General features: G+C 65.0%; 116 protein-coding genes and 2 riboswitches (2 of these 118 only partly in view). Of the genes, 63 read left to right on the top strand and 53 right to left on the bottom strand.

The features are described 5' to 3' along the window. The 12 genes from OKA11_RS03090 to OKA11_RS03035 form a co-directional block, all read left to right on the top strand. Positions 1-1019, top strand: partial view of an NAD(P) transhydrogenase subunit alpha gene (locus OKA11_RS03090; RefSeq protein ID WP_267218758.1) — the 3' portion only. The gene continues 112 nt to the left of window position 1, outside the view; the window shows 1019 of its 1131 coding nt (coding positions 113-1131); the start codon falls outside the window, past its left edge; its stop codon occupies positions 1017-1019. A gap of 89 nt (positions 1020-1108) precedes the next feature. Beyond that, complete coding sequence (locus OKA11_RS03085) at positions 1109-1486, top strand: endonuclease domain-containing protein (RefSeq protein ID WP_267218999.1); 378 nt, start codon at positions 1109-1111, stop codon at positions 1484-1486. A gap of 4 nt (positions 1487-1490) precedes the next feature. Continuing rightward, positions 1491-1793 carry an NAD(P) transhydrogenase subunit alpha gene (locus tag OKA11_RS03080; protein ID WP_142633283.1) on the top strand — a complete coding sequence of 101 codons (303 nt, stop codon included), beginning with the start codon at positions 1491-1493 and terminating at the stop codon, positions 1791-1793. Beyond that, a complete protein-coding gene (locus OKA11_RS03075; protein ID WP_267218998.1) occupies positions 1793-3262 on the top strand; it encodes an NAD(P)(+) transhydrogenase (Re/Si-specific) subunit beta in 1470 nt (489 codons plus the stop codon). The genes OKA11_RS03080 and OKA11_RS03075 overlap by 1 nt, the downstream gene beginning before the upstream one ends. A 23-nt stretch (positions 3263-3285) precedes the next feature. Next, the gene (locus OKA11_RS03070) at positions 3286-3600 is read left to right on the top strand and encodes a hypothetical protein (protein WP_267218757.1); all 315 of its coding nucleotides are present in this window, start codon (positions 3286-3288) and stop codon (positions 3598-3600) included. 336 nt (positions 3601-3936) lie between these two features. Beyond that, entirely contained in the window at positions 3937-5097 is a 1161-nt protein-coding gene (locus OKA11_RS03065) for a deoxyguanosinetriphosphate triphosphohydrolase (RefSeq protein WP_267218756.1), read from the top strand. Continuing rightward, the gene (locus OKA11_RS03060) at positions 5090-5782 is read left to right on the top strand and encodes an NAD(P)H-binding protein (RefSeq protein ID WP_267218755.1); all 693 of its coding nucleotides are present in this window, start codon (positions 5090-5092) and stop codon (positions 5780-5782) included. The genes OKA11_RS03065 and OKA11_RS03060 overlap by 8 nt, the downstream gene beginning before the upstream one ends. 106 nt (positions 5783-5888) lie before the next feature. Then, positions 5889-6010: riboswitch (glycine riboswitch) on the top strand. 1 nt (position 6011) lies between these two features. Then, positions 6012-6132, top strand: a riboswitch (glycine riboswitch). Positions 6133-6166: 34 nt separating this feature from the next. Beyond that, positions 6167-7300, top strand: coding sequence for a glycine cleavage system aminomethyltransferase GcvT (gcvT, locus tag OKA11_RS03055; protein WP_379489376.1), 1134 nt, complete (start codon positions 6167-6169; stop codon positions 7298-7300). Positions 7301-7311: 11 nt separating this feature from the next. Continuing rightward, positions 7312-7683, top strand: a complete 372-nt coding sequence (gcvH, locus tag OKA11_RS03050) for a glycine cleavage system protein GcvH (protein ID WP_267218754.1) — start codon at positions 7312-7314, stop codon at positions 7681-7683. Positions 7684-7842: 159 nt separating this feature from the next. Next, entirely contained in the window at positions 7843-9201 is a 1359-nt protein-coding gene (gene gcvPA, locus OKA11_RS03045) for an aminomethyl-transferring glycine dehydrogenase subunit GcvPA (RefSeq protein WP_267218753.1), read from the top strand. Further along, positions 9198-10799: an aminomethyl-transferring glycine dehydrogenase subunit GcvPB gene (gcvPB, locus tag OKA11_RS03040; protein ID WP_267218752.1), complete on the top strand. Its 1602-nt coding sequence runs from the start codon at positions 9198-9200 to the stop codon at positions 10797-10799. The genes gcvPA and gcvPB overlap by 4 nt, the downstream gene beginning before the upstream one ends. Before the next feature lie 5 nt (positions 10800-10804). Continuing rightward, positions 10805-11326, top strand: a complete 522-nt coding sequence (locus OKA11_RS03035) for a CcdC protein domain-containing protein (protein WP_267218751.1) — start codon at positions 10805-10807, stop codon at positions 11324-11326. A 44-nt stretch (positions 11327-11370) separates the two neighbouring features. On the opposite strand, the gene OKA11_RS03030 is transcribed toward OKA11_RS03035, so the two are convergent. From OKA11_RS03030 to OKA11_RS03020, 3 genes are all read right to left on the bottom strand, one after another. Continuing rightward, positions 11371-11499 (bottom strand): entericidin A/B family lipoprotein, encoded by a 129-nt coding sequence (locus tag OKA11_RS03030; protein WP_142633302.1) that lies wholly within the window; start codon positions 11497-11499, stop codon positions 11371-11373. Positions 11500-11601: 102 nt separating this feature from the next. Further along, positions 11602-11736: an entericidin A/B family lipoprotein gene (locus tag OKA11_RS03025; RefSeq protein ID WP_142633304.1), complete on the bottom strand. Its 135-nt coding sequence runs from the start codon at positions 11734-11736 to the stop codon at positions 11602-11604. Positions 11737-11821: 85 nt separating this feature from the next. Then, positions 11822-12766 (bottom strand): DMT family transporter, encoded by a 945-nt coding sequence (locus tag OKA11_RS03020; protein WP_267218750.1) that lies wholly within the window; start codon positions 12764-12766, stop codon positions 11822-11824. A gap of 65 nt (positions 12767-12831) precedes the next feature. On the opposite strand from OKA11_RS03020, the gene OKA11_RS03015 reads away from it, so the two are divergent. Continuing rightward, the gene (locus OKA11_RS03015; RefSeq protein ID WP_267218749.1) at positions 12832-13038 is read left to right on the top strand and encodes a hypothetical protein; all 207 of its coding nucleotides are present in this window, start codon (positions 12832-12834) and stop codon (positions 13036-13038) included. On the opposite strand, the gene OKA11_RS03010 is transcribed toward OKA11_RS03015, so the two are convergent. Beyond that, entirely contained in the window at positions 13035-13973 is a 939-nt protein-coding gene (locus OKA11_RS03010; protein ID WP_288803839.1) for a LysR family transcriptional regulator ArgP, read from the bottom strand. The two genes, OKA11_RS03015 and OKA11_RS03010, sit on opposite strands and share 4 nt — an antisense overlap. A 56-nt stretch (positions 13974-14029) precedes the next feature. On the opposite strand from OKA11_RS03010, the gene OKA11_RS03005 reads away from it, so the two are divergent. From OKA11_RS03005 to OKA11_RS02995, 3 genes are read left to right on the top strand one after another with little or no spacing between them, the layout of a single operon-like run. Continuing rightward, positions 14030-14152 carry a hypothetical protein gene (locus tag OKA11_RS03005; protein ID WP_267218748.1) on the top strand — a complete coding sequence of 41 codons (123 nt, stop codon included), beginning with the start codon at positions 14030-14032 and terminating at the stop codon, positions 14150-14152. Then, positions 14149-14763, top strand: a complete 615-nt coding sequence (locus tag OKA11_RS03000; RefSeq protein WP_267218747.1) for a LysE/ArgO family amino acid transporter — start codon at positions 14149-14151, stop codon at positions 14761-14763. Before OKA11_RS03005 ends, OKA11_RS03000 begins: the two co-directional genes overlap by 4 nt. Positions 14764-14799: 36 nt before the next feature. Then, complete coding sequence (locus tag OKA11_RS02995; RefSeq protein WP_379489375.1) at positions 14800-15306, top strand: hypothetical protein; 507 nt, start codon at positions 14800-14802, stop codon at positions 15304-15306. A gap of 11 nt (positions 15307-15317) precedes the next feature. Here OKA11_RS02995 and OKA11_RS02990 read toward each other — a convergent pair whose 3' ends face one another. The 7 genes from OKA11_RS02990 to OKA11_RS02960 form a co-directional block, all read right to left on the bottom strand. Continuing rightward, entirely contained in the window at positions 15318-16847 is a 1530-nt protein-coding gene (locus OKA11_RS02990) for a CpaF family protein (RefSeq protein WP_267218746.1), read from the bottom strand. 130 nt (positions 16848-16977) lie between these two features. Continuing rightward, complete coding sequence (locus OKA11_RS02985; protein WP_267218745.1) at positions 16978-18450, bottom strand: hypothetical protein; 1473 nt, start codon at positions 18448-18450, stop codon at positions 16978-16980. A gap of 187 nt (positions 18451-18637) precedes the next feature. Continuing rightward, positions 18638-18895 (bottom strand): ATP synthase F1 subunit epsilon, encoded by a 258-nt coding sequence (locus tag OKA11_RS02980; protein ID WP_207078664.1) that lies wholly within the window; start codon positions 18893-18895, stop codon positions 18638-18640. A gap of 6 nt (positions 18896-18901) precedes the next feature. Then, a complete protein-coding gene (gene atpD / locus OKA11_RS02975) occupies positions 18902-20359 on the bottom strand; it encodes a F0F1 ATP synthase subunit beta (RefSeq protein ID WP_142633317.1) in 1458 nt (485 codons plus the stop codon). 24 nt (positions 20360-20383) lie between these two features. Then, entirely contained in the window at positions 20384-21256 is an 873-nt protein-coding gene (locus OKA11_RS02970; RefSeq protein ID WP_142633319.1) for a F0F1 ATP synthase subunit gamma, read from the bottom strand. A gap of 66 nt (positions 21257-21322) precedes the next feature. Beyond that, complete coding sequence (gene atpA, locus OKA11_RS02965) at positions 21323-22852, bottom strand: F0F1 ATP synthase subunit alpha (protein WP_142633321.1); 1530 nt, start codon at positions 22850-22852, stop codon at positions 21323-21325. 13 nt (positions 22853-22865) lie between these two features. Beyond that, positions 22866-23420: a F0F1 ATP synthase subunit delta gene (locus OKA11_RS02960; protein ID WP_267218744.1), complete on the bottom strand. Its 555-nt coding sequence runs from the start codon at positions 23418-23420 to the stop codon at positions 22866-22868. Positions 23421-23647: 227 nt separating this feature from the next. Here OKA11_RS02960 and OKA11_RS02955 point away from each other — a divergent pair, with 227 nt between their 5' ends. Together OKA11_RS02955 and OKA11_RS02950 are read left to right on the top strand one after the other, a co-directional pair. Further along, the gene (locus OKA11_RS02955) at positions 23648-24127 is read left to right on the top strand and encodes a DUF1203 domain-containing protein (RefSeq protein ID WP_267218743.1); all 480 of its coding nucleotides are present in this window, start codon (positions 23648-23650) and stop codon (positions 24125-24127) included. Next, positions 24124-25191 carry a bifunctional transcriptional activator/DNA repair enzyme AdaA gene (locus tag OKA11_RS02950; protein ID WP_267218742.1) on the top strand — a complete coding sequence of 356 codons (1068 nt, stop codon included), beginning with the start codon at positions 24124-24126 and terminating at the stop codon, positions 25189-25191. Before OKA11_RS02955 ends, OKA11_RS02950 begins: the two co-directional genes overlap by 4 nt. Here OKA11_RS02950 and OKA11_RS02945 read toward each other — a convergent pair. Beyond that, positions 25176-27341 carry a primosomal protein N' gene (locus OKA11_RS02945; protein ID WP_267218741.1) on the bottom strand — a complete coding sequence of 722 codons (2166 nt, stop codon included), beginning with the start codon at positions 27339-27341 and terminating at the stop codon, positions 25176-25178. The genes OKA11_RS02950 and OKA11_RS02945 overlap by 16 nt on opposite strands. Before the next feature lie 108 nt (positions 27342-27449). Between OKA11_RS02945 and OKA11_RS02940 the strand changes: the two genes are divergently transcribed. The 5 genes from OKA11_RS02940 (at position 27450) to cysS (ending at position 33104) form a co-directional block, all read left to right on the top strand. Beyond that, positions 27450-28124, top strand: coding sequence for a DUF4197 domain-containing protein (locus tag OKA11_RS02940; protein ID WP_267218740.1), 675 nt, complete (start codon positions 27450-27452; stop codon positions 28122-28124). Between the two features lie 115 nt (positions 28125-28239). After that, positions 28240-28890: a fructose-6-phosphate aldolase gene (fsa, locus tag OKA11_RS02935; protein ID WP_267218739.1), complete on the top strand. Its 651-nt coding sequence runs from the start codon at positions 28240-28242 to the stop codon at positions 28888-28890. Positions 28891-29020: 130 nt separating this feature from the next. Then, on the top strand, positions 29021-30835 hold the full coding sequence (cobT, locus tag OKA11_RS02930; protein ID WP_267218738.1) for a cobaltochelatase subunit CobT: 1815 nt from the start codon (positions 29021-29023) through the stop codon (positions 30833-30835). Between the two features lie 86 nt (positions 30836-30921). Further along, positions 30922-31584 (top strand): nitroreductase, encoded by a 663-nt coding sequence (locus OKA11_RS02925; protein ID WP_267218737.1) that lies wholly within the window; start codon positions 30922-30924, stop codon positions 31582-31584. Between the two features lie 56 nt (positions 31585-31640). Further along, complete coding sequence (gene cysS, locus OKA11_RS02920) at positions 31641-33104, top strand: cysteine--tRNA ligase (RefSeq protein WP_267218736.1); 1464 nt, start codon at positions 31641-31643, stop codon at positions 33102-33104. Here the strand turns inward: cysS and OKA11_RS02915 are convergent. Beyond that, the gene (locus OKA11_RS02915) at positions 33101-33817 is read right to left on the bottom strand and encodes a TonB-dependent receptor (protein WP_267218735.1); all 717 of its coding nucleotides are present in this window, start codon (positions 33815-33817) and stop codon (positions 33101-33103) included. The two genes, cysS and OKA11_RS02915, sit on opposite strands and share 4 nt — an antisense overlap. Before the next feature lie 61 nt (positions 33818-33878). On the opposite strand from OKA11_RS02915, the gene OKA11_RS02910 reads away from it, so the two are divergent. Then, a complete protein-coding gene (locus OKA11_RS02910; RefSeq protein ID WP_267218734.1) occupies positions 33879-34817 on the top strand; it encodes a D-2-hydroxyacid dehydrogenase in 939 nt (312 codons plus the stop codon). A 51-nt stretch (positions 34818-34868) separates the two neighbouring features. Here OKA11_RS02910 and OKA11_RS02905 read toward each other — a convergent pair whose 3' ends face one another. Both OKA11_RS02905 and OKA11_RS02900 read right to left on the bottom strand, forming a co-directional pair. Next, positions 34869-35300, bottom strand: a complete 432-nt coding sequence (locus OKA11_RS02905) for a hypothetical protein (RefSeq protein ID WP_267218733.1) — start codon at positions 35298-35300, stop codon at positions 34869-34871. Next, on the bottom strand, positions 35290-35478 hold the full coding sequence (locus OKA11_RS02900) for a hypothetical protein (RefSeq protein ID WP_142637578.1): 189 nt from the start codon (positions 35476-35478) through the stop codon (positions 35290-35292). The genes OKA11_RS02905 and OKA11_RS02900 overlap by 11 nt, the downstream gene beginning before the upstream one ends. Before the next feature lie 101 nt (positions 35479-35579). Between OKA11_RS02900 and OKA11_RS02895 the strand changes: the two genes are divergently transcribed. After that, positions 35580-36212, top strand: coding sequence for a S24 family peptidase (locus tag OKA11_RS02895; protein ID WP_142633340.1), 633 nt, complete (start codon positions 35580-35582; stop codon positions 36210-36212). Between the two features lie 41 nt (positions 36213-36253). Further along, complete coding sequence (locus OKA11_RS02890; RefSeq protein WP_288803836.1) at positions 36254-36937, top strand: MBL fold metallo-hydrolase; 684 nt, start codon at positions 36254-36256, stop codon at positions 36935-36937. 77 nt (positions 36938-37014) lie between these two features. Here OKA11_RS02890 and OKA11_RS02885 read toward each other — a convergent pair whose 3' ends face one another. Continuing rightward, on the bottom strand, positions 37015-37407 hold the full coding sequence (locus OKA11_RS02885; RefSeq protein WP_267218732.1) for an MAPEG family protein: 393 nt from the start codon (positions 37405-37407) through the stop codon (positions 37015-37017). A gap of 165 nt (positions 37408-37572) precedes the next feature. On the opposite strand from OKA11_RS02885, the gene rpmF reads away from it, so the two are divergent. From rpmF to OKA11_RS02860, 5 genes are all read left to right on the top strand, one after another. Beyond that, on the top strand, positions 37573-37752 hold the full coding sequence (gene rpmF / locus OKA11_RS02880) for a 50S ribosomal protein L32 (protein WP_031342399.1): 180 nt from the start codon (positions 37573-37575) through the stop codon (positions 37750-37752). A gap of 28 nt (positions 37753-37780) precedes the next feature. Beyond that, positions 37781-38842, top strand: a complete 1062-nt coding sequence (gene plsX / locus OKA11_RS02875; RefSeq protein ID WP_142633345.1) for a phosphate acyltransferase PlsX — start codon at positions 37781-37783, stop codon at positions 38840-38842. Continuing rightward, positions 38842-39813 carry a beta-ketoacyl-ACP synthase III gene (locus OKA11_RS02870; protein WP_267218731.1) on the top strand — a complete coding sequence of 324 codons (972 nt, stop codon included), beginning with the start codon at positions 38842-38844 and terminating at the stop codon, positions 39811-39813. The genes plsX and OKA11_RS02870 overlap by 1 nt, the downstream gene beginning before the upstream one ends. Before the next feature lie 111 nt (positions 39814-39924). Beyond that, positions 39925-40221: an integration host factor subunit alpha gene (locus OKA11_RS02865; protein WP_142633349.1), complete on the top strand. Its 297-nt coding sequence runs from the start codon at positions 39925-39927 to the stop codon at positions 40219-40221. Positions 40222-40264: 43 nt separating this feature from the next. Beyond that, the gene (locus OKA11_RS02860; RefSeq protein ID WP_267218730.1) at positions 40265-40693 is read left to right on the top strand and encodes a MerR family transcriptional regulator; all 429 of its coding nucleotides are present in this window, start codon (positions 40265-40267) and stop codon (positions 40691-40693) included. Between the two features lie 39 nt (positions 40694-40732). On the opposite strand, the gene OKA11_RS02855 is transcribed toward OKA11_RS02860, so the two are convergent. Further along, on the bottom strand, positions 40733-41278 hold the full coding sequence (locus OKA11_RS02855; protein WP_267218729.1) for a SixA phosphatase family protein: 546 nt from the start codon (positions 41276-41278) through the stop codon (positions 40733-40735). A 27-nt stretch (positions 41279-41305) separates the two neighbouring features. Then, positions 41306-44026, bottom strand: a complete 2721-nt coding sequence (locus tag OKA11_RS02850) for an ATP-dependent DNA helicase (protein WP_267218728.1) — start codon at positions 44024-44026, stop codon at positions 41306-41308. Positions 44027-44209: 183 nt separating this feature from the next. Between OKA11_RS02850 and OKA11_RS02845 the strand changes: the two genes are divergently transcribed. Beyond that, a complete protein-coding gene (locus tag OKA11_RS02845; protein WP_267218727.1) occupies positions 44210-44971 on the top strand; it encodes a PadR family transcriptional regulator in 762 nt (253 codons plus the stop codon). Continuing rightward, the gene (locus tag OKA11_RS02840) at positions 44968-45273 is read left to right on the top strand and encodes a DUF2218 domain-containing protein (protein ID WP_267218726.1); all 306 of its coding nucleotides are present in this window, start codon (positions 44968-44970) and stop codon (positions 45271-45273) included. The genes OKA11_RS02845 and OKA11_RS02840 overlap by 4 nt, the downstream gene beginning before the upstream one ends. A gap of 29 nt (positions 45274-45302) precedes the next feature. Here the strand turns inward: OKA11_RS02840 and OKA11_RS02835 are convergent, their stop codons facing one another. Next, positions 45303-46181, bottom strand: coding sequence for a mechanosensitive ion channel family protein (locus tag OKA11_RS02835; RefSeq protein WP_267218725.1), 879 nt, complete (start codon positions 46179-46181; stop codon positions 45303-45305). 113 nt (positions 46182-46294) lie between these two features. Here OKA11_RS02835 and OKA11_RS02830 point away from each other — a divergent pair, with 113 nt between their 5' ends. Both OKA11_RS02830 and OKA11_RS02825 read left to right on the top strand, forming a co-directional pair. Further along, the gene (locus OKA11_RS02830; protein WP_267218724.1) at positions 46295-47908 is read left to right on the top strand and encodes a lysine--tRNA ligase; all 1614 of its coding nucleotides are present in this window, start codon (positions 46295-46297) and stop codon (positions 47906-47908) included. Between the two features lie 19 nt (positions 47909-47927). Continuing rightward, positions 47928-48458, top strand: a complete 531-nt coding sequence (locus OKA11_RS02825; RefSeq protein ID WP_267218723.1) for a DUF1003 domain-containing protein — start codon at positions 47928-47930, stop codon at positions 48456-48458. A 6-nt stretch (positions 48459-48464) separates the two neighbouring features. On the opposite strand, the gene OKA11_RS02820 is transcribed toward OKA11_RS02825, so the two are convergent. From OKA11_RS02820 to ettA, 3 genes are all read right to left on the bottom strand, one after another. Continuing rightward, on the bottom strand, positions 48465-49130 hold the full coding sequence (locus tag OKA11_RS02820; RefSeq protein ID WP_267218722.1) for a 2OG-Fe(II) oxygenase: 666 nt from the start codon (positions 49128-49130) through the stop codon (positions 48465-48467). 100 nt (positions 49131-49230) lie between these two features. Then, positions 49231-50064 (bottom strand): RcnB family protein, encoded by an 834-nt coding sequence (locus tag OKA11_RS02815; RefSeq protein WP_267218721.1) that lies wholly within the window; start codon positions 50062-50064, stop codon positions 49231-49233. Between the two features lie 374 nt (positions 50065-50438). After that, positions 50439-52112, bottom strand: a complete 1674-nt coding sequence (ettA, locus tag OKA11_RS02810) for an energy-dependent translational throttle protein EttA (RefSeq protein ID WP_142633370.1) — start codon at positions 52110-52112, stop codon at positions 50439-50441. A 277-nt stretch (positions 52113-52389) separates the two neighbouring features. Here ettA and OKA11_RS02805 point away from each other — a divergent pair, with 277 nt between their 5' ends. Beyond that, positions 52390-53760 (top strand): M20/M25/M40 family metallo-hydrolase, encoded by a 1371-nt coding sequence (locus OKA11_RS02805; protein ID WP_267218720.1) that lies wholly within the window; start codon positions 52390-52392, stop codon positions 53758-53760. 54 nt (positions 53761-53814) lie between these two features. On the opposite strand, the gene OKA11_RS02800 is transcribed toward OKA11_RS02805, so the two are convergent. The 3 genes from OKA11_RS02800 to OKA11_RS02790 form a co-directional block, all read right to left on the bottom strand. Further along, positions 53815-54714 (bottom strand): HpcH/HpaI aldolase/citrate lyase family protein, encoded by a 900-nt coding sequence (locus OKA11_RS02800; RefSeq protein ID WP_267218719.1) that lies wholly within the window; start codon positions 54712-54714, stop codon positions 53815-53817. A 344-nt stretch (positions 54715-55058) separates the two neighbouring features. Next, entirely contained in the window at positions 55059-55961 is a 903-nt protein-coding gene (locus tag OKA11_RS02795; protein ID WP_267218718.1) for an SDR family NAD(P)-dependent oxidoreductase, read from the bottom strand. A gap of 37 nt (positions 55962-55998) precedes the next feature. Continuing rightward, positions 55999-56697: a TetR/AcrR family transcriptional regulator gene (locus OKA11_RS02790; protein ID WP_267218717.1), complete on the bottom strand. Its 699-nt coding sequence runs from the start codon at positions 56695-56697 to the stop codon at positions 55999-56001. 157 nt (positions 56698-56854) lie between these two features. Between OKA11_RS02790 and OKA11_RS02785 the strand changes: the two genes are divergently transcribed. From OKA11_RS02785 to OKA11_RS02750, 8 genes are all read left to right on the top strand, one after another. Continuing rightward, positions 56855-58180, top strand: coding sequence for a hypothetical protein (locus OKA11_RS02785; RefSeq protein ID WP_267218716.1), 1326 nt, complete (start codon positions 56855-56857; stop codon positions 58178-58180). Positions 58181-58263: 83 nt separating this feature from the next. After that, complete coding sequence (locus OKA11_RS02780; RefSeq protein ID WP_267218715.1) at positions 58264-59616, top strand: acyl-CoA reductase; 1353 nt, start codon at positions 58264-58266, stop codon at positions 59614-59616. 129 nt (positions 59617-59745) lie between these two features. Then, positions 59746-60600 carry an acid phosphatase gene (locus OKA11_RS02775; protein ID WP_267218714.1) on the top strand — a complete coding sequence of 285 codons (855 nt, stop codon included), beginning with the start codon at positions 59746-59748 and terminating at the stop codon, positions 60598-60600. A 105-nt stretch (positions 60601-60705) separates the two neighbouring features. Beyond that, a complete protein-coding gene (locus OKA11_RS02770; protein WP_142633384.1) occupies positions 60706-60936 on the top strand; it encodes a biotin/lipoyl-containing protein in 231 nt (76 codons plus the stop codon). 78 nt (positions 60937-61014) lie between these two features. Beyond that, positions 61015-61557, top strand: a complete 543-nt coding sequence (locus tag OKA11_RS02765; RefSeq protein ID WP_267218713.1) for a peroxiredoxin — start codon at positions 61015-61017, stop codon at positions 61555-61557. 161 nt (positions 61558-61718) lie between these two features. Next, positions 61719-62846: a peptide chain release factor 2 gene (prfB, locus tag OKA11_RS02760; RefSeq protein WP_267218712.1), complete on the top strand. Its 1128-nt coding sequence runs from the start codon at positions 61719-61721 to the stop codon at positions 62844-62846. Positions 62847-62919: 73 nt separating this feature from the next. Continuing rightward, positions 62920-63675, top strand: a complete 756-nt coding sequence (locus OKA11_RS02755) for a class I SAM-dependent methyltransferase (RefSeq protein ID WP_267218711.1) — start codon at positions 62920-62922, stop codon at positions 63673-63675. Positions 63676-63746: 71 nt separating this feature from the next. Beyond that, positions 63747-65153, top strand: a complete 1407-nt coding sequence (locus OKA11_RS02750) for an NAD(P)H-dependent flavin oxidoreductase (protein ID WP_267218710.1) — start codon at positions 63747-63749, stop codon at positions 65151-65153. Between the two features lie 77 nt (positions 65154-65230). Here the strand turns inward: OKA11_RS02750 and OKA11_RS02745 are convergent, their stop codons facing one another. The 9 genes from OKA11_RS02745 to miaA all read right to left on the bottom strand — a co-directional run bounded on the left by OKA11_RS02745 (position 65231) and on the right by miaA (position 74767). Then, positions 65231-66085: a GGDEF domain-containing protein gene (locus OKA11_RS02745; RefSeq protein ID WP_267218709.1), complete on the bottom strand. Its 855-nt coding sequence runs from the start codon at positions 66083-66085 to the stop codon at positions 65231-65233. A 265-nt stretch (positions 66086-66350) separates the two neighbouring features. After that, the gene (gene leuA / locus OKA11_RS02740; protein ID WP_267218708.1) at positions 66351-68024 is read right to left on the bottom strand and encodes a 2-isopropylmalate synthase; all 1674 of its coding nucleotides are present in this window, start codon (positions 68022-68024) and stop codon (positions 66351-66353) included. Between the two features lie 253 nt (positions 68025-68277). Further along, the gene (locus OKA11_RS02735) at positions 68278-68901 is read right to left on the bottom strand and encodes a TMEM175 family protein (protein ID WP_267218707.1); all 624 of its coding nucleotides are present in this window, start codon (positions 68899-68901) and stop codon (positions 68278-68280) included. A 73-nt stretch (positions 68902-68974) separates the two neighbouring features. Continuing rightward, complete coding sequence (locus tag OKA11_RS02730) at positions 68975-69307, bottom strand: I78 family peptidase inhibitor (RefSeq protein WP_267218706.1); 333 nt, start codon at positions 69305-69307, stop codon at positions 68975-68977. Positions 69308-69392: 85 nt separating this feature from the next. Beyond that, entirely contained in the window at positions 69393-70034 is a 642-nt protein-coding gene (locus tag OKA11_RS02725) for a YceI family protein (RefSeq protein WP_267218705.1), read from the bottom strand. Positions 70035-70117: 83 nt separating this feature from the next. Further along, the gene (ilvC, locus tag OKA11_RS02720) at positions 70118-71137 is read right to left on the bottom strand and encodes a ketol-acid reductoisomerase (RefSeq protein WP_054441697.1); all 1020 of its coding nucleotides are present in this window, start codon (positions 71135-71137) and stop codon (positions 70118-70120) included. A 126-nt stretch (positions 71138-71263) separates the two neighbouring features. Beyond that, on the bottom strand, positions 71264-71782 hold the full coding sequence (gene ilvN / locus OKA11_RS02715; RefSeq protein WP_267218704.1) for an acetolactate synthase small subunit: 519 nt from the start codon (positions 71780-71782) through the stop codon (positions 71264-71266). A gap of 25 nt (positions 71783-71807) precedes the next feature. Further along, positions 71808-73550, bottom strand: a complete 1743-nt coding sequence (ilvB, locus tag OKA11_RS02710; protein WP_267218703.1) for a biosynthetic-type acetolactate synthase large subunit — start codon at positions 73548-73550, stop codon at positions 71808-71810. Between the two features lie 215 nt (positions 73551-73765). Beyond that, positions 73766-74767, bottom strand: coding sequence for a tRNA (adenosine(37)-N6)-dimethylallyltransferase MiaA (miaA, locus tag OKA11_RS02705; RefSeq protein ID WP_267218702.1), 1002 nt, complete (start codon positions 74765-74767; stop codon positions 73766-73768). Here miaA and serB point away from each other — a divergent pair. Beyond that, on the top strand, positions 74760-75644 hold the full coding sequence (gene serB, locus OKA11_RS02700; protein ID WP_267218701.1) for a phosphoserine phosphatase SerB: 885 nt from the start codon (positions 74760-74762) through the stop codon (positions 75642-75644). The two genes, miaA and serB, sit on opposite strands and share 8 nt — an antisense overlap. Positions 75645-75663: 19 nt before the next feature. Then, complete coding sequence (locus tag OKA11_RS02695; protein ID WP_267218700.1) at positions 75664-76323, top strand: DUF1345 domain-containing protein; 660 nt, start codon at positions 75664-75666, stop codon at positions 76321-76323. Positions 76324-76391: 68 nt separating this feature from the next. Here the strand turns inward: OKA11_RS02695 and purL are convergent, their stop codons facing one another. Beyond that, positions 76392-78551: a phosphoribosylformylglycinamidine synthase subunit PurL gene (gene purL, locus OKA11_RS02690; protein ID WP_267218699.1), complete on the bottom strand. Its 2160-nt coding sequence runs from the start codon at positions 78549-78551 to the stop codon at positions 76392-76394. 130 nt (positions 78552-78681) lie between these two features. Between purL and OKA11_RS02685 the strand changes: the two genes are divergently transcribed. From OKA11_RS02685 to tgt, 11 genes are all read left to right on the top strand, one after another. Further along, complete coding sequence (locus tag OKA11_RS02685) at positions 78682-79155, top strand: YbjN domain-containing protein (protein ID WP_267218698.1); 474 nt, start codon at positions 78682-78684, stop codon at positions 79153-79155. Between the two features lie 120 nt (positions 79156-79275). Then, positions 79276-79527, top strand: a complete 252-nt coding sequence (locus tag OKA11_RS02680) for an exodeoxyribonuclease VII small subunit (RefSeq protein WP_267218697.1) — start codon at positions 79276-79278, stop codon at positions 79525-79527. A gap of 4 nt (positions 79528-79531) precedes the next feature. Continuing rightward, positions 79532-80440 carry a polyprenyl synthetase family protein gene (locus tag OKA11_RS02675; RefSeq protein WP_267218696.1) on the top strand — a complete coding sequence of 303 codons (909 nt, stop codon included), beginning with the start codon at positions 79532-79534 and terminating at the stop codon, positions 80438-80440. Positions 80441-80540: 100 nt separating this feature from the next. Next, positions 80541-81053 (top strand): pantetheine-phosphate adenylyltransferase, encoded by a 513-nt coding sequence (gene coaD / locus OKA11_RS02670; protein WP_267218695.1) that lies wholly within the window; start codon positions 80541-80543, stop codon positions 81051-81053. An 88-nt stretch (positions 81054-81141) separates the two neighbouring features. Beyond that, positions 81142-81843, top strand: a complete 702-nt coding sequence (locus OKA11_RS02665) for a peptidylprolyl isomerase (protein WP_267218694.1) — start codon at positions 81142-81144, stop codon at positions 81841-81843. A 51-nt stretch (positions 81844-81894) separates the two neighbouring features. Then, the gene (gene queA / locus OKA11_RS02660; RefSeq protein WP_267218693.1) at positions 81895-82932 is read left to right on the top strand and encodes a tRNA preQ1(34) S-adenosylmethionine ribosyltransferase-isomerase QueA; all 1038 of its coding nucleotides are present in this window, start codon (positions 81895-81897) and stop codon (positions 82930-82932) included. Between the two features lie 11 nt (positions 82933-82943). Continuing rightward, a complete protein-coding gene (locus OKA11_RS02655; protein WP_267218692.1) occupies positions 82944-83456 on the top strand; it encodes a hypothetical protein in 513 nt (170 codons plus the stop codon). Positions 83457-83547: 91 nt separating this feature from the next. Next, the gene (locus OKA11_RS02650; protein WP_267218691.1) at positions 83548-84483 is read left to right on the top strand and encodes an ABC transporter ATP-binding protein; all 936 of its coding nucleotides are present in this window, start codon (positions 83548-83550) and stop codon (positions 84481-84483) included. Then, entirely contained in the window at positions 84480-85253 is a 774-nt protein-coding gene (locus OKA11_RS02645) for an ABC transporter permease (RefSeq protein ID WP_142633425.1), read from the top strand. The genes OKA11_RS02650 and OKA11_RS02645 overlap by 4 nt, the downstream gene beginning before the upstream one ends. A gap of 17 nt (positions 85254-85270) precedes the next feature. After that, complete coding sequence (locus OKA11_RS02640) at positions 85271-86299, top strand: DUF481 domain-containing protein (RefSeq protein ID WP_267218690.1); 1029 nt, start codon at positions 85271-85273, stop codon at positions 86297-86299. 19 nt (positions 86300-86318) lie between these two features. Next, positions 86319-87446, top strand: coding sequence for a tRNA guanosine(34) transglycosylase Tgt (gene tgt, locus OKA11_RS02635; RefSeq protein ID WP_267218689.1), 1128 nt, complete (start codon positions 86319-86321; stop codon positions 87444-87446). A 73-nt stretch (positions 87447-87519) separates the two neighbouring features. On the opposite strand, the gene OKA11_RS02630 is transcribed toward tgt, so the two are convergent. From OKA11_RS02630 to rpiB, 7 genes are all read right to left on the bottom strand, one after another. Next, on the bottom strand, positions 87520-87681 hold the full coding sequence (locus OKA11_RS02630) for a hypothetical protein (RefSeq protein ID WP_185928725.1): 162 nt from the start codon (positions 87679-87681) through the stop codon (positions 87520-87522). 144 nt (positions 87682-87825) lie between these two features. Beyond that, on the bottom strand, positions 87826-88440 hold the full coding sequence (rpsD, locus tag OKA11_RS02625) for a 30S ribosomal protein S4 (RefSeq protein WP_142633431.1): 615 nt from the start codon (positions 88438-88440) through the stop codon (positions 87826-87828). Between the two features lie 211 nt (positions 88441-88651). After that, on the bottom strand, positions 88652-89404 hold the full coding sequence (locus OKA11_RS02620; protein ID WP_267218993.1) for an RNA methyltransferase: 753 nt from the start codon (positions 89402-89404) through the stop codon (positions 88652-88654). Continuing rightward, entirely contained in the window at positions 89404-89898 is a 495-nt protein-coding gene (nrdR, locus tag OKA11_RS02615) for a transcriptional regulator NrdR (RefSeq protein ID WP_207078629.1), read from the bottom strand. The genes OKA11_RS02620 and nrdR overlap by 1 nt, the downstream gene beginning before the upstream one ends. A gap of 44 nt (positions 89899-89942) precedes the next feature. Further along, complete coding sequence (locus OKA11_RS02610; RefSeq protein ID WP_142633435.1) at positions 89943-90167, bottom strand: hypothetical protein; 225 nt, start codon at positions 90165-90167, stop codon at positions 89943-89945. 18 nt (positions 90168-90185) lie between these two features. Beyond that, complete coding sequence (glyA, locus tag OKA11_RS02605; protein WP_207078628.1) at positions 90186-91484, bottom strand: serine hydroxymethyltransferase; 1299 nt, start codon at positions 91482-91484, stop codon at positions 90186-90188. A 17-nt stretch (positions 91485-91501) separates the two neighbouring features. After that, entirely contained in the window at positions 91502-91939 is a 438-nt protein-coding gene (gene rpiB, locus OKA11_RS02600; RefSeq protein ID WP_142633439.1) for a ribose 5-phosphate isomerase B, read from the bottom strand. A 258-nt stretch (positions 91940-92197) separates the two neighbouring features. Between rpiB and OKA11_RS02595 the strand changes: the two genes are divergently transcribed. Continuing rightward, a complete protein-coding gene (locus OKA11_RS02595) occupies positions 92198-93925 on the top strand; it encodes a M28 family peptidase (RefSeq protein ID WP_267218687.1) in 1728 nt (575 codons plus the stop codon). A 3-nt stretch (positions 93926-93928) separates the two neighbouring features. On the opposite strand, the gene OKA11_RS02590 is transcribed toward OKA11_RS02595, so the two are convergent. The 4 genes from OKA11_RS02590 to OKA11_RS02575 all read right to left on the bottom strand — a co-directional run bounded on the left by OKA11_RS02590 (position 93929) and on the right by OKA11_RS02575 (position 98891). Next, positions 93929-94363, bottom strand: a complete 435-nt coding sequence (locus OKA11_RS02590) for a hypothetical protein (RefSeq protein ID WP_267218686.1) — start codon at positions 94361-94363, stop codon at positions 93929-93931. Between the two features lie 90 nt (positions 94364-94453). Next, positions 94454-96475, bottom strand: coding sequence for an RNA polymerase sigma factor RpoD (gene rpoD, locus OKA11_RS02585; RefSeq protein WP_267218685.1), 2022 nt, complete (start codon positions 96473-96475; stop codon positions 94454-94456). Between the two features lie 40 nt (positions 96476-96515). Then, positions 96516-98411 carry a DNA primase gene (dnaG, locus tag OKA11_RS02580; protein WP_267218684.1) on the bottom strand — a complete coding sequence of 632 codons (1896 nt, stop codon included), beginning with the start codon at positions 98409-98411 and terminating at the stop codon, positions 96516-96518. 27 nt (positions 98412-98438) lie between these two features. Further along, positions 98439-98891 (bottom strand): GatB/YqeY domain-containing protein, encoded by a 453-nt coding sequence (locus OKA11_RS02575; protein WP_142633449.1) that lies wholly within the window; start codon positions 98889-98891, stop codon positions 98439-98441. Positions 98892-99053: 162 nt separating this feature from the next. On the opposite strand from OKA11_RS02575, the gene carA reads away from it, so the two are divergent. The 4 genes from carA to greA all read left to right on the top strand — a co-directional run bounded on the left by carA (position 99054) and on the right by greA (position 104741). Further along, the gene (gene carA, locus OKA11_RS02570; protein ID WP_267218683.1) at positions 99054-100220 is read left to right on the top strand and encodes a glutamine-hydrolyzing carbamoyl-phosphate synthase small subunit; all 1167 of its coding nucleotides are present in this window, start codon (positions 99054-99056) and stop codon (positions 100218-100220) included. A gap of 166 nt (positions 100221-100386) precedes the next feature. Further along, entirely contained in the window at positions 100387-100764 is a 378-nt protein-coding gene (locus OKA11_RS02565) for a hypothetical protein (RefSeq protein WP_142633453.1), read from the top strand. 47 nt (positions 100765-100811) lie between these two features. Further along, the gene (gene carB, locus OKA11_RS02560; protein ID WP_267218682.1) at positions 100812-104135 is read left to right on the top strand and encodes a carbamoyl-phosphate synthase large subunit; all 3324 of its coding nucleotides are present in this window, start codon (positions 100812-100814) and stop codon (positions 104133-104135) included. A gap of 129 nt (positions 104136-104264) precedes the next feature. Beyond that, positions 104265-104741, top strand: a complete 477-nt coding sequence (greA, locus tag OKA11_RS02555; protein WP_142633457.1) for a transcription elongation factor GreA — start codon at positions 104265-104267, stop codon at positions 104739-104741. Between the two features lie 87 nt (positions 104742-104828). On the opposite strand, the gene OKA11_RS02550 is transcribed toward greA, so the two are convergent. The 5 genes from OKA11_RS02550 to OKA11_RS02530 all read right to left on the bottom strand — a co-directional run bounded on the left by OKA11_RS02550 (position 104829) and on the right by OKA11_RS02530 (position 107058). After that, positions 104829-105050, bottom strand: a complete 222-nt coding sequence (locus OKA11_RS02550) for a DUF4170 domain-containing protein (protein WP_267218681.1) — start codon at positions 105048-105050, stop codon at positions 104829-104831. 127 nt (positions 105051-105177) lie between these two features. Continuing rightward, positions 105178-105798, bottom strand: a complete 621-nt coding sequence (locus tag OKA11_RS02545) for a hypothetical protein (protein ID WP_267218680.1) — start codon at positions 105796-105798, stop codon at positions 105178-105180. Beyond that, positions 105740-106084, bottom strand: a complete 345-nt coding sequence (locus OKA11_RS02540; RefSeq protein ID WP_267218678.1) for a hypothetical protein — start codon at positions 106082-106084, stop codon at positions 105740-105742. Before OKA11_RS02540 ends, OKA11_RS02545 begins: the two co-directional genes overlap by 59 nt. Then, on the bottom strand, positions 106084-106461 hold the full coding sequence (locus OKA11_RS02535) for a phage holin family protein (protein ID WP_267218677.1): 378 nt from the start codon (positions 106459-106461) through the stop codon (positions 106084-106086). The genes OKA11_RS02540 and OKA11_RS02535 overlap by 1 nt, the downstream gene beginning before the upstream one ends. A 27-nt stretch (positions 106462-106488) precedes the next feature. Then, positions 106489-107058 carry a hypothetical protein gene (locus OKA11_RS02530; RefSeq protein WP_267218676.1) on the bottom strand — a complete coding sequence of 190 codons (570 nt, stop codon included), beginning with the start codon at positions 107056-107058 and terminating at the stop codon, positions 106489-106491. Positions 107059-107238: 180 nt separating this feature from the next. On the opposite strand from OKA11_RS02530, the gene eno reads away from it, so the two are divergent. Continuing rightward, positions 107239-108525, top strand: a complete 1287-nt coding sequence (eno, locus tag OKA11_RS02525) for a phosphopyruvate hydratase (RefSeq protein ID WP_267218675.1) — start codon at positions 107239-107241, stop codon at positions 108523-108525. A gap of 174 nt (positions 108526-108699) precedes the next feature. Here the strand turns inward: eno and OKA11_RS02520 are convergent, their stop codons facing one another. Continuing rightward, positions 108700-109254, bottom strand: a complete 555-nt coding sequence (locus OKA11_RS02520; protein ID WP_267218992.1) for a helix-turn-helix domain-containing protein — start codon at positions 109252-109254, stop codon at positions 108700-108702. A gap of 207 nt (positions 109255-109461) precedes the next feature. After that, positions 109462-109585: the 3' portion of a hypothetical protein gene (locus tag OKA11_RS02515; protein ID WP_267218674.1), read on the bottom strand. 41 nt of this gene lie beyond the right edge of the window; the window shows 124 of its 165 coding nt (coding positions 42-165); its start codon lies beyond the right edge, outside the window; it ends in the stop codon at positions 109462-109464.

Genomic DNA, 109585 nt, shown 5'->3' with positions numbered 1-109585 from the left:
TGGAAACGGGCGCAGGGTTTGCCGCCAGCATCGGCGATGACGACTATGCGGCAGCCGGGGCTGACGTCGGCCCGGCGGCGCAGGTGATTGCCGGTGCGGATGTGGTGTTTGGGGTGCAGGCCCCCGATCCGGCACTGCTGGCAGGCGCGAAGCCGGGGGCATGGGTGGTCGCGGGGCTCGACCCGTTTGGCAACCGGGCCCGGGTGGATGCATATGCCGCAGCCGGGCTTGAGGCGCTGGCGATGGAATTCATGCCGCGCATCACCCGTGCGCAGTCGATGGACATCCTTTCCTCGCAATCGAATCTGGCGGGCTACAAGGCGGTGATGGTCGCTGCCAATCTCTATGGCCGGGCCTTCCCGATGATGATGACGGCGGCCGGCACGGTCACGGCGGCCAAGTGTTTTGTCATGGGCGTGGGCGTTGCCGGATTGCAGGCGATCGCCACCGCCCGCCGCCTTGGCGCGCAAGTCTCGGCAACGGACGTGCGCTCGGCCACCAGGGAACAGATCCTGTCGCTGGGCGCCAAGCCGATCTTTGTCGAAACCGTGGCGGGGATCGAGGGGGAGGGCGCCGGAGGCTATGCCACCGAAATGAGCGAGGCGTACCAGCAGGCACAGGCCGAACTGGTTTCCGGTCATCTCGCCAAACAGGACATTGTGATAACGACGGCGCTGATTCCGGGCCGGGCGGCACCGCGGCTCATTACCGACGCGCAGATCGCGACGATGAAGCCGGGCAGTGTGATTTATGATCTGGCAGTGTCGCAAGGCGGCAATGTCGAGGGTTCCGAGGCGGATCAGGTGGTGGTGCGCCACGGGGTGAAGATTGTCGGTTATGCGAACACGCCCGCACATCTGCCCGCTGACGCCTCGGCGCTGTTCGCGCGCAACCTGTTCAATTTTATCTCGGCCTTCTGGGACAAGGAGCAGGGCAGGCCGGTGCTTGACGAGGAGATCGGCAATGCCATCCGGCTGACGCGAGGCGGCAAGGTGGTGAACGAGAGGCTGTTGGGGTGATTTTTGCGCAGCCCCGTCCTCCCCGCAATGGGGCGGGGGACCGCGCGCGGCGCGGCGGAGGGGATTCGCGGTTTACATCACGTCCAGTCATAAGCCGGGCGCGAGACTTGCGCCGGTCAATGACGAAGCCCGAAGTCGCCCTGTGGCAGGAATTGCGACAGCGACCGGGCGGATTGAAATTCCGCTGCCAGCATCCGATCGGGCCTTACGTCGTCGACGTCTGCTGCCTCTTGCCAAGGCTTGTCGTCGAAGTCGACGGTATCGCGCATGACATGGGCAACAATCCAGCGCGCGATGAAGAGCGCGATCGTTTCATCAAGGAAAACGGGTTCAGGGTCTTGAGGGTGTCGGCCTCGCGGGTTTTGACGGATGCGGCGGCGGCTGCATCGGCAATCGTCGCGTGGGCCGAGAATCCCCTCCACCGTCCTGTGGACGGTGGCCCTCCCCGTACCGGGGAGGACAGGTAAGGGCATGGACTTCGTTTCGATCCTCTCGATCTTCGTGCTGGCCTGCTTCGTGGGCTATTACGTCGTCTGGTCGGTGACGCCGGCGCTGCATACGCCGCTGATGGCGGTGACCAATGCGATCTCCTCGGTGATTGTCGTCGGTGCGCTGGTGGCGAGCGCGGCGCCGGGTTCTCCGCTGTCCAAGTGGCTGGGGCTGGGCGCGGTCATGCTGGCCAGCATCAACATCTTCGGCGGTTTTGCCGTCACCGCGCGCATGCTGGCGATGTACAAGAAGAAGGACAAGCCGGCCTCCAGGGAGACGAAGTGATGGAGGCCCACGCGGTGAACCCCTGGGTGGCGATCGCCTACCTGATTGCCGGGATCTGCTTCATCCTCGCGCTGCGCGGGCTTTCCTCGCCCGCGACCAGCCGCAGGGGCAACCGCTACGGCATGGCCGGGATGGCGATAGCCGTGGTGACGACGCTGCTGACCCATGTCCCGCTGACCGCGCCTTCCACGCCCGCGGGAATCGAGCATGCAGGGTTGTTGTTTGATTTCGCGACATTGTCCGAAATTCTCGCCGCCATTGCCATCGGCGCGGTGATCGGTCTGACCACGGCCCGCAAGATCCAGATGACCGCGATGCCGCAGCTTGTCGCCGCGTTTCACTCGCTGGTCGGCCTGGCCGCAGTGCTGGTGGGCGTGGCGGCCTTTTACAATCCGGCGGCCTTCGGCATCCTAGAGGCGGGCGGGCTGGACATCCTCAAGGGCAGCCGCATCGAGATGGGGCTGGGCGTCGCCATCGGCGCGATCACGTTCTCGGGTTCGGTCATCGCCTTTGCCAAGCTCAACGGCAACATGAGCGGGGCGCCGATCCTGCTGCCCGCTCGCCACGCGATCAATCTGGCGGCGCTGCTGGCGATCATCGTGCTGGTCAGCCTGTTCCACGGAGATACGCCGCATCTGTTCTGGGGTATCGTGGCGTTGAGCTTTGTCATCGGCTTCCTGCTGATCATTCCGATCGGCGGGGCGGACATGCCGGTGGTCGTCTCGATGCTCAATTCCTATTCGGGCTGGGCGGCGGCGGCGATGGGCTTCACGCTGCACAACACGGCGATGATCGTGACCGGCGCGCTCGTCGGCTCTTCCGGCGCGATCCTCAGCTATATCATGTGCCGGGCAATGAACCGCAGCTTCATCTCGGTGATTGCCGGCGGGTTCGGCGCCGAGAACGGGGCCAGTGGCGGCGAGGCAAAGGAACAGCGCCCGTGGAAGCGGGGATCGGCCGAAGATGCGGCTTTCCTGATGCAGGAGGCGGAGAACGTCATCATCATCCCCGGCTACGGCATGGCGGTGGCGCAGGCCCAGCATGTGCTGCGCGAGATGGCGGACCTGCTGAAGAAGCACGGCGTCAACGTGAAGTACGCGATCCACCCGGTGGCCGGGCGCATGCCCGGGCACATGAACGTGCTGCTGGCCGAAGCCAACGTGCCCTATGACGAGGTCTTCGAGCTGGAGGACATCAACGGCGAGTTCGCCCAGTGCGACGTGGCCTTCATCATCGGTGCCAACGACGTGGTGAACCCGGCCGCGCGTACGGACAAGACCTCGCCGATCTATGGCATGCCGGTGTTCGATGTGGAAAAGGCGAAGACGATCTTCTTCGTCAAACGGTCGATGGGCGGCGTGGGTTATGCGGGCGTCGACAACGACGTGTTCTACATGGACCAGACGATGATGCTGCTGGCCGACGCCAAGAAGATGGTCGAGGACATCAACAAGGCGCTGGCGGATTGACGATGAGGCGCTAAGGGCGCGCTATGCGTATTCTCAAGCGATTTCTGCTGCTCGCCGGTCTTGTCGTGGTGCTGGTCGTCGGCGCGCATTTCTATGCGGCCTGGCGGCTCCATTCGGCCCTGATCGAAAATGGCATGTCGAACCGTGTCGCCACTTGCATGACCAAGCGCATGATGAAGCGGCTGAACCTGATCCAGATCGCCAAGCTGCAGAAGCTGGAGGGTGACAAGCCCACGCTCGGCGCCTGGGTGCGTGCAGTGAAGTCGGTGGACGATAGCAAGGTGATCCTTGTCACCACGTCCACGGCGGCGCTGTGCAAGACCGGTCTGGCAGAGTGATCGCGTGACCCCTGGGGTGTGTCCTCCGTCGGCTTCCTTCCTCACGCTGAACCATTTTGCCTCAAACCTCGATGTTGCCGTTCATGGGTTTACGCCCTAGGCGGTTTGGGCAAGTTCCAGATCGCCGCAGCTGATGGCAAAAGCCCCGGAGGGGTTGCCCTGCAACCGGCGCCAGCGGCGTTGCGGAATCTGTCCACGCCGCCTAGGGCCGGCAGGAAATGTCCGGGGGCACATGTCACGATCCGCTCGCCGGGCTCTGGTAGGCGCGTCGTCCGTTTCACCCGGCATGGCACCTGATGACTCGGAAAATGCACTCGTTTCGGGAAAGACCAAGGCTTGACCCTCGCTCCTTACGCATCTGATCCGGCTCGCACGCGCGGGCGCGAGTTCCTGACCGACGACAGCGGCACGCGCGGGCCGCGCAGTGCCTATCAGCGCGATCGTGACCGCATCATCCATTCGATCGCGTTCCGCCGCCTGCGCTACAAGACCCAGGTCTTCATCGCGCCCGACGGCGACCATTACCGCGTGCGCTTGACCCACAGCCTGGAAGTCGCCCAGATCGCGCGTGTCATCGCGCGTATCCTCGGGCTCGATGAGGATCTGAGCGAGGCGCTGGCGCTGGCGCACGATATCGGTCATCCGCCGTTTGGCCATGCGGGGGAGGAGGCGCTCGACGCCGCGCTCCACCAGGCGGGCGGGTTCGACCACAATGCCAATTGCCTGCGCACGCTGATGCGCATCGAGACGCCTTATTGCGAGCATGACGGGCTCAACCTGACGTGGGAGACCCTGGAAGGGCTGGCCAAGCACAACGGCCCGGTCGCCGCGCCGAACTGGGCGCTGGGTGAACTCGATGCAGCCTATAACCTCGAACTCGGCTCCTATGCCTCGCTGGAGGCGCAAGTGGCGGCGCTTTCCGACGATATCGCCTACGACAACCACGATATCGACGATGGCCTGCGCGCGGGGTTTCTCGATCTCGACGAACTGCTGGCGCATCCCTTCGTCGTCGCGCGCTGGCGCGAGGTGGAGCGGCGCTTCCCGGGCGTTGCGCGCAGCCGGCAACTGGCGGAGCTCATCCGCAGCCAGATCGGCTTCATGGTCAACGACCTGATCGCCCAGACCAGGGCCAACCTCGTCGGCATCGAGAGCGTGTGCGACGTGCGCGCCGCGGGGCGTCAGCTGGTCACCTTCTCGCCGGACGTCGAGGAGGGCGAACGGGCTTTCAAGCGCTTCATGTACGAGAAGCTCTATTACCACCCGGAACAGCTCGAAACCGCGCGCCGCGCGCGGGCGGTGATCGCCGAACTCTATGCCGCCTATTCGCAGGAGCCGGTGCTGATGGAGGAAAGCTGGATCGACGGCTTGCCGCGCCAGGAGCCGCAGCGCAGCCGCCATATCGCCGACTATATCGCCGGCATGACCGACCGCTACGCCATCGCCTGTCATGCGCGGATCTACGGATCGACGCCGGAGGGGCTGCGCAATGTCTGAAGCCGGAACGCCCGTACGGCGGCTTTGCCTCGTCGGGGCGAGCGGGCTGGTCGGGCAGGCGGTGATCGCCGGCAGCATCGCGCGTGCCGATGTGCGTGTGGTCGGCGTTGCCCGGCGCGAGGTGCCCTTGCCGGAAGGTGCGCGGATGGAAGTGCTGGTGGGCGATACCGACCAGTGGCCTGCGCTCATCGCCGCCGCCCGGGCCGAGGTGCTGGTCTGCGCGCTCGGCACCACGCGCAGGGCGGCGGGCAGTGACGAGGCGTTCCGGGCGGTCGATCACGACCTCGTGCTGGAGGTGGCGCATGCCGCCCGAGCCGCCGGGATCGGGCATTTCATCCTCGTCTCCTCGGTCGGCGCCGACCGGGCAAGCGGCAACCTCTACTTGCGCACCAAGGGCGACGTCGAGGATGCCGTCCACAAGCTGGGGTTCCGCCGTCTCGACATCCTGCGCCCCGGTCTGCTGCGCGGCCAGCGCCATGAGAGCCGCCCGCTGGAAAGCCTGGCGCAAGTCTTGAACCCGCTCGCGGATGCCATCGTGCTGCATGGCCGGTTCTCGAAATTCCGCTCGACCACGGTACGCCGCCTTGCCGAGGTGATCCTCGCGCTGAGCGGCGAGAAGACGCGCGGCCGTTTCATTCATGAGCACGCAGCGATGATGCGCGTGCTGGGCCGGGCACAGGGATAGCTGGGGCAGGCCGGGGATTGCGGCGGCGTCCTGGGCGAAATTGTGCGGCACTGCAGCGCAAGCGGCGTTGACACAAACGCACGCCTCACCCAAGGGACAAGGCATCGCTGACAGCGCGGGAGAGACCTGCCGATTCGCATGCGCGGCTTGCGCCGCACTTGGGATGAAGCGGGCGCCGAAGGAGCAACCGCCCCGGAATCTCTCAGGCAAAAGGACCGCGCAGCGTCGATAGCGAGACTCTGGAAAGTGTCTCATTCCTTTGGAATGAGGCCGCCGACGGTGTAACTTTGGCCTGCCTGTCATGGGCGCGCCAAGGGAAGCTCTCAGGTTTCCGTGACAGAGGGGGCACCTGGAATGGTGTGCCGAACTGTGCGGAGTCATGTCTTGAGCGAATACCCGATTTCCGATTCCGATCAGGAACCCGAAGAACTGGCGCCGATGCTGCTGCCGCTGGATGGCTGGCACCGTGATCACGGCGGCCGCATGGTCGAATTCGCCGGTTACATGATGCCCGTTCAGTACGAAGGGATCATGGCCGAACACCTGTGGACGCGTGAGAGCGCCGGCCTGTTCGACGTCAGCCACATGGGCCAGCTGTTCATCTCGGGCGAGGGTGTCGACGCCGCGCTCGAAGCGGCGCTGCCGATCGACCTTTCGACGCTCAAGCTCGCCTCGGTGCGCTATTCGCTGCTGCTCGACGAGAACGGCGGCGTGCTCGACGATCTCATGGTCACCCGCCAGGAAGACGGCTTCTACGTCGTCGTCAACGGCGCCACCAAGTGGGACGACATCGCCACCTTCCACGAGCTGCTGCCCGAGGACGTGACGCTCAACCACCTCGATGACCGCGCGCTGCTGGCGCTGCAGGGGCCCAAGGCGGTCGACGCGCTCGAGCGCCTGGCGCCGGGTGTGGCCGCGCTTACTTTCATGAAGAGCGGCCGCTTCACCCTGGGCGGCGTCGAGGCCTGGATCAGCCGCTCGGGCTATACCGGCGAGGACGGCTTCGAGATCTCGATCCCCGGCGATGCCGCTGCCGAGGTGGCGGACCTGCTGCTGGCCCAGTCAGAAGTGAAGCCGATCGGCCTTGGCGCGCGCGATTCGCTGCGTCTCGAAGCCGGCCTGCCGCTCTATGGCCACGACATGGACCCGGAGCGCGGCCCGGTCGAAGCCGGTCTTGCTTTCGGCGTCAACAAGCGCCGCCGCCTCGAAGGCGGTTTCCCGGGTGCCGAGCGTGTCCAGCGCGATTTTGCCGAGGGCACGGCCCAGAAGCGCATCGGCCTGAAACTTGAAGGCCGTCAGGCCGCGCGCGAAGGCGCCAAGGTTTTCCATGGTGAACAGGAAGTTGGCATCGTCACTTCAGGCGGTTTCTCGCCTTCGCTGCAGCATCCCATTGCCATGGCCTATGTCGACGCGGCGCTTGCTGCGGACGGCACGGCCCTTTCCATCGACATCCGGGGCAAGAAGCTGGGCGCGACCGTCGCAGCCATGCCCTTCGTCCCTAATCGCTATCACCGCTGAGGAACTCTCCCATGACCCGTTATTTCTCGCAGGAACACGAGTGGATCGAAATCGAGGGTGACCTCGGCACCGTGGGCATCACCGATTACGCACAGGGCCAGCTTGGCGACATCACCTTCGTCGACCTGCCGGCCGAAGGCGCGACCTTCGAAAAGGGCGATTCGGTTGCCGTCGTGGACTCGGTGAAGGCCGCTTCGGACGTCTACACCCCGGTTTCCGGCACCATCGCCGAAGCCAACGACGTTCTGGCCGATCAGCCGGAACTGGTGAACACCGACGCCGAAGTCGGCGGCTGGCTGTTCCGCATCACTCTGTCGGACGCTTCGGAACTGGAAGCGCTGATGGATGAAGCGGCTTACAAGGACTATGTCGCAAGCCTCTGACGTCCAGTCCTCCCCGGAACGGGGAGGGGGACCGTCCGCAGGACGGTGGAGGGGACTCGCCGCTGGGCGCAACGCTTGCGCTAGGCCGCCAATCCCCTCCGTCAGCCTTTCAGGCTGCCACCTCCCCGTGCCGGGGAGGACAATCATGCAGGAAACCCCATGCGCTACCTTCCCCTGACTCCGGCCGACCGTGCCGAGATGCTCGGCGTCATCGGCGCCGCCAGCGTCGACGATCTTTTCGTCGACGTGCCCGCCGAAGCCCGCCTGTCCGGCCCGATCGAAGGCCTGCCTGCCCACGCCAGCGAAATGGCGGTCGAACGCCACATGTCGGCGCTCGCGGCCAAGAACCTCTCGGCCGGAACGGCGCCGTTCTTCATCGGCGCCGGCGCCTATCGCCACCACGTTCCCGCCTCGGTCGATCACCTGATCCAGCGCGGCGAGTTCCTGACCGCCTACACGCCCTACCAGCCGGAAATCGCGCAGGGCACGCTGCAGGTGCTGTTCGAGTTCCAGACGCAGGTCGCGCGCCTGTTCGGCACCGACATCGCCAATGCCTCGATGTACGACGGTTCGACCGCGTGCTGGGAAGCGATCCTGATGGCCAGCCGCGTGACCCGCAAGGTCCGCGCCGTGCTGTCGAGCGGTCTGCACCCGCACTACGCCGAAGTCGTGCGCACGATGGCCAAGTTCACCGAGGACGAGATCGTCAGCCTCAAGCCCGAACTGGTGGCCGAGGCCGATGACGCCGCCGTGATCGCCGCGATCGACGACAAGACCTCCTGCGTCGTCGTCCAATACCCGGACGTGATGGGCCGCATCCCCGATCTCGCCGCGATTGCCGAGGCCGCGCACGCCAAGGGCGCGCTGCTGATCGCCGTCGTCACCGAGCCGGTGGCGCTGGGCATGATCGAGGCACCGGGCAATCTCGGCGCCGACATCGTTGTGGGCGAAGGCCAGTCGCTCGGCGTCGGCCTGCAGTTCGGCGGTCCGTACCTGGGCCTGTTCGGCTGCCGCGAGAAGTTCGTGCGCCAGATGCCCGGCCGCCTGTGCGGCCAGACCGTGGACGCCGAGGGCAAGCGCGGCTTCGTGCTGACGCTCTCGACCCGCGAACAGCACATCCGCCGCGAGAAGGCGACCAGCAACATCTGCACGAATTCAGGGCTTTGCGCGCTGGCTTTCAGCATTCACCTGACCCTGCTGGGCGGTGAAGGGCTGGCCCAGCTGGCCGCCGTGAACCACGACAAGGCACAGACCCTGATCGAGCGTCTGGCCAAGGTGCCGGGCGTGACGGTGCTGAACCAGGCCTACTTCAACGAGGCGACCGTGGTGCTTCCGCGCGATGCCCGCGAAGTGGTCCGTGACCTTGCCGACCGCAAGGTGCTGGGCGGCGTCTCGCTCGGCCGCCTGTTCCCCGAGGACAGCGATCTGCACAGGGGCCTGCTGGTGGCGGCGACCGAGACCGTGACCGACGAGGATATCGAAACCTTTGCCCGTGAGCTTGAAGGAGTGCTGGCATGAACGCGGTAAACGCAAGCGGCTGGCGCCCTCAGATGGGTGAAGCTGGCGAAGGCGGGGCCTTCAAGACCGCCTCGGGCGACTATGGTCTGATGCTGGAAGAGGCGCTGAGCTTCGAACTCGGCTCGTCCGCCAAGTGCGGCGTCGATCTCGACACGCTGGCGCGTCCGGCAGCGGCGGGTCTTTCGAAGTTCCTGCGCAAGGCGGCTCCGGCGCTTCCGGGCCTGACCGAGCCGGAAGCGGTGCGCCACTACACGCGCCTCTCGCGCCAGAACTACGCGATCGACCTCGGGCCGTTCCCGCTCGGTTCGTGCACGATGAAGCACAACCCGCGCCTCAACGAGAAGATGGCCCGCCTGCCGGGCTTTGCCGACGTTCACCCGCTCCAGCCGCAGAAGACGGTCGAGGGCGCGCTCGAGGTGATCGAGCAGCTGGCCGACTGGCTGATCACGCTGACCGGCATGGCCTCGGTGGCAATGAGCCCGAAGGCAGGGGCCCACGGCGAGCTTTGCGGCCTCCTCTGCATCCGCGCCGCGCTCGACGCGCGCGGCGAGAAGCGCGACGTGGTGCTGGTGCCCGAGAGCGCCCACGGCACCAACCCGGCGACGGCCGCCTTCGCCGGCTTCAAGGTGCAGTCGATCCCGGCAACCCCGGAAGGCCGCGTCGATGTCGAGGCGCTGAAGGCGAAGCTCGGGCCCAACGTGGCCGGGGTGATGATCACCAACCCCAACACCTGCGGCCTGTTTGAGCCGGAGATGAAGGCGATTGGCGACGCGGTTCACGCCGCCGGCGGCTACGTCTACTGCGACGGCGCGAACTTCAACGCCATCGTCGGCAAGGTGCGCCCGGGCGACCTCGGCGTCGATGCCATGCACATCAACCTGCACAAGACCTTCTCCACCCCGCACGGCGGTGGCGGTCCCGGTGCAGGGCCGGTCGTGCTGTCCGAAGCGCTGGCGCCCTTCGCGCCGCTGCCCTTCGTCAGCCGCGGTGACGATGGCCGCATCCACCTCGTCGAGGAAGAGAACCGGGGCGAGGGCCACGATCAGGCCTTCGGCCGCATGGTCGCCTTCCATGGCCAGATGGGCATGTTCACCCGCGCGCTGACCTACATCCTCAGCCACGGCGCCGACGGCCTGCGCCAGGTTGCCGAGGATGCGGTGCTCAACGCCAACTACGTGCTGCGTTCGTGCGAGGACCTGCTGCCGGCGCCCTTCGCCAAGAGCGGCCCGTGCATGCACGAGGCGCTGTTCAGCGATGCAGGGCTGGCCGAGGGCTTCTCGACGCTCGACATCGCCAAGGGTCTGATCGACGAGGGCTTCCACCCGATGACGGTCTACTTCCCGCTGGTGGTCAAGGGCGCGATGCTGGTCGAGCCGACCGAGACCGAAAGCAAGGCGGGCCTCGATCGCTTCATCGCTTCGCTGCGCAGCCTCGCCCAGCGCGCCAAGGACGGCGACCAGAGCCTGCACAGCGCGCCGCACTTCGCGCCGCGCCGCCGGCTTGACGAAACGCTCGCCGCGCGCAAGCCTGTGCTCGTATGGCAGGGCACCCCGGGTGAGCCGGGCACGCCTGCGCTGAGCGAGTTCGGAGGCAGCTGAGGCATATGGGGGGAACCGGTAACGGCATGGCGGCATGGGTGCCGCTGGCGATTTTCGGCGCGGTGATGCTCTGGCGTTTCCGCAATCTGGAAAAGGCCCGCCCGCTCCGGCTCCCCCTGCTGTGGATCATGCCGCTGATCGTGACGGCAGTGGTCTGCTTCGCGCTCAGCGCGATGATGCCGACGCCGCCGGGGTGGGCCAGCCTCGCCGCAGGGTTCGTCGTCGGCGGCGGCATCGGCATGCAGCGTTCACGCCTGATGCGGCTTCATGTCGAGGGTGAGGGCGGGGATGCCCGCGTGATGGTGCGCCAGTCGCCGCTCGCACTGCTGCTGATCGTCGGCGTCGTGATGGTGCGCAAGCTGGTGCTGCCAGGCGGCATGGCGATCGGGTCCGGGCATCCGGCGGCAACCGCCATGCTGGTGACCGACGCAATGCTGGGCTTTGCCCTTGGGGTGGTGCTGGTGAGCCGGCTGGTGCTCTGGCAGCGCGCCCGCGCCATGGTGGCGGCGCACGTCACCGACAGCTGAAACACGGGAACGGCCTGCCGGGATGACCCGGCAGGCCGTGTTCCTCACATCGCGCGGTCGACCGAGTTCGCCGCCGATTCCAGGTCCTGCCCGACACCGCGTACGGTGTTGCAGGCGGCCAGGCCCAGCACGAGACCGGTACTCACGGCAACCAGGACCAGCTTCCTCACCATCTTTTCGCTACCCTTATTGCTCCGCGGCCAGGATTGGCCGGGATTGCCTGCCGCTATGCGATGGCGAAGAATAGCGAAAGAGGGGAGGCGCTGCCGCTCGGCTTACTTGTGGATCGCGTCGTCGCCGGCCTGACCCACCGATTCGATGTCACGGCCCGCGCCCTTGACGGTGTTGCAGGCCGAGGCCGACATCACGATGCCGCCGGCCACCAGGGCGAGTACGATTTTCCTGACCATAATGCGTTCCTTTCGGGCTCTTCCGGCGCATGGCCGGGATCGCTCAGAGCAACGCGTGATGGCGGCGCAGGTTCCTTCGAGAAATTCAGGCGGCGATCTCTTCGGTCGCACCTTCGTCGAGCGCGGACGTCGGCGCGATGCGCTTGGCCAGGGTGTGTTCGCGCCAGGTGATGATGAGCCCGGCCAGGATGATGAGCGGCGCGCCCGCCCAGATCGACGAGGGCGGCAAGGCGCCGAAGATCGTCAATTCGTAGAGGGTCGCCCAGATCAGGGCGCTGTAATCCATCACCACCACGCTCGCCACCGCGCCGTAGCGCAGGGCGGCAGTGATCAGCAATTGCGCCAGCGTGCCCGCCAGCCCCACCGCGACCAGCAGCGCCCAGACATGCGGCGCATGGAACTGGCCGTAGAATGGCAGCAGCACGGCGGCAAAAAGGGCGCCGAAGAACGAGAACCAGAACACGCAGGCGATCGGCGCCTCGGTGCGGGCAAGGTCGCGGATCTGGAAACTGACGATCGAGACGACCACGCCGGCGCCAAGCCCTGCCGCCAGACCGGCCAGCGGCACCGCCTGTTCGCCCGGCCGGGTGATCAGCAGCACGCCCACGAAGCCCAGCACCACGGCCGTCCAGCGCCAGGGCCCGACATGTTCGCGCAGCACCAGCGCGGTGATCAGCACGGCAAACAGCGGCGCGGTGAAGCCCAGCGTCGTGCCCACGGGCAGGGGCAGCAGCATCGCGGCGGTGACGTTGCACACGAGGCCCACGGTGCCGGTGGTCGCGCGCATCGCGTGACTGCGCAGGCGCTGCGTCTTGAGGACGCCGATGCGTCCGGTCGCGAGCAGCCAGCCGGCGATCAGCGGCACCGCCATGGCCTGGCGCCAGAACACCATTTCCGGCGCCGAGACGCCGTTCTGCCCGGCCAGCCGGATCAGCATGAACATCGTCGAGAGCATGACCATCGCCAGCAGGCGCAAGCCGATGGCGAGCATCGGGCGATCGCGTGACGGCGTGAGGGGCCGGGCGGGCATGGCGGGCGATGCGTTCACAAGGGAGGGCTTTATCTTCCTGTCACGACGAGGCAAGGGGCTGCGCCATGATCGACACCGACCTTGTCATGGCCATCGCGGGTTCCGTCTGCGCGTTTGTGGCTGCCATCGCCTGGATCGGCGACCATCGCCGCATGAAGCGCCGCGATCTCGACCGGGTCGGCTTCATGCCCTGGACGGCGCTGTTCTTCATCAGCCTGATGGGAGCGGTGCTGCTGCTCGGCATTTCCGCGAAGGACTGGTTTTCGCGCTAGAGCGATGCTGATCTCTGGTGGCGCGGCTTTTGCAGCACTGCGCCGGAGGCCTTGCGCACTGCATCGGTCAGGGCGCGCAGCGCACCGGCCTGAAGCCGCGTGACGGTCCAGTAGAGGCTGACTTCGAGCGCTTCGCCCGGCGGCAGTTCCTTGAGCCGGCCCGAGGCGATATGCGGCAGGGCAAGCGGTTCGGGGTGCATGCCCCAGCCGATGCCCCTTGCCGTGAAATCGAGGAAGCCCTGCGTGGAGGGTACCCAGTGCGTCGGCGCCGAGAGCTTCACTGCGTGGAATTCGGCCGCCCAGCGGGCCTGTACCGCGTCGCGGCGATCGTAACGCAAGGTCGGGGCGGCGGCCAGCGAGCGGGAATCGACGCCGCCGGCAAAATGGCGCGCAAAGAAATCCGGCGAGGCACAGGCGCGGTAACGCAGGGCGCCGAGTTCGATCGTCGAGCAGCCCTGGATCGGTTCCGGGTCGGAGGTGATGACGGCGGCCACTTCGCCCGAGCGCAGGCGGTCTGCGGTATGCGCCTCGTCATCGACGATCAGGTCGAGCAGGGTGCCGCTCGATTCCACGAACAGGGCGGCGGCATCGGGAAACCAGGTGGTCAGGCTGTCCGAATTGACCGCGACCTTCAGCGTCAGCGGTGCCTCACCCTTGCGCAATTGGGGGGTGAGGTGCGGGGCAAGGTCGGCCTCGAGCAGCCGCACCTGATCGAAATGGGCGCACAGGGCACGTCCGGTTTCGGTCGGTTCGCAAGGCTGGGCGCGCACGACCAGCACCGTGCCCAGCCGTTCCTCAAGGCCGCGCACGCGCTGCGACACCGCCGAGGGCGTGATGCCAAGCGCGTCGGCGGCCCGTTCGAACGAGCCTTCACGCACCACCGCGGAAACCGCCGCCAGAGCCGGATAATCGAGCATGATGAAGCAATGCTTCATCGACCTTAGGCGATCAAGTTTTATTGTTTCACCGCCCGGCGGTAGAGGCTTTGCGCATGGACACCATCATTTTCCCCCTCTGCCTTGCGCTCGGCGTGGTCTGCGCCTCGCTCGTCTCGCTGTGGTCCGGCCTGCGTGCCGGTGCACCGGCTTCCCGCAAGGGCCCGGCACGACGATGACCGGCACCGCCTTTCTTTCCGGCTTCGCGCTTTCGGCGGCGCTGATCGTCGCCATCGGTGCCCAGAACCTGTTCGTGCTGCGCCAGGGGCTGCGGCGAGAGCATGTCGGCGCGGTCGTGCTGTTCTGCGCGGTGGCGGATTCGATCCTGATCGCGGCGGGTGTCGCCGGGGTGGGCGCCTTCCTCGCGGCCCTGCCGCAACTGACCATGGCGCTGTCGCTGGGCGGCGCCGGATTCCTCGGCTGGTACGGGGTCGCCGCGCTTCGCCGCATGGCCGCGCCGGGGTCGGTCGAAGTCACGGGCGGCGGGACCGTCACGCTGGGCCGCGCGCTGGCGGCGACCGCGGGTTTCACGTTCCTCAACCCGCATGTCTACATCGACACGGTGCTGCTGATGGGCGCGGCGGGGGCAGCCCAGCCGCTGGCGCTGCGGCCGGTGTTCGTCGTCGGTGCGGCCAGTGCCAGCGTGCTGTGGTTCTCGGCGCTGGGCTACGGTGCGCGGCTGCTGATCCCGCTGTTCGCCCGCCCGGCGGCCTGGCGGGTGCTGGATGCGGTGGTCGGGGCGACGATGCTGACGCTGGCTGCCACGCTGGTCATGCGGGCGCTGGGCTGAAACGGCTGTCCTACAGCGGCCAAATCTGACCTAACCTTGCGGATGAAGCTCACGTCACCGCGCCGCAAGGCCCGCCATCTGCGGGTTCCCGCTTTTGCTCCCGTGCCCATGCGCGCCCGCGCCGATGGCTGGACTCCGGCCCGGCAGGCGGCCTTCCTCGGCGCCCTGGCGGAAACCGGCTCGGTGCGTGACGCTGCCCGCCGGGCGGGCATGGCGCGCGAGACCGCCTATCGGCTGCGGCGCCGGCCGGGGGCAGGCAGCTTTGCCGCGGCCTGGGACACGGTGACTGGCGCCGCAGCGAAAGGCGACCGATCTCGAAATCGGAAGGTCACACGCGAAGAGCGGGCGCAAAGGGCGCTCTATGGCGTGCTCAAGGTGCGAATGTACCGGGGGCGACACGTCGCGACCGAGCGAAAGGCCGACAATTCGGCGCTTCTGGCCTACCTGGCTCAGCTCGATCGCCTGGCCGTATCAGATGCGCCCGACGTCACAAGTCTACAGCGTTTCACACCCGCTTGCGTGTCAACCGGGTGTGAAACGTGAAGAGCCCGTGCTCAGAGGCAGGCTTCGAGGTAGGCCTGGTCGAAGCCGAACTGGCGGGCCTTCTCCAGCGTGTAGGGACGCAGGCCCGAGGGGCGGAACTCGCCGATGATCTTGCCGTCGTCGGTCTCGTCGAGGTACTCGAACTTGAAGAGCTCCTGGGTGACGATGACGTCGCCTTCCATGCCGATCACTTCGGTGATGTTGGTGGTGCGGCGCGAACCGTCGCGCAGGCGCTTCACCTGCACGATGATGTCCACCGATTCGGCGATCTGGCGGCTGATGGCTTCCTTGGGGATCTTGATGTCGCCCATCAGGATCATGTTCTCCATACGGCCAAGGCATTCGCGCGGGCTGTTGGCGTGGAGCGTGCACATCGAGCCGTCGTGGCCGGTGTTCATGGCGGCGAGTAGGTCGAAGCACTCGGCGCCGCGGATTTCGCCCAGGATGATGCGGTCAGGACGCATGCGCAGCGCGTTCTTGACGAGGTCGCCGATGGTGATCGCGCCTTGCCCTTCAAGGTTCGGCGGGCGGGTTTCGAGCGGCAGCCAGTGCGGCTGCTGCAGGCGCAGTTCGGCAGCGTCCTCGATGGTCAGCACGCGTTCGCCCGGGTCGATCATCTTGGACAGGGCGTTCAGCATCGTCGTCTTGCCCGAGCCGGTACCGCCCGAGATGACGATGTTCATGCGGCAGGCCCCGGCGATCTTGAGCGCTGTCGCCATCTTCTCGCTCATCGAGCCGAAGTCCTTGAGCATGTCGATGGTGATCGGCTTCTCGGAGAACTTGCGGATCGAGATCGCGGTGCCGCGCAAGCTGAGCGGCGGCACGATGACGTTGACGCGGCTGCCGTCCTTGAGGCGGGCGTCGGCCAGCGGCGTGGTCTGGTCGACGCGGCGGCCGACCTGGTTGACGATGCGCTGGGCGATCTGGAACAGGTGCTGCTCGTCGCGGAACTTGGTGGGGGCGAGCTGGAGCTTGCCCTTCTTCTCGATGTAGGTCTGGTTGGGGCCGTTGACCATGATGTCCGAGACGTCGGGGTCGTTCAGCAGTTCTTCCAGCGGGCCGAAGCCGAGCAGTTCGTCGATCAGCACCTTCTCCAGCGCGAACTGTTCGCGGCGGTTGAAGGTGATCTTGAGTTCGGCCAGCACCTCGATGATGATCGGGCGGAATTCCTCGGAAAGCTCGTCCTTGGTCAGCGTGGCGGCGGCCTCGGGATCGACGCGTTCGAGCAGGCGGGGCAGCACCTGTTCCTTGATCTTGTGGATCGAGGCTTCGAAGCCGCCCTGTTCCGACTCGCCCGAGTGCACCGCGTTGGAACGTTCGGCAAGGCGCGACATCGCGTCGTCGCGCAGGTTCTGCGGGGCGGAGGAGGGGCCGTCCATGCCCGGAACCGGCGGGAACTGGTCGCCGCCGGGAAGCGGCGAAGAGCCGGGGGCAGGTGCCTTTTCGCCGGCGCTGCTCTTCAGCGGCTTGGCCACGCCGAACGCGGGACGCGCGCCCTGGCCCATCCCTCCGATGCCGTTACGTCGCCCGAATGCCGTCATGTCTCACTAAACCTTTCCAGCGCCACGATTGCCCGGGTTTCCCCGGGAACCTGTGCGAATATGCAGAGGATTAAGGTTGAAACTTTGATAACTTCCTAATGCCGCGACGGCTCGCGCCGGGATTTCGAGGCTATCGTCCGCAGCCGCTGAACACGGTCTGCACTTGCGGGCCGTTGTGATCGTAGATGGTGAACTTGCGCTGGCGCTTGCAGGCGCGGACATAATCCTCGACCTGCCGGACGTTCGTCATGTTGAGCGGCGCGGCCTGGATCGGGAACTGCGAGATCACGGTGGAGGGGCGGCCGGCAAGGACCTGGCGCAAGGCTGCAACCTCGTCGATGCCGGTCCATTCGCGGCCCTCATACATGTGCGGGGCAAAAGCGAGCACGCTGGGCGGGCGGGTGCCGACCACGGCGTAGAGGAAGTTCGGATTGCCCCAGACGAAGATGTCGCGCCGTGGGGTCTGCTCAAGGATGTAGTCCACCATCTCGCGCGCTGCCGGGCGGGCGCGCCAGCGGTCCTTGAGATGGAAGGTGCCGGAAAGCGCAAGGCTCACGCCGATCAGGGCGCCGATGCCGAGCCAGGGGCTGCGGCGATCGATGAAGTAGCCCGCGCAAAGGATGGCAAACGGCGCCAGGGTCGACTGGGCGTAATGGACGTAGATGTTGGGGAAGGTAGCAAGCCCGAACAGCGCGGCGGCGAGCCAGAGGCACACGAACGCCAGAACCTCCCGTCGTTGCGGTTCGCCGCAGGTTCGCGCCTCGGTGACGAAGCGGTGCAGGCCGATGCCGCCAAAAACCAGCGGGATGCCAAGCATGCCGATCATGACCAGTTGGCCCTTGAAGCGGATGCCGGGGTCGGCATAGCCGCGCGCGAGATTGGATTCGACAAGCGCGGTCCACATCTCGGGGAAATGACCGCGTGCAAGGTAGAACAGCCCGGTCAGCAACATCGGCAGCGCTCCTGCCAGCGCAAGCGGAGCGGCCTTCCAGAGCACGGAGAGTGGTTTGCAACCGCCGCGAAGGAGCATGACGATGACAAATAGGCCGAAGCAGGCGCCTTCGATCGCGGCCGACTGCTTGTAGGCGATCGCGATCCCGGCGCAGGCAAAGGCGGCAACGACGGCGCGGTCGATGTGGCCTCGGCGCAGGCGATTGAGGCGCGAGACGATCAGCGCCGCTGCCGCGATCAGCCAGGTGTTGAAGAACACGCCGGCCTCGGCGTTGTCACCTTCGAAGCGATTGAGCAGGGCGATGTAGACCACGCCGGACAGCAGCGCCCACTGTGCGGGAGCGAGCCGTCTGGCAATACGATTGACGCCGTAACCGCCCATCGCGGCAACCAGGGTGGCCGCAAGCTGATAGGCGATCGCCGAGCGCGAGATCAGTCCGATCAGCGAAAAGGTCAGATAGAGGGCAGGGCCCTTGCGGTCCCAGATGTCGACATAGAGCAAGTCGCCGTCGAGCAGGCGGTGGCCTACGAGGGCGTAGTACTGGTCGTCGATGGCGTAGTTCCATTCGCCGTACGCGGGAAACCGGAACGCCACGGCCAGTGCCAGGATGACAAGAAACTGCGCGGTGCGGCTTGCGCACAGACGCGCCACAAGGGATCGTGCAGGGATAGTGGTTGATCGCGGGAAGTGCGACGTCAGCGGCATGCTTGTCATGAGGATCTCGCAGATTTGCGAGTATTCCTAGGCATGCAGTGGTTACCAAAGCGATAAATGCAAAAAGGGGCGCCCCGGTTGCCCGGCGACGCCCCTTTTCAAAGCCGTATGGCCTGCTGCGAGATCAGCCTTCGACGTGCTCTGCCAGCACGGTCAGGCCCTTTTCGCCCACTTCGGCGAAACCGCCGGTGATGCGGATCTCTTCCGGCATGCCGCTCTCGGTCTTGTAGACCTTGATGGCGCCGTCAGCGACGGTCGACATGAAGGGCGCGTGGCCCTCCAGCACGCCGAACTCGCCTTCAGTGCCGGGGACGACCACCATGTGGACGCTTTCCGAGCGGACGAGCTTCGCCGGCGTGACGAGTTCGAAGTGCAGAGCCATGATCGCTTACGCCTCTTCGGCCAGCTTCTTGGCCTTGGCGACCACTTCCTCGATGCCGCCGACCATGTAGAAGGCTGCTTCCGGAAGGTGGTCGTATTCGCCTTCGACGACGGCCTTGAACGACTTCACGGTGTCTTCGAGCTGCACGAACTTGCCCGAAATGCCGGTGAAGACTTCGGCGACGTGGAACGGCTGCGACAGGAACTTCTGGATCTTGCGGGCGCGGGCGACGGTGAGCTTATCTTCTTCCGAAAGCTCGTCCATGCCCAGGATCGCGATGATGTCCTGAAGCGACTTGTACTTCTGCAGGGTTTCCTGAACCTTGCGGGCGGTCTCGTAGTGCTCGGCGCCGACGACGCGGGGCTCAAGAACGCGCGAGGTCGAGTCGAGCGGGTCGACGGCCGGGTAGATGCCCAGTTCCGAAATGGCGCGGTTCAGCGTGGTCGTTGCGTCAAGGTGCGCGAACGAGGCGGCCGGCGCCGGGTCGGTAAGGTCGTCCGCGGGGACGTAGATCGCCTGGACCGAGGTGATCGAGCCCTTGGTGGTCGAGGTGATGCGTTCCTGCAGCGCGCCCATGTCGGTCGACAGGGTCGGCTGATAGCCCACGGCCGAAGGAATACGGCCGAGCAGAGCCGACACTTCCGCGCCCGCCTGGGTGAAGCGGAAGATGTTGTCGACGAAGAACAGAACGTCCTGGCCTTCCTGGTCGCGGAAGTACTCGGCCATCGTCAGGCCCGAGAGCGCGACGCGGGCACGGGCGCCCGGCGGTTCGTTCATCTGGCCGAAAACGAGGGCAACCTTCGAACCGTCAGAGGTGGCGTTGCCTTCGGCGTCCTTGGCGATAACGCCGGCGTCGAGGAACTCGTGGTAGAGGTCGTTGCCTTCACGGGTACGTTCACCGACGCCCGCGAAGACCGAGACGCCGCCGTGGCCCTTGGCGATGTTGTTGATCAGTTCCTGGATGAGAACCGTCTTGCCCACGCCGGCGCCGCCGAACAGGCCGATCTTGCCGCCCTTGGCGTAAGGGGCGAGAAGGTCGATGACCTTGATGCCGGTGACCAGGATCGCCGCTTCGGTCGACTGGTCGACGAATTCGGGAGCCTTGGCGTGGATCGGGGCGAACATGTCCGAACCGACGGGGCCACGCTCGTCGATCGGGTCGCCGACGACGTTCATGATGCGGCCGAGGGTCTTGGGACCGACGGGGACCGAGATCTGCTTGCCGGTGTTGGCGACGGGCTGACCGCGGGTCAGGCCATCGGTGCCGTCCATGGCGATGGTGCGGACGGTGTTCTCGCCGAGGTGCTGCGCGACTTCGAGAACCAGCTTCTGGCCGTTGTTCTCGGTCTCGAGCGCGGTGAGGATTGCCGGCAGTTCACCTTCGAAGGTGACGTCGACGACGGCGCCGATGATCTGGCTGATCTTGCCAGTGGCGGTCTGGTTTAGCACGGGTGCGGTGGCCATTTTGGTTTCCTTGCCTGCGATGTCTTAGAGCGCTTCCGCGCCCGCGATAATTTCGATGAGTTCGGTGGTGATCGCGGCCTGGCGGCTGCGGTTGTACTGGATCGTCAGCTTCTGGATCAGGTCGCCGGCGTTGCGCGTGGCGTTGTCCATCGCAGTCATCGACGCGCCCTGTTCGGAAGCGGCGTTCTCCAGCAGTGCACCGAAGATCTGCGTACGCAGGTAGCGCGGCAGCAGCGCGGCGAGGATTTCTTCCTCTTCCGGCTCGTATTCGGTCACGGCATCGCCGGACACGACCGCCTTGGGGGCGGGAACCGGGATGATCTGCTGGTCGGTCGGCTCCTGCAGAAGCGCCGAGCGGAACTTCGAATAGAACAGGTGCGCGACATCGAACTTGCCGGCCTCGTACATGGCCACCAGTTCGTCGGCGATGCGCTCGGCTTCGTTGAAGCCGGGGTCACGCACATCGGTGGTGTCGAACATATGGGCGATCTGCTTGGGGAATTCGCGGCGCAGCGCGGCGCGACCCTTGCGGCCGACGAGGTAGAACAGGACGGTCTTGCCCTGTGCTTCCAGCTCGCGCGCCTTGACCCGAGCGGCCTTGACGATGTTCGAGTTGAAAGCGCCGCACAGACCCTTGTCCGAGTTGGCGACGACGAGCAGATGCACCTTGTCGCTACCGGTGCCGGCGAGCAGCTTGGGGCTGTTCTCGCTGACCGTGATCTTGCTGGCGAGCGAGCCCATCACCTCGGCGAGACGCGCGGCGTAGGGACGCGCGGACTCCGCGGCGGCCTGCGCCTTGCGCAGTTTGGCCGCGGCGACCATCTGCTTGGCCTTGGTGATCTTCTGGGTCGACTTGACCGAGTTGATGCGGCCTTTGAGTTCCTTGAGCGAAGCCACTCGTTTCTCTCCGTTTTCCGTCCCGGCTGCCTTTGCAGGCAACCGGAACGGAGGATCAGGTCAATCTCAGGCGAACTGCTTGGCGAACGCGTCGAGCGCAGCCTTGGTCTTCGCCTTGGCTTCGTCGCCGAAGTCCTTGGTCGAACGGATCAGTTCCAGGACGTCGGCGTGCTTCTCGTGCATGAAGTCGAGCATTTCGGCTTCGTACTCGGTGACCTTCGAAACCGGCAGGCCGTCGAGGTAGCCGTTGGTGCCAGCGAAGATCGACACGGTCTGCTCTTCGAACTTCAGCGGCGAGAACTGCTTCTGCTTGAGCAGCTCGGTCAGGCGCGCACCGCGGTTGAGGAGCTTCTGGGTCGAGGCGTCGAGGTCCGAACCGAACTGGGCGAAGGCCGCCATTTCGCGGTACTGCGCGAGCTCGAGCTTGATCGAGCCGGCAACCTTCTTCATCGCCTTGGTCTGGGCCGAACCGCCGACGCGCGACACCGACAGACCGACGTTGATGGCCGGACGGATGCCCTGGTAGAACAGGCCGGTTTCAAGGAAGATCTGGCCGTCGGTGATCGAGATCACGTTGGTCGGAATGTAGGCCGAGACGTCACCCGCCTGGGTTTCGATGATCGGCAGCGCGGTGAGCGAGCCGTTGCCGTTTTCGTCATTCATCTTCGCGGCGCGCTCAAGCAGGCGGCTGTGGAGATAGAACACGTCGCCCGGGTAGGCTTCGCGGCCCGGAGGACGGCGCAGCAGCAGCGACATCTGGCGGTAGGCGACGGCCTGCTTGGAAAGGTCGTCGTACACGATCACGGCGTGCATCGCGTTGTCGCGGAAGAATTCGCCCATCGCGGCGCCGGTGTAGGGCGCGAGGTACTGCAGCGGAGCGGGCTCCGAAGCGGTTGCGGCGATGACGATGGAGTATTCCATCGCGCCGTTTTCTTCGAGCTGACGCACGATCTGCGCCACGGTCGAGCGCTTCTGGCCGACGGCGACGTAGATGCAGTAGAGCTTCTTGGACTCGTCGTCGCCTGCGTTCGCTTCCTTCTGGTTGATGAAGGTGTCGATGGCGACGGCGGTCTTGCCGGTCTGGCGGTCACCGATGATCAGCTCGCGCTGGCCGCGGCCGACGGGGACGAGGGCGTCGATCGCCTTGAGGCCGGTCTGCACGGGTTCGTGCACCGACTTGCGCGGGATGATGCCGGGAGCCTTGGCTTCGACGCGGGCGCGCTTTTCAGCGACGATCGGGCCCTTGCCGTCGATCGGGTTGCCGAGAGCGTCCACCACGCGGCCGAGCAGGCCCTTGCCGACGGGGACGTCGACGATGGTGTTGGTGCGCTTGACGCTGTCGCCTTCCTTGATCTCGGCGTCCGAGCCGAAGATCACGACGCCGACGTTGTCGGCTTCGAGGTTGAGGGCCATGCCCTGCACACCGTTGGCGAATTCGACCATTTCGCCGGCCTGGACCTTGTCGAGGCCGTGGATGCGGGCGATGCCGTCACCCACCGAGAGCACGGAACCGACTTCCGAAACCTGGGCTTCGGTGCCGAAATTGGCGATCTGGTCCTTGATGACCTTCGAGATTTCTGCGGCGCGGATGTCCATTGTGGTGCCTTTCTTAGCCCTTCATGGCCTGGGCGAGCGAATTGAGACGGGTGCGGATCGAGCTGTCGATGCGCTTGGAGCCGATGGTGACGACCAGGCCGCCGAGCAGATCGGCGTCAACGCTGGTCTTCACGCTGATCTTGCGGCCCTCGCGCAGTTCCAGCTTCTGGCGCAGCTCTTCGACCTGAGCGTCGTTGAGCGGGTGCGCGGTGGTGACTTCGGCAGTCGCCTCGCCGCGCTGGGCAGCGGCGATCGCGGCGAAGGCACGAATGATCTCGGGCAGCGCGGAAAGACGACGGTTAGCCGCCAGCACGCCGACGAAATTCTTCGTCAGGGGTGCCAGGCCAAGCACGTCGGCCACAGCCTCCATGGCCGCACCGGCCGCGTTGCGGCTGATTTCGGGATTGCGAATCAGGTCGGCGAGATCGCCGTTTTCCTTGATCGCAGCGCCGATACGCTCGAGGTCGCCCTCGACGCTCGTTACGACGCCGTTCTCGCTGGCAAGGTCAAACAGCGCCGAAGCGTAGCGCCCTTGCAAGCTGGCTTTGATGCCGCCGGAATTCTCCACGCGTGTCCTATCCTTACATCGGGTGGGCTGAGGCACTTGGGTACACGAATATAACGTGCCCCCCGGCCCGCAGACGGGGCGCGCATAGCGACGATAGTGTTACTATGCAAGGTGCGGGTGGCCACCTGGGGACAATGCCCAAAAAAGCGGTTTGAAAGCAAGGTGCGGGAAGCGGGGGCGGTGCAGGTGCTGCAGAACTTCGGCTGAAGCGTGGCAGGAGTGTGGCAGTGTCTTTTCGAATCGTTGGCCTGGAGGCAGATGATTTCGCCCCCTATTTCTTCATGAGTGACGCGGAACTGAGACGTTCCGGCGCACGAATGGTAGTCGCCGATGCGCATCCCGGCTTCCCGTGCCGTGTCAGCCTTGACGATGCGCGGCGCGGTGAGCGGGTTCTGCTGATCAATTTCACGAGCCACGATGTGGCGAATCCCTATCGAACCGCACATGCGATATATATTCGCGAGGGCGTGTCGCGGCCCGAACCGTGGATCGATCGGCTGCCGCCGGTGTTCGCCGGCCGGACGATGTCGCTGCGTGGATTTGATGATGAGGGCATGATAGTGCGGGCGCTGCTGGCTTGGCCGGGAGAGGTGGAGGCGGGGATCGCTGCGCTCTTTGCCGAACCGCGTGTGGCCTGCGTTCATGCGCACAACGCCGCCTATGGCTGTTTTGCGGCCCGGATCGAACGAGAGGGAGATGGCTTGTGACCCCGACGACCGCCCAAGCCGATCACGCCCACCTCGATGAGGAGCGGGCCTGGCAGGCCGTGATGGCGCGGGACAAGTCCTTCGACGGGCGCTTCGTTACCGGGGTTCTCTCCACCGGCATTTACTGCCGTCCGTCCTGTTCGGCGCGCCATCCCAAGCGGGAGAACGTGCGCTTCTTTGCGGAGGCCGGTGAGGCAGAACTCGCCGGGCTGCGGGCCTGCCTGCGATGCAGGCCCAATGAAGTTTCCCGCGACGATGAGGCGGTGAATCGGGCCCTGAAGATGCTGGACGCGGTGGGTGACGTCGCGCCGGGGCTTTCCGAACTGGCGGGGGCGGTCGGTTATAGCCCCACGCATTTCCAGCGTGTGTTCAAGCGGGCGGTGGGGCTTTCGCCCGCCGAATATGCCCGTGCGCGGCGCTTCGATCGTGCTGGTGAGGCGCTGAGCAGTGGTGCCAGCGTGACCGCGGCGATCTACGAAGCCGGTTTTGGTGCGGCGTCCCGGTTTTACGAGGGCAGCGACGATCGGATGGGCATGGTGCCTTCGGCTTGGCGTGGCGGCGGTGCAGGGGTGGTGATCCACTGGTCTGTCGTGCCGACCACGCTGGGGCCGATGCTGGTCGCCGCCACCGACAAGGGCGTATGCCGGTTGTCGTTCGGTGAGGGGCGCGAGGAACTCGCCGAGCGCTTCCCCAAGGCCGACCTGGTCGAAGGCGGCGAGGACTTCGCGCGGATCGCAAGGGATGTCGTCGCGGCCGTCGAGCAGCCGGGGCAATCGCGGGCGATCCCGCTCGACGTGCAGGGCACCGCGTTCCAGCAGGCGGTCTGGCGCGAATTGCAGCGGATTCCTGCCGGGGAGACGCGGACTTATGCGCAGATTGCCGCTGCCGTCGGCAGGCCCGGCGCGGTTCGGGCTGCGGGGTCGGCCAATGGCGCCAACAACGTGGCCGTGCTGATCCCTTGCCACCGCGTGATCCGCTCCGATGGATCGATCGGCGGCTATGCCTACGGCGAGGCGATCAAGCGCGAATTGCTTCGGCGTGAGAGCGCTCAGACGAAGCTGTAGGGGTCGACGTCGATATGGACGCGCACGCCGCGCGGGAACTGGAGCGGCTCCAGCCATTCGCGCAGCACCCGCTGCAGTTCGGCCGAGCGCTTTGCGTTGATCAACAAGCGAAAACGGTGGCGTCCGCGCAGCAGCGACAGCGGCGCGGGGGCAGGACCCAGCACCAGCATGTCGGGCAGATTTGGCGCGGTGCCGCCGATGGTGCGGGCGGCGGCCTTGGCCTCGGCCTGATCCTCCGATGACACGATGATCGCGGCCCAGCGCCCGAACGGAGGGGCATTGGCATCGCGCCGCGCCTCGATTTCGGCGGCGTAGAACGCATCGCGGTCGCCAGCGGCGAGCGCGGCGATGACCGAGGCTTCGGGGTGGCGCGTCTGGATCAGCACTTCGCCGGGTTTCTCGCCGCGCCCGGCGCGTCCGGCGACCTGGGCGACCTGCTGGTAGGTGCGTTCGGCTGCGCGCAAGTCCCCGCCTTCAAGACCGAGATCGGCATCGACCACGCCCACCAGCGTCAATTCCGGGAAGTGGTAGCCCTTGGTGACGAGTTGGGTGCCGACAATCACGTCGATCGCCTTGTTTTCCGCCTTGGCGACAAATTCGTTCATGGCCTCGGCGGTGTTCATCGTGTCCGAGGTCACCAGCGCAACGCGCGCTTCGGGCAGGATTTCGGCCACTTCGTCGGCAATGCGCTCAACGCCGGGGCCGCAGGCGACCAGGCAGTCGCCGGTGCCGCACTCAGGGCAGGCCTCGGGCACCGGCACTTCGTGGCCGCAGTGATGGCAGGCCAGGCGCTGGGAGAAGCGGTGTTCCACCAGCCATGCCGTGCAGTTGGGGCACTGGAAGCGGTAGCCGCAGTGGCGGCACAGCGTCAGCGGCGCATAGCCGCGCCGATTGAGGAACAGTAGCGATTGCTCGCCGCGTGCCAGGCGCGCCTTCATTTCCTCGACCAGGCGGGGGGCCAGCCATTTGCCGCGTTCGGGTGCTTCCTGGCGCAAGTCGACGATCTGGATGTCGGGCAATTGCGCGCCGCCGAAACGGGCAGGGAGGTCGATCTTGCGGTAGACCCCGGCTTCGGCGAGCTGCATTGTCTCGAGCGCGGGCGTCGCGCTGGCCAGGATGACCGGAAACGCCTCGAACTTGGCGCGCATGACGGCCACGTCGCGGGCGTTGTAGCGTACGCCGTCGTCCTGCTTGAACGAGATTTCGTGGGCTTCGTCGACGATGATCAGGCCAAGATGGGCGTAAGGCAGAAACAGGGCAGAACGTGCCCCTACGACGACCTGAGCGTCCCCTAGAACGATGGAGCGCCATGCACGGCGGCGTTCGCTGGACTTGAGCGAGGAGTGCCAGAGGATCGGCGACACCCCGAAGCGATGTTCGAAGCGGCGAAGGAAGTTTTCGGTGAGCGCGATCTCCGGCAGCAGCACCAGCACCTGCCTATTCAGGCGCAGCGCTTCGGCCACAGCCTCGAAGTAGGTTTCGGTCTTGCCCGATCCGGTGACCCCGTCGAGCAGGAACGGCGCGAACCTGGGGGTGCGGACGGCTTCGACGAAGACATCCGCGGCGGCCTGTTGTCCCTCCGACAGTTCCGGGACCGCGAATCCCGGATCGGCGCGCGGATAGGGGCGGTCGAGATCGACCGTGACCGGCTCCAGCAATCCCGCGCCGACCATGCCGCGCAGCACGCCGTCGGACACCGAGGCCAGCTCCGCCAGTTCCTTGATCGAGGCCTGCTCGCCCTGCAGTGCATCCAGCGCTGCGGCGCGCTGCGGTGTGAGGCGTGCCGGTTCCATGCCGGTCAGCCTGTACTCGGTGGTGGTCCCGCCGCCGCGCAGCGCCGCCATGGAGCCGAGTGCCATGCGGGCCACCGAGGCCAGCGGGGCGCAGTAATAGTCCGCCGTCCACTCGATCAGCCGTCGGAGCCGCTCGGGGATGGGCGGGACCGGCAGGACTTCCAGAATCGGGCGCAATTTGCTTTCGGGCACTTCTTGCGCGCTCAGGCGTTCCGCCTCCCAGACGATCCCCAGAACCTGACGGGGGCCGAGCGGCGCGATCACCACGGATCCGTGTTCGACGGGCTTGCCTTCGGGCACGCGGTAGTCGAGCACGCCCAGCGCGGCATTGAAGACAAGGATTCGAATGCGTTTCATCTGAAATGCATATAGGCATCGGAGTAAGGTCGCGTGAAGGACATGATGATGGTGAATTGGGGATCGCCGGACCTGGCGGACGGACATGACGGTGCAAGGCAGGGGCGCATGATCGAGCGCCGGGCCCTGCTGGGCGGCTTCGCGCTGCTGGGGGCCTTTGCCGTTTCCGGCTGCGCCACGACGGGCCTGCGCCGAGCTTTCACCAGCGATGCCGAGCCGGTGCGCCGCCTGATGCGGCTGTCCTCGGAGCGTGCCTTCACCTGGCTGGTGCAGCCGGATGGGTTCTGGACCAGCCCGGTTGCGCGCATTCCGCTGCCGGTGCTGTTCACCCGCACCGGTGCGACCAATTCGCGCAAGCTGCGCTCGGCCGACTTCAGGATGAAGTTGCAGCGCCAGCTCAACACCATCGCCAGCCAGAGCGCGGTGGTGGCAGCGCCGCTGGTCGCTCAGGCCGCGAAGCAAGTCGCGATTCCAGACCCCGCCGAAGTGCTGGGCGGTGGCCGCACCGCGGCAACCACGTTGCTGCGCAAGGCGATGGGCCCGGCGCTGGTCAATGCCATGCTGCCGGACATGGAGCGGGCGATGCAGCAGACCGGTGATCCCACGCTGGGTGAGGCGATCGCCGCGCTGAAAGGGGTGACGATCACCGATGCCGCCCATGCCCTGGCGCTCGAGGCGGACAATGCCATCTGGTACGAGATCGGCTCGGCCGAGGCGGCCATCCGGCAGGATCCGGCACCGACGGGCGACAGCCTGCTGATCGCCACCTTCAAGGCGGCCTGATCGTTCGGCCGTTCGGCGGGGTATCCAGCACGGCGCTCTGTGCCTATAGGGGGCGCCAGAATCGACCCTCGGGCCGTGGGCCTGAGGGGCGTGATGCCATTACAGGAACCCCGCCATGAAGTTCTTCGTCGACACCGCCGACACTGCCGAAATCGCCGAGCTGGCCGCTACCGGCCTGCTTGACGGCGTTACCACCAACCCCTCGCTGATTGCCAAGTCCGGCCGTGACTTCATCGAAGTCACCAAGGAAATCTGCGGCCTTACCGATGGTCCGGTCAGCGCCGAAGTCGTCGCGCTCGACCACGCCGGCATGATGCGCGAGGCCGAAATCCTGCGCAAGATCGCCGACAACGTCTGCATCAAGGTGCCGCTCACCTTCGACGGCCTCAAGACCTGCAAGGCGCTGACCAGCGAAGGCACCATGGTCAACGTCACCCTGTGCTTCTCGGCCAACCAGGCGCTGCTCGCCGCCAAGGCGGGCGCCTCGTTCATCTCGCCCTTCGTCGGTCGTCATGACGACAACGGCTTCGATGGCATGGACCTGATCCGCGACATCCGCCTGATCTACGACAACTACGCCTTCGAGACCGAGATCCTCGCCGCCTCGATCCGCCACCCGGTTCACGTCCTCGAATGCGCCCGCATCGGCGCCGACGTCGCGACGATGCCGCCGGCGGTCATCAAGAACCTGGTCAAGCATGTCCTCACCGACAAGGGCATCGAAGGCTTCATGGCCGACTGGGCCAAGACCGGCCAGAGCCTCTGATCCGTCTTCGGGAAAATGCCCCTTGGGGCGTTTTCCGGACAGGATTTCGAACCCCGGAAGCGCATCGCGCCTCCGGGGTTTTCCATTCCAGCGGCTTGCGCCCGCGCGGCTATGCCGCCATTGAGCGGTCATGTCCGATGAAACACCTGTCGACCGCTTCAAGCTTGCACTGACCGGCGCTTCGCGCGCCATTGCCGGCGATGCCGAAGTCGAGGTCAACTGGACCGCCGATGCCCCCAGTGCGACCGGGGGCACCTTCCGCATCCCGATGCCGGGCCGCTCCGTACCGCGCGCAGCCGCGATGCAGGCGCGCGGCTATGCCGACAGCTTTGCGCTCAAGCTGCGCCACCACAACGAGGCGCTGCACCGCCGCCATGCCCCGTCGGAGCCTTCGGCGCGCGCCTGCTACGACGCGGTGGAGATGGTCCGCTACGAGGCGCTGGGCGCCAATGCCTATGCCGGTATGCGCGACAATCTCGATGCCTCGCTGGAAGCACGCATCGCCAGCGACCCGATTACCCGCGCCGATGCCCCCGACAAGGTCCCGGTGCCGACCGCGCTGGCGCTGCTGCTGCGCGAACGGCTGACCGGCCAGCCCGTGCCCGAAGCGGCGCAGGACGGCGTGCAGATGGTTCGCCGCTGGATCGAAGCAAAGGCGGGCGAGGATTTCGACGCGCTCGCCGGCCTGCTGGAGGACCAGAAGGCCTTCCAGAAGCTCTCGCTCGACATGCTCGCCCACCTCGAAATGACGCAGGCCGACGAGGTCGACCTGCCGCCCGAGGACGCCGACGAGATGGACGGCGACGAGCAGACCGAGGAAGACGAGAGCGGCGATGAAAGCGGGCGCGAGGAGCAGCCTGCCGAAGCTGCCGCCGAACCCTCCAGGGGCGAGGACCAGGGGGAGGCCGAGGCCGAGGGCGAAAACCCGGCGGACATGGACGAGGGCCAGGAAGGCGACGAGGGCGAGGAGGGCATGCTGCCGGTCCGCCCGAACCGCCCCTGGACCGACATTCCGGAGAGCTTCGACTATCAGGTCTTCACCGAGGCCTATGACGAAGTGGTCGGCGCTGCGGACCTGTGCGACGAAGAGGAACTGACCCGCCTGCGCGCCTATCTCGACGCGCAGCTCAAGGGGCTTCAGGGCATCGTCACGCGGCTGGCCAATCGCCTCCAGCGCCGCCTCATGGCGCAGCAGAACCGCTCGTGGGACTTCGATCAGGAAGAGGGCATGCTCGATGCCGCGCGGCTGGCCCGCGTGGTCGTCTCGCCCGGCCAGTCGCTGTCCTACAAGATCGAGCGCGATGTCGAGTTCAAGGACACCGTCGTCACCCTGCTGCTGGACAATTCGGGCTCCATGCGCGGGCGGCCGATCTCGATCGCGGCGATCAGTGCGGACGTGCTGGCGCGCACGCTGGAACGCTGCGGCGTGAAGGTCGAGATCCTCGGCTTCACCACCCGCGCGTGGAAGGGCGGGCAGAGCCGCGAGGCATGGCTGGCCAGTGGCCGTCCTGCCCATCCGGGCCGCCTCAACGACTTGCGCCACATCGTCTACAAGAAGGCCGACGAGCCCTGGCGCCGCGCACGCAAGAACCTCGGCCTGATGATGCGCGAAGGCCTGCTGAAAGAGAACATCGACGGCGAGGCGCTGCTCTGGGCGCACAACCGCATGTTGGCCCGGCAGGAAGATCGCCGCATCCTGATGGTGATCTCCGACGGGGCGCCGGTGGACGATTCGACTCTCTCGGTGAACTCGGCGGGGTACCTCGAGGCGCACTTGCGCCGGGTGATCGAATGGATCGAGGCGAAAAGCCCGGTCCAGCTCGTCGCCATCGGCATCGGCCACGACGTCACCCGCTACTATCGCCGCGCCGTCACCATCATGGATGCCGAGCAGCTGGGCGGCACGATGATCGAGCAGCTGGCGGGGCTGTTCGAGGAAGAGTGATTTTTCTACCGCTTGGTATTGAATCTGCTCCGACCGGTCCCAAGTTCGGCGGCGGTTTGCAAATCGCCGCCAACGAAGGGATTTTCATGAACGTTACCGATGCCGTCCTCAGCCGCCGCTCGATCCGCGCCTTCAGCGATGAGCCGGTGAGCCTCGACGTGCTGCGCCGCGTGCTCGACAAGGCGCGCATGGCGCCTTCGGGCTGCAACTTCCAGCCCTGGGAAGCGACCGTGCTGACCGGTGAGCCGCTCAAGGCGCTGCAGGCCAAGATGCTGGCCAGCCAGCCGCAGGATCCCGAGGAATACAACTGGTCCGCGCCGATGCAGTCGCCCCGCCACGCCGCGCGGCTGCAGGAACTGGGCGGTCTCATGTACGGCGCCATGGGCATCGCGCGGGACGACGCGGCAGGGCGCCAGGCCTTCATGAACCAGAACGTCACCTCGTTCGGCGCGCCGGTGCTGCTGGTCTGCTATTTCGAGCGTTTCATGGAATCGCCGCAGTGGTCGGACGTGGGCATGTGGCTGCAGACGATCATGCTGCTGCTGCGCGAGGAGGGGCTCGATTCCTGCCCTCAGGAGTGGATGGGCCTCTATGCCCGGCTCATCAAGGACCACATCGGTGTGTCGGACGAGACGCACCTGCTGTTCTGCGGGCTCTCCATCGGCAAGCGGCTGGATACGGCCGTGAACACCTTCGATCGCCCGCGCGTGGCGCTCGACGAGCAGGTGAAGTTCGTCGGTTTCGAATGAGTGCAATGCCGGGCGTGGCTTGACTGCGCCCGGCACCTGCCTAATTGCCCTGCGTCATGACCGAGACGCAAAGCCTGACGCTGTTCAACAGCCTGACCCGCCAGCTGGAGCCGTTCCAGCCCGTCCACGCCGGCGAGGCGCGGGTCTATACGTGCGGGCCGACGGTCTACAACTATCCCCACATCGGCAATATGCGCGCCTATGTCTTTGCGGACATTCTCGGCCGGACGCTCAGCCATGCGGGCTACAAGCTCACCCACGTCATTAACATCACCGACGTCGGCCACCTGACCGACGATGCCGATGCCGGTGAGGACAAGATGGAGAAGATGGCGAGGGCGCAGGCCCAGTCCATCTGGGACATCGCCGAACATTACACCCAGGCCTATTGGGCCGACATCAAGGCGCTGAACATCCGTCAGCCGGCCAAGTGGTCGATCGCGACGGACTACATCCCGCAGATGATCGCATTTGCCGAGAAGATCGCGCCAAGGCACTGCTACGAACTGGAAAGCGGCCTCTACTTCGACGTGTCCACCGTCGCTGATTACGGGCGTCTTGCGCGCGCTGTCACGGACGAGGGTGAAGGGCGCATCGAGGCGGTAGAGGGCAAGCGCAATGCCGCCGACTTCGCGATCTGGCGCAAGACGCCTGCGGGCGAGAAGCGCCAGATGGAATGGGATTCGCCGTGGGGCAGGGGCGCTCCCGGCTGGCATCTCGAATGCTCGGTCATGTCGGGCGACCTGCTCGGCTTCCCGTTCGACATCCACACCGGCGGCATCGATCACCGCGAGATCCACCACCCCAACGAGATCGCCCAGAACCAGGCGTTCTGCTGCCGGCCCGAAGATGCCTGCGGCCTCGATGTGCCCGCAAATTCGGGCGCCAAGGTATGGATGCATAACAATTTTCTTGTCGAGCGGTCGGGCAAGATGAGCAAGTCCTCTGGCGAATTCCTGCGCCTGCAGCTGCTCATCGACAAGGGCTACCACCCGCTTGGCTACCGCATGATGTGCCTGCAGGCGCATTACCGTTCGGAGCTGGAGTTCTCGTGGGAGGGCCTTGCCGCCGCGCTCGTGCGCCTGAAGCGCATGATCATGGTGGTGGAGCGTCTGGGCGACGTGGAAGCCGGCGATCCCAATCACCCGAAGCTCGCGCCGATGCTCGAAACGTTCGAGAAGGCCATTCGTGACGATCTCAACACCGCCGTCGCGCTGACGGCGCTCGAGGATGTGCTGGCCGCCAAGAAGGTCGATGTGAGTGCCAAGCGGGCCGCCGTCGAGCGTATGGATGCCGTGCTCGGGCTCGACCTGTTCGGCACCGGCCGCGCCGACCTGCGTATCCGCCCCAAGGCCGCCGCAATCACCGAGGCCGAGATCGAGGACGTGCTCGCCCGCCGCAAGGCTGCGCGGGCGGAGAAGGACTTCGCCAACTCCGACGCGCTGCGCGATGAACTCGCGGCCAAGGGCGTGGAGGCGATGGACGGCGATCCGCTCGGCTGGGAATGGAAGCTTGCCTAGCCGACCGGCACGACTTTGAGCTTGTAGGGCAAGAAGAGCAGCACTTCGGAAAGGCCGGCGCGCGCCCATTCGACCGGGCATTGCAGACCTTCGATTTCCACGCCGTAGCCATTGCCGAGCCGGCTCGCCATGCCCCTGGCATCGGCGGCGATGGCATCGGCGATCTGGCCGCGATACTGATCCGGGGCGACGATCGAGAGGGTCAGGTCGTCGCTCTGGCTCATCAGCGCGCGGCCGACGGGCTCTACCGATTTCACGAAACGCGTGATCGCGGCCTGTGCGCCCTGGGCGTCCATCGTGCCGGTCAGCGGTACTTTCGCGAGAAAGCTGGTGCGCTGGCTGTCGGGCCGGGAATCGTTGCGCAGCGTCAGATTGCGGTAGTTCTGGGCGGTGAGCGGCTGGAGCGTGCGTTCGCCGTAGGCCAGTTGCACCCCGGCGCGCGGCGCGGCGGCGATAGCGCTGCGAATCATGTCGTAGATCTCGCTCTCGCGCTGGGCCTTGTCGCGGCTGTCGCCCGATACGGTGACTTCGACGATGGCAAAGTCGGCCTTTCGGCGCAGCCCCACCGCGGGCATCGTCGCGGAATAGTCCTCGGCATCGCGGCGCGCGGCGGTGACCACGACTTCCTGCGATCCTTCGTCCTGCGCTATTGCACCGAGCGGGACCAGCGTGCCGAGAAACGCAACCGCATATGCCCATTGCCGTCTTGCCATGTCGGCTTCCCCTGCCAATTTCACTCTTCTTCAAGTTGTTATGTCTGTCCGGAGCCTGTCAATGACCATCGTCCTCATCTCCGCGCAGTTCCGCCCCGGTCTTGAGGGGCGCTTGCCTGCGGGGGTCGAGGCGCGCTGGTACAGCGATGGCGGTGAGCTTCTTGCCATGGTGGAACAGGCGGATGCGGTCTGGCTGCACCAGATCGACGGCCCGACCGCGCGCGAGGCGGTGGCGCGGGGAACACGGCTCAAGTGGTGTAACGTGCTGTCTTCGGGCGTCGACTGGCTGCCGCTCGACCTGCTGTGCGAACGGGGCATCACGCTGACCAACGGCGGGGGCATCCACGCGCAGTCGGTTGCCGAGTTCACCGTCATGGGCATGCTGACGATGGCCAAGGGCTGGCGCGAGGTCGTGCGCGCGCAGGACCGTCACGAGTGGCTGGCCGAGCCTCCGGGCAAGCGCGAACTGCTCGATTCGCAGGTGCTGGTGATCGGCGCCGGTGAGATCGGCAGCCGCATCGCCGAAATTCTGCGTGCCTTCGGCGCGCACGTGACCGGCGTTCGCCGTCGTCCGGGGCCGGGGGAGCTGGGCGCGGAGGAGTGGCGCGGCGTGCTGGGGCGGTTCGACTGGGTGATCCTGATCGTGCCCTCGACGCCGGACACATACCGCATGTTCGGTCCGGCGGAGTTTGCGGCGATGAAGCCGGGGGCGGCACTGGTCAATTTCGCGCGCGGCACCGTGGTCGATCAGGAGGCGCTGCTGGCATCGATCGATTCGGGGCATCTGGGCGGCGCGTTCCTCGATGTCACCGATCCCGAGCCGCTGCCCGCCGATCACCCGCTATGGTCACGCGAGAATGTCCATATCTCGATGCATCTGTCGGGGCGGGCGCAGGATCTGCTGTTCACGCGCGGCGAGAAGCGCTTTCTTGCCAATGCCGAGCGGTTCGTTGCGGGTGAACCGCTTGGCCATGTCGTCGATCCGGGGCTGGGATATTGATCTAAGCCAGCGTCGAGCGTGGCTTCTTGCAGGTTGGTATGAGGCGGCGGCTCAGCAGTCGTCGAGCAGCAGCAGTTCCACTTCCACCGTCATGCGCGCGGGCGGGCCTGCCGCATGGTCGACCGCGGCGATGGCGGCATCTGCGACGATTCGCCCCGGCACGGTGAATTCGTGATCGGGCAGGGCGGCGATCAGTGCCTCGCCCTCGACGATGGCATCCACGCCCTCGAATGCCAGCGCAATGGTGTGGCGCGAACCGGAGAAGGTGGCGCTGCTCCACGGCCGTTCGGCGTGATGGAGGAATTCCACCTGCTTGCCCGCCAGCAGCAGGACTTCCGAAAGCAGGAGCAGCCAGGGGCCGCGCGGCCTGCCGGCGCCATCGCCCAGCGCGCTGCGGGCGGTTTCGAGCATGGAGCGGAACGCGCCGGCGTCGCGGGCGTGGTTACGGCCAGCTTCGCGATGGGCGGCGAAATTAGTGCGCATGGAGGCTCTCCAGATAGTTGTTCATGAAATGTTCGACGCGTTTCACGGTGCCGGCGCGAGGATTGCGGCCGTTGCGCAAGTCCGCGACGAATCGCGGGTCGTGGGTCGCCAGGCGACCGAACTTGGTCCACGGCATTTCCGTCAGGCGCAGAAAGCGCTCGATCTGGCGCAGTAGCATCGTGTGAAAGCTCCGGTTTTGGATGTTTTCGTAATGTTCCGGGAATTTCGGCATCCAAATCCTACTTGTCTAGGAAATTTCCTTCGGTTACGGATTACATTATGGAAACCCCGGACCCCCGCTCCCGCCTGCTGCAACTCGCCGATGCCCGAGGGGTAAGCCTTTCGTCGCTCTCCCGGATGATCGGTAAAAATGCCAGCTATCTCCAGCAATTCATCAAGAAGGGCAGCCCGCGAAAGCTGGAGGAGCAGGACCGCAGCCTGCTGGCGCGGTTCTTTGGTGTGGATGAGGTGGAGCTGGGCAAGGGTGGAGAAAAATCCTACGATTTGACCGGATGGGTCGATGTGCCCCGGCTGGCCGTCGGCGCGTCTGCCGGGCCGGGTGCCCATGCGGGGGAGGAGGAGACGTTCGGCACCTTGCGCTTCACTGCGCGGTGGCTGCGTTCGCTCGGGCTGCGGCCCGATGCGCTCTCCGCGATCAGCGTGACCGGCGATTCGATGGAGCCGACGCTGCGTCATGGTGACGAGATCCTTGTCGACCGCGATTGGCAGCCGCTGCGCGACGGCATTCATGTCGTGCGTCTGGACGATGCCGTGCTGGTCAAGCGGCTGGAACCGGTCGGCGCCGGGCGGATCGCCCTGCTCAGCGACAATCCGGCCTACCGGGTGATCGAATGCGGGCTCGACGATGTGGTGGTGATCGGGCGAGTCGTCTGGAAGGGCGGGCGCATCTAGCGCAGTTGCATTCAGGGCGGCTTGCGGCCATCTCCTGCGGCATGACCGAAACTGCCGACGAACGTCCGATGCGGGTGGGGATCATTCCTGTCACGCCGCTCCAGCAGAATTGCACGCTCCTGTGGTGCACCCGGACGATGCGCGGTGCCTTTGTCGATCCCGGGGGGGACTTGCCCAAGCTGCGTCAGGCGCTGGAAAAGACCGGGGTGACGCTGGAGAAGATTCTCGTCACCCATGGCCATCTCGACCACTGCGGCATGGCGGGTGTGTTTGCCAAGGAAATGGGCGTGCCGATTGAAGGCCCGCACGAGGAGGACCGGTTCTGGATCGCGCAGCTTAATGACGACGGTCCGCGCTGGAACATGGAAGCGCATACTTTCGAGCCTGATCGTTGGCTCGAGAATGGCGATAAGGTGACGGTGGGCGAGCTGGAACTCGATGTGGTCCATTGTCCCGGGCACACGCCGGGTCACGTGATCTTCCACCATGCGCCGAGCAAGTTCGCGATGGTGGGCGATGTCCTGTTCCAGGGCGGAATCGGTCGCTGGGACTTCCCGCGCGGGAACCTCGAGGATCTCGTCAACTCGATCACCACCGGGCTCTGGCCGCTCGGCGATGATGTGACGTTTGTGCCGGGACACGGTCCGATCAGCACCTTTGGTGAAGAGCGCCGGACGAATCCCTATGTCGGTGATGCGGCGTTGGAGCGCGGTCTGCCGGCGTGATCTTTACCGTGGATTAAATGAAAAAGGGCGCCGGTCCGACCGGCGCCCTTTTTGTTTGCCTGCCATGCGCGGCGGGATCAGAAGCGGCCCAGCGCGATCAGCACGGCCATCACCGAAAGCCCCAGCAGCGTGAGCACGGTGACCAGGACGCCGGCCATGCGAAGCGGATTGGGCTTGGGGATGTCCATGCCCAGGCCATGCGAAACGCGTCCCAGCATGAAGACTGCACCGACGATGGCGAGCCAGGGGCCCGCCTTTCCGGTCATTTCGATGGCGGCCACGAGGATCAGCACGAAGGGCGTGCTTTCCACGAAATTGAGCTGGGCGCGCATGCGGCGCGACAGCAGGTCGTGACCGCCGTCACCGAAAAGGACCTTATCGCGCATGCGCAGCTGACCGATACGTGCTATGTGCCAGAAAGTGATGACGGCCGCTGCCGCCGCAAGGCACAGCGTGGTTTGAAGAATCATGGGTTCGTTTTCCCCTTTGTCGATTTCGCGTTCTTGCTGCGGGGACGAACGGGTTGCAACTGGTGAGAAATCGGTTATAGGCGCGCCTTCGCAAGCCGCCGGTCCGCGAAAACGGTTCCCGGCGGCCTTTTTGACATTAATCCAGTTTCAGGAACAGGTGCCGAAATGGCTGTCCCTAAAAGAAAGACCACCCCGTCCCGCCGTGGCATGCGCCGCAGCCATGATGCGCTGAAGGTCGAAGCTTTCCACGAGTGCCCGAACTGTGGCGAACTCAAGCGTCCGCACAACCTGTGCAACGCTTGCGGTCACTACAACGGTCGCGAAATCGTCGCGGTCGAAGTCTAAGACCAAAGACGAGTTTCGGAGAAAAAGCATGAGTCTGCCGCGTATCGCTATCGATGCGATGGGCGGCGACGAAGGTGTGCGCGTCATGATCGAGGGCGCCGCACTTGCGCGCCGTCGCCATGATCAGTTCAAGTTCCTGCTGGTGGGGGACGAGCCGCGGATCAAATCCGCACTTGAGGCTCATCCCAACCTCAGGGCCAGCTCCGAAATCCTGCATACCGAAGGCGTCATCAGCGGTGAGGACAAGCCCAGCCAGGCCTTGCGCCGGGCCAAGGGTACCTCGATGGGGCGCGCTATCGAGGCGGTGAAGGCGGGTGACGCCGGAGCCGCCGTCAGCGCCGGTAATACCGGCGCGCTGATGGCGATCGCCAAGCTCTCGCTGCGCACGATGCCCGGTATCGACCGGCCCGCGCTTGCCGCCTTGCTGCCGACGCTGGAAGACCATGACCTCGTCATGCTCGACCTTGGCGCCAATGCGGAATGCGATGCGCGCAATCTCGTGCAGTTCGCGATCATGGGTGCTGCCTATGCCCGCGTTGCCACGGGGCGCGAGCAGCCGCGCGTGCGTCTGCTCAATATCGGCACCGAGGAAACCAAGGGCACCGAAATGCTGCGCGATGCGGCAGCGATGCTCAAGGCTTCCGCCGCCGACCTGTCGATGTCCTTCGACGGTTTTACTGAGGCCGACAAGCTGGGCCGCGGCGACATGGATGTCGTCGTGACCGACGGTTTCTCGGGCAATGTCGCGCTGAAGGCGGTGGAGGGTACGGCCCGTTTCGTCGCCGACCTGCTGCGTCGGGGCTTCACCAGTTCGCTGCGCTCTAAGATCGGGTTCCTGATCTCGAAGCCGGCCACCGAACTGCTCAAGCACCATCTCGATCCCAATAATCATAACGGCGCAGTTTTCCTGGGTCTCAACGGTATCGTGGTGAAAAGCCATGGCGGCGCCAATGCCGCCGGTGTCGCCAATGCCGTCGCGGTGACTGCGCGACTCCTGGAGGAAAATGTGACCGAGCGGATTTCCGCCGACCTCGCCCGCATGGGTGGGACGTCCCTGCGCAAGACGCGCGTCCAGGAAGAGCGCGCCTGATGCGGCGTTCGGTCATCGTCGGCACGGGCTCTGCCCTGCCGCGCCGCGCGGTCAGCAACGCAGAACTGGCAGAGAAGGTCGATACCAGCGACGAATGGATCGTCGAGCGTACCGGCATCTCCAACCGTCATATCGCCGATGCCGACGAGACGACGTCGAGCCTTGCCACCGACGCCGCCCGCAAGGCGATCGAGGCGGCCGGCATCGACGCCGCGTCGATCGACCTCATCGTGCTGGCAACGGCCACTCCGGACCAGACCTTCCCGGCCACCGCCACGATCGTTCAGGCGAATCTTGGCTGCCGCGGCGGTATCGCCTTTGACGTGGCGGCAGTCTGTTCGGGTTTCCTCTACGCGGTCGGTGTTGCCGATTCGATGCTGCGTTCGGGCATGGCCCAGCGCGCGCTGGTGATCGGTTCGGAAACTTTCAGCCGGATTCTCGACTGGGAAGACCGCACGACTTGCGTGCTCTTCGGCGACGGCGCGGGCGCGATCGTGCTCGAGGCGCAGGAGCAGGAAGAGGGCGAGGAGCCGCGCGGTGTGCTCGCTACCCGTCTCCATGCCGATGGCGCGCATAACCAGCTTCTGTTCGTCGATGGCGGACCGTCGACGACGGGAACCGTTGGCAAGCTGCGCATGAAAGGCCGCGAAGTGTTCCGTCACGCGGTGACGAATCTCGCCGAAGTGCTTGAGGAAGTGCTGGCCGAAACCGGTCACACCGCGCAGGACATCGACTGGCTGGTGCCGCATCAGGCCAATGCCCGCATTCTCGATGCGACCGCGCGCAAGCTCAATCTTCCCGCCGAAAAGGTGGTGATGACGGTCTCCCAGCACGCCAATACCTCTGCTGCATCGGTGCCGCTGGCGCTCGATCAGGCGGTGCGGGACGGCCGAATCGTGAAGGGCGACCTGGTCGTGCTGGAAGCGATGGGCGGCGGCTTCACCTGGGGCGCCAGCCTGATCCGGATGTAGTTCCGTTGAGCCTGTTTCAAATCGGCGCAGTCTCCTGCGTCGAGCATTGCTTTTCCCTCATTTTTTCATATGATCGTCATGGGGGTTCGGGCTCGAAGGGGATGTGGTGTTATGCGCTCCACGGAAACATTGACGAGAGCTGAGATCGCGGAAGCCATCCATCGCCGGTTGGGCCTGTCACGGGCAGAATCGCTTGGTATGGTCGAAGCCATTCTTCAGCATATGTCCAACGCATTGACCGATGGGGAGAACGTCAAGATCTCCGGTTTCGGTACGTTTTTGTTGCGGGACAAGGGTGAACGTATCGGCCGAAATCCCAAGACAGGGATTGAGGTGCCCATCACGCCGCGTCGGGTGATGACGTTCCGTGCTAGCCAGATGCTCAAGGATCGCATCGCGCAAGTCTGACCATGGCCGCTCTGGGGGCGGTGGCCCGTAAGGAGCGAATTTCATGTCTCAGAATCCGGATCGCGATCCGGTGTCGCAAGCGCCGCTTTCTCGTTTTGACGATGGGAAGGCGGCGGACGCGCTGCGCACGATTGGCGAGGTGACCAAGGCTCTGGGCGTGCGCCAGCACGTGCTGCGGTATTGGGAAGAGCAGTTTCCGGCGCTTCAGCCGATCAAGCGCGCGGGTGGACGCCGCTATTATCGGCCGGAAGATGTTGCTTTGATTGCCGAAATTGACCGTTTGGTGCACCGCGAGGGCTATACCCTGCGGGGTGCCCGGCAGGCGCTGGAAGGTGGAAGCGTACCGGAAGCGACGGCGCTGCAGGCGGCTCCGGCGGCAGAGCCGGCGTCGCTGGTGGCGGATATTTCGCCCGAACGTCTCGCGCGGCTGCGCGCCATCCGCGACAAGCTGGCAGCGGCCCTGGCCGCCTGACTTCGCCTTTGTCCTGATCCGCGCGGCGGCTGCTGCCGATCAGAATTCGATCTGCGGCCCCAGTTCGGGGTCCAGGTCGCGCGGGCGGGTGAGGTGCACCAGTCGGCCGCAGCCGTCGGTAATCTCGCTCCAGGATGCGATGTCCAGTTCGATCACTGCAAAGGCGGCGGTCGGAAACTTCTCCTCGACCATGTCGCGCATCGGGCTCGATCTGTCGTCGGGCACGAGGTCGAAGATCAGGTCTTCGAGGCCCGGATTGTGGCCGACCAGCATGAGGGTGCCGGGATCGGTGGTCTGCTCGCGCAGCACATCCATGAGAATGGCCGAGCTGGCCAGATAGAGGCGGCGGTCCCAGGTGATCGCCGGCGATTCGCCAGCGGCTTCCTCGGCCAGTTCGATCGTCTGCGCGGCGCGCACCGCCGGAGAGGCGAGGATACGGTTCCATCTCACCGCATGGTCACGGATGTGCAGGCCCATCAAGGCTGCGCCCTTGCGTCCGCGCTTGTTCAGCGGGCGGTCGAAATCCCGCAGGCGGGCGTCGTTCCAGTCCGATTTGGCGTGCCTGAAAATGCCGAGAGTTTTCATGCGGGGATCAAGCTCACACTGAACGGGTCAAACCGGCGGGCGGGCGTGATTGCCGTCCTTGACGGTTTCCCCTGAAACACTTGCGGCCACGCGATGCAAGGCTTCTTCCAGTGAAATCCGATGAACCGGCGTGCCCTTCGGGAACGCGCTCAGGAGGCGCGATGGAAAGGCGGAGGATAGAACGACAAAATGGCCGCGGTCGCCCTTGCTGCGGATCAGGCGGCCGAAGGCCTGCGCCAGCTTGGCGCGGATCAGGCCGTCGTCGTAGGACGAGCCGCCCCCGGCCAGCCGCCGCGCACGGTGCAGGATGGTCGGCCGCGGCCATGGCACTTGCTCCATGACGACAAGCCGCAGCGAATGGCCGGGCACGTCCACCCCGTCGCGCAGGGCATCGGTGCCCAGCAGCGAGGCGGCGGGATCGTCGCGGAAGATGTCGACCAGCGTGCCGGTGTCGATCGGATCGACATGCTGGGCATAGAGCGGCAGGCCGCCGCGCGCGAGACGGTCGGCAATGCGTCCATGCACGGCGCGCAGGCGGCGGATCGCGGTGAACAGGCCCAGCACGCCGCCGCCCGAGGCTTCGATCAACCGGCCATAGGCGCCGGCGAGCGCCGGGATGTCGCCACGCGGGATGTCGTTGACGATCAGCACTTCGGCCTGCTCGGCATAGTCGAAGGGGCTGAGATGTTCGGAGAGTTTCGGCGTGACTTCGATATAGGGCACGCCCGATCGCTTGATCGCCTTTTCCCAGCCTTCGCCGTCGCGCAGCGTGGCCGAGGTCATGACCACGCCGTGGGCCGGTTCCAGCACGACACTGGCGAACGGCTTCATCGGATCGAGCCAGTGGCGGTGGATACCGATATCGTATTCGCGCGCGTCGGACCGGTCGACCGCCAGCCAGTCCACATACTCGGGATCGGCGGGGCCGCTGAGCCGGGCCAGCATCGTTTCCCATGCCGAGAGCAGGTCGATCCGCCAGCCAAGCGATTGGCGGGCGCCTTCGATACGGGCGCGGCCGGGACCGTCGAGCCAGTCTGGCCCGTCCTCGAGCAGGGCCTCGAGCCGCAGGCCGAGCCGCATCAGTGGCTGCCGCAGTTCGCTCAGTGCCTCGCGCGCGGCTTCGGCGCGTTCGACGAATGCACCGTCGAGGCCCGCGGCTTCGGTTTCGAGGCCGTAGCCCGCTTCCTGCCCGCCGCTCTCGTCGCGGGCGTAGACGGTGGCGCGGGCGGCGGCGAACAGCTCTTCCAGCGGACCGGAAGGGGCTCCGTCGACGATGCGTTGCATCCAGCTGTCGCCGGGCAGGGACTCGGCGGCGGCGCAGGCGGCGGTGATGGCCTTGGCCCCGGCCTCGTCATAACTGGCGACGTCGGCAAGGCGGGCGGAGAGGCCGCGGCGGCGGCCGCGCGCGTTCTTTTCGGGGCCGATCACCCAGCGCCGCAGTTCGATGGCCTCGGCGCCGGTGAGCGCTGCGGCAAAGGTTGAATCGGCGGCATCGAAGACGTGATGGCCTTCGTCGAATACCACGCGGGTCGGCCGCGCGGCCTGATCGCGTCCGCGTGCGGCGTTGATCATGACCAGCGCATGGTTGCCGATCACGAGGTCGGCGCCGACGCTGGCACGGGTGGCGCGCTCGATGAAGCATTTGCGGAAATGCGGGCAGCCGGCATAGACGCATTCGCCGCGCCGGTCGGTGAGGGCGGTGATGCCGCGCTGGCGGAACAGGGTGCCGAGCCAGCCCGGCAGGTCGCCGCCGATCATGTCGCCATCCTGCGAATAGGCGGCCCAGCGCGCGACGAGCTGCGCCATGATCGCCGCGCGTCCGGCAAAGCCGCCTTGCAGCGCGTCTTCGAGGTTCAGCAGGCAAAGGTAGTTCTCGCGGCCCTTGCGCACGACCACGGGCTGGCTGCCGTCCGGACGATACTCGGGCCAGGCGCGGCGGCTTTCCTTGCGCAGCTGCCGCTGCAGCGCCTTGGTATACGTCGAGACCCAGACGGTGCCGCCCGATTCCTGCGCCCAGAGCGAGGCCGGAGCGAGATAGCCAAGGGTCTTGCCGATGCCGGTTCCGGCCTGTGCCAGCACCACATGCGGGCGGCCGCGTGCCTCGCGCGGGGCAAAGGCATAGGCGGCCTCGGCGGCATAGGCCTGCTGGGTGGGGCGCTGTTCGGCGTTGCTGCCGGTGAGTTCGGCCAGTCGCCGCAGCACGGCATCGCCTTCGAGCACGATCTGGCGGGGCTGCGGCAGTTCGGGCGTCTCTTCCCATTCCGGCAGGCGGGTGAACAGCCAGCGTTCGGCTCGCTCCGGCTTGCGGATGTGCGCGCCAAGCAGGTTGGCCCAGGGCCAGCGCATGCGCACGAGTGACTGGAGGCCGGTCCACGCGCCTTCACGTTCGGCCCATTGGTCGCTTTCGCAGGTTTCCAGCAGCGCCCCGGCGGCCTCCTGCAGCAGTTTGGGCACATCGGCATCGCCCTTGGGTTCATCGAGCCCCAGGGCATGGGCAAGCCCCTTTGCGGTGGGGACGACAAAGCGGGCAGGGTGCACGAAGGCAAACAGTTCCAGCAGGTCGAGTCCGGACAGATCGGGGTAGCCGAGTCGGGTGGCGACGAGCGGGGCGTTGAGGATCAGCAGCGGCGTGTCGGCGGCTGCGGTGACTGCTTCGCCTTTGGAAACAGGGCGAGTCGTGCCGGAACCCTCGCGCAGCCAGGAACCTGCGTGGCTGGCATGAAGGGCGGGGATGGAGAGGGCGGCCATTGCCCCGTCTTAGGCACGGCAGAACGAAAAGGGAAACCCGGCAATGCCGGGTTTTGGCGGAAACCCGAGGTTCCACAGTGCTTCCGCATAAAAAATACATCAAGATACATTTTAGAGTCTTGTGGCGTGCGATTTAAAATATATCTTGAGGCCATCATGAAGATGGAAAACGAGAAGAGAACGATGAAAATTCATCACAAGCACGGCGGACGTCGTGGTTGCCGCGATGGGCGCGGCGATGAGTTCCGGAGCGAATTTCGCGGCGAAGGCCGCTTCGGCCCGCGCGGCATGCGCGGACGCGGTGGGTTCGGCATGGAGCGTGGGCCCTTCGGGCGTGACGGTGACGATTTCGAAGGCGGTTTCCCCGGCGGTCGTGGACGCGGTCGCGGTGGCCGGGGTGAAGGTTTCGGTGGCGGTTTTGGGGGCGGCTTCGGGGGCGGTTTCGGCCCCGGTGGCGGGCGCATGGGCGGCGGACGCCGCAAGCGCCTGTTCGATCAGGCGGAATTGCAGATCCTGCTGCTCGCACTGATCGTCGAGGCGCCGCGTCACGGCTATGAGCTGATCCGCGAGATCGAGGCGCTTTCGGGCGGCGACTATGCGCCGAGCCCGGGGGTGGTCTATCCGGCGCTGACCTACATGGAAGAAGCGGGGCTGATCGCGGCCAAGGCCGAAGAGGGCGCCCGCAAGTCCTACGAGGCGACCGGCGAAGGCCGTACCCAGGCCGAAGGCGATGCCGAGAAGGTCGTCACGCTCAAGGCGCGTCTTTCGGCGCTGGCGGAAGCGCGCGACCGGGTCGATCCCGCGCCCGTGCGCCGGGCCATTCACGCCTTGCGCACGGCCGTGCACGACCGTCTTTCCAAGGACGGTGCCGATCGCGCGATCATCCTCCAGGTCGCCGATGCGCTCGACGAGGCGACCCGCAAGATCGAAAGGATCGAAGGATGAGCCACACGATCGGGGCAGAGGTCGCCACGCCCAATGGCGCGAAGTACGTGCTGCAGTTGTGCAAGCACTGGAGCCACAAGCTCGAAACCGCTGTGGAAGGTAGCACCGGCACGGTGACCTTCCCCAATGCCGTGGCGACGATGGCGGCGGGGGATACCGGCATCGCCATCGCCATCACCGGCGAAAACCGGGATGACGTGCAGGGGCTGACCGATGTGGTCGCCCGGCACATCGACCGCTTCGCTTTCCGCGAAGCGCCGCTCACCTACGACTGGAAGTGGCAGGACGAGGTGGCCGGTTGATCCGGCCACCTATCATTCCGGCCCACCGTTCAGGCCGCGCGCTTTTCCGGCGAATGCGCGCGGTCGATCGGCAGCGCTTCCTTGAAAGTGTTGGTGACGTAGGGGTAGGGGATCTCGATCTCCGCCCCGTCCAGCGCGGCCTTGATGGCCTTGATGGCGTCGCTTTTGGTGATGCGCATGTCGCGCGGGGTGGTGTCTGCCCACCACTGGATCAGGAAATCGATCGAGCTTGAATTGAAGGTCTGGGCGACGACCAGAATGGTCTTGCTCGAATCCACGCCTTCCACGCCGCTCACCGCCTCGCGCAGAATGCTCTCGGCCTGGTCGAGATCGGCGTCGTAGGAAATGCCGACGACCAGTTCGTCGCGGCGCACCGGTTCGTCGTTGAGGATGCGGACCGGGTTCTTGAACAGCATCGAATTCGGCACAACCGTCAGTTCGCCGGTGAACTGGCGGATATGCGTTTCGCGCAGGGTGATACGCTCGACCTTGCCCTGGATGCTGTTGCACTGGATCGAATCGCCGATGTTCATCTTGTCGCGCAGCATGATGAGGACGCCGGCGAGGAAGTTCTCGAAGATGTCCTGAAACGCGAAACCGATGGCCAGAGCGCCGACGCCCAGGCCCGCGAAAGCGCCTGCCGGGGTGAAGCTCGGCACCGCGACAGTAAGCGCAACCAGCGAGCCGATGACCCAGACGAACAGCCGTACCAGAGTGTCGAGCAATTGCTTGAGATCGTTGCGGATCGTCGCACGGGATGTCAGCTTGTCGGCCATGCGCACGGCGAAGCGGGCCAGCGCCCAGGTCACCATGAGCACCATGAGCGCGATGACGAGGCTGGGCAGCGCCTGCACGAAGCCCTCGGCCATGCTTTCGAGCTGTTTCTGCAGGGTATCGACGTACTTCACGACTTGACCATGTCCTTCTGCGACCTGAAAATTCACAACGGCTCCCCGCTCGAGTGGTTCCCCGCATAGCTTCGCGCTTGCGAAATGCGGCAAATTCGCGTCATAGCGCGCGCATGACTAAACAAGCCCTGATCGAAGCCGCACGCGTGTCCAAGGCCTGGCCCTTCCAGGAGGCCCAGAAGCTGCTCAAGCGTTTCCCGAACGGAAAAACTGGCCCGGATGGAAAGCCCGCGCCGGTGCTGTTCGAGACGGGCTACGGTCCCTCGGGCCTGCCGCATATCGGCACCTTCCAGGAAGTGCTGCGCACCACTCTGGTCCGCCGTGCCTACGAGGCACTGACCGGCGGTGCGCCGACCCGCCTTGTCGCTTTCTCGGATGACATGGACGGGCTGCGCAAGGTGCCGGACAACATTCCCAATGCCGAAGTGCTGGCCGCCAATCTCGGCAAGCCGCTCAGCCGCATTCCCGACCCGTTCGGCACGCATGAGAGCTTTGCGCATCACAACAACGCGATGCTGCGCGACTTTCTCGACCGTTTCGGCTTCGACTACGAATTCGTGTCGGCCAGCGACCGCTACAATTCCGGCGCGTTCGATGCCGCGCTGACCCGCGTGCTGGAATGCAACCAGGGCATTCTCGACATCATGCTGCCGACGCTGCGCGAGGAGCGCCGCAAGACCTATTCGCCGATCCTGCCGGTTTCGCCGACCAGCGGCGTGGTGCTGCAGGTGCCGGTGGAAGTGCTCGATCCGGCGACCGGCATGGTCCGCTTCACCGACGAGGACGGCTCGGTCGTCGAACAGTCGGTGTTCGGCGGCAAGGCCAAGCTGCAGTGGAAGGTCGACTGGGCGATGCGCTGGTACGCGCTGGGCGTCGATTACGAAATGTGCGGCAAGGATCTGACCGATTCGGTCACCCAGTCGGGCAAGATCGTGCAGGTGCTGGGCGGCCGCAAGCCGGAAGGGCTGATCTACGAACTGTTCCTTGACGAGAACGGCGAGAAGATTTCGAAGTCCAAGGGCAACGGTCTCACCATCGAGCAGTGGCTGACGTACGGCACCGAGGAATCGCTGGGCTTCTACCTGTTCCGCGAACCGAAGAGCGCCAAGCAGCTTCACGTCGGCGTGATCCCCAAGGCGGTCGACGAATACTGGCAGTTCCGCGGTAATCTGGCCGACCAGGCGCTGGACAAGCAGCTCGGCAACCCGGTCTGGCACCTGCTGCGCGCCAATGGCGGCGGCGAAGGTGCGGGCGACAGCGTGCCGGTGACGTTCTCGCTGCTGCTCAACCTCGTGGGCGTGCTGGGCGCCGATGCCACGGCGGAGCAGGTCTGGTCCTACCTCGGCAACTACATCGCGGATGCCCGCCCTGAAGCGCACCCGGAACTGGGCGAGATGGTCCGCGCGGCGCTTGCCACCAACCGCGACTTCATCGCGCCGACCCTGCAGCGCCGCGCGCCGACCGCCAACGAGGCCGAAGCGCTCAAGGTGCTGGATGCCGAGCTGGAGAAGCTCGGCGGTGAGGCAACGGCCGAAAACCTTCAGAACGCCGTCTATGAGATCGGCAAGAACGAGGCTTACGGCTTCGAAAGCCTGCGTGACTGGTTCAAGGCGCTCTACGAAACGCTGCTCGGTTCGCCGCAGGGGCCACGCATGGGCAGCTTCATTGCCCTTTACGGCGTGCCCGAAACGCGCAAACTGATCGCCGAGGCCCTGTCGGCCGCCTGAGGTCGAAAGGTACGCCGGAATGCGCAGGAACCCGCGAACGCCCGAGGAACTCGCCGAAGAACTCCTCGGGCGCAAGCTGGCGGAGCTCGATCCCGAGGATCGACGCGTGCTTGATCGGCTGGCGGCCGGTACGCTGGTCGGCCCCGATGCCGATGAACTGGCGGCGATGCATGCCAGCCATGGCGACCGCATTGCCGACAAGGTGGCGGCGGTCGGCGGCAGCTGGGGGTTCATCATCGCCTTTGCGGTGGTGCTGCTCGGCTGGATGCTGCTCAATTCGAGCGTGCTGCAGATGCTGGGCGTCAAGCCCTTCGACGCCTATCCCTATATCTTCCTGAACCTGATGCTCTCGATGCTGGCGGCGATCCAGGCGCCGGTCATCATGATGAGCCAGAACCGGCAGGCGGACAAGGATCGCATTACCGCGCGGCACGACTACGAGGTGAACTTGCGCACCCAGCTGGAAATCATCCGGCTGCACCGCCGCTTCGATCAGCTGATGGAATATCTCGACAATCGCAAGGCCGCCGAAAACGGCGAGGAATGCTGAGGCTCGCTACTGCCACGTGCGGGCGCGATACCATTTGGTGACGACGTACTTCACCCCGCGCACGACGGGGCGGGCCGCGTGGATCGTCCAGGGATTGGGCGTGCCGTCGGGCAGGGCATTGTTCCACAGCAGCAAGGTGCCGGGGCAGGGCGTCACGCGCAGGCCAAGGCGGGTGAAATCGGTATGCCCGCCTTCCTCGACGGCGTTGAGATAGACCATCGCCGTCCAGCTGCGTTGTCCGCCGTTGCGATCCTCTCCCGCCCAGTAGTCGGCCTTGGTGTCAAACCAGTCCCAATGCTCGTGGTAATATTCGCCCGTGAGGTGGCGCTGGCCTTGCGCGCATTCGCTGCGGGTGGCGTCGAGCCCGGTAAGGTGCGCCAGTTCCTGCTCAAGGTTGCGGACAGTGGTGTCTCCAGGGTCGATATCGCCTGAGTAGCTGGTTCGGTACCCCTCCCAGTCCGCTTCCTCGACCAGCCGGGAAGGGCAGGCAACGGCGTCGATCAGGGCCGTCAGTCGCCGGCAGGTGGCGGAGGGCAGGAAGTTGGCAATGGTGTAGATTTCCGCATCATCGACGGCGATGCGCCTCGCCGCCGCCATCAGCGACAGGCGATCACGCACATCGGCACCGATCCGGGCGAGCGCTTCGCAATCTGGATGGTGTTCTTGCGCCATTGCCGGATCAGCTTAGCGCGGCATTCGGCAAGATCAATCGGTTGCCGATTACCATGATGAAAACGCCTCCGAAGCAAGGGCTTCGGAGGCGTTTCTCGAATTACCAGAAGAAGTCGTAGATCACGTCGACCACTTCGCCGGAGTAAGTGTCGACCAGCAGCACGTCGTCGTAATAGCGGACCCAGCGGTAGGGGCCGTAGACGGGCGGCAGGCGATACATCCACGGATCGTCGAGCCAGTAGGAACTGCCGTAGAACATCGAGCTCATGTAGAAACCGATGCTCAGGCGGCGATACGAATAGCCGCGATAGGGGGCGTAGTACGGCCGCGCGCGGTAGACCGAACGGTGGCGATCGCGATAGTCGCGCCAGTCGTAGCGGTTATCCCGGCGCCAGTCGTTGCGGTCCCAGCGGTGATCGTCGTTGCTCCAGCGGTGGTCGCGGTCCGGTCGGCGGTCCTGTCCGCCCTTCCAGGCTGGCGCTCGGTCACGGTCGCGGTCGTTCCAGCGGTTGGGGCCGTCGCGATCCCGGTCGGGCCGGCTATCGGGGCCACGGTCTGGCCGGCCATCTGGGCCACGGTCTGGCCCATTGCCGGGACGTCCATCGGAGCCGCGATCAGGGCCGTCCCGACCTCCCTGCCACGAGGGGCGCCCGGGCTGGTTGTCGGAAGGCCGGTTCCGGTCGGAGTCGTTGCCAGGGCGGTTGTTGCCGAGATTGCGGGCCCAGTCCGGCGTGCGGGAAGGCTGGCCCTGTCCGCGCCAGGCGTTGCCGCCGTTGCCCTGCGAAGGCCGCTGGACATCAGGGCGAGGGGCCTGGGGTTGGCCCCCGTTCTGGCCCCCGTTCTGGCCACCATTTTGGCCGCCACCCTGGGCGCGCGAACCGGAGGCCCAGTCGGGCCGCTGGCCGCCACCTTGCTGCTGCTGAGGCGCGCGCATCTGAGGACGCGATTGCCGCGCCAGTTGCCGTTGCCGCCGCCGCGTTCGCTGCGCGCTTCACTGCCGCGGCGGTCGTCGTCCGCCATCGCCGGGGTTGCCGCAAGCGAGGTCAGCGCCACCGCCATGGCACCTGCTGCACCCGCACCCTTGAGGAACTTCAGTGTCGTACCCTTTGTCATTGTCTTCCGGTCTCCAAACCGGACTTGTCGCAGGCGACCCGCGACTTATCCTATGTCTGGTAGATATACCGCACCGGCTGTCGCATCGGTGAACCGCGCTGTTGCCGTTCATTCATTTTTCTAAACCTGAAAATGAACAAGGCCGCCGTCCTTTTTCGGGACGACGGCCTTGTTATATCAGCTAAATCGCTAAGCTCAGCGGGTCAGCTTCTTGTAGGCGAGACGGGTCGGACGGTCGGCCGCATCGCCCAGACGGCGGCGCTTGTCTTCTTCGTAAGCCTCGAAGTTGCCTTCGAACCATTCGACGTGGCTGTTGCCCTCGAAGGCGAGGATGTGAGTCGCCAGACGGTCGAGGAAGAAGCGGTCGTGGCTGATGACCACGGCGCAGCCTGCGAAGTTTTCGATGGCTTCTTCCAGCGCGCCCAGCGTTTCGACGTCAAGGTCGTTGGTCGGTTCGTCGAGCAGGAGGACGTTGCCACCCTCCTTGAGCATCTTGGCCATGTGCACGCGGTTGCGTTCACCGCCCGAGAGCTTGCCGACGTTCTTCTGCTGGTCGGCGCCCTTGAAGTTGAACGCACCGACATAGGCGCGGGTCGACATGTCGTGGCCGTTGACCTTCATGTAGTCGAGGCCGTCGGACACTTCTTCCCAGACGTTCTTCTTGGGGTCGAGGTGGTCGCGGCTCTGGTCCACGAAGCCCAGGTGCACGGTCGAGCCGATCTCGATCGAGCCGCTGTCGGGCTGTTCCTTGCCGGTGAGCATCTTGAACAGGGTCGACTTGCCGGCGCCGTTCGGGCCGATGACGCCGACGATGCCGCCCGGCGGCAGGATGAACGACAGGTCCTCGAACAGCAGCTTGTCGCCGAAGGCCTTCGAGATGTTCTTCACCTCGATGACCTTGCCGCCCAGGCGCTCGGGCACCTGGATGACGATCTGGGCCTTGCCGGGCTTGCGACCGGCCTGGGCTTCCTGGAGCTGTTCGAACTTGCGGATACGTGCCTTCGACTTGGTCTGGCGGGCGGCGGGGGTCTGCCGCATCCATTCCAGCTCGTCCTTGAGCGCCTTCTGGCGGCCGGATTCCTCGCGGTCCTCCTGCTCCATGCGCTTGGCCTTCTTCTCGAGGTAGGTCGAGTAGTTGCCTTCGTAGGGGAAGTACTTTCCGCGGTCGAGTTCGAGGATCCAGTCCACCACGTGGTCGAGGAAGTAACGGTCGTGGGTGATCATCAGCACCGCGCCCGCGTATTCCTTGAGGTGGTTTTCCAGCCATTCGACGGATTCGGCGTCGAGGTGGTTGGTCGGTTCGTCGAGCAGCAGGATCGACGGCTTCTGGATCAGCAGGCGGGTGAGCGCGACGCGGCGCTTTTCACCGCCCGACAGCTTGTCGACGGGCCAGTCGCCCGGCGGACAGCGCAGCGCTTCCATCGCGATCTCGAGCTGGTTGTCGAGCGTCCAGCCATCAACCGCGTCGATCTTGTCCTGCAGCTCGCTCATCTCGGCGCCGAGGGCTTCGAAATCGGCGTCTTCCTCGCCCATTTCCATGCCGATCGCGTTGAAGCGGTCGACCATGTCGGCCGTCGCACGGGCGCCGTCCTTGACGTTTTCGAGCACGGTCTTGGTCGGATCGAGTTCCGGTTCCTGCTCGAGGTAGCCGACGGAGATGTTCTCGCCTGCCCAGGCTTCGCCGGTGAAGTCGGTGTCGATACCGGCCATGATCTTGATCAGGGTCGACTTACCGGCGCCGTTCGGGCCGACGATGCCGATCTTGGCGCCCTGATAGAACTGCAGGTTGATGTCGTTCAGCACCGGCTTCTGGGCGCCGGGGAAGGTCTTGGTCATGCTCTTCATGACGAAGGCGTATTGCGCGGCCATCGGATTCCTCTGGATGGAAAGTCTGTAAGATCGAAATGTCGGGTGTCTTGGGCGCCGCTCTACAGGCGCACGCCTCTGTTGCCAAGGGCAGGGGCGGGGAACCGGCGCGTGCCATGTCCCGCCTGACATGATGGCCGGAACATCGGGGCTGGCCCTGCGGGTTTCAAGGGGGCGTTCGGCGGGGCCCCGGGCCCTTCCCAAATCCCTGCCCAAATCCTTGCCCAAATATTGCATCGCCACCGTTGGCAGAATGGCCAAGCCGGGCTAGCCAGTTGACATGCAAAGATCATTCACCCGCGCGGCGCTTCTCGCCGCATCCGCCGCCGCGCTAGTGGCTGTTCCCGCACTCGCCACGCCGACGCAAGGTTCGGGCGTCGCCTGGGACATCGTCGAGGGGCTGACCACCGAGATCGGCCCGCGCATTGCCGGATCGGATGCGGAGGGCCGCGCCCGGGCATGGGCGGACGCGAAGCTGAAGGCGCTCGGCTTCCAGAACGTCAAGGTGGAGCCGTTCACCACGCTCGCGTGGACGCGCGGCGAGGAAAAGGCCGTGCTCACCGCGCCCTACAGCCAGCCGCTGGCGATTGCCGCGCTGGGCATGTCGGTGCCGACGCCCGCGGGCGGCCTGAAGGCGGAACTGGTCTACTTCCCGACCCTCGATGCCCTGCGCGCCGCGCCCGATGGTTCGCTGAAGGGCAAGATCGCGTTCGTCGATCACGCCATGCGGGCGGCGCAGGACGGGTCTGGCTACGGGCCCTACGGCGATGTGCGCCGCAAGGGGCCGGCACTGGCCTCGCAGAAGGGCGCTTCGGCCATCGTCATCCGCTCGGCGGGTACGGACAGCCACCGCAACCCGCATACCGGCGTGACCGTGTTCCCCAAGGGCGTGACAGCGATCCCGGCCGGCGCCGTCTCCAACCCCGATGCCGACCTGATCGCGCGCATCGCCCAGCGCGGTCAGCCGATGAAGATCGACCTGACGCTGGCGGGCAAGCCGTTCCCCAACGCCCCTTCGGGCAACGTGATCGCCGACCTGCCGGGCCGCGATCCCTCGTTGCCGAAGATCGTGCTGGCCTGCCACCTCGATTCCTGGGACCTCGGCACCGGCGCCATCGACGATGCTTCCGGCTGCGCCATCGTCACTGCCGCCGCGCTTGCCGCGCAGAAGGATGGGCAGACGCTGCGCACCATCCGCGTGCTCTGGGCCGGCAACGAGGAAATGGGCCTCAGCAATGGCGGCAACGCGGCCTATGTGAAGATGCATGGTTCCGAACCCCATGCGCTGGCGATGGAAAGCGACTTCGGCGCGGACAAGGTCTGGCAGGTGAAGTTCTCCGCCGCGCCGCAGAACCAGGCCATGGTGGACAAGGTGAAGGCCGCGCTCTGGCCGATGGGCATTACCCCGCATGCCGGTGCTGCCGATGGCGGCGAGGACGTGTCCGGGATCATTCAGGCGCAGAACCTGGCCGTGATCGATCTGGGGCAGGACGGCACGCACTACTTCGACCTGCATCACACGCCCGACGATACGCTCGACAAGGTGGACCCGGCGGCGCTTCAGCAGAACGTGGATGCCTGGACGGCGGTGCTCAAGGTCGTTGCCAACGAGGCGGGCGAGATCGCCAGGGTTCCGGCCCAGGGCGAATAAGCCGGTCTATTCGGGAAACGGGAAAGGGGCGGTTTTTCCGCCCCTTTTTTGTATTTAGCCTGCCGCCGCGATCTGCTCGGCCACGGCGATCAGGCGCAGCGCCTGGTCAAGATGGAGCAGTTCGGTCATCTTGCCGTCGACGCGGATGGCGCCCTTGCCTCGGTTTTCCGGCAGCGCGAAAGCCTCGATCACGTTGCGCGCCCATGCGAGATCGGCCTCGCCGGGCGAGAACACGGTGTTGCAAGGTTCCACTTGTGCGGGGTGGATCAGGCTCTTGCCGTCGAAACCGAACATCAGGCCCTGCCGCGCCTCCGCTTCGAACATTCCCAGATCGCGGAACTCGTTGCAAACGCCATCCAGAATGGAGATCCCGTTTGCACGGGCGGCGGCTACGGCCATCGAGAGGAACGGCAGGAACGGCGTTCGGCACGGCGTCAACTGCGCGCGCATTTCCTTGGCCAGATCGTTGGTGCCCATGATCCAGAGGGAAAGCCGGGTCGTGCGCGCCATGGCGGCGATGGCGGGCAGATTGCCGACGCTCGCACACGTCTCGATCATCGCCCAGAGCCGCATCTGCGGCGGCGCGCCGGCAAGCGCTTCCTCGTAGCGCGCGATATCCGCAGCATCGTTGACCTTGGGCACCAGCACCGCATCGGCCTGCGAACCGGCAATGGCGGCAAGATCCGCCGCGCCCCATTCGGTGTCGAGCCCATTGGCGCGGATCACCAGTTCACGGTGACCGAAACCGCCTTGTGCAATGGCCGCGATCGCGGCATCGCGCGCCTCGTCCTTGGCCTCGGGAGCGACGGCATCTTCTAGATCGAGGATGACCACGTCGCAGGGCAGGGTCCGTGCCTTGGCAAGCGCCCTGGCATTCGAGGCGGGCAGGTAGAGTGCGCTGCGACGCGGGCGGGGGACGATCGGGGTCGGCAAGGCGGCGGAAGGGGCAGTCATCGTGCGAAGGCTCCTGGGATAGCGCGCGGCGGTCTTTCGGCTGGTGATCCGGACAGGTCAAGCACGGTGTGCTCATGGTTCGGGGGCAGGGGATGGTTAGCCGGACGTTGCCTGTCGCACAGGCGTTTGCCCCCCGGTCGAAAGTCCTAATGATATCGTTTGCGAAGCGCGGTATTCCTTGCTTGTCGTCAACGATCACAACAGCCTCGGTGATCGCGGAAGCGCAGACATCCCCTTCTGCCCATCCCGGCGACAGCCTTGCGGGTCGCACCGGCCGTCCCGTACTCACGCCACAGCCACCCCCCTCGACTGGCGCGGGTACGGGACGGTTCTTTTTCAGACCGTTACAAGGCGGATGCGAGAATGGCTTGCAGCATCCTCTCGCTCTCGGCCCAGAGTCTTGCGGCAGCGGTATCATCCCGCGCCTGAGGTGCCGGCTCCTCCTCCCCGAGATCGTGGAAATAGCGTCCGCCCATGCCGCCCAGTTCCTGTGCATTGGCCAGCCAGACAAGGGTTCGGGCTGGCTGCTCCGGCGGCACGGTGTCATTCCCTTTCATCCATGCCTGCATCTGCGGGTCGGCGTGGCTGGCGAAGTTTGACGCCACGCGGCCGGGGTGCATGGCCAGCGAGACGATGCCCCTGTCGCGAACCTTGCGGTCAAGCTCGCGCGCGAACAGCAGGTTGGCGAGCTTGGCCTGGCAATAGGCGGCATTGGCGTCGAATGCTGCCTTCATGGCCAGATCGTACCAGCGCATCCCGGAACAGGCCGCGTGACCTGCCGACGAGACCGCGATGACCCGCACCAGTCCGGGGGCACTGTCTCCGGCAGCCCGCTCCAGCAGCGGCATAAGTTCGCGGGTCAGGAGAAAGGCGGAAAGGTGATTGGCGGCAAATGTCGCCTCCAGGCCGTCTGAGGTGCGGTAATACCCGTCGCGGACGCCGCCGGCATTGTTGACCAGGACATCGACATGGGCGGTCAGGTCGGTGATCTCGCGGGAGATGCGCAGGACCTCGCGCATCTCCGAGAAATCGCCGCGCAGCATGTCCACCCGCGCCTCGCGGCTGGCGGCGGCGGCAATCTGCTGGGCCGCATCGTCGCAGCGGGCCTCGTCGCGGCCGGTGCCGATGACATGCCAGCCCATGCGTGCAAAGGCTTGTGCGGCGGCGCGGCCGATGCCCGAGCTTGCGCCGGTCACCACCACGCAGCGGCGTTTTCGCGCCGGTGTAGGTTCTGGTGTTGCTGCCATGTCGTTCTCTCCCGTTATTGCTTTGATCTGGCGTGGTTCAGCGGGGCATGGCGCCTCTCAGAAACAGGCGGACCGCAAAGGTCACGCGGTGGCTGACGCTGGCGGCATCGAGCGCATTGCCGGAGGCGAGAAAGCGGACCGGGCCGCTCGCCACCATGCTCATGAAGACATTGGCCGCGAGCATCGGGTCTTGCGCTGCCAGTGTCCCGCGGGCGGTTTCCTCTGCCAGCAGGTCGGCAAGGAACTCCACCGTCGGCAGGACGGCGATCTCGTAGTAGGTCTGGAAGATATCCGGGAAACGATAGGCTTCGGTGTTGATCAGTCTCTGAAGCTTGATGCCTTCCTCGGTTCCGGCAAGTTCGATCCGCAGCATCGCGATGTTGACCAGCGTCTGTTCGAGGCTGTCCACATAAGTGGCCTCGATCCGCGCGCGGCTGGCGGCACGGCGTTCCATGCCTCGGCGCAGGGCGGCACGGAAGAGCGCGGCCTTTTCGGGATGGCGGGCATAGACCGTGCGCTTGGTCATCGAGACTTCGGCGGCGATGGCCTCGATCGTGGTGGGCTCGTACCCCTTGTCCAGAAAATGCCCGAAGGCGCAGTCCAGAAGCTGTTCGTGGCGTGCGCGCGCCTGTTCGCGCGTCGGACGGCCCGCGCGCGCACCGCCTGAGGGGGCAGGGCCTGAGGGGGCAGGGGCCGAAGGGTCGGGGCTGTCCATGACGTCGCACGCATCGCTCATCGGTCCATAGGAACCGATCCTGCTTGCCCTGCCAAGTGAATCGTGAATAATGAAACGCACAAGCTGCCATTAATCGAGTCGAGGAGCGACGTCCAGTTGCGACCTTCGGCCGGCAGCATTTGGGAGAGAACGAATGGGAGAAGCTGCCGACAAGCTGATGGCGCAGGTCGCCGATCCGCGACGCTTTGGTTTCAGTGCGGAGGAACTGCGCCAGACGCAGATGGCAGCGCTTGATGAGCGTTTTCAGGAGCGGAAAGGACGCATCAGGCTGCTGAGCCTGCGTGCCCGTGACGCGGGAATCGAGAAGATCGACTCCATTGCCGACATTGTGCCGTTGCTGTTCCCCCACACGGCTTACAAGTCCTACCCCGAGAACTTCCTGACGGACGAGCGGTGGGACAAGCTGACCAATTGGCTCGGCACGATTTCGCCCTATCCGATCGAGGGGCTGAACCTCGAAAGCGTCGACGGTATCGACGATTGGACCCAGCGGCTGGCAGCGCAGGGTCATTTCATTTCCTGTTCCAGCGGCACCACCGGCAAGTCGGCCATGCTGATCGCCTCGCAGAAGGATATGGACTGGTCGAAGATCGATACGGTCAATGTCTTCGCCTGGGGGTCCGGCGTGGTTCCGGCGCAGGACCGGGTGATTGTCGGTTGCGCACCGGTCGCCGCGGTGCCGAAGAATGCCGCCATCGCGCAGGCGCAGTATGAGGCATTCGCTGATCCGTCGGCGCCGCGCTGGGATTATCCGGTGCCGCCGATCACCGTGGGTTCGCTCACCTCGATGGTGGTGATGCGCAAGAAGATTGCCGAGGGCACAGCCCGTCCCGACGAGATCGCCGCTTTCGAGGAAACCTCTGCCGCGCGGGGTAAGGCGGTGGCTGACGCGATCCCGGCGACGGCGCAGTTTGTCATCGAGAACCGCCATCGCAAGCTTCAGCTTTCAGGTCTGTGGAGCGGACTGTGGCAGGTGGCGAAGGCCGTGCGCGATGCCGGGTATGGCCGTGCCGATTTCGACCCGGACAACTCGATCTATGTCGGCGGCGGGCTGAAGCGTGCTCAACTTCCTGATGATTATCAGGAGTATGTGTTCGATACCTTCAATATTCCGGAAGATCGCCACTTCCAGAATTATTCGATGCAGGAACTGAACTCGGGCATGCCCAAGTGCCGCGAGGGTGGGCGCTATCATGTGCCGCCGTGGATCGTACCGGTGCTGCTCGACACGTCGGGCGACAACGCATTGGACCACACTTCAGGTGAAATGGAAGGTCGCGCCGCGTTCTTCGATCTCTCGCTCGACGGCCGCTGGGGCGGGGTGATTACCGGCGACCGGATTTCGCTCGATCATGGTCCCTGCAAGTGCGGAAACCACGGTCCCTCGATCCGCGACAACATCGTCCGCTATGCGGATCTGGAAGGTGACGACAAGATCGGCTGTGCCGGCACGGTCGACGCTTATGTGCGAGGTTTGGCATGAACTCTGTGACGCAACATTCTGAAACAGAAGAACTTGTTTCGGCTCCGTTCTTCCTGCGCGGCGAGGTGCTGCATGGCGCAGACGTGATCCAGAAATCGCGAGACCTCGGTGTGACTTTCGCGACGCCCAGGATACCTTTCGACCGCGCGGTGCCTCCACGCACCGAGGTGCCGCCGCTGCTCGGCGTCCGGTTGGCGGAGGTCATCGACTTCCTTGTCGAAACCGGCCAGCGTCTCGTCGCCTCCGACAACGATCACATGCAGGAGTGCATCGAGCGGATGTGCCGCACGCATATCCTGCCAAGAACGGTTGTCGAGAACACCGCGCGCCATGCTGCCGCCTATCTCGACAAGCGCGTGCTCATGGCGGAAGTCGAGCAGAACTTCCCCGATCCGCGTGCGCTCGATGAATGGGTGCCGAAGCAGGACTTCACCGGCCGCGAGAGCTTCGTGCGCGCTTTCGCGCCCCGCCTTATCCATGTGCTGCCGGGCAATTCGCCGGGCGTCGCGATAAAGTCGGTGGCCCAGGGCGCGATGGTGAAGGGCATAAACCTGTTCAAGATGAGCAGCGCCGACCCCTTCACTATGGTTGCGATCCTGCGGACCATGGCGGACATCGACGCGAACCACCCGATCGTCCGCTCGATGTCGGCCGTCTACTGGCGCGGCGGCGACGTTGCGATCGAGCGCGTGCTCTATCGCCCGCAGTATTTCGACAAGATCGTTGCCTGGGGCGGCGGTGATGCAATTGGCAATGTCATCAAATATTTGGGGCCGGGACTTCAGCTGGTTTCCTTCGACCCAAAGACCTCGATCTCGTTTGTAGGGCGTGAGGCGCTGGTGGACGAAGAGACCGTCGACCAAGTGGCGGACCTTTGCTCCAATGACGTCATGACGCTCAATCAGGAGGCCTGCGTTGCCAGTCGTTTCCAGTTCGTGGAAGGCAGCGAGGAGGACGTCGACCGCTTTTGTGCGCGGCTGCACCATCACATCGCCCGCCGCGCGGCCGAAAGCGGAGATGTGCGCCCGCTCGACCGCGACATGCGCGAGTCGGTCGATACCATGATGCTGATGGATCAAGACTACCGCGTATGGGGGCGGACCGACGGCAGGGGGCTGGTCATCCGGTCCGATGAGCCGGTCGATTTCCACCCCATCAACAAGACCGCCAATGTCGTGCGGGTGGATAGCCTCGACGATGCGGTGAAGTGGATCAACGTCGCCACCCAGACGGTGGGGTTCTATCCGTTCCACCGCATGGCGCAATTCCGCGACCGACTGGCCGCAGGCGGCGCGCAGCGGGTTGTCCATCTGGGCGAGGCGGGGCCTGCGACGATCGGCAATCCGCACGATGCGATGTATCCGCTCCATCGCTTCGTGCACTGGATGGTGCATGAGGATGGAACGGTGCCCGGCGGATCGACCCGCCGCGAGTAATGCAGGAGCGATACCCGTCAAATTGCTCGCAAATCCCGATAGGCGGCGGCGTTGTAGCTGCTAGTCCCAGGCTCGGGCGCCTTCTGTCTGGCAGCGGGCGTCGGGGTTTAGGGACAAGGAGTTACGCGGATGAAGATGGCACGGATTCTGGTCGGCGTAGGCGGGGCGGCGGCGCTGGCGGCCTGTGCTTCCGCCGTCGCGTCAAGCGAACCGCAGGCCGCTGCCGCGCCGGCAGCCGTCACGTCGCCGGACGATGCGCAGAAGGCGGCCATGGCGGCTGTGATGCGCAATGGCAGCTATCTGCCGCGCGGCACTGCGCCGAACAGCCTGCTGTTCAATCCTCCGCCGCCTGCGCCGGGATCGGCGGCGATGGCGCGCGACGAGGACGGCGCCCGTGCTGCGATTGCCATGCAGGGCACGGCGCGCTGGGAACAGGCGAAGATCGATGCCAACCTGTTCACGCCGAGCGTCACCGATACGTTCTCCTGCGCCGCGGGCTTCCGCATCGGCCCCGAGACGACGCCCAGGGTCCAGGCGCTGCTGCTCAAGTCGATGATGGACTTCGGGCTTGCCAGCTACCGCACCAAGAACCGCTACCAGCGGGCCCGGCCTTTCATGGAAAACGGCAAGGCGACCTGCACGCCGGATCAGGAGGCGGTGCTGCGCAAGGACGGTTCCTATCCTTCCGGGCACAGCGCGATTGGTTTCGGGATGGGGTTGATCCTTGCCGATCTCGTGCCGGACAGGGCAGGGGAACTCGTGGCGCGCGGGCGGGCCTTCGGGGAGAGCCGCCGGATCTGCAATGTCCACTGGTTGAGCGATATCGAGGAAGGCCGGGTGGTCGCCGCGACGGTGTTTGCGCGCCTGAATGCCGATCCCGCCTTTGCCGCCGACATGGCGGCAGCCCGTGCGGAACTGGCTGAAAAGCGCGCTTCTCTGGCCGCGCCGGACTGTGCGCGAGAAAACGCGGCGCTGGCGATGTAATCGTACCGGCGAAACCTGCATGTGCCCGCGCGCTCGGCCCTATGCCGGTGCGCGGGTGCGCGATAGGCAATGGTCAAAGACATCGCAAAGGATCGAGAAAAAACCATGGCCGTTGAAATCCTGCTCCCCAAGATCGGCTTCTCCATGCAGGAAGGGCAGATCGCGGAATGGCTTGCCAGTGATGGAGACCAGGTTGCCGAAGGTCAGCCGCTGTTCTCGCTCGAGGCTGACAAGTCGACCAACGAGGTGGAGGCTCCGGCGTCCGGCACGCTGAAGATCGTGGCTGCCATCGGCGAGACCTACGAAGTGGGAACGGTTCTCGGCTATATCGAGTAAGCTGCGGGAATAGCGCTGCGCAAGGCGGCCGGGGAAGGGGGCTGGACAGCCTCCCTCCCAAGGTCCAGATTGCGCGCCATGCGCAAGACTTTTCCCGCTCTCGCCGCCGCCATGGCTCTTGTTGTTTCCGCCGGCGCGGCCGATGCGGCGTTGCCCGTCGGTGCCAAGGCGCCGGTCTTCTCGACGCAGGGCGCCAAGGGGGGCAAGGTCATGTCCTTCGACCTCAAGGCGGCGCTGAAGAAGGGGCCGGTTGTCCTCTATTTCTACCCCAAGGCCTTCACGCAGGGCTGCACGCTGGAGGCGCACGCCTTCGCTGATGCAACCGACGATTTTGCCAAGCTGGGCGCTACCGTGGTGGGTATGTCGAACGACGACCTGCCCACGCTTCAGAAATTCTCGACGGAGGCCTGCCGGGACAAGTTCACGGTTGCCGTGGCCGCCCCGGCAGTCATCAAGGCCTATGATGTTGCGTTGAAGCGCGAAGGCGCACCCGCCGGCATGACCGACCGCACCAGCTATGTGATCGCGCAAAACGGGAAGATCGTCATGGTCCATTCCGATCTCGACTACCGCGACCATGTGAAGCTGACGCTTGCGGCGGTGAAGAAACTGAAGGACTGAGAAGTCCGTTCACGGCACTTGAACATTACCCCCCTCCGCGGGTAATAGCGCCGCTTTCCCGCGTCGTGCGCCGGTATCCGGCGGCTCGCGTGCTTTACTTATGTCGTCGGTCCGCTATGCGCGGCACCGGAGTCATGGGCGTTTCTTGGGAGTTTCAAGTCATGCGTGCCGAAGGGCAGGCCCACATTGCGCGTATCGAGAAGGCCCTCGCGCTGGTCCGCAAGTTCCTCGACTGGGACCGTGCCCTGCGCCGGTTCGACGAGCTGAATGCGCGCGTCGAAGATCCTACGCTGTGGGACAAGCCCAAGGAAGCCGAAGCGGTGATGAAGGAACGTCGCCGCCTTGAAGCCTCGATCGGCGCGGTGAACGAGATCAGCCGCGAGATGCAGGACGCCGTCGAGTTTGTCGAACTGGGCGAGATGGAAGGCGACGAAGATACCATCAATGAAGGTATCGCCGCGCTGGCCGCCCTTGCCGAACGCGCCGATCATGACAAGGTCACTGCGCTGCTTTCGGGCGAGGCCGACGGCAACGACACCTACCTTGAAGTCCATGCCGGTGCCGGCGGTACCGAGAGCCAGGACTGGGCCGAGATGCTCCAGCGCATGTATACGCGCTGGGCCGAGCGTCACGGCTACAAGGTGGAGCTGGTGGATTATCACGCCGGTGAAGCCGCGGGCATCAAGAGCTGCACCCTGCTGATCAAGGGCGAGAACGCCTATGGCTATGCCAAGACCGAGAGCGGCGTCCACCGCCTGGTCCGCATCAGCCCCTATGACAGCTCGGCGCGTCGCCACACCAGCTTCTCGTCGGTCTGGGTCTATCCGGTGATCGACGACAGCTTCGAGATCGAGATCAACCCGGCCGACCTGAAGATCGATACCTATCGCGCTTCCGGCGCGGGCGGTCAGCACGTCAACACCACGGACTCGGCGGTGCGTATCACCCATGGTCCCTCGGGCATCGTCGTGGCGAGCCAGATCGACCGTTCGCAGCACAAGAACCGCGAAATCGCGATGGGCATGCTGAAGGCGCGCATGTTCGAGGAAGAAATGCGCAAGCGCGAGGAAGCCGCCAGCGCGGAGCATGCCTCGAAGAGCGACATCGGCTGGGGCCACCAGATCCGTTCCTACGTTCTCCAGCCCTATCAGCAGGTGAAGGACCTGCGCACCGGTGTCGTTTCGACCGCGCCGGGTGACGTGCTCGACGGCGCGCTCGATCCGTTCATGGCCGCCGCGCTGTCCCAGCGCGTGACGGGTGAAAAGGTCGAGGTCGAAGACGTCGATTGATCCGTGGTGGCATCGGCCCGGCGCTTGCGGCAGAGTGTTTTGCCAAGCGCGGGCCGAACCGCTAAAGGGCCGCATGCGTTTGCCTCGTCCCCTTTCCGGTCGAACCGCTTTGCTGGCCTTTGTGCTGGCGCTTGCGGCATGCCAGCAGAAGGCGCCGGATGACGGGCGGCCGGAGACGGCGCGTGCCTTCCCGGTGGCGGACCGCCCGGTTTCCAAGGCCAGCGAGACCGATTTCGGGAGCGAAGTCCAGCGCGACTCCCTGCACGAGGCCGAAGTGGTCATGGACCTCGCCCGGATCGCACCGGGTATGACCGTGGCCGATATCGGCGCTGGCGAGGGCTATTACACTGTCCGGCTTGCAAAGCGGGTGGGGAGCCGTGGCCGGGTGCTCGCCGAAGACATCGATCGCGGCGCCAACGAACGGCTGGGCCAGCGCGTGCTGCGCGAACAGCTCGACAACGTTTCGATCAAGCTCGGGCGCAGTGATGATCCGAGCCTGCCCGAGAAGAGTTTCGACCGGGTATTCCTGGTCCATGTCTATCATGAAGTGAGCGAGCCTTACGCATTCCTGTGGCGGCTTCAGCCGGCGCTGCGCAAGGGTGGCAAGGTCGTGGTGGTCGAGGCTGACCGGGCCAGCGACAGCCATGGCATGTCGCCGCAACTGCTTTTCTGCGAATTTGGCGCCGTGGGGTTTCGTTTGACGGAATTTGTCCGTAAGCCGGAACTCCAAGGTTATTTCGCCCAGTTCGAAGCCACCGGGGAGCGGCCCGATCCGGCCAGTATCGTGCCGTGTCGACTATCCGGAAAATCGACGACGCAAAACAGGTGAGCGTCATTCACACAGGGCGTATAAGGCAGGTCTGATCGACCCGCCGCGCCGGGGGAAAGTTGAAAGAGAAGATGGGTTTCAAGGGTCTCAAGCCGATTGTCTATGGTGGACGCGAAGTCTGGCCGCTCGTCGAGGGTGGCAAGGGCGTTGCCGCGACCAATCACATGAGCTCGGGCGCCTGGGCGGCGGCCGGCGGCATCGGCACCGTCAGTGCCGTCAATGCGGACAGCTATGATGCGGAAGGCAAGATCGTCCCCCAGATCTACCGCGCGCTCACCCGCAAGGAACGTCACCAGGAACTGATCGACTATGCCATCGACGGCGCGGTCGAGCAGGTGCGCCGTGCCTACGAGATTTCGAACGGCAAGGGCGCGATCAACATCAACGTCCTGTGGGAAATGGGCGGCGCCCAGACGATTCTCGAAGGCGTCCTGGAAAAGACCAAGGGCATGGTTGCCGGCGTCACGTGCGGCGCGGGCATGCCCTACAAGCTGTCCGAGATCGCGGCGCGCTTCAACGTCAACTATCTGCCGATCGTCAGCTCCGCGCGTGCGTTCCGTGCGCTGTGGAAGCGTGCCTACCACAAGGTTTCCGACCTGCTGGGCGCGGTGGTTTATGAAGATCCCTGGCTTGCCGGTGGTCACAACGGCCTGTCGAACGCCGAAGATCCGCTGAAGCCGGAAGATCCGTACCCCCGCGTGAAGGCGCTGCGCGACACCATGCGCGCCGAGGGTATCGCGGATTCGGTGCCGATCGTCATGGCCGGCGGCGTCTGGTTCCTGCGCGACTGGGAAAACTGGATCGACAATCCCGAACTCGGCTCGATCGCCTTCCAGTACGGCACGCGTCCGCTGCTGACGCAGGAAAGCCCGATCCCGCAGGAGTGGAAGGACCACCTGCGCACGCTCGAACCCGGTGATGTGCTGCTCCACCGCTTCTCGCCCACCGGCTTCTACTCGTCGGCCGTGCGCAACCCGTTCCTGCGCAATCTGGAGGCCCGTTCGGAGCGTCAGATCCCCTATTCGAAGGTGGAAGCGGGCGAGCACACCGTGCGCCTTGATGTCGGCGTCAAGGGCAAGAACTTCTGGGTCGCCCCCAAGGATCTCGACCGCGCCCGCGCCTGGTCGGCCCAGGGCTTCACCGATGGCCTGCGCACTCCCGACGACACGATCATCTTCGTGAACCCGGCTGAACGCGATGAGATCCGCCAGGATCAGGCTGACTGCATGGGCTGCCTCTCGCACTGCGGTTTCTCGTCGTGGAAGGACCATGATGACTACACCACCGGTCGCCTCGCCGATCCGCGCAGCTTCTGCATCCAGAAGACCCTGCAGGACATCGCTCATGGCGGCCCGGTCGACCAGAACCTGATGTTTGCGGGGCATGCGGCTTACAAGTTCAAGCAGGATCCGTTCTATTCGAACGGCTACACGCCGACCGTGAAGGAACTCGTGGATCGTATCCTGACGGGCGACTGATCCCGCGCAGAGCGTCTGGCAAATAAGAAAAGGGCGGCCCCGTGGGGCCGCCCTTTTTCATCACGGGACCACGCCGCCTAGGCTTCGGCCCCGGTGTGTCCCGAGCGGCAGACACGGTCGCGGCCGCCGCGCTTGGCGTCGTAGAGGGCTTGGTCGGCAAGCTGGAGCGCTTCCTCGACATCTTCGCCGCGCCAGCGGCTGACCCCGGCGGAAAAGGTGATGGTGCGGCCGTCCACTTCGCCGATCGGCGTCTCGCGCATCTGCGCGGCGATCCGGCTCAGTATCCAGTCGGCCTCCTCTTCCGTGCTTTCGCGGAAAAGGATGGCGAATTCCTCGCCGCCCCAGCGGGCGACAAGGTCGACGCGGCGGATCTGGGCGGAAAGGCGGTCGGCAAAGGCGCAGAGCACCCGGTCTCCCTGGTCGTGACCGAGCCGGTCATTGACCTGCTTGAAGAAGTCGATGTCGACGATGGCCAGACAGCCGTGGCTTCGCTCCGGTGAGAGTGCGGCGACCTGTTCGAGAAAACCGCGGCGGTTGGCGATCCCGGTGAGCGGGTCTTCGAGTGCCGCGATGCTGAGGTCTTCCATCTGTGAGCGCGTGGCGGTGGCAGCGCGGTGTACGCCGGCGTAGAGCGTCTGGATCACGTCGCCGACTTGCGGGAGCGAGGGTGTTTCCTCGTCCGCGGCGTGAAGCGCCTTAGCTAGTGCGTGGATCGGATCGAGCAGGGCGCCGATGCCGAACAGCGCGATGACCGTGCCGATCACGGTCGCCAGCGTCAGCAAGGCGAACTCGATCAGCGCGATGCGACCCGTCGCCGCCCCCCAGATGCAGTAGCCGATCAGCGGCAGGTGCGTGGCGACGAAGCACACGGCGAACAGGCGCAGGCGCAAGGATCGCGGGAAGATGAAGGAGGTGGCGAGATAGAACTGCATAGGCACCCGATATTATTGTCTATTCGGGATAAATCGCCAGAACTTCGGCAGGTAGTCACAATTCGAGGAGTCGAAGCGATTTTGCCGACGAAGCGAGTGTCTACTGTGTTCGCCTGAGAATAAATGTCAGAATTTTTTAGGAAATTCGCGAAAGGCGTCCATCGCGCTGGCCGGGGACTTCTACGGGCTCCTTGCCCGCGCGGGCCCCCATGAGTTTCCCGAAAAAAACGGAGAAGGCCGGTCGCGACCTTCTCCGCTTGCGTGATCAGATTCGCGCTTCGTTTGCGGCGCTGAGGACGGCCCGCACCGAAGCTGTGGCCACGTCCTCGTCAATGCCGACACCCCAGATGGTGCGGCCGTCCGGTGTTACGCATTCGACGTAAGCGGCGGCGCGGGCGTCCGAGCTCTTGCCCATCGAATGCTCGGCATAGTCGCGCACTTCGAGGCTGACGCCGAAGCTTTCGGCGAGCGTCGCGGTGACCGAGGAGATCAGCCCGTTGCCGCGGCCCGAAACGGTCTGTTCCTTGCCGTCGACGCCGATCTTGCCGGCAAAGACACGGGTGCCGTCGGGGCGCTTGGCCTCCTCGTAGTCGATCAGCGCGAAGTGCTGCGGATCGTCGAGGCGGTAGGCCTGCTTGAACACGTCCCAGATGTCGGCAGCCTGCAGTTCACGGCCCAGTTCGTCGGCCAGGTTCTGCACGTGCTTGGAGAAGTGTGCCTGCATGCGCTTGGGCAGCTTGAGGCCCTGGTCCTGCTCGATCACCCAGGCGAAACCGCCCTTGCCGGACTGCGAGTTGACACGGATCACCGCTTCGTAGTCGCGGCCGAGATCGGCGGGGTCGATCGGCAGGTAGGGCACCGACCAGAGCTCGTCGTTGCGCTTTTCCTGCGCGGCGAAGCCCTTCTTGATGGCGTCCTGATGGCTGCCGGAGAAAGCGGTGAAAACCAGTTCGCCGCCATAGGGGTGGCGTTCCGCGACCTTCAGCTGGTTGCAGTATTCGACCGTCTGGATCACTTCGTCGATGTCCGAGAAGTCCAGTTCGGGGTCCACGCCCTGGGTGTACATGTTCAGCGCCACGGTGACGAGGCAGCAGTTGCCGGTGCGTTCGCCATTGCCGAACAGGCAGCCTTCGACGCGGTCGGCGCCGGCCATCAGGCCTAGTTCGGCGGCGGCGACGCCGGTGCCGCGGTCGTTATGGGTGTGCAGCGAGATCACCGCCGAATCGCGGTTCGGCAGGTTGCGGCAGAAATACTCGATCTGGTCGGCGTAGACGTTGGGCGTTGCCGCCTCGACCGTGGCCGGCAGGTTGAGGATGATGGGATTTTCCGGCGTCGGCTGCAGGATGTCCATCACCGCCTCGCAGACCTCGATCGAGAAATCGAGTTCGGCGGTCGAGAAGGTCTCGGGCGAGTATTCGAACTGCCACTTGGTCTGCGGATACTTCGCCGCCTGATCGCGCAGGATCTTGGCGCCGTTCTGGGCGATGCCCTTGATCTCGTGCGGCTCCATGCCGAACACCACGGTGCGCCACAGCGGCGAGACGGCGTTGTAGAGGTGGACGATCGCCGCGTGGACGCCTTCCAGGCTCTCGAACGAGCGGGTGATCAGGTCTTCGCGCGATTGGGTCAGCACCTGGACCAGGACGTCTTCGGGAATGCGCTCGTTCTTGACGAGGCCGCTGATGAAGTCGAACTCGGTCGCGCCGGCGCTGGGGAAGCCGACTTCGATTTCCTTGAGGCCCACCTTGACCAAGAGGTCGAAGAAGCGGTTCTTCTTCTCCGCGCCCATCGGGTCGATCAGCGCCTGGTTGCCGTCACGCAGGTCGGTCGAGAGCCAGCGCGGCGCCTTGGTGATGACCTGCGAGGGCCACTGGCGGTTCGGCAGGTCGATCTGCGGGAAGGGGCGGTACTTGACCGAGGGGTCTTTCAGCATGGTCATGGGTATTCTCGCTCGGATTTACGTCTTCGTCTGGAAAGGCCGCAATGTCGGCCCGGTCTGGCAGGGTCCCCTTGAGCGCCGAGCGCGCCGCAGGACCGACGCGTCAACTCACGCCCAAGGGCGTGTAAGTCGAAGGGTAAGGCCAAGACGAAGGTTCATGGCCGTGCCTATGCGCATTGACGGGATGCTTGTAAAGCGAAAAGGCGCATCCTGTTGCGATCCTTCGGCTCGCTCGCGCAACAAACTTGCCGTGTCAGGCGGGCGGATGGCGGTCGAGGAACAGACGGTCGAGGCCGCTCCACGGCAGCATCCAGAACACCGCCACCAGCGCGGCGCAGCCGACGCCGAGCCAGGGCGAGACGTAAGTGAGCGGCAGGCCGAACGCATAGACGAATGCCGCCGCCAGGCCCTTGCGGTGCGAGGCCTTGTGATAGCGCCGGCTTGCCGAGGTCTGCGCCCCGGTTGCGGCGATGCGGCCCTGCAGCAGGACATAGGCAAGGGCAGGGGCCAGCATCGTCAGCAGATAGAGCAGCGTCGCCTCGCGGCTGAAGTGATGCTCGCCGAGATAGGCGGTGGAGAAGGGGATCAGCGAGAGCGTGAACAGCAGCAGCATGTTCGCCCAAAGCAGGCCGCTCGTCACCACGCGGGCGTGGCTCAGCAGGCGGTGATGGTTCACCCAGTAGATGGCGACGTAGGCATAGCTCAGCACATAGGCGACAAAGATTGGCCAGAGCGGCCATAGCGCGGCGAGGCCCTCCGAGACCGGCGTCTTGAGTTCCAGCACCATGATGGTGATGATGATCGCCAGAACGCCATCGGAAAACGCCTCCACCCGCGTCAGGCTGTCTTCGCGTTCGATATCCGCGCCTTCGGTCATGTCTGTTCCTTGATGTACGGCCTGCGTGCTTGGATGACGCCATGGCTGTGATCAAGACGGGAACGGCGGAAAATCAGGTGCAGGTGAAGCCCTTGATCTTGCCATCCTCGCCGACCTGGACGTTGAGACGATCCGGGCGGAAGTCCATGGTCACGGCCTGGCCGGGGCGCAGCACACGCATCGGTTTGCCGCCGCGCCAGCCGGTGATCGCGGCGATCACCTCGTCGCTGGCGGGCTGGCCGATATAGGCGCCGAGTTGATCGGCGCCGCAATTGGGCTCCAGCGCTGGCGGGGCCGGCGGGCGCGGTGTCGTTTCGGCCACGGTGTCGCTCCCGGTGGCGGTGCAGGCGGAAAGGGCCAAGAGGCTGGCGGCAAGAGCGGTCATCGCGGCCGATTTGCGCAACATGTCATTCTCCCATGGGGATTTTACCGGGGGAGAGCATGCATGAAAATCCGCGGCGCGTCGATGACAGCTCCGGTCCTGGCGGCCCTTACTGCTTTTCGAAGGCGGCGTTGATCACCAGTACCGTCTCGTCCGAGACCAGCGGTACGTACTTGGCGACGCCGAAGTCGGAGCGTTTGATCTGGGCGCGGGCGAGAAAGCCGATCGAGTCCTTCTTGCTCATCGGGTTCTGCGCGGCGCCGAAGAAGCGGGCCATGATCGTCACCGGCTTGCTGACGCCGTGCAGCGTGAGGGTGCCCTCGATCGACGCGGCTTCCGGCCCGAGCGGGGTGACCTTGGTCGCGGTGAAGCTGGCGGTCGGGAACCGGGCTGCATCGAGCCAGTCGGCGCTGACGAGCTCTTCGGAGAGCTTGGAACTGGTCGTCTGCACCGAGGCGATGGGGATGGTGACGCTCAGCTTGGTGGCCGCGAGGTTTGCGGGATCGAGAGCCATGGTGCCGCTGGCGCCGGAAAACGTGCCGGCAAAGGGCGAGATGCCCATGTGCGAGACGCTGAAAGTGACCTGGGTGTGCGCCGGTTCGACCGCATAAGTGCCCGCCTTCACAGCGGCAGGCGTACCGAACCCGTGCAGCATTTCCATGTGCCCTGCGCCGCCTGGACCGGGCTGGGCGATGACGGGAGCGGCAAGAACGGCGGCGGCGAGGACAAGCGCGATAGGCGAACGACGCATGGGGCTGCTCCCGAAAGAAAAGAGGCGGCGCATTTCTGCGCCGCCTCCCGAATTTCGTCAAACGCGAAAGTGCGTATGGGAAATCAGTTCTTTGCCTTGTCGACCAGGGCGTTGGCGCCGATCCAGGGCATCATGGCGCGCAGCTTCGAGCCGGTTTCCTCGATCGGGTGACGCTTGGCGGCGATGCGCGAAGCCTTCAGTTCGGGCTGGCCGGCGCGGTTGTCGAGCACGAAGTCCTTCACGAAACGGCCCGACTGGATGTCTTCCAGAACGCGCTTCATTTCCTTCTTGGTCTCTTCGGTGATGATGCGCGGGCCGGTCTTGATGTCGCCGTATTCGGCGGTGTTCGAGATCGAGTAGCGCATGTTGGCGATGCCGCCTTCATACATCAGGTCGACGATCAGCTTCAGCTCGTGGAGGCATTCGAAGTAGGCCATTTCCGGTGCGTAACCGGCTTCGACCAGCGTTTCGAAACCGGCCTGGACCAGCGCGGTGGTGCCGCCGCAAAGCACGGCCTGCTCGCCGAACAGGTCGGTTTCGCATTCCTCGCGGAAGTTGGTTTCGATGATGCCCGAACGGCCGCCGCCGACGCCCGAGGCGTAAGCGAGCGCGACGTCCTGCGCGTTGCCGGTCACGTCCTGGTGGATCGCGACGAGGCAGGGCACGCCGCCGCCCTTGACGTATTCACCGCGCACGGTGTGGCCCGGGCCCTTCGGCGCGATCATGATCACGTCGATGTCGGCGCGCGGCTCGATCAGGCCGAAGTGGACGTTGAGGCCGTGGGCGAAGGCGAGCGCCGCGCCGGGCTTCAGGTTCTCATGGATGTCGGCGGCATAGATCGCGGCCTGATGCTCGTCGGGGGCGAGGATCATGAGCACGTCGGCCCAGGCCGCCGCTTCGGCGTTGGCAAGCACCTTGAAGCCGGCGCCTTCGGCCTTCTTGGCCGAGGGCGAACCGGGACGAAGCGCGATGGCGACTTCCTTGACGCCCGAATCGCGCAGGTTCTGTGCGTGGGCGTGACCCTGGCTGCCGTAGCCGAGGATCGCGACCTTCTTTTCGGTGATCAGGTTGATGTCGCAATCGGCGTCGTAATAGACCTTCATCGTACTATCCTTTCGAGGACCCGACCCCTCGATCGTTTGAGAGGCTGGGCCGGATTTGGGGTGCGCCTTGCAGCGCGTTGGTTCAATTCCAGCGCCAGGGAGCGAGGCGGCTGGAGAATGGTGGTGTCAGGCCCCCTCGGGCCCGCGGATCATGGCAACGATGCCGGTGCGGCCGACTTCGACAAGGCCGAGGTCGCGCATCAGCGCTACGAAGCTGTCGATCTTGTCCGGCGCGCCGGTCAGTTCGAAGATGAAGCTGCCGGTGGTGGTGTCCACCGGGCGGGCGCGGAACACGCCGGCGATGCGCAGGGCCTCGACCCGCTTCTCGCCAACACCCGTCACCTTGATGAGCGCCAGTTCGCGCTGCACGTAGGGGCCGACCTCGGTGAGGTCGGTCACCTTGTGGACCGGCACCAGGCGCTCGAGCTGGGCGTGGATCTGGTCGATCTGGCTCGGCGGGCCGTGCGTCACGATGGTGATGCGGCTCAGCGAGTGGTTCTCGGTGATGTCCGCCACGGTGAGGCTGTCGATGTTGTAGCCGCGCGCGGTGAACAGGCCCGCGATCTTGGCGAGAATGCCGGCCTCGTTGTCGACCGTAACGGTTAGGACGTGCCGTTCCTCGGCTTCGTGCTTGATGTGCATCATGATAGTTCTCTGATCTCTCGCAGTCTCAGACCAGCGCCTTGGCGGCATCGTCCATCGTCCCGGCGACGGTGTCGCCGTAGAGGATCATCTCGACATGCGATGCGCCCGAGGGGATCATCGGGAAGCAGTTCGATTCCTTGGCGACAAGGCAGTCGACGATGACGGGGCCGTCATAGTCGATCATGGCCTGGATGCCGGCATCGAGTTCGCTCTCGTTCTCGATGCGGATGCCCTTCCAGCCATAGGCCTCGGCCAGTTTCACGAAGTCCGGCAGGCTGTCCGAATAGGACTGCGAGTAGCGGCTCTCATAGGTGAGTTCCTGCCACTGGCGGACCATGCCCATCCACTCGTTGTTGAGGATGAAGATCTTCACCGGCAGGCGGTACTGGGTTGCGGTGCCCAGTTCCTGGATGTTCATCTGGATCGAGGCGTCACCGGCGATGTCGACGACGAGGCTGTCCGGGTTGCCGAGCTGCGCGCCGATCGCGGCGGGCAGGCCGTAGCCCATCGTGCCGAGACCGCCCGAGGTCAGCCACTTGTTGGGACCGAAGAAGTGGAAGTGCTGCGCCGCCCACATCTGGTGCTGGCCCACCTCGGTCGAGATGATCGGATCCTTGTCCTTGCTCAGTTCGAACAGGCGCTGGATCGCCAGTTGCGGCATGATCGCGTTGCGGTTCTCGGGGAACGAGAGGCTCTTCTTTTCGCGCCAGGTTTCGACGCGGGCCTTCCAAGGTGCCAGGTCCTGCGGCTTGCGGTCGCCCCAGACCGTCAGGATCTGTTCGAGCACGGTCGCGCAGTCGCCGATGATCGGCAGGTCGACGCGCACGGTCTTGTTGATCGAGGCGCGGTCGATGTCGATGTGGATCTTCTTCGAGTTCGGCGCAAAGGCGTCGAGGCGGCCGGTCACGCGGTCGTCGAAGCGGGCGCCAACGCAGATCACCAGATCGGCCTGGTTCATCGCCAGATTGGCTTCATAGGTGCCGTGCATGCCCAGCATGCCCAGCCAGTCGGCATGGTCGGCCGGGAAGGCGCCGAGGCCCATGAGCGTCGAGGTGACCGGCGCGCCGGTCTTTTCCTGAAGCTCGCGCAGCAATGCGGTGGCGCGGGGGCCCGAGTTGATGACGCCGCCGCCAGTGTAGAACACCGGTGCCTTGGCCTTGGCGATCATCTCGACCGCTTCGGCGATCTCATCGACCGAACCTGCGGTGCGCGGATCGTAGCGCTTGCGGCGCTGGATCGGACCTTCATGCCAGGGCGCCATGGCGATCTGGACATCCTTGGGGATGTCGATCAGCACGGGGCCGGGGCGGCCGGTGGTGGCGATCTCGAAGGCTTCGTCGATGATCGCGGCAAGATCCGCCGGATCCTTCACCAGATAGTTGTGCTTGGTGCAGTGGCGCGAGATGCCGACGGTGTCCGCTTCCTGGAAGGCGTCCGAACCGATCAGGGCAGTGGGGACCTGTCCGGTAATGACGACCAGCGGAATCGAATCCATGAAGGCATCGGCAATGCCGGTGATGGCATTGGTAGCGCCCGGACCGGACGTGACCAGAACGACGCCGGGCTTGCCGGTCGAACGCGCATAACCTTCAGCCGCGTGGGCGGCACCAGCCTCGTGACGCACGAGGATGTGCCTAAGTCGCTCGTCACCGAAGAGAGCATCGTAGATCGGTAGCACGGCACCGCCGGGATAGCCGAATACGAATTCGACCCCCTGCTTGACCAGGCTTTCGACCAGGATGTTCGCGCCGCTGCGCTCTTCAGTCACAATACTTTCCTTTACGACTCTCGGCAAACCCCAGGGCAGGGCGCCTTCGAATGTTGCGGCTCGATACGCTCTTTGCCGCATGACACAACACTTAGTCCGCCGTTTCGCGCACTATAATGAAACCGACCCGACACGACGGACGCCGTGCCGGGTCTCCCTCTCCTCCTGCATCACTTCCACGGCAGGACGATGCGGGCTCTAGGGGGACGAAAATGTTACGTCAACCCCATAACCTGAAATAATCTATCTTCAAGTGATTTTTGATCGAAATTTTCGTACTCAAGCCTGACCCATTCTTGCGGGGGTTGGTGGCGGAGCCAGGTGAACTGGCGCTTGGCGTAATTGCGGGTGGCCTGGGAGCCGCGGGCGATGGCGTGGTCCAGATCCCATTCGCCGCGCACGACTCCTGCCAGTTCGGGCACGCCGATGGCGCGCATGACGGGCAAGTCAGGATCGAGATTGCGGGCGAGCAGCGCGTCCACTTCGCCCAGCGCACCGCGTTCGATCATGCGGTCGAAGCGCAAGTCGCAGCGGCGATAGAGCGCCTGTCGTTCAGGTAGGAGCACGACGGGGAACAGGCTGACGGTGTGAGCAATCCCGCCGGTCAGTTCCGCCTGCCAGTGTGCAAGCGGCTTTCCGGTAGAGCGGACCACTTCAAGTGCGCGCGCAATACGGGCCGAGTCGGCAGGAGCAAGGCGGGCGGCGCGTTCAGGGTCTTCGATCCGGAGCGCGGCATAGGCTTCGGAAACGGGCAGGGCGCGCACGGCCTCCCGCACCGAAGTTTCGATTTCCGGCACTGGGGCGATGCCGTCCAGCAAGGTGCGGATATAGAGGCCGGTGCCGCCGACGAGAATCGGCACCGCGCCCTCGGCATGGATTGTGGCGATGGTTTCGCGCGCCGCCTTGGCCCAATCGGCGGCGGAACAACTGGTCGCACCGTCCCATGCGCCGAACAGGCGATGCTCGATCCCGCCCATCTCGTCCGGCAGGGGGCGGGCGCTCAGGACGGCCAGATCGGCATAGACCTGCGAGCTGTCGGCATTGACCACGACAGCGCGGCGGCCACGTCGCTCCAGTTCCTGTCCCAGCCTGACGGCACAATCGCTCTTGCCGCTGGCAGTCGGCCCTGCGATGAGCGCGAGCGGTGGTCTGCTGTCGTCAGCAGGCGCGCCAGTGGAATTTTCATACGCAGCTTCAAGGGAATTCGCAGTGCTCATTGCGCGGCTGATAGCAGAACCGGACCACCTCTCGGCAAGAATCGATGCGGCTCGTGCCGAAATGCACGAAAGCGGCGTGCGACTGGCCTCTGCGGCGATGCTCGACTTCTGCGACCAGACCATGCAGATCGCGTCTCCGGACAGCGATGCGGCGGCGCTGCGCAAGGCGCTGGACGATCACTTCGCGCCAACCGACGGCCTTGTCTGCGATCATGAGCCGATCGTGCCGGGCCTGTTCATCTCCGACATGGATTCGACCATGATCGGGCAGGAATGCATCGACGAACTGGGCGATTTCGCCGGGATCAAGGACCGGATCGCCGAGATCACCGAGCGGGCCATGCAGGGCGAACTCGATTTCGAGCAGGCACTGCGTGAGCGAGTCGGGTTGCTGAAGGGCCTTTCGGTCGATGCCATCGAGGAATGCCTGGCCAGCCGCATCCGCGCGGTGGACGGCGCGCGCACGCTGGTCGCCACGCTCAAGAAGTTCGGCTGCCGCACCGTGCTGGTGACCGGCGGCTTCCATCATTTCGCGGATCCGGTCGCGGCGCACCTTGGCTTCGACTATGTCGTCGGCAACCGGCTTGAGGTCGTCGATGGCAAGCTGACCGGCGGGCTCGACGGTCCGATCGTCGACAGCTCGGTCAAGAAGGCGACGCTGCTGGCCGAACTCGAGCTGCTGGGCGGCAATGTCACCACGCTGGCCACCGGCGACGGCGCCAACGACATTCCGATGCTGGAGGCGGCGCATTACGGCATTGCCTATCGGGCCAAGCCCAAGGCGCGTGCGGCCGCCAACGGCTGGATCGATCGGGGCGACCTGACCAGCGTGCTGCGCCTGCTCGGCATCGACGAGCAGGAATGGGTCCGGGTCTGATCCAGGGGAGCGAAATGCGATGGCTGGCGAGCGAGATCCCTTCCTGAGCCGGCTGTCGCATCCGCGCTACCTGCTGTTTCTGGGCGTGATGGCAGCAGCGGCCATGGCGCTGCTGTCGTTGCTCCCCGCCGTCGAAGCGGTGATCACCGCATTCGACCTTGGCGTGATCGCCTTCGTGACATCCTGCGTGCCGCTGTGGCGTAGCGGCAATGCCGAAGTCATGCGCCGGCAGGCCAAGCGCGACGATGCCGGGCAGCTCATGCTGCTGATGCTGACGGCGGTGATCACCTCGGTGATCCTGGCTGCGCTGGGCACGCTGGTTCTCGACAACAAGATCCTGAAGGCGGGCGAGATCGCCTTGCTGGTGGTCACGCTGCTGTCCTGCTGGACCTTCGTGAACCTGATCTATGCCTTCCACTACGCGCGGCTCTACTATTCCTCGCGCGCCGGAGGGGATCATGAGGGGCTGGACTTCCCGGGCGACTGCGTGCCGGACTTTTCCGACTTCGTGAACTTCGCTTTCGTGATCGGCATGACCTGCCAGACCGCCGATATCGCGATCACGCAAACGAGCGTCAGGCGTGTCTCGACGTTCCACGGCCTGTTCGCCTTTGCATTCAACCTCGGCATTCTGGCGCTGACGGTGAACGTGCTGGCATCGACGACGGGCGGAAGCTGAGCCTCAAACGAAAAGAGGGCGCCGATGCGGCGCCCTCTCTCCGGTTCCATACGCGGTTACGCGGTGGATCAGGCTTCCATCCAGTCGCGGAAGAAGGCCTCGTTGGCTTCCTTGAGCGCGGTGATCTCGTTGCCGGCCACCTGGGTGCCGCCAACCGTGCCGATCTTCACGGCGCCGGGCAGGGCGGTGCCGGCGGGGGCAGTGACGACATAGCGCGACTGGTCCTCGCCGAAAGCCTCGGCAGTGGTGAGCGCGCCATCGAGTTCGACGCCAAGGCCGCTGGCGAGTGCCATTTCGGCCAGCGCGACGAGCAGGCCGCCGTCGCTCACGTCATGCACCGCGGTGACCTTGCCTTCGGCGATCCAGCTGCGGACGGCAGCGCCGTTGGCGGCTTCGGCCTTGAGGTCGACCTTGGGGGCATCGCCCGCTTCCTGGCCGGCGATCTCGCGCAGCCAGATCGACTGGCCGAGGTGCGAGCCGCTTCCGCCGAGCACGAAGACCTCGTCACCGGCGTTCTTGAAGGCGATGGTCGCCATCTTGTCGTGGTCGCCCAGCAGGCCGACGCCGCCGATTGCCGGGGTCGGCAGGATCGCCGAGCCGCCGCCGGTGGCCTTCGATTCGTTGTAGAGCGAGACGTTGCCCGACACGATCGGATAGTCGAGCGCGCGGCAGGCATCGCCCATGCCGTTCAGGCAGCCGACGATCTGCGCCATGATTTCGGGGCGCTGCGGGTTCGCGAAGTTCAGGCAGTTGGTGATGGCGAGCGGAAGGCCGCCCACTGCGCTGATGTTGCGATAGGTCTCGGCGACCGCCTGCTTGCCGCCTTCATAGGGGTCGGCATAGCAGTAGCGGGGCGAGCAGTCGGTGCTGATCGCCAACGCCTTGCGCGTATCGTGGATGCGCACCACGGCGGCGTCGCCGCCGGACTTCTGCATGGTGTCGCCGCCGACCTGGCTGTCGTACTGCTCCCAGATCCACTTGCGGCTGGCGAGGTCGACCGTGCCCATGAGCTTGAGCAGGTCGGCGCCGACGTCAGCGCTCTCGGGAGCGCCTTCGATGGCGGGAACCTTGGCCCAGGCCTTGTATTCCTCGGGCGAGACGTAAGGACGCTCGTATTCCGGCGCATCGTCGGCAAGCGGGCCGAGCGGAATGTCGCAGACCACTTCGCCGTTGAATTCGAGCACCATGTGGCCGGTGTCGGTCACTTCGCCGATCACCGCGAAGTCGAGTTCCCACTTCTTGAAGATGGCTTCGGCCATGGCTTCCTTGCCGGGCTGAAGCACCATGAGCATGCGCTCCTGGCTCTCCGAGAGCATCATCTCGTAAGGCGTCATCGCCTCTTCGCGGCAGGGCACCTTGTTCATGTTGAGGCGAATGCCGGCGCCGCCCTTGCTGGCCATTTCGACCGACGAGGAGGTGAGGCCGGCCGCGCCCATGTCCTGGATCGCGACGATGGCGTCGGTGGCCATGAGTTCGAGGCAGGCCTCGATCAGCAGCTTTTCGGTGAAGGGATCGCCCACCTGCACGGTCGGGCGCTTCTCGTCCGAATGCTCGTCGAAGTCGGCCGAGGCCATCGTGGCGCCGTGGATGCCGTCGCGGCCGGTCTTCGAGCCGACGTAGACGATCGGGTTACCGAGGCCGGTGGCGGCGCAGTAGAAGATCTTGTCGGTCTCGGCGACGCCCACGGTCATCGCGTTGACGAGGATGTTGCCGTCGTAGGCCTTGTGGAAGTTGGTCTCGCCGCCCACGGTCGGCACGCCCACGCAGTTGCCATAGGAGCCGATGCCCTCGACGACGCCCTGCACCAGGTGCTTCATCTTGGGGTGATCGGGGCGGCCGAAGCGCAGCGCGTTCATGTTGGCGACCGGACGGGCGCCCATGGTGAAGACGTCGCGCAGGATGCCGCCGACGCCGGTGGCCGCGCCCTGGAAGGGTTCGATGTAGCTGGGGTGGTTGTGGCTTTCCATCTTGAAGATGGCGGCCTGGCCGTCGCCGATGTCGATCACGCCCGCGTTCTCGCCGGGGCCGCAGATGACCCAGGGCGCCTTGGTCGGCAGCTTCTTCAGGTGGAAGCGGCTCGACTTGTACGAGCAGTGCTCCGACCACATGACCGAGAAGATGCCGAGTTCGACAAGGTTCGGCTCTCGACCAAGGGCGTTCAGGACGCGCTCGTATTCTTCGGGATTGAGGCCGTGCGCCTCGACGACGTCAGGGGTGATTTCGCTCATGCGAGGCGCCTTAGCCATGTCCGTCGCGGAGCGCTAGACGGCATGGACCCTGACATGAACTTTCACTTTCGATGCCGGGGGTGATGTGCCAGATGCCGCTCAGCGACTTTCCGATTGAAACGGGGTATTTATGCGTAAGATTATCGCCGGGCTGATGCTCGCTCTGGGCACCATGACGAGCGGTGTGGCCCAGGCCCAGATGGTGACGGCCAAGTCACCCGCCAGCCTTGTCTCGGCCTTGCAGGACGCGGGCTACCGGGCGGAACTGACCAAGGATTCGGTTGGCGACCCGATGATCAAGAGCGCCTCTTCGGGCTCGAAGTTCACGATCACGTTTTACGGCTGCACCGACGGCGCCGATTGTTCCAGCATCCAGTTCTATGCCGGCTGGACCGAGGCGACGCATTGCAGCCTCGAGGCGATGAACACCTTTTCACAGAAGTATCGCTTCGTGACCCCGCAGGTCGACAGCGATGGCGACTGCGTGATCCAGTACGACCTCGACCTCGACGAGGGCGGCATGAGCAAGGCGCTGTTCCTCGATACCCTGGAGTTCTGGACCGACACGATGGCCACATTCCAGGACTACATCTACGAGAAATGACGGCGGGATTTTCGCCACTTGCCGCCGGTTCGCAGCCCGCCTGCCGGACCGGCGGCGCAATCCGGCAAATAGCGGCCGGCTCCCCTTGACCGGCCCGTGCGCTAGGGCCATTGCTTCGCCATGGTAGACGAGACTGAAACCATCGAAAGCCTCAGCTTCGAGGACGCCCTGCGGGACCTTGAGGGCATCGTGAGGCGACTGGAAAGCGGCGATGTCCCGCTCGAGGATTCGATCACGCTCTACGAGAAGGGCGAGAAGCTGCGGCAGCATTGCCAGAAGCGCCTCGATGCGGCGCAGGCGCGGATCGAGCGCATCGTCGCCGGTCCGGACGGCGCGGCTGCCGGTACGCAGCCTTTCGACGCGGAGCGCTGAGGGGATGAGCGAGGTCGTAATCAGCGACCCGCTGCTGGCGGAGGGGCTTGCAAGGATCTCTGAGGAGATCGACGGCGCATTCGATGCGCTGCTGCCGGTGCCTGACGATCAGCGCGCGCGCCTGGTGGAAGCCATGCGCTATGCGGCCATCGGCGGGGGCAAGCGGCTGCGCCCGCTGCTGCTGACGGCAGTTGCCGAGATGTTCGGCGTCGTGCGCGAGGCGGCGATCCGGGCGGCCATCGCCATCGAATCGATCCACGTCTATTCGCTGATCCACGACGATCTCCCTTGCATGGATGACGATGCCCTGCGTCACGGCAAGCCTACCGTGCATCTCGCCTATGACGAGGCGACGGCGGTGCTGGCGGGCGATTCGCTGCTGGCTTTTGCCTTCGAGGTTCTTGGCGACCCCGCCGTCAGCGCGGACCCCTTCACGCGGATCGAACTGGTGCAGGCGCTTGCTCACGCCAGCGGCGCGCAGGGCATGGCAGGTGGCCAGATGATGGACATCGTGGCCGAGAACAGCGAGTTCGACCTTCAGACGATTACTCGCTTGCAGCAACTCAAGACCGGCGCGCTGCTGGGTGCCGCGGTGGAGATGGGCGCGATTCTCGGGCGTATCCCGCCGGAAGGGCGCACGCATCTGCGCGGTTATGCGCGCGATATCGGGCTGGCGTTCCAGATCGCGGACGATCTCATCGACCACGAAGGCGATGTGCTGCTGGCCGGCAAGGCGGTCGGCAAGGATGCCGCGGCCGGCAAGCAGACCTTCGTGTCGCTGCTGGGCGCCGAACGGGCGCGCGAGCAGGCGCGGATGCTGGTCGAGCAGGCGATCGGCCATCTCGCCCAGCACGGCAAGGAAGCCGATCTGCTGCGCGCGGTGGCGCGTTACATCGTCGAGCGGAAGCATTGAGGCCGCAAGCCTGCCGAAATCTCGCAGGCGTCTGGCGGATCGCTGAAATTGCGTGCGCCGTTGCCGCGGCGCGTTCACGGGAATTGGGGAATAATCGGCCATGACTGAACGCATCGGGGTCTATCCCGGCACTTTCGATCCGATCACGCTGGGGCACGCCGACATCATCCGGCGCGGCGCCAAGCTGGTCGATCGGCTGATCATCGGGGTGACCACCAATCCCTCCAAGAACCCGCTGTTCACGCCGGATGAGCGTATGGCCATGGTTGAGCGCGAAGTGGCGTCGCTGGGTATCGAGAACGTCACTGTTGTCGGCTTCAACGCGCTGCTGATGAAGTTCGCGCAGAAGCAGGGGGCGAGCGTGATCGTGCGCGGCCTGCGGGCAGTCGCGGACTTCGAGTATGAATACCAGATGGCGGGCATGAACCAGCAGCTCAACCCGAACATCGAGACCGTGTTCCTGATGGCCGATGTCAGCCTTCAGCCGATCGCCTCCAAGCTGGTCAAGGAAATCGCCACGTTTGGCGGCGACATCTCGCGGTTCGTCAGTCCTGCGGTGCGGGCGGACGTGGTGGACCGTATTGCTGCCAAGGGCCTCCAGGGCGACTACTGAGAGCGCTTGCGACAAATTCATTCATTGTCACGTCAGGCCGCGCGCTCTATCGCCGCGAGCCTGAACGGCTTCCTTCAGTGAGTAATCGATGACGTTTCGCCTGACCCTTACCACGACGATGATCGGCCTCGCGCTGGTGGCAACGCCGGCAATGGCCAAGAAGAAGGAAGCACCGACCCCCGATGCCGCCGCTGCTCCGGTGGCGCCGCCGCTTTCGCCGGTGGTCGATGCCGATATCTTGCACGAGCCCGAAAACGTCCTGCTGCTCGACCTGTCGGACGGCGGCCGCGTGGCGATCCGTCTCATGCCGCAGTGGGCGCCGCACCATGTCGAGCGTATCAAGACGCTCGCCTCGCAGGGTTTCTACAACGGCCAGATCTTCCACCGCGTGATCGATGGCTTCATGGCGCAGACCGGCGATCCGACCGGGACCGGGCAGGGCGGTTCGCAGCTTCCCGACCTCGAGGCCGAGTTCAACTCGCTGCCACACTTGCGCGGCATGGTCTCGATGGCGCGTACCAACGAGCCGAACAGCGCGAACAGCCAGTTCTTCATTGTGTTCTACCCGCGCTTCTCGCTCGATCATAAGTACACGATCTTTGGTCGCGTGATTTCGGGCATGCAGTACGTCGATGCGATCCAGCGCGGCGAACCGCCGGCGAACCCGACCAAGATCGTGCAGGCCTCGCTGGCATCGGAAAACAAGGCGCCGCCGGTGGCCGCGCCCGCGCCGCTTGCAGCCCCCGCCAAGATCACGGCTGACCAGCTGAGCAATTCGAAGTCGAACTGAATTTCTCCGAAAGGGGATGACGAAGCGATGGCGCGCGCCTAGACGCGCGCCATGCGCGTTGACCTTTTCGACTTCGACCTTCCGCCCGAAAACATTGCCCTGAGGCCGGCCCGGCCGCGCGATTCGGCGCGCATGCTGCTGGTGGAAGGGGCCGAGAGCGGATCGCTCGTCGATCGCCACGTCCACGATCTGCCTGGCATCCTGCGCCCCGGCGATGTGCTGGTGTTCAACGACACGCGTGTCATTCCCGCCCAGCTCGAAGGACGACGCGGCGAGGCGAAGATCGGTGCGACGCTGCACAAGCGCATCGATCTGCGCCGCTGGCAGGCCTTTGTGCGCAATGCCAAGCGGCTGCGGCCCAGTGACCGCATCGAATTTCCTGCCGGTGTCACCGCGCTGGCCGAGGAGCGCCTGGACGACGGCAGCTGGGTGCTGTTCTTCGAAGGCGAGGAGCCGGTCGAAGTCCTGCTGGAGCGGGCAGGGCGCATGCCGCTTCCCCCGTATATCGCCGGCAAGCGCGAAACCGACGAGGCGGACCGCAGCGACTACCAGACGATGTTCGCCGAGAAGGATGGTGCGGTTGCCGCCCCGACTGCCTCGCTGCACTTCACGCCGGAATTGATGGCGCGCCTGGAGGCCGCAGGTGTGAAGCGGGAGACGCTGACGTTGCATGTCGGCGCGGGCACTTTCCTGCCGGTCAAGGCCGATGATACGCAGGACCACCGGATGCATGCCGAATGGGGCAGCATCGACGCGGCGACCGCCGATCGCCTCAATGCCGCGCGTGCGGCGGGAAATCGCGTTATCGCGGTAGGCACTACCAGCCTGCGCCTGCTGGAAAGCGCGACCGGCGAGGACAACGTGATCCGTCCGTTCGAAGGCGATACCGCGATCTTCATCACGCCGGGCTATCGCTTCAAGGCGATCGACGGACTGATGACCAATTTCCACCTTCCCAAGTCCACCCTGTTCATGCTCGTCTCTGCGCTGATGGGGCTGGAACGTATGCAGGCGGTCTATCGACACGCTATTTCAACGGGTTATCGTTTCTATAGCTATGGCGATTCCAGCCTGCTGATTCGGGAATAGGGGGAACTATCATGATCATTTCGAAGTGGCCGCTGGCGGCGGCTTCCGCTGTCGCACTCGCGGCGCTGCTGCCGGTGGGCGCAGCCGCGGCCGAGACGCCGACTTCGCCTGCCGCAACGGCGCCGTTGGCGCCGGACGTCGAACGCGACCTTGCCGGCAAGCTTGGTGAATGCTTCGCGATGAAGTCGACCGGGGAGGACCGGGTGACGTTTGCACGGTGGTTCCTGACCGCCATGGGCAGTGCGCCTCAGGTGGCCGACGTCGCCAAGATCGAACCGGCCGTGAAGGACAAGCTGGACCGCCAGGTGGCGGCGATTTTCACCCGCCTTATCACGGTGGACTGTGCCGGACAGGCCCGCCCGCTCTACCGCGCACACAGCAGCGCCGGGTTCCGCGCGGCGGGGGAAACGCTGGGCCGGATGGCGATGCAGGAACTCATGGGCAATCCGGAGACTGCCGCGAAGATGTTCGGCGGTTACGTGGGGTATATTCGTCAGGACGACTTCAAGAGCCTGGAACAGTAATCTTCCGCTTCGGCCGGCTGGCGGAAATTTCCCCGGCCGGCCCGATATTTCGGTCTTGGAACCGTCATCGCTTTCGCGCATCACGCGGGCCATGGATTCCATTCTTGAAATCAAGGGTCTGACCAAGACCTACGACAGCGGGTTCACGGCGCTTCACGGCGTGGACCTTTCGATCAAACGGGGCGAGATCTTTGCACTGCTGGGGCCCAATGGCGCCGGCAAGACGACGCTGATCGGTGCGGTCTGCGGACTGGTCCGGCCGACCGGTGGCAGCATGACCGCTTTCGGTGAGGACATGGGACGCCACTGGCGGCGCCTGCGTGCCCGTATCGGACTGGTTCCGCAGGAACTAGCGACCGACATGTTCGAGACGGTGATCCATTCGGTCAACTACTCGCGCGGGCTGTTCGGCCTTGCGCCCGACGCCGCCCGGGTCGAGGAAATCCTCAAGGCGCTGAGCCTGTGGGACAAGCGCAACGACCAGATTCGCGCGCTGTCCGGCGGCATGAAGCGCCGCGTGCTGATCGCCAAGGCGCTGGCGCACGAGCCTGAGTTGCTGTTCCTCGATGAACCCACGGCGGGCGTCGACGTCGAACTGCGCCGCGACATGTGGGCGCAGATCTCGCTGCTGCGCGATCGCGGCACGACGATCATCCTGACCACCCACTACATCGAGGAGGCCGAGGAAATGGCCGACCGGGTGGGCATCATCCAGGGCGGCCGCATCCGCATGGTCGAGGAAACCCGCGCGCTGATGAAGCGACTGGGGCGTACCGAAGCCCACTTCGCGCTTGGCGCGCCGCTGGCCGCCGTTCCCGAGGTGCTGTCCGGCCTGAACGTCAGCCTTTCCGAAGACGGGCTGGAACTGGTCTACCGCGGCGGTGATGGCTCCGGGCGGGGCAAGGCGGAAGTGGCGGAAGTCACCAAGCGACTGGCCGGCGCCGGCATCGACTACACCGCCATCGACATTCGCGAATCGAGCCTCGAAGACATCTTCGTCGACCTTCTGGAAGGAGCGGCGGCATGATCGCCTTCAACGCGCGCAGCACCTGGACCATCTACAAGCGCGAGGTCATGCGGGCCATGCGCACCGCGATGCAGTCGATCCTCGGACCGGTGCTGACGACGGTGCTCTATTTTGTCGTGTTCGGCGCCGCGATCGGCGGGCGGATGGATTCGGGGGTGACGGGCGTCAATTACGGCGCCTTCATCGTGCCGGGCCTGCTGCTGCTGACAATCCTGGGCGAAAGCGTCTCGAACGGCAGCTTCGGCATCTACATGCCGCGCTTCACCGGCGCGATCTACGAACTGCTTTCCGCCCCCGTCGGCGTGGCCGAGACGCTGATCGGCTTCGTCGGTGCGGCGGCGACCAAGTCTCTCATCCTTGCGGCGATCATCCTGGGCACCGCGACGTTCTTTGTCGACTACACGATCGTCCACCCGTTCTACGCGCTGGGCTTCATCCTGCTGGTTTCGGCGACGTTCTCGCTGTTCGGTTTCATCCTCGGCATCTGGGCCGACAGTTTCGAGAAGCTGGGCATCGTGCCGGTGCTGTTCGTGGTGCCGCTGACGTTCCTGGGCGGCACGTTCTATTCGATCCAGATGCTGCCCGAGCCATGGCGCTCGGTGGCGATGGTCAACCCGGTGGTCTACCTCGTCAACGGGCTGCGCTGGTGCTTCTATGGCAGGTCGGACTTCCCCATCGGCATCTCGCTGGTGATGACGCTGGCGTTCCTCGCGCTCTGCGTGGGTTTCATCGCCTGGATCTTCCGGACGGGGTGGCGCCTGCGCGCCTGAGCGGATAACTGTCTCTCATGTCGATGCGTTTGCTGGGTCTTCCGCTTGTGCTCGCCGCCGTGCCGGCGCAGGCGCAGACCCTTGTCCACCTTCCCCCGGCGCCGCAGCCGGTACCGTTCATCGTGCCAGTGGTGGCGGTGGCGCTGCCGGCGTATCCCTGGCCGATGCCATTCGTGGCTGCGGGACCGCCGCGGCTGCCGGAAAATGTGCGCGCCATGCTCGAATCGGCGATCCGTACCGGCGATTCGGCAACGGTTGCCGCGGTGGTGAAGGTCGCGCTTGACACCAAGCCTTACGACAAGGACGAGATCCGCGGGATGCAGAAGGCCTTTAACGACGAGGCCGCACGCCTCGCCGCTGCTAAGGCCAATGCGGAAACCCAGCGTATCCGGCAGTCGGACATCTTCCAGTTGTGGACCGGCAAGATCGAGGCCGGCGCGTTCCGGGCAACCGGCAACACCAACAATTTCGGGTTCAGCGGTGCGATCAATCTCGATCGCAAGGGTATCGACTGGCAGCACACGATCCAGCTCACTGCGGACTATCAGAAAGATACCGGCACGGTGACGCGCGAGCAGTACCTTGCCAGCTATCAGGCGCGCTACACCTTGCGCGACGGCCTGTTCACATATGGCCGCACGCAGTGGGAGCGGAACGCGATCCAGGGCTACGACGACCGCTACTCGCTGTCGGGCGGTCTCGGCTACCGTGTGATCAAGCGCAAGGATCTGGCGCTGTCGCTGGAAATCGGCCCGGCATTGCGCCGTACGCGCTACGTCACCGATCCTGCGGAGACGACCTGGTCGACCCTGACCTCGCTCGATTTCAGCTGGAATGTCGATGATGGGGTGAAGTTCACCCAGACCGCGTCCTGGTATATCGAAACCGGCAACAGCACCTTCACCACCAACACCGGCATCGAGGCCGGTGTGTCCAAGAAGCTGAAGGCCAAGCTCTCCTATTCGTTCGAGCATGAGACCTCGCCGCCCGCCGGGACGCTGAGGACCGACACGATTTCGCGCTTCTCGCTGGTCTACGGCTTCTGAATTCGATAACGGGCGGCTTATGAACCCCCGTTTCGAATTCTCCATCCACGCCACCGACGGCAAGGCCCGTACCGGCGTCATCAAGATGCGTCGCGGCGAGATCCGCACCCCGGCCTTCATGCCGGTGGGCACCGCCGCGACCGTCAAGGCCATGAAGCCGCAGGATGTGCGCGCCACCGGCGCCGACATCATCCTGGGTAATACCTACCACTTGATGCTCCGCCCCGGCGCCGAACGCGTGGCGCGGCTGGGCGGGCTGCACAAGTTCATGAACTGGGATCGCCCGATCCTGACGGACAGCGGTGGCTATCAGGTCATGAGCCTGTCGGACTTGCGCAAGATCACCGAGAACGGCGTGACCTTTGCCAGCCATCTCGACGGTTCGCGCCATCTGCTCACGCCCGAACGGTCGATGGAAATCCAGCGGCTGCTGGGTTCCGACATCGTCATGTGCTTTGACGAATGCCCCAAGATCGACCAGCCGCGCGACGTCATCGCGCGTTCGATGGAAATGTCGATGCGCTGGGCAAAGCGCAGCCGCGACGGCTTCGACAGCGGCGGCGAGCATGCGGCCAATGCGGCGCTGTTCGGCATCCAGCAGGGCGCGCTCGACGAAGGCCTGCGCAAGACTTCGGCAGATGCACTGATCGACATCGGTTTCGACGGCTACGCGATCGGCGGCCTGGCTGTCGGCGAGGGGCAGGAGGCGATGTTCGCGACGCTGGAGTTCGCGCCGCAGCAGCTTCCGGCCGATCGTCCGCGCTATCTCATGGGGGTCGGCAAGCCCGACGATCTGGTTGGCGCGGTGGAGCGCGGGGTCGACATGTTCGATTGCGTCCTGCCCAGCCGTTCAGGGCGTAACGGACAGGCCTTCACCTGGAACGGTCCGCTCAACTTGCGCAATGCCCGCCATGCCGAGGACAATGGTCCGCTTGACGAGCGCTGCAAGTGCCCGACATGCGCGACGTATAGCCGTGCCTACCTGCATCACCTCGTGCGCTCGGGCGAGATCCTGGGCTCGATGCTGATGACCGAGCACAACATCTCCTTCTATCAGCAGCTCATGCAGGGAATGCGCGACGCCATCGCAGAAGCGCGGTTCGCGGCTTTCGCGGCCGACTTCCGGCGTTCCTATTTCCGTTTGTAGGGGGCGGCGGCTGGGCGGCTCCGGGTTGTCCCGGAGCGCCTCCCGGCCCTCTTGAAGGGTGTAGCGACGGCTGTCAGGCCGAGACTTCGAGCCGCGTTCCGGGATAGGCGACGAAGCGGCCGCTGCGCAGATCGAGGAAACCGGCGCCGATCTGGCTGGCAAAACGCTGGGCCAGTTCGAGGGTGGCATACCATTTGCCGGTGCGGTGCGGAGTGATGAAGCGAAAGCGATTCATGATGCAGGTCCAATGCCGTCAAACGATGTCGGTTCCCTGACAAGTCCCTCGATTCGCCGAATTTTCATGCAATTCGTCGCGCAAAAGAAAAGGGCGGCTCCGTGGGGAGCCGCCCTTCCTATTCCTGGTCCGGAGACCCGAAACTTAGCGCGAGTAGAACTCGACGACCAGGTTCGGTTCCATCTTCACCGGGTAGGGCACTTCGTCGAGCGTCGGGACGCGGACGAAGGTCACCTTGTCGGTGCCGTCCTGAGCGACGTAGTCGGGGACTTCACGCTCGGGCAGGTTCTGGGCTTCGATGATCAGCGCCATTTCCTTGGCCTTGTTGCCCAGGCTGATGACGTCGCCGACCTTCACGCGACGCGAAGCGATGTTGCACTTCACGCCGTTGACGCGGATGTGACCGTGCGAAACGATCTGACGGGCCGCGAAGATGGTCGGAGCGAACTTCGAACGGTACACGACCATGTCCAGGCGCTGCTCGAGCAGGCCGATCAGGTTCTGGCCGGTGTCGCCCTTCATGCGCGAGGCTTCCTGGTAGGTCGCCTTGAACTGCTTCTCGGTCACGTCGCCGTAGTAGCCCTTGAGCTTCTGCTTGGCGCGGAGCTGCAGACCGTAGTCCGAGATCTTGCCCTTGCGGCGCTGGCCGTGCTGGCCCGGGCCGTAGCTGCGGCGGTTGACCGCGCTCTTGGGGCGACCCCAGATGTTCTCGCCCATGCGGCGGTCGAGTTTGTACTTGGCGCTTTTACGCTTCGACATAAGTCGTCTCCTTTTCTGCTGCCGCCTCCACCGTGGAAGCGGTCCATGTTGTCCCGGGGCGCACCATTCCGCCTATTTCGCGGAATGCGGCCGCCGCTTCACCGGGGTGCGGGGCCGAATGGACGGACCTGTCAAGAAGGCAGGCGCCATGTGAAGGGGTGCCCCATACGGGCTCGGGGGTGAAAGTCAAGCGGATAAGCCGAAAAACGGCTCAACTACGCGGGCGACGCTCGTTTCCGAGGGCAGAGAGCACACCGCGAAGGGTGCGCACTTCGAGGTGATTCCAGGCCGGCTTCGTGAGAAGGTTGCGCAAGGTCAGCCGGTTGGCTGCCGCGCGCGTTTCGGGCCAGAAATAGTTTTTGGGTTCGAGCAACTGCTCGAAATGGCCGATGAGGCCTTCCAATTCTTCCTGCGGGGCAGGGGGAAGCAGTTCCTCCTGCGTCGGCTGCGCGAGTTCGCCGGACGCGACTGCGCCTTTCGACCACTCGTAAGCGCACAGAATCACGGCCTGCGCCAGGTTAAGCGAGGCAAATTCGGGGTTGATCGGCACCGTCAGGATCGCGCGGGCGAGGGCGACGTCCTCGGTCTCGAGGCCTGAACGCTCGGGGCCGAACACGTAAGCCGAGCGGGCGCCGGTGGTACGGGCGGTCTCGTGCACTTCGCGGGCGGCCTCTTCGGGCGTGACGACCGGCTTGGTGACACCGCGCTTGCGCACGGTGGTGGCATAGACATTGGCGCAATCTGACACCGCTTCTGCCAGCGTATCGAAGACCTGCGCGTGTTCCAGTACCACGTCGGCCCCGGCGGCGGCCGGGCCGGCCGAGGGATTGGGCCAGCCGTCACGGGGGGCGACAAGGCGCATTTCGGCAAGGCCGAAGTTGAGCATGGCGCGGGCGGCCTTGCCGATATTCTCGCCCAGTTGCGGGCGGACCAGTACGATGACCGGCTTGCTTGCGTCAGCCATCATTCGGCGTCCTTTGTTACGCCCTTGGTCGCACCTTGCCCGGCGACATCGCGCACGGTGCCTGCAAAAGCTTCGAAATCGCGCGCTTCGTTGAAGGCGCGGTAGACAGAGGCGAAACGGATATAGGCAACCGAATCGAGCTGGCGCAGCCCTTCCATCACCATCTCGCCGATTTCGCGGGAGGGAACTTCGGATTCGCCCAGCGTCTCGACCTGGCGCTGTACGCCGGAGACGAGCTGGTCGATCTTCTCCCGCTCGATCCCGCGCTTGCGGCAGGCAAGGGTGACCGACTGTTCGATCTTGGCGCGGTCGAACGGCTCGCGCGCATCGTCACTTTTTACGACAGTGATGTCGCGAAGCTGGACACGTTCGAACGTGGTAAAACGCGCGCCGCAGCTGGAGCACTGGCGACGACGGCGGATTGCCGTGTTGTCCTCGGTCGGGCGGCTGTCCTTGACCTGGGAATCGTCATGGGCGCAAAAAGGACAGCGCATTCAGTTGGTTACTTTCGAATAATCAGGCAAGATAGAGCAGGCTTTCAGGGGCGCACGCGCTTGTAGAACTGGTATCCCGCGCCGACCGCAAGGCCGAGCGGGATCGACACGAACGGAAGCACGGCCGCCGCGACCGCCCCTGCCGCGCCCCAGATCAACACCGGCTTGGTCGACGGATGGTCTAGGCCATCCTGCAGCATTCCGGCCAGCTCGTGGCGGGCATCGGAAATGAAGTCGCCGGTGTCGTCGGGGCGGTCAGGGTCGGTCATGGCATTCAGCCTCCTGGATCAGTCCTCGTAGATCGGGAAACGGTCGCACAGCGCTTCGACGCGTGCACGCACGTTCTGCTCCACCTGAGCGTCGCCTGCTTCGCCGCACTTGGCAAGGCCGTCGAGGACGTCGGCGACCATGTTGCCGATTTCGCGGAACTCTTCCGGACCGAAGCCACGGGTGGTGCCGGCGGGCGAACCCACGCGGATGCCGCTGGTCTTCATCGGCGGCAGCGGATCGAAGGGGATGCCGTTCTTGTTGCAGGTGATGCCCGCACGTTCCAGCGCCTCGTCCGCATCCTTGCCGGTCACGCCGAGCGGCGAGAGGTCGATCAGCGCGAGGTGGGTGTCGGTGCCGCCCGAAACGATCGCGGCGCCGCGTTCCTTGAGGGTGTCGGCAAGGACCTTGGCGTTCTCGATCACGCGCGCGGCGTAGTCCTTGAACTCGGGGCGCAGCGCTTCACCGAAGGCGACGGCCTTGGCGGCGACGACGTGCATCAGCGGACCGCCCTGGAGGCCGGGGAACACCGCCGAATTGATCTTCTTGGCGAGAGCCTCGTCGTTGGTGAGGATCATGCCGCCGCGCGGGCCGCGCAGCGTCTTGTGCGTGGTGGTGGTGGCGATGTGCGCGTGCGGGAAGGGCGAGGGGTGCAGGCCCGCGGCCACCAGACCGGCGAAGTGGGCCATGTCGACCTGGAACAGTGCGCCCACGCTGTCGGCGATTTCGCGCATGCGCTTGAAGTCGATCACGCGCGGATAGGCGGAGCCGCCGGCGATGATCAGCTTGGGCTGGTGTTCCGTGGCGAGAGCCTGGACCTCATCGTAGTCGATCAGGTGGGTGTCCTTGGTCACGCCGTACTGTACGGCCTTGAACCACTTGCCCGAAAGCGCTGCGCGGGCGCCGTGGGTAAGGTGGCCGCCGGCATCGAGGCTCATGCCCATGATGGTGTCGCCGGGCTTGACGGTGGCGAGGAGCACGGCGCCGTTGGCCTGCGCGCCCGAGTGGGGCTGCACGTTGGCGAACTGGCAGTCGAACAGCTGCTTGGCGCGTTCGATGGCGAGCGTCTCGACTTCGTCCGAGGGCTCGCAGCCCTGGTAGTAGCGCTTGCCGGGGTAGCCTTCGGCGTACTTGTTGGTCAGCACCGAGCCCTGGGCTTCGAGGACGGCCTTGGAGACGATGTTCTCCGAGGCGATCAGTTCGATCTGCTTGCGCTCGCGCTTGAGTTCGTGGCCGATGGCCTTGGCAACAGCGGGGTCGCTCTGGGCAACGCCGTCAGAGAAGAAGCCGGCGGAACGGATGGCGGTTTCTACGGTCATGTTCGGGCTTCTCCGTTTCAGAAGACGGGGTTGGAAAGCTTTTCGACGCGGCCCGCGTGGCGTCCGCCACCGAACTCGGTCGAAAGGAATGCGTCGAGGCAAGCCTTGGCCATGTCTTCGCCAGTCAGGCGGGCACCCATGGCGATGACGTTGGCGTTGTTGTGCTCACGCGCGAGTGCGGCCGAGAGCGGCTCGGACACGAGCGCGCAGCGGCAGGCCGGATCACGGTTCACGGCAATCGAGATGCCGATGCCCGAGCCACAGAGCGCGACGCCGAACTGCGCGGTGCCGTCGGCGACGACCGAGGCCAGCTTGTAGCCGTAGTCGGGATAATCGACACGATCGGCGGTTTCGGGGCCGAGATCGGCGACTTCGTGGCCGAGTTCGATGAGGTATTCACGCAGAACCGTCTTGAGATCGACGGCGGCGTGGTCTGAAGCAATCGCAATGCGCATGGGATCGGGCTGCCTGTCCTGATGCGGGGATTCGTTTGCGCCTCCCCTTAGTCGCGACTTCGTCGCATTGCCACCTTTGTTGACATTCCGCCTGCGCATTTCCCGGATGTGCAAGGATCAAGCGGAATTACGGCCGGACCGTGCAGGAAATGGCTGCTCGCGAGCGTGAAAGGCGCAGAATTCCAAACCTGGCTGGATGCGATTGACACCCGGGCGGGCAGGCATGATTGTTTCGCGTTTGCGATGAAGGGGTTAGCGGTGAAGTCGGCGAAATTGCTTGTCCTTGCGCTGCTGATCGGGGTGGCCCTTGCCATCCTCGGCACGACGCCGCCTCGCCCGCTCGCAGCCGATGCGGCAGGGAAAGACTTCTCGGCAGGGCGCGCGATGATCGAGGTCGCGCGGATCGCGCGGGCTCCGCATCCGAGCGGTTCGGCCGAGCATGCTGCCTTGCGGGGCTATCTGATGGATCGGCTTGGTGCCCTCGGCCTGGTCCTGCATACGCAGGAAGCGCTGTTTCCGGACGATGCACGCGCAACGCTGAACCATCGCAGCGGGGAGAGCCGGGCGCAGATCCCGTTGGTCAACATCGTTGCGGTACTGCCGGGGCGGGATCGCACTCTGCCCGCCGTGGCGCTGATGGCGCATTACGACGGCGTCTGGGGCTCGCCTGCCGCTGCCGACGACGGCGCCGGCGTGGCTTCGATCCTCGAGACGATGCGTGCGCTGTCCGGCCAGCGCGATCGCCGCCGTGACGTGATCGTCATCCTGACGGACGGCGAGGAGGCGGGGCTCAACGGAGCAAAATTGTTCTTTGGGCAAGCGCCCGAGGCAAGCCGGATTGGCGCGCTGGTCAATCTCGAAACTCGTGGAGGAGGCGGCAAGGCGAACCTGTTCCAGACTTCCGCGATGAACGGGGACGCGGCGCGGCTCTGGGCTGCTACCGCCCCGCATCCGGCGGGCACCTCGCTGGCGACGTTCATCTACAGCGTCCTGCCCAACGACACCGATCTCACCGCCGCGCTGCCGCATGGCTATGCGGCGTGGAACTTTGCCTTCATCGGCCGTCCCGGGCTCTACCATTCCCCGCTGGCGACCCCTGCCAATCTCGATCAGGGGGCGCTCCAGCAGATGGGCGAGCAGACGCTTGCCCTGGCGCGGGCCATGGTGACGGCACCGGAACTGCCCGGCCAGTCGCCGGACATCGTGTTCTTCGATGTCTTTGGGCTTTTTGCGCTCCACTATGCCGCTTGGTGGGGATGGGTGATGCTGGCCCTGGGCTTTGCCGGGTATGGACTTGTGTCGCTCCGCAGGTTCGAGGTCAGGGCGCTGCTTGGCGGAGCGGTTCGGATGCTCGGGCTGGTCGCGGGGGCGGCGGGCGCCCTCTATCTCCTCAACCTGCTGTCCGGCGCCGACGGCCCGGTAAACTATTATGACCGCCTCGCCGCGATCCCGAGGCTGCAGATCATGGCATGCTGTGCAGGCGTGGCCACGGTCCTGCTGCTGGTTGGCGGCAAGCAGGATGGCGCGGTGCGGGAGGCGGGGATGGCGTTGCCGCTGCTGCTCGCCGGCGCCGCGTTTCAGGCTTTCGCGCCGACGGCAGCGTATGTGCTGGCCTTGCCGATGGCCCTTGGCGGCGCGGCGGCAGCGGTGCGTGCGTTACGGCCTGGCGGCCCGGCGTGGGCGATGACAGTGGCCGTCGCCGGTATCGTGACGGGCTACGCGTTCATGCTTGGCTATGCCTTGCTACAGGCGGTGGGGCCGACCATGCCGATGGTGGCCGTACTTCCGCTGATGATCGCCGTATGTGCGTTGGAGCCGCTGCTGCCACAAACGAAGCCGTCCTCGGGGCGCATGGCTGCAAGGCACGCGATGGCGGTCGTGCTGCTGGCAGGCGCCATCGGCGTGTCTCTGTGGGTCCGGCTGGACAGCCCGTCGGCGACCGTCGCGGCCTATTCGGACAGCAACAAGAACCACGGCACGACCTGAACCTTATTCGAAAAACTCCGGCGGTGGTTCGCGCAGGTTCCGCGCGCCGCGCATGCCTTGCTGCACGAGCTTGCCAACCACGACTGCGAGCGTCGCCACCGGGATGACCGCAAAAATGCCAAGGGCGCCGGCAGACGACGTCAGGTAGCCAACTGCAAGCACGCTCGCCAGCAGCGTTACCAGCATAAGGTAGCCGGCGCGTTCGCCCTTTTCCGCCGCGAAGCGCGCGGCACAGGTGAAGGAAACGGTGGGGATCAGGGCGAGCAGGGCAAGCAGCAGGGGCGGCAGCGCGAGCCAGGCCTCGATGCCGGCTACGCGCACCATCCAGAGCAGCGCCAGGAGCAGAAACGAGGCGAAGGTGATGCAGGCCCCGGCGGCGCAGCGGGTCGCTTCGCGCGCGCCCGATTCGCTGACGGCATCGCTATCCCCGTAAGCCATTGCTAGGCATCCTCCCCTAATGGGCCGCGCGAGGGGCGACCCAAAAAAGAACCCCGCCGAAGCGGGGCCCTTTCCATCTTCATGCAACCGTTACTGATCGAGGAACGAGCGCATCTTGCGGCTGCGGCTCGGATGCTTGAGCTTGCGCAGGGCCTTGGCTTCGATCTGACGGATACGCTCGCGGGTGACCGAGAACTGCTGGCCGACTTCCTCGAGCGTGTGGTCGGTGTTCATGCCGATGCCGAAGCGCATGCGCAGCACGCGTTCCTCGCGCGGGGTCAGCGAGGCAAGGACACGGGTGACCGTTTCCTTGAGGTTCGCCTGGATCGCGGCGTCGACCGGGATGATCGCGTTCTTGTCCTCGATGAAGTCGCCGAGGTGCGAATCCTCCTCGTCGCCGATCGGCGTTTCGAGGCTGATCGGCTCCTTGGCGATCTTCATCACCTTGCGCACCTTCTCGAGCGGCATCGACAGGCGCTCGGCCATTTCCTCCGGCGTGGGCTCGCGGCCCTGCTCGTGGAGGAACTGGCGGCTGGTGCGCACCAGCTTGTTGATCGTCTCGATCATGTGCACCGGGATGCGGATCGTGCGGGCCTGATCCGCGATCGAGCGCGTGATCGCCTGGCGGATCCACCAGGTGGCATAAGTCGAGAACTTGTAGCCGCGGCGGTACTCGAACTTGTCGACGGCCTTCATCAGGCCGATGTTGCCTTCCTGGATGAGATCCAGGAACTGAAGCCCACGGTTGGTGTACTTCTTGGCGATCGAGATCACCAGGCGCAGGTTCGCCTCGACCATTTCCTTCTTGGCGATGCGGGCTTCGCGCTCACCCTTCTGGACCATGTTGACGATGCGGCGGAACTCGGGAAGCGCCATGCCGGTGGCGGCGGCGATATCCGAGACTTCCGCGCGGATGCGCTCGACGGAGTCCTCTTCGTTTTCGGCGAAGGCGGCCCACTTCTTGTCCTTCTTCGCCATGTCGGTGAGCCAGGTGTCGTCCAGCTCGCGGCCCACGTAAGTCTCGAGGAAGTCGGCACGCTTGACCTTGTGGCGTTCGGCCAGGCGCAGCATCTGGCCGCCGAGCGTGGTGAGGCGGCGGTTGAAGGCGTAGAGGTTGTCGACGAGATATTCGATCTTCGTCGCGTGGAACTTCACCGATTCGACTTGCGCCGTCAGTTCCTCGCGCAGCGAATGGTACTGTTCTTCCTTGGCGGCAGGGAAGTCGATGCCCAGCGCCAGCGCTTCGAGGCGTTCCGACTGGAGGCGTTCGAAGGTCTGGAACAGCTCGGTGATGAGCAGGAACTTCTCCAGCGCCTCGGGCTTGAGGGCCGCTTCCATCTGGGCGAGGCTGAGGGTGTTGTCCTCTTCCTCTTCCTCGGCTTCGCGCTTGGGGACCGGGTTGCCGTCCTCGTCGACTTCCTCGGAGTTGTCTTCGTCGGAATCGTCCTCGTCCTTGAACGTGGGGCCGGCGGTGGCTTCGCTGATCTCCCCGTCCTCGTCGCCTTCGCCGTCTTCGCTCAGGCTTTCGGGCGCGGGTTCCTTGGCAAGCATGGCGTCGAGATCGAGGATCTCGCGCAGCTGCATTTCACCGTTGTTGAGGGATTCGGACCACTGGATGATCGCGTGGAAGGTGATCGGGCTCTCGCAGAGGCCCAGGATCATCATGTCGCGGCCGGCCTCGATGCGTTTGGCGATGGCGATTTCGCCTTCGCGGCTGAGCAGCTCGACCGCGCCCATCTCGCGCAGGTATATGCGGACGGGGTCGTCGGTCCGCTCGACCGTTTCCTTCTTCTTGGTCTCGACGACCATGCGCGGGCCGGCGTCGTCGCCATCCGCATCGTCGGTGTCGGTATCCCGGTCCGTATCGTTGTCTTCCTGACCGTCGGCATCCTCATCGCTCTCGACGATGTTGACGCCCATCTCGTTCAGGGCGGCGGTGATGTCCTCGATCTGGTCGGAAGACATGTCCTGCGGGAGCGCTTCGTTGAGCTCGTCGTAAGTAATGATGCCGCGGCGTTTGGCGCGGGCGATAAGCTTCTTGATGGAAGCTTCGTTGAGATCGATCAGCGGCGCATCGTCGTTCGGTTCGCCGGTGTTGTCGTTTTTGCTCATTCTTCGCCGTTATCCCCGTGCATCCGAACTGATTATACAATCAGGACGAAGCCGCTTGTCTTGTCGCCATTTGCCTGAGGCGACTGTCAAATTCCAGCTTTCTCTTGAGGAGGCGTTGCTGCTCGGCAAAAGCATCGTCGGACAGTTCGCTTTCGAACCGCGCCGTTGCCTGTGCCAATGCCGCCTCCAGAACCGGACGTTCCACCAAGAGATCGACCGCCTGCACAAGATCCTCTGCCGCCTGATCCGCGCCGGTATCGGGATTCAGGAACCCGAAGCGCAATCCGGAGTATTCGGCGGTGCCGGGGATCGCCAGGCCACTGTCGGCCAATATGGAGGCAAGCGCCGCGCTTTCAAGCGGTTCGTGCATGTGGCAGCAATCAAGCAGCAAGGAAAAGCGGGGGTCGAGCCCCGGTGTGCGGGCCAGCGCTTCCGCGTGACGGGTGATCTGGTCGGGCCAACGGATGAGCCCGGCCAGAACGGCGGCTGAAAGGGCGTCGCGCGCGCCGCCGGCAATCGCCTTGCGCAGGCGTTCGAGTGATTCGGGATCCGATTCGGGGATCGGGCTCCAGCGGCCTTTCTGGAAATTGCCCCGGCCGCCTCCGCGCGGCGGATTGGGCTTGAACGGTCCGCCCTGGCCGCCGCCGCCTTGCTGCCAGCGGCTTTCGCGCTTGGGAAAGGCAAATTCGGAATAGCGGTCCTGCAACTCGCGCCGGTAGAGGCTGGCGATGTCCGGGTGCTGGATCGCATCGACATGGGCCATCAGCCGCGCCTTGAGGCCGGCCTTGTCTTCGGGCGTGGTCAGCGGCTGGGCATCGCGCTCCACTTCCCAGAGCACTTCGATCAGGCTTTTGGCGGCGCCCAGCACGTCTTCCATGGCGCGCGCGCCCCTGGCCTTGATAAGGTCGTCGGGGTCAAGCCCTTCAGGCAGGCGGACGATCCGCAGGGAGTGGGCAGGGCGCAGCAGGGGCAGGGCACGGGATACCGCGCGCATCGCCGCGCGCTGGCCGGCGGCGTCGCCGTCGAAGCACAGGATCGGCATCTCTACGTGGCGCCAGAGCATCTCGATCTGCTGCTCGGTCAGCGCGGTGCCGAGCGGCGCGACGCATTCGCCAATACCCGCCGCCGCCATCGCGACCACGTCCATGTAGCCCTCGACCACGACCATCCGGCCAGACTGGCGCGCGGCCGGTGCGGCGCGGTGCAGGTTGTAAAGGGTGCGGCCCTTGTCGAAGAGGGGGGTGTCGGGAGAGTTCAGATACTTGGGCGCATCCGTCTTCTCCTTGGTGAGAATGCGGCCGCCGAAAGCGATGACCCGGCCGCGTGCATCCTCGATCGGCAGCATCAGGCGGCCGCGAAAGCGGTCGTAGGGATCGCGGCCTTCGACTTCGATCCGGAGGCCGGCCTCGATCAGCATGGCCTCGGGAAACTTGCCGAGCGCTTCCTTCATCGCCTGGCGGCCTTCCGGAGCGTAGCCGAAGCCGAATCGCTGGAGGGTGTGAGCGTCGAACCCGCGGGTGGCGAGGTAGGCGCGCGCCGATTCGCCGCCGGGGGCGGAGAGGTTCTGCACGAACCAGCCCTGTGCGGCGGCCATCACGTCATGAAGCGTATCGCGCTTCTCCGCCGCCTTGGCCGCGCGCGGATCGGGGGCAGGGACGTCCATCCCCGCTTCGGCCGCCAGTTCCTTGACCGCGTCCATGAAGGACAGGCCCTGGTGATCGGTCATCCAGCGGATCGCATCTCCATGTGCGCCGCAGCCAAAGCAGTGATAGAAGCCCTTTTCATCGTTGACGGTGAAGCTTGGAGACTTCTCGTTGTGGAACGGGCAGCAGGCCTTGAACTCGCGCCCCGCCTTTTGCAGGCGGGTCGAGCGACCGATCAGCGCGGACAGCGTGATCCGCGTGCGAAGCTGGTCGAGCCATTGAGGGGTAAGCACGGTCCTGCCGCCCGATCACGTGTCAGGTCAGGCCAGCGCCGCCTTCACCCAGCCCGAAGCCTTGCCCATGTCGAGCTGGGTGCCGTGGCGCGCCTTCAGCGCGGCGACGACCTTGCCCATGTCCTTCATGCTTTCGGCGCCGACTTCGGCCTTGATCGCCTCGATCAGGGCCTTGGTCTCTTCCTCGGAGAGCTGGGCGGGAAGGAAAGTCTCGATTACCTCCAGCTCGGCCTTTTCCTCGGCGGCCTTTTCGGGGCGGCCACCTTCCTCGAAGAGCTGGATCGATTCGCGGCGCTGCTTCACCATCTTCTGGAGAACGTCGATCACCATGGCATCGTCGTCGGGAAGAGAATCGGCGGTGCGCAGTTCGATGTCGCGGTCCTTGATCTTGGCAAGGATGAGGCGAACCGCGGCGAGGCGCGGCTTGTCGCCCGCCTTCATCGCGGTGATCTGGGCGGCCTTGATCGAATCACGAAGCATTGTTTTCCTGCTGTTCTGCTGGTTCTGGAAAGGGTGATGGCGCAAAACTAGCAAGCCGCGCGCCAAATTGCACCTGTCGCGCCTTGACGCGGTGCACAACCCTGTCTAGCGGGCGGGCCTTAGCACACATAGTCAGAAACGCCGAAAACGGAGCGACCCACCATGGCCGACGCCGCATATACGCTTGCGCCCAAACCTGAAGGGGCGACAGGCGTTCTCGTCCTGAGCGATGGACACGTGGTCTGGGGCCGCGGCTTTGGAGCCGTCGGCGAAGCAGTCGGTGAAGTCTGCTTCAACACCGCGATGACCGGGTATCAGGAAGTGATGACTGACCCGTCCTACGCGGGCCAGATCGTCACGTTCACTTTCCCCCACATCGGCAATGTCGGTGTCAACGACGAGGATCTCGAATCCCGGGTCGATGGCGCCGTCGGCTGCGTTGTCCGCGAGGACGTGACGCTGCCCTCGAACTTCCGCTCTGCGGGTGAGTTCGGTGACTGGCTTGCCGCCAAGGGCAAGGTCGGTCTCGCCGGGGTCGATACCCGCGCGCTGACCCGCCGCATCCGCCTGCAGGGCGCGCCCAACGCGGTGATCGCCCATGACCCTAATGGCGAGTTCGACATTCCCGCACTCATCAAGCGTGCGCAGGAATGGCCGGGCCTCGAAGGCATGGACCTTGCCAAGATCGTCAGCCGCGAGGTCCAGGAGGGCTGGGAAGGCTCGACCTGGGAGCTCGGCCAGGGCTTCGGCGCTGCCCAGGGCGATGTGCTGCCGCACGTCGTCGCCATCGACTACGGCGCCAAGGACAACATCTTCCGCAACCTGGTGAAGGCCGGGGCCCGCGTGACGGTGGTGCCCGCCGAAACCTCGCTCGAGGCCATCCTCGCGCTGGAGCCCAAGGGCGTGTTCCTCTCGAACGGCCCGGGTGACCCTGCTGCGACCGGCGAATATGCCGTGCCCGTCATCAAGTCGCTGCTCGACCGCGATGTGCCGGTCTTCGGCATCTGCCTCGGTCACCAGATGCTGGGCCTTGCGGCCGGCGCCAAGACCTCGAAGATGCACCAGGGCCATCGCGGCGCCAACCACCCGGTGAAGCGCCTGACCGACGGCGTCGTCGAGATCACCTCGATGAACCATGGCTTCGCGGTCGATAACCAGTCGCTGCCCGAAAACGTCGAGGAGACGCACGTCTCGCTGTTCGACGGTTCGAACTGCGGTATCGCGATCAAGGGCAAGAAGGCGTTCGGCGTGCAGTATCACCCGGAAGCCAGCCCCGGGCCGCAGGACAGCTTCTATCTCTTCGAGAAGTTCGTGGGGATGCTGGCCTGATGGGCGTAACGGGTCGGAACTTGATGGCGGCATTCGTGCCGCGCCCCGCATCGGCGATCATTGCCGGCGCGGACCAGCGAGTTTTCGACCCGGTATCGCACTTTGCCTATGCACGTGAAATTCCGGCCTCCGCGCCGGGAACCCGTGTTAAGCAAGGTGCCATGCCATGACCGACCTCATCGACCACATGCTCGCTTACTACATCGCCGGACAGGCTGCCGAACTCTCGGTTGCGCCGCGGTTCTACCCTTACGGGGAGCTGCAGCTCATCTTCGAGGACAAAGTCTCGGTGGCGGTTCGCAAGTTCGGCCCCAAGGTGCGCAAGCACGCGAAGGAAGCCGGCAAGGCGTTCATCGACCGGATGCTCGAGGCGGGCGCCTGGTCGACGACGCAGGGCGAGTACGGCGGCTCGATGCACCAGTTTCAGGCTGACCGGTTCAAGGCGGTGATCCGCATGGAACAGGAAAGCAACCCGATCATTCTCCAAGCCAAAGCCGAAGGCCCGGATTACTGGGACAAGGCGTTTGGCGAACTGGTGGCCTAGGCCGCCAGTCCGACATACAAGACACACAGGACACCCCAGGACAGCCCATGCCCAAGCGCACAGACATCTCCTCGATCCTCGTCATCGGCGCTGGCCCGATCATCATCGGCCAGGCTTGCGAATTCGATTATTCGGGGACGCAGGCGATCAAGGCGCTCAAGGAAGAGGGTTACCGGGTCATCCTGGTCAACTCGAACCCGGCCACGATCATGACCGACCCGGACATGGCCGACTCCACGTATGTCGAGCCGATCACCCCGGAAGTGGTCGCCAAGATCATCGAGAAGGAGCGCCCCGATGCGGTGCTCCCGACGATGGGCGGCCAGACCGCGCTGAACTGCGCGCTGGCGCTGTTCAACGACGGCACGCTGGAAAAGTTCGGCGTGCAGATGATCGGCGCCGACGCCGATGCCATCGACAAGGCCGAGGATCGCCAGCGCTTCCGCGACGCGATGGACAAGATCGGCCTCAATTCGGCGCGTTCGGGCGTGGCCCACACCATGGACGAGGCGTTCAAGGTGCTGGAAACCACCGGCCTGCCTTCGATCATCCGTCCCAGCTTCACGATGGGCGGCACCGGCGGCGGCATCGCCTACAACAAGGCCGAGTTCGAGACGATCGTGCGCTCGGGCCTCGACGCGTCGCCCACCACCGAAGTGCTGATCGAGGAATCGCTGCTCGGCTGGAAGGAGTATGAGATGGAGGTCGTGCGCGACAAGCACGACAACTGCATCATCATCTGCTCGATCGAGAACGTCGATCCGATGGGGGTCCACACCGGCGACTCGATCACCGTCGCTCCGGCGCTGACGCTGACCGACAAGGAATACCAGATCATGCGCAACGCCTCGATCGAGGTGCTGCGCGAGATCGGCGTCGAGACCGGCGGTTCCAACGTGCAGTTCGCGGTCAACCCGAAGGACGGCCGCCTGATCGTCATCGAGATGAACCCGCGCGTCTCGCGCTCGTCCGCGCTTGCCTCGAAGGCCACCGGTTTCCCGATCGCGCGCGTCGCGGCGAAGCTCGCCGTGGGCTACACGCTCGACGAGATCATGAACGAGATCACCGGCGCTACGCCGGCTGCGTTCGAACCGACCATCGACTACGTCGTCACCAAGATCCCGCGCTTCGCCTTCGAGAAGTTCAAGGGCGCCAAGAACGACCTCACCACCGCGATGAAGTCGGTCGGCGAAGTCATGGCGATCGGCCGTAACATCAAGGAATCGATGCAGAAGGCGCTGCGCGGCCTCGAAACCGGCCTCGACGGCTTCAACCGCGTGGTCGAGCTGGAAGGCGCGGGCCGTGACGTGATCACCGCGGCGCTGTCGAAGGCGACCCCGGAGCGTCTGCTGCACGTCGCGCAGGCCTTCCGCGAAGGCTTCACCGTCGACGAGATCCACGCGATCGCGCATTACGACAAGTGGTTCCTTCGCCACATCGAAGAGATCATCGCCGAAGAAGCCAACATCATGAAGCACGGCCTGCCGGCCGATGCACAGGGCATGCGCCGCCTCAAGGCGATGGGCTTCTCGGACAAGCGCCTTGCCACGCTCGCCGTGCGTTCGGTCGGCGTCGCGGGCGGCATGGGCGAAACCCAGGCCAAGCGCTCCGGCCTGCTCCACGATGCGCTGCTCGCCATGGCCGGCGCCACCAGCGAGGACGAAGTGCGCAAGCTGCGCGGCAAGCTGGGCGTCCACCCGGTGTTCAAGCGCATCGACTCCTGCGCGGCCGAGTTCGAGGCGGTGACGCCCTACATGTACTCGACCTATGAAGCCCCGATCTTCGGTGAACCCGAGAACGAGGCCAATCCATCGGAGCGCAGGAAGGTCGTCATCCTCGGCGGCGGTCCCAACCGCATCGGCCAGGGCATCGAGTTCGACTACTGCTGCGTCCACGCCTGCTTCGCGCTTGCCGAGGCCGGCTACGAGACCATCATGGTCAACTGCAACCCCGAGACCGTCTCGACCGACTATGACACTTCGGACCGCCTCTACTTCGAGCCGCTGACGGCCGAGGACGTGCTGGAAATCCTGCGCGTCGAACAGTCGAAGGGCGAACTCGTCGGCGTGATCGTGCAGTTTGGTGGGCAGACCCCGCTGAAGCTCGCGCAGGCGCTCGAGGATGCCGGGATCCCGATCCTCGGCACGTCGCCCGACGCCATCGACCTTGCGGAAGACCGCGAGCGTTTCTCGGCTCTGGTCGAGAAGCTGGGCCTCAGGCAGCCTGCCAACGGCATTGCCCGCAGCCGCGACGAGGCCGTCGCCGTCGCCAACCGCATCGGCTACCCCGTTCTCATGCGTCCCAGCTACGTGCTGGGTGGCCGTGCGATGGAAATCGTCGACAGCGAGCAGCAGCTTGACGACTACATCACCACTGCTGTCCAGGTCTCGGGCGACAGCCCGGTGCTGATCGACCAGTATCTGCGCGATGCCGTGGAATGCGACGTCGATGCGCTCTGCGACGGCGAGCAGGTTGTCGTGGCCGGCGTCATGCAGCACATCGAGGAAGCGGGTATTCACTCGGGCGACAGCGCCTGCACCTTGCCGCCCTACAGCCTGCCGGCCGAGATCATCGCGGAAATGGAGCGTCAGGCGGAAGCCCTGGCCTTCGGGCTCGGCGTGCGCGGCCTGATGAACATCCAGTTCGCGGTGAAGGACGGCGAGGTCTACCTCATCGAGGTCAACCCGCGTGCCTCGCGTACCGTGCCGTTCGTCGCCAAGGCGCTCGGCCAGCCGGTTGCCAAGATCGCCAGCCGCGTCATGGCGGGCGAGAAGCTGTCGGACTTCCCGCCGTTCAAGCGCGACCTGTCGTACATGGCGGTCAAGGAAGCGGTGTTCCCGTTTGCGCGCTTCCCCGGTGTCGACCCGGTGCTGAGCCCCGAAATGAAGTCGACCGGCGAAGTCATGGGCCTCGACGCCGACTTCCCGCGCGCCTTCCTCAAGGCCCAGCTCGGTGCCGGCATGCGCCTGCCCGACAGCGGCACGGTGTTCGTGTCGGTGAAGGACAGCGATAAGTCGGTGATCCTGCCCGGCGTGCAGACGCTGGTGAAGGAAGGTTTCAAGATCGTCGCCACGGCCGGTACCCACAAGTACCTGAGCGAAGCCGGCGTGCCGGTGGAGCTGGTCAACAAGGTCGCCGAAGGCCGTCCGCACATCGTCGACAAGATCGTCGACGGCGAGATCGCGCTGATCTTCAACACCACCGAGGGTTGGCAGAGCCTCAAGGATTCGCAGTCGATCCGCGCTTCGGCGCTGACCGGCAAGATTCCCTACTTCACCACTGCAACCGCCAGCGTCGCTGCTGCACAGGCAATTTCCGCCCTGCGCGGGACCCAGCTTGAAGTGCGATCGTTGCAGGATTATTATAACTGAAATCGATCTAGCCTCCCCACATCGCTGCGGATCGGCCCGCCCCCCGGAAAATTCCTGAGGGGCGGGGCAGGGAACTAGTCCCGTTCGACTGGTTTCGCGTGCGGGGAGGTTGCAGGAAGGAAGTGTTTGATGGCCAGTATCGAAAAGCTCCCCATGCTCGCCGAAGGGTATGAGAAGCTGACCGCAGAGATCAAGGCGCTCCGCGAGGAACGCCCGCGGATCGTCGATGCGATCGAGGAAGCGCGCGCGCACGGGGATCTCTCGGAAAATGCCGAGTATCATGCCGCCAAGGAACGCCAGGGCCAGGTTGAAGCCACGATCGCCGATCTGGAAGACAAGATCAGCCGTGCGCAGATCGTCGACCCGGCCACGCTGACCAGCGAGAAGATCATCTTCGGTGCCACCGTGACCTTGCTCGACGATGACGACAAGCCGGTGAAGTACCAGATCGTCGGTCCCTACGAGGCCGATGCCAAGGTTGGCCGCATCAGCTACAACTCACCGCTCGGCAAGGCGCTGATCGGTCGCCGGATCGAGGACGAAGTCGAAGTGACGGTTCCCTCGGGCGACAAGTTCTACCTGGTGCAGAAGATCGAGTTCATCTGAGCTGCGCTTCTGCTGCAGGCAAAAGAAAAGGCCGGCGAAAGCCGGCCTTTTTCGTGTCCGCTTGCCAGATGGAAGCGGGGGGCCTTGTCAGGCTTCCGGCTGGTCCGGCTGGAGCAGGCGGTGAAGGTGGACGATGACGTACTTCATTTCCGCATCGTCGACCGTGCGCTGCGCGGAAGAGCGCCATGCGTCTTCGGCCGAGGCATAGTCGGGGTAGACGCCGACGAGGTCGAGCTCGTTCAGATCGGCGAATTCGAGCGTGCGCGGATCTTTGACCCGGCCACCCATCACGAGGTGAAGTTTCTGCATGGAGAGGGACCGCTTTCCTGTGGGAGAGACGAAGGTCCCCATAGGTCGTGGCGGTCAGCAGGGCAAGAGCCGATCGCGCCTGCGATGCGGCTCTTTATTGCTCCTGTATATCAATATCGACAATGGATCAACGACTGATGCGCTGCGCGAAATCCTGAATGCGCCGAGCGAAACGTTGCGACGATTCCGAGGCAGTTTCGGCAGCTTCGTGGCCAAATTTGCCTGCCTTTTCGGCGGTGGTCCCGGCCTTTTCGGCCGCCGCTTTGCCAAATGCGCCAGCGGCGGCGAGGGCGGCCAGGCCGAAACGTTCGAGTCGCTCTGCGGCGGCGCCGCTGACCTTCTCGGCGCGATCGGCCAGGTGGCCTGCTTCGCGCTTTGCGCCGATGCCAAGGTCGTGAGCCTTGTCGGAGGCGTTACGCCCCAGCAGCGCTGCAGCGCCGCCTGCCGCTTCGGCCAATGCGACCGAGCGGTTCAGTGCCTTGCCGGCAACGCCGCGCGTCAGGCGCCTGGGGAGAAGCGCGCTGACAAGCACCCCCGCCGCAAGGCCGCCTGCAACGACCAGCACGGGATGCTCCTTGGCAAAAGCGATGATCTTGCGGGAGGGGCGCTCGTCTTGTGCCGGCTTTGCCCTGATCGGGACCACCGCTCCAAGATTGGCCTCGGTTGCGGACTGGGCCGGCGTTTTCGGTTCAGCTTCGCTCACCGTCGAACTCCTTTTCACTGTCGTTACCGTGCGATCCTTCGCCATGCAGTCGGCCGAACACGTCGGAGACCAGCGAAAGGATCGGATTTCGGAAGATCCAAAGCACCAGCGCCGTGAAGGTTCCCCCCACTGCGGCAGGGTGTTCCTCCGCCACGGCGACGGCTTCATCGAGGACGTCGATGGCCTTTTCGATCGCCTCATCGGCGAGGCGACCGCCGATGCCGCGTTGATCGATATCGGCCTTGATCGCGGCGTAATGGGCATCGAACGCGGCCTTGGCCGCGTCCCTTGTGGCGCGATGCTCGGCGAGGCGATTGGCGAGCGAGGACATCAGGAGTCTCCCGCCGAAAGAACGGTACGCATCCGCCGCATGCGTGCCCGCGCCAGCAGTAGTAGGGCAAGGGCGATGCCGCCGATGATCAAGGTTCCGGCCGCCATCGCTGCCCAGGGGCCCAGAACGCTGCCAAGCGCGATGACAAAGCCGACCACCAGCGCCATCAGTGCAAAGAACACGAAGACAGCGCCGAGCATGCCGAGCAAGGTGATCGCGCGCAATTCAGCACTGACATAGGCGGCGCGCGCTTTCTGGAAGGCCAGTTCGGCCTGGGCGAGTGCGCGCGCCTCCTCTGCCAGCAACCGAAGGTCCTGGGCGAACGAAAGGTCCTCGTCCTCGGCCTCAAGGCCGAGAGGCGGTGCGGGATCGAGCATTGTCGCGATCTGTCCCGACCTGCTCGATCAGTTGCTCTTCTTGAACAGGCGGCCGAGCAGGAAGCCGGCTGCAATGGCTGCGCCGATCGCCACGCCCGGGCTCTTGCGCACGAATTCGCGGGCTTCGTCGCCCAGTTCGTCGAGGCTTTTCTCGTCGAGCTTGGTCGCAGCGCCGGAAACGGACTTTGCCGCCGAGCGGGCGTAGTCGCCGTACTTGGGGCCGACCTTGTCGTCGATCAGGCCGACGTTGTCGTCGATCACCTTCGACAGGCTGATCATGGCCTGGCTGGTCCTGGCCTTGCCCTGGTTGGCAAGGTCGACTGCCTTGACCTTGGCATCGTCCGCGAAGGCGCTGGCTTTAACCTTCGCGTCTTCCGCGAAGGCACTGGCTTTCACCTTGGCATCTTCCGAGCGAGCCTTGGCTTCGCTCGACCATTCGGTCTTCGCTTCGTTCAGCTTGCCGAGGTAACCTTCCGCCGCGCTCTGGGCTTCCTTGCCCAGCGCAGCCGCTCCGGCACGGACTTCTTCCATGGCCTTGGTGAAGTGGCTCTTGGCATTTTCGGTTCCGTTTCCGGTGTCCGTCGTTGGATCGGCCATGGGGTTTCACTCCTCGTTGTCGGTTAACCCGGTCATTCGCCTATAGGCGATGCACATTAAGTGTAACACATCTTGCACTCTGTGCTGCAACGCAACTTGTAACCTGAGGTTCCCCTGCTAAGACCCCCTCAAGAGCGCCGAAGCCTCGTTCGAAGGCGCCTTTAAGGAGGAATTCCCAGCATGACCGCGATCATCGATATCCACGGCCGCGAAATTCTCGACAGTCGTGGCAATCCCACCGTCGAAGTCGACGTTCTCCTTGAAGACGGCAGCTTCGGCCGCGCCGCGGTGCCTTCGGGCGCTTCGACCGGTGCCCATGAGGCGGTGGAACTGCGTGACGGTGACAAGAGCCGTTACCTCGGCAAGGGCGTGCTCAAGGCCGTTGATTCGGTGAACACCGAAATCGCCGAGGAACTGGTGGGCATGGATGCCGAAGACCAGCGCGACCTCGATCTTGCCATGATCGAACTCGACGGCACCGAGAACAAGGGGCGTCTTGGCGCCAACGCGATCCTCGGCGTCAGCCTCGCTGCCGCCAAGGCGGCTGCCAATGCACGCGGCCTGCCGCTCTATTCCTACGTTGGCGGTGTTTCGGCGCATGTCCTGCCGGTGCCGATGATGAACATCATCAATGGCGGCGAGCATGCCGACAACCCGATCGATTTCCAGGAATTCATGATCATGCCGGTCGGCGCCGATTCGATTGCCGAAGCGGTGCGCTGGGGGGCGGAAATCTTCCACACCCTGAAGAAGGGCCTGCACGAGAAGGGTCTCGCGACTGCCGTGGGTGACGAAGGCGGTTTCGCCCCCAACATCGCCAGCACGCGGGCCGCGCTCGACTTCGTACTCGCCTCGATCGAGAAGGCCGGTTTCAAGCCCGGCGTGGACGTGCAGCTCGCGCTCGACTGTGCGGCCACCGAGTTCTTCAAGAACGGCAAGTACGAGATCAGCGGTGAGGGCCTTTCGCTCAGCCCGATCCAGTTCGCCGACTACCTTGTCGATCTCTGCGACGCCTATCCGATCATCTCGGTCGAAGACGGCATGGCCGAAGACGACTTCGAAGGCTGGACTGCGCTGACCGAAAAGCTTGGTCACAAGGTGCAGCTTGTTGGCGACGACCTGTTCGTGACCAACCCCAAGCGCCTCACCATGGGCATCGAGAAGGGCATGGCGAACTCGCTGCTGGTAAAGGTCAACCAGATCGGCACCCTGACCGAGACGCTGGAAGCCGTCACGATCGCCAATCGCGCCGGCTACACCGCCGTGATGTCGCACCGTTCGGGTGAAACCGAGGACGCCACCATCGCCGACCTCGCCGTCGCCACCAACTGCGGTCAGATCAAGACCGGCTCGCTCGCCCGTTCGGACCGGCTTGCCAAGTACAACCAGCTGATCCGCATCGAGGAAGAGCTTGGCAGGGCTGCGCGCTTTGCTGGAGCCTCGGCGTTCGCTCGCCTCGCGCGCTGAACCTTTCGGTAGCTCAAAACAAGGGCCTGGTTTCTTTCGGAAGCCGGGCCTTTTTTGCAGCCGGATGATTCCTGGAGCAGTTTCCGATCCGATTGCCCCGGATCCACGGCTCCAGGATTTTGGTTTTACGCGTTTCCCGAGTGATCGGGAGATTCCACCCGATTGGAAAACGCTCTAACGTGCAGCGGCCAGTTCCTGTCGGGGATCTTCAAGCAGGACTACCGAGCGCGATGCGGAGGAAAAATATTCCAGCATGGCGGCGTAGCCCCGCGCGCTTAGCTTGACGTAGACGCGGCGCGCATCTCCGGGGTCCGCCTCGCGCATCAGCAATCCCTGTTTTTCGAGGATCGTGATCCAGCGCAGCGCGGTTGTGGACGGGACGGCGGAGCCGATGCAGGCACTCGTTACCGAGACGCGGCGCCGTTCCTTGGCCGCGATGAACAGGTCGAGGAGGATGTCCCAGGCAGGCTCGCCGAAAAGTTCCTCCGAATCGAAGATCTTCGCGCGCCGCCGCCGGTCATCGTATGTCTGCCGGGCCAGTTCGACCCAGATGGGATGGTCCTGGCTGGCCGATGTCTTGCCGCTTTCCCGTTGAACCGAATTGGCGATTTCGGTGGCGATCGACTGCCCGATTTCGAGTTCGCGCGCCATGGCGAGAAGCTCGTTTGCAATTCCAATCAGGCGAATGGCCTTCGCCCGATTGCGCATCAACTGATCGGTCTTCTCCATACAACTGAGCCCACCAAGCCTTGTGGCTGCAATGATCCGTGTCGAGGGGGGCGCCGAGCACGAATACCAGTCGCAGCAATTGCTCCTGCAAGGCTGCAGTCCGCCGCGCCGATGTGTTTTCGCTTCAAATCGGCGAAACCGCATCGACGTGTCGTGCCGCACCTCGCAGGGTTTGTTGCATGCGCGAGCGACGGCGTCAGCGGTCGGTTAGTCCAGATCGGAGGGGTCTTGGTCCAGGTCCGAAGCGCGTCGCAGCGCGTCGATGGCGGCCTGCATGTGGGCCGCGGCGATTTCGGCGCCCAGGTTCTCGAGTTGGACGAGGTTGGCCGTC

This window comes from Novosphingobium clariflavum, from assembly GCF_026420865.1.
Lineage (GTDB): Bacteria > Pseudomonadota > Alphaproteobacteria > Sphingomonadales > Sphingomonadaceae > Novosphingobium > Novosphingobium clariflavum.
This window is presented reverse-complemented; position numbering and strand designations above follow the sequence as displayed.

Excerpts from the sequence above, each read along its gene's own strand:
- OKA11_RS03080 (WP_142633283.1), top strand. The coding sequence starts at position 1,491 with ATGGACTTCGTTTCGATCCTCTCGATCTTCGTGCTGGCCTGCTTCGTG.
- OKA11_RS03075 (WP_267218998.1), top strand. The coding sequence starts at position 1,793 with ATGGAGGCCCACGCGGTGAACCCCTGGGTGGCGATCGCCTACCTGATT.
- OKA11_RS03070 (WP_267218757.1), top strand. The coding sequence starts at position 3,286 with ATGCGTATTCTCAAGCGATTTCTGCTGCTCGCCGGTCTTGTCGTGGTG.
- OKA11_RS03060 (WP_267218755.1), top strand. The coding sequence starts at position 5,090 with ATGTCTGAAGCCGGAACGCCCGTACGGCGGCTTTGCCTCGTCGGGGCG.
- gcvH (WP_267218754.1), top strand. The coding sequence starts at position 7,312 with ATGACCCGTTATTTCTCGCAGGAACACGAGTGGATCGAAATCGAGGGT.
- gcvPA (WP_267218753.1), top strand. The coding sequence starts at position 7,843 with ATGCGCTACCTTCCCCTGACTCCGGCCGACCGTGCCGAGATGCTCGGC.
- gcvPB (WP_267218752.1), top strand. The coding sequence starts at position 9,198 with ATGAACGCGGTAAACGCAAGCGGCTGGCGCCCTCAGATGGGTGAAGCT.
- OKA11_RS03035 (WP_267218751.1), top strand. The coding sequence starts at position 10,805 with ATGGGGGGAACCGGTAACGGCATGGCGGCATGGGTGCCGCTGGCGATT.
- OKA11_RS03030 (WP_142633302.1), bottom strand. The coding sequence starts at position 11,499 with ATGGTGAGGAAGCTGGTCCTGGTTGCCGTGAGTACCGGTCTCGTGCTG.
- OKA11_RS03025 (WP_142633304.1), bottom strand. The coding sequence starts at position 11,736 with ATGGTCAGGAAAATCGTACTCGCCCTGGTGGCCGGCGGCATCGTGATG.
- OKA11_RS03020 (WP_267218750.1), bottom strand. The coding sequence starts at position 12,766 with ATGCCCGCCCGGCCCCTCACGCCGTCACGCGATCGCCCGATGCTCGCC.
- OKA11_RS03015 (WP_267218749.1), top strand. The coding sequence starts at position 12,832 with ATGATCGACACCGACCTTGTCATGGCCATCGCGGGTTCCGTCTGCGCG.
- OKA11_RS03010 (WP_288803839.1), bottom strand. The coding sequence starts at position 13,973 with ATGAAGCATTGCTTCATCATGCTCGATTATCCGGCTCTGGCGGCGGTT.
- OKA11_RS03005 (WP_267218748.1), top strand. The coding sequence starts at position 14,030 with ATGGACACCATCATTTTCCCCCTCTGCCTTGCGCTCGGCGTGGTCTGC.
- OKA11_RS03000 (WP_267218747.1), top strand. The coding sequence starts at position 14,149 with ATGACCGGCACCGCCTTTCTTTCCGGCTTCGCGCTTTCGGCGGCGCTG.
- OKA11_RS02990 (WP_267218746.1), bottom strand. The coding sequence starts at position 16,847 with ATGACGGCATTCGGGCGACGTAACGGCATCGGAGGGATGGGCCAGGGC.
- OKA11_RS02980 (WP_207078664.1), bottom strand. The coding sequence starts at position 18,895 with ATGGCTCTGCACTTCGAACTCGTCACGCCGGCGAAGCTCGTCCGCTCG.
- atpD (WP_142633317.1), bottom strand. The coding sequence starts at position 20,359 with ATGGCCACCGCACCCGTGCTAAACCAGACCGCCACTGGCAAGATCAGC.
- atpA (WP_142633321.1), bottom strand. The coding sequence starts at position 22,852 with ATGGACATCCGCGCCGCAGAAATCTCGAAGGTCATCAAGGACCAGATC.
- OKA11_RS02945 (WP_267218741.1), bottom strand. The coding sequence starts at position 27,341 with ATGAAACGCATTCGAATCCTTGTCTTCAATGCCGCGCTGGGCGTGCTC.
- OKA11_RS02940 (WP_267218740.1), top strand. The coding sequence starts at position 27,450 with ATGATCGAGCGCCGGGCCCTGCTGGGCGGCTTCGCGCTGCTGGGGGCC.
- fsa (WP_267218739.1), top strand. The coding sequence starts at position 28,240 with ATGAAGTTCTTCGTCGACACCGCCGACACTGCCGAAATCGCCGAGCTG.
- cobT (WP_267218738.1), top strand. The coding sequence starts at position 29,021 with ATGTCCGATGAAACACCTGTCGACCGCTTCAAGCTTGCACTGACCGGC.
- OKA11_RS02925 (WP_267218737.1), top strand. The coding sequence starts at position 30,922 with ATGAACGTTACCGATGCCGTCCTCAGCCGCCGCTCGATCCGCGCCTTC.
- cysS (WP_267218736.1), top strand. The coding sequence starts at position 31,641 with ATGACCGAGACGCAAAGCCTGACGCTGTTCAACAGCCTGACCCGCCAG.
- OKA11_RS02915 (WP_267218735.1), bottom strand. The coding sequence starts at position 33,817 with ATGGCAAGACGGCAATGGGCATATGCGGTTGCGTTTCTCGGCACGCTG.
- OKA11_RS02910 (WP_267218734.1), top strand. The coding sequence starts at position 33,879 with ATGACCATCGTCCTCATCTCCGCGCAGTTCCGCCCCGGTCTTGAGGGG.
- OKA11_RS02905 (WP_267218733.1), bottom strand. The coding sequence starts at position 35,300 with ATGCGCACTAATTTCGCCGCCCATCGCGAAGCTGGCCGTAACCACGCC.
- OKA11_RS02900 (WP_142637578.1), bottom strand. The coding sequence starts at position 35,478 with ATGCTACTGCGCCAGATCGAGCGCTTTCTGCGCCTGACGGAAATGCCG.
- OKA11_RS02895 (WP_142633340.1), top strand. The coding sequence starts at position 35,580 with ATGGAAACCCCGGACCCCCGCTCCCGCCTGCTGCAACTCGCCGATGCC.
- OKA11_RS02890 (WP_288803836.1), top strand. The coding sequence starts at position 36,254 with ATGACCGAAACTGCCGACGAACGTCCGATGCGGGTGGGGATCATTCCT.
- OKA11_RS02885 (WP_267218732.1), bottom strand. The coding sequence starts at position 37,407 with ATGATTCTTCAAACCACGCTGTGCCTTGCGGCGGCAGCGGCCGTCATC.
- rpmF (WP_031342399.1), top strand. The coding sequence starts at position 37,573 with ATGGCTGTCCCTAAAAGAAAGACCACCCCGTCCCGCCGTGGCATGCGC.
- plsX (WP_142633345.1), top strand. The coding sequence starts at position 37,781 with ATGAGTCTGCCGCGTATCGCTATCGATGCGATGGGCGGCGACGAAGGT.
- OKA11_RS02870 (WP_267218731.1), top strand. The coding sequence starts at position 38,842 with ATGCGGCGTTCGGTCATCGTCGGCACGGGCTCTGCCCTGCCGCGCCGC.
- OKA11_RS02865 (WP_142633349.1), top strand. The coding sequence starts at position 39,925 with ATGCGCTCCACGGAAACATTGACGAGAGCTGAGATCGCGGAAGCCATC.
- OKA11_RS02860 (WP_267218730.1), top strand. The coding sequence starts at position 40,265 with ATGTCTCAGAATCCGGATCGCGATCCGGTGTCGCAAGCGCCGCTTTCT.
- OKA11_RS02855 (WP_267218729.1), bottom strand. The coding sequence starts at position 41,278 with ATGAAAACTCTCGGCATTTTCAGGCACGCCAAATCGGACTGGAACGAC.
- OKA11_RS02850 (WP_267218728.1), bottom strand. The coding sequence starts at position 44,026 with ATGGCCGCCCTCTCCATCCCCGCCCTTCATGCCAGCCACGCAGGTTCC.
- OKA11_RS02845 (WP_267218727.1), top strand. The coding sequence starts at position 44,210 with ATGAAAATTCATCACAAGCACGGCGGACGTCGTGGTTGCCGCGATGGG.
- OKA11_RS02840 (WP_267218726.1), top strand. The coding sequence starts at position 44,968 with ATGAGCCACACGATCGGGGCAGAGGTCGCCACGCCCAATGGCGCGAAG.
- OKA11_RS02830 (WP_267218724.1), top strand. The coding sequence starts at position 46,295 with ATGACTAAACAAGCCCTGATCGAAGCCGCACGCGTGTCCAAGGCCTGG.
- OKA11_RS02825 (WP_267218723.1), top strand. The coding sequence starts at position 47,928 with ATGCGCAGGAACCCGCGAACGCCCGAGGAACTCGCCGAAGAACTCCTC.
- OKA11_RS02820 (WP_267218722.1), bottom strand. The coding sequence starts at position 49,130 with ATGGCGCAAGAACACCATCCAGATTGCGAAGCGCTCGCCCGGATCGGT.
- OKA11_RS02815 (WP_267218721.1), bottom strand. The coding sequence starts at position 50,064 with ATGCGCGCGCCTCAGCAGCAGCAAGGTGGCGGCCAGCGGCCCGACTGG.
- ettA (WP_142633370.1), bottom strand. The coding sequence starts at position 52,112 with ATGGCCGCGCAATACGCCTTCGTCATGAAGAGCATGACCAAGACCTTC.
- OKA11_RS02805 (WP_267218720.1), top strand. The coding sequence starts at position 52,390 with ATGCAAAGATCATTCACCCGCGCGGCGCTTCTCGCCGCATCCGCCGCC.
- OKA11_RS02800 (WP_267218719.1), bottom strand. The coding sequence starts at position 54,714 with ATGACTGCCCCTTCCGCCGCCTTGCCGACCCCGATCGTCCCCCGCCCG.
- OKA11_RS02795 (WP_267218718.1), bottom strand. The coding sequence starts at position 55,961 with ATGGCAGCAACACCAGAACCTACACCGGCGCGAAAACGCCGCTGCGTG.
- OKA11_RS02790 (WP_267218717.1), bottom strand. The coding sequence starts at position 56,697 with ATGAGCGATGCGTGCGACGTCATGGACAGCCCCGACCCTTCGGCCCCT.
- OKA11_RS02785 (WP_267218716.1), top strand. The coding sequence starts at position 56,855 with ATGGCGCAGGTCGCCGATCCGCGACGCTTTGGTTTCAGTGCGGAGGAA.
- OKA11_RS02775 (WP_267218714.1), top strand. The coding sequence starts at position 59,746 with ATGAAGATGGCACGGATTCTGGTCGGCGTAGGCGGGGCGGCGGCGCTG.
- OKA11_RS02770 (WP_142633384.1), top strand. The coding sequence starts at position 60,706 with ATGGCCGTTGAAATCCTGCTCCCCAAGATCGGCTTCTCCATGCAGGAA.
- OKA11_RS02765 (WP_267218713.1), top strand. The coding sequence starts at position 61,015 with ATGCGCAAGACTTTTCCCGCTCTCGCCGCCGCCATGGCTCTTGTTGTT.
- prfB (WP_267218712.1), top strand. The coding sequence starts at position 61,719 with ATGCGTGCCGAAGGGCAGGCCCACATTGCGCGTATCGAGAAGGCCCTC.
- OKA11_RS02755 (WP_267218711.1), top strand. The coding sequence starts at position 62,920 with ATGCGTTTGCCTCGTCCCCTTTCCGGTCGAACCGCTTTGCTGGCCTTT.
- OKA11_RS02750 (WP_267218710.1), top strand. The coding sequence starts at position 63,747 with ATGGGTTTCAAGGGTCTCAAGCCGATTGTCTATGGTGGACGCGAAGTC.
- OKA11_RS02745 (WP_267218709.1), bottom strand. The coding sequence starts at position 66,085 with ATGCAGTTCTATCTCGCCACCTCCTTCATCTTCCCGCGATCCTTGCGC.
- leuA (WP_267218708.1), bottom strand. The coding sequence starts at position 68,024 with ATGACCATGCTGAAAGACCCCTCGGTCAAGTACCGCCCCTTCCCGCAG.
- OKA11_RS02735 (WP_267218707.1), bottom strand. The coding sequence starts at position 68,901 with ATGACCGAAGGCGCGGATATCGAACGCGAAGACAGCCTGACGCGGGTG.
- OKA11_RS02730 (WP_267218706.1), bottom strand. The coding sequence starts at position 69,307 with ATGTTGCGCAAATCGGCCGCGATGACCGCTCTTGCCGCCAGCCTCTTG.
- OKA11_RS02725 (WP_267218705.1), bottom strand. The coding sequence starts at position 70,034 with ATGCGTCGTTCGCCTATCGCGCTTGTCCTCGCCGCCGCCGTTCTTGCC.
- ilvC (WP_054441697.1), bottom strand. The coding sequence starts at position 71,137 with ATGAAGGTCTATTACGACGCCGATTGCGACATCAACCTGATCACCGAA.
- ilvN (WP_267218704.1), bottom strand. The coding sequence starts at position 71,782 with ATGATGCACATCAAGCACGAAGCCGAGGAACGGCACGTCCTAACCGTT.
- miaA (WP_267218702.1), bottom strand. The coding sequence starts at position 74,767 with ATGAGCACTGCGAATTCCCTTGAAGCTGCGTATGAAAATTCCACTGGC.
- OKA11_RS02695 (WP_267218700.1), top strand. The coding sequence starts at position 75,664 with ATGGCTGGCGAGCGAGATCCCTTCCTGAGCCGGCTGTCGCATCCGCGC.
- purL (WP_267218699.1), bottom strand. The coding sequence starts at position 78,551 with ATGAGCGAAATCACCCCTGACGTCGTCGAGGCGCACGGCCTCAATCCC.
- OKA11_RS02685 (WP_267218698.1), top strand. The coding sequence starts at position 78,682 with ATGCGTAAGATTATCGCCGGGCTGATGCTCGCTCTGGGCACCATGACG.
- OKA11_RS02680 (WP_267218697.1), top strand. The coding sequence starts at position 79,276 with ATGGTAGACGAGACTGAAACCATCGAAAGCCTCAGCTTCGAGGACGCC.
- OKA11_RS02675 (WP_267218696.1), top strand. The coding sequence starts at position 79,532 with ATGAGCGAGGTCGTAATCAGCGACCCGCTGCTGGCGGAGGGGCTTGCA.
- coaD (WP_267218695.1), top strand. The coding sequence starts at position 80,541 with ATGACTGAACGCATCGGGGTCTATCCCGGCACTTTCGATCCGATCACG.
- OKA11_RS02665 (WP_267218694.1), top strand. The coding sequence starts at position 81,142 with ATGACGTTTCGCCTGACCCTTACCACGACGATGATCGGCCTCGCGCTG.
- queA (WP_267218693.1), top strand. The coding sequence starts at position 81,895 with ATGCGCGTTGACCTTTTCGACTTCGACCTTCCGCCCGAAAACATTGCC.
- OKA11_RS02655 (WP_267218692.1), top strand. The coding sequence starts at position 82,944 with ATGATCATTTCGAAGTGGCCGCTGGCGGCGGCTTCCGCTGTCGCACTC.
- OKA11_RS02650 (WP_267218691.1), top strand. The coding sequence starts at position 83,548 with ATGGATTCCATTCTTGAAATCAAGGGTCTGACCAAGACCTACGACAGC.
- OKA11_RS02645 (WP_142633425.1), top strand. The coding sequence starts at position 84,480 with ATGATCGCCTTCAACGCGCGCAGCACCTGGACCATCTACAAGCGCGAG.
- OKA11_RS02640 (WP_267218690.1), top strand. The coding sequence starts at position 85,271 with ATGTCGATGCGTTTGCTGGGTCTTCCGCTTGTGCTCGCCGCCGTGCCG.
- tgt (WP_267218689.1), top strand. The coding sequence starts at position 86,319 with ATGAACCCCCGTTTCGAATTCTCCATCCACGCCACCGACGGCAAGGCC.
- OKA11_RS02630 (WP_185928725.1), bottom strand. The coding sequence starts at position 87,681 with ATGAATCGCTTTCGCTTCATCACTCCGCACCGCACCGGCAAATGGTAT.
- rpsD (WP_142633431.1), bottom strand. The coding sequence starts at position 88,440 with ATGTCGAAGCGTAAAAGCGCCAAGTACAAACTCGACCGCCGCATGGGC.
- OKA11_RS02620 (WP_267218993.1), bottom strand. The coding sequence starts at position 89,404 with ATGGCTGACGCAAGCAAGCCGGTCATCGTACTGGTCCGCCCGCAACTG.
- nrdR (WP_207078629.1), bottom strand. The coding sequence starts at position 89,898 with ATGCGCTGTCCTTTTTGCGCCCATGACGATTCCCAGGTCAAGGACAGC.
- OKA11_RS02610 (WP_142633435.1), bottom strand. The coding sequence starts at position 90,167 with ATGACCGACCCTGACCGCCCCGACGACACCGGCGACTTCATTTCCGAT.
- glyA (WP_207078628.1), bottom strand. The coding sequence starts at position 91,484 with ATGACCGTAGAAACCGCCATCCGTTCCGCCGGCTTCTTCTCTGACGGC.
- rpiB (WP_142633439.1), bottom strand. The coding sequence starts at position 91,939 with ATGCGCATTGCGATTGCTTCAGACCACGCCGCCGTCGATCTCAAGACG.
- OKA11_RS02590 (WP_267218686.1), bottom strand. The coding sequence starts at position 94,363 with ATGGCTTACGGGGATAGCGATGCCGTCAGCGAATCGGGCGCGCGCGAA.
- rpoD (WP_267218685.1), bottom strand. The coding sequence starts at position 96,475 with ATGAGCAAAAACGACAACACCGGCGAACCGAACGACGATGCGCCGCTG.
- OKA11_RS02575 (WP_142633449.1), bottom strand. The coding sequence starts at position 98,891 with ATGCTTCGTGATTCGATCAAGGCCGCCCAGATCACCGCGATGAAGGCG.
- carA (WP_267218683.1), top strand. The coding sequence starts at position 99,054 with ATGGCCGACGCCGCATATACGCTTGCGCCCAAACCTGAAGGGGCGACA.
- OKA11_RS02565 (WP_142633453.1), top strand. The coding sequence starts at position 100,387 with ATGACCGACCTCATCGACCACATGCTCGCTTACTACATCGCCGGACAG.
- carB (WP_267218682.1), top strand. The coding sequence starts at position 100,812 with ATGCCCAAGCGCACAGACATCTCCTCGATCCTCGTCATCGGCGCTGGC.
- greA (WP_142633457.1), top strand. The coding sequence starts at position 104,265 with ATGGCCAGTATCGAAAAGCTCCCCATGCTCGCCGAAGGGTATGAGAAG.
- OKA11_RS02550 (WP_267218681.1), bottom strand. The coding sequence starts at position 105,050 with ATGCAGAAACTTCACCTCGTGATGGGTGGCCGGGTCAAAGATCCGCGC.
- OKA11_RS02545 (WP_267218680.1), bottom strand. The coding sequence starts at position 105,798 with ATGGCGAAGGATCGCACGGTAACGACAGTGAAAAGGAGTTCGACGGTG.
- OKA11_RS02540 (WP_267218678.1), bottom strand. The coding sequence starts at position 106,084 with ATGTCCTCGCTCGCCAATCGCCTCGCCGAGCATCGCGCCACAAGGGAC.
- OKA11_RS02535 (WP_267218677.1), bottom strand. The coding sequence starts at position 106,461 with ATGCTCGATCCCGCACCGCCTCTCGGCCTTGAGGCCGAGGACGAGGAC.
- OKA11_RS02530 (WP_267218676.1), bottom strand. The coding sequence starts at position 107,058 with ATGGCCGATCCAACGACGGACACCGGAAACGGAACCGAAAATGCCAAG.
- eno (WP_267218675.1), top strand. The coding sequence starts at position 107,239 with ATGACCGCGATCATCGATATCCACGGCCGCGAAATTCTCGACAGTCGT.
- OKA11_RS02520 (WP_267218992.1), bottom strand. The coding sequence starts at position 109,254 with ATGGAGAAGACCGATCAGTTGATGCGCAATCGGGCGAAGGCCATTCGC.